This is a genomic window from Streptomyces prunicolor NBRC 13075, from assembly GCF_000367365.1.
GTDB lineage: Bacteria > Actinomycetota > Actinomycetes > Streptomycetales > Streptomycetaceae > Streptomyces > Streptomyces prunicolor.
Genome location: NZ_BARF01000042.1, coordinates 115,344 through 223,206 on the forward strand (window position 1 = coordinate 115,344; position 107,863 = coordinate 223,206).

General features: G+C 69.8%; 102 protein-coding genes (1 of these 102 running past the window's edge). 76 read left to right on the top strand and 26 right to left on the bottom strand.

Features of this window, described 5'->3' with window-relative positions; genetic code table 11:
* The 4 genes from leuC to SPR02S_RS19425 all read left to right on the top strand — a co-directional run.
* On the top strand, nt 1-866 hold the 3' portion of the coding sequence (gene leuC / locus SPR02S_RS19410; RefSeq protein WP_019058653.1) for a 3-isopropylmalate dehydratase large subunit. 559 nt of this gene lie to the left of the window's left edge; the window shows 866 of its 1,425 coding nt (coding positions 560-1,425); the start codon falls outside the window, past its left edge; its stop codon occupies nt 864-866.
* Nucleotides 867-871: 5 nt separating this feature from the next.
* Entirely contained in the window at nt 872-1,465 is a 594-nt protein-coding gene (gene leuD / locus SPR02S_RS19415; protein WP_019058654.1) for a 3-isopropylmalate dehydratase small subunit, read from the top strand.
* Between the two features lie 276 nt (nt 1,466-1,741).
* Nucleotides 1,742-1,972: an SCO5555 family protein gene (locus tag SPR02S_RS19420; RefSeq protein WP_019058655.1), complete on the top strand. Its 231-nt coding sequence runs from the start codon at nt 1,742-1,744 to the stop codon at nt 1,970-1,972.
* Nucleotides 1,973-2,110: 138 nt separating this feature from the next.
* Nucleotides 2,111-2,752, top strand: coding sequence for an HU family DNA-binding protein (locus SPR02S_RS19425; protein WP_019058656.1), 642 nt, complete (start codon nt 2,111-2,113; stop codon nt 2,750-2,752).
* Nucleotides 2,753-2,837: 85 nt separating this feature from the next.
* Here SPR02S_RS19425 and SPR02S_RS19430 read toward each other — a convergent pair whose 3' ends face one another.
* Together SPR02S_RS19430 and cofC are read right to left on the bottom strand one after the other, a co-directional pair.
* Nucleotides 2,838-3,041: a hypothetical protein gene (locus tag SPR02S_RS19430; RefSeq protein WP_019058657.1), complete on the bottom strand. Its 204-nt coding sequence runs from the start codon at nt 3,039-3,041 to the stop codon at nt 2,838-2,840.
* A gap of 29 nt (nt 3,042-3,070) precedes the next feature.
* Complete coding sequence (gene cofC / locus SPR02S_RS19435; RefSeq protein ID WP_019058658.1) at nt 3,071-3,709, bottom strand: 2-phospho-L-lactate guanylyltransferase; 639 nt, start codon at nt 3,707-3,709, stop codon at nt 3,071-3,073.
* Nucleotides 3,710-3,853: 144 nt separating this feature from the next.
* Between cofC and SPR02S_RS19440 the strand changes: the two genes are divergently transcribed.
* From SPR02S_RS19440 to SPR02S_RS19450, 3 genes are all read left to right on the top strand, one after another.
* Nucleotides 3,854-4,663, top strand: a complete 810-nt coding sequence (locus tag SPR02S_RS19440; RefSeq protein WP_019058659.1) for a lysophospholipid acyltransferase family protein — start codon at nt 3,854-3,856, stop codon at nt 4,661-4,663.
* Complete coding sequence (locus tag SPR02S_RS19445; protein WP_019058660.1) at nt 4,660-5,670, top strand: NAD(P)H-dependent glycerol-3-phosphate dehydrogenase; 1,011 nt, start codon at nt 4,660-4,662, stop codon at nt 5,668-5,670. Before SPR02S_RS19440 ends, SPR02S_RS19445 begins: the two co-directional genes overlap by 4 nt.
* Before the next feature lie 158 nt (nt 5,671-5,828).
* Complete coding sequence (locus SPR02S_RS19450; protein WP_019058661.1) at nt 5,829-6,986, top strand: D-alanine--D-alanine ligase family protein; 1,158 nt, start codon at nt 5,829-5,831, stop codon at nt 6,984-6,986.
* A 28-nt stretch (nt 6,987-7,014) separates the two neighbouring features.
* Here SPR02S_RS19450 and SPR02S_RS19455 read toward each other — a convergent pair whose 3' ends face one another.
* A complete protein-coding gene (locus SPR02S_RS19455; RefSeq protein ID WP_019058662.1) occupies nt 7,015-7,506 on the bottom strand; it encodes a DUF3515 domain-containing protein in 492 nt (163 codons plus the stop codon).
* A gap of 20 nt (nt 7,507-7,526) precedes the next feature.
* A complete protein-coding gene (locus SPR02S_RS19460; RefSeq protein WP_003997603.1) occupies nt 7,527-7,760 on the bottom strand; it encodes an Lrp/AsnC family transcriptional regulator in 234 nt (77 codons plus the stop codon).
* Nucleotides 7,761-8,164: 404 nt separating this feature from the next.
* On the opposite strand from SPR02S_RS19460, the gene SPR02S_RS19465 reads away from it, so the two are divergent.
* Together SPR02S_RS19465 and thiD are read left to right on the top strand one after the other, a co-directional pair.
* Nucleotides 8,165-9,130, top strand: a complete 966-nt coding sequence (locus SPR02S_RS19465; RefSeq protein ID WP_019058663.1) for a thiamine-phosphate kinase — start codon at nt 8,165-8,167, stop codon at nt 9,128-9,130.
* Complete coding sequence (gene thiD / locus SPR02S_RS19470; protein ID WP_019058664.1) at nt 9,127-9,921, top strand: bifunctional hydroxymethylpyrimidine kinase/phosphomethylpyrimidine kinase; 795 nt, start codon at nt 9,127-9,129, stop codon at nt 9,919-9,921. Before SPR02S_RS19465 ends, thiD begins: the two co-directional genes overlap by 4 nt.
* An 83-nt stretch (nt 9,922-10,004) precedes the next feature.
* Here thiD and rpmB read toward each other — a convergent pair whose 3' ends face one another.
* The gene (gene rpmB, locus SPR02S_RS19475) at nt 10,005-10,190 is read right to left on the bottom strand and encodes a 50S ribosomal protein L28 (protein ID WP_004924906.1); all 186 of its coding nucleotides are present in this window, start codon (nt 10,188-10,190) and stop codon (nt 10,005-10,007) included.
* 260 nt (nt 10,191-10,450) lie between these two features.
* Between rpmB and fakA the strand changes: the two genes are divergently transcribed.
* A complete protein-coding gene (gene fakA / locus SPR02S_RS19480) occupies nt 10,451-12,163 on the top strand; it encodes a DAK2 domain-containing protein (protein ID WP_019058665.1) in 1,713 nt (570 codons plus the stop codon).
* Between the two features lie 24 nt (nt 12,164-12,187).
* Here the strand turns inward: fakA and SPR02S_RS19485 are convergent, their stop codons facing one another.
* Together SPR02S_RS19485 and SPR02S_RS19490 are read right to left on the bottom strand one after the other, a co-directional pair.
* Entirely contained in the window at nt 12,188-15,139 is a 2,952-nt protein-coding gene (locus SPR02S_RS19485; protein WP_019058666.1) for a hypothetical protein, read from the bottom strand.
* On the bottom strand, nt 15,139-16,965 hold the full coding sequence (locus tag SPR02S_RS19490) for an HSP90 family protein (RefSeq protein WP_019058667.1): 1,827 nt from the start codon (nt 16,963-16,965) through the stop codon (nt 15,139-15,141). Before SPR02S_RS19490 ends, SPR02S_RS19485 begins: the two co-directional genes overlap by 1 nt.
* Before the next feature lie 168 nt (nt 16,966-17,133).
* Between SPR02S_RS19490 and recG the strand changes: the two genes are divergently transcribed.
* The 10 genes from recG (at nt 17,134) to mutM (ending at nt 27,510) form a co-directional block, all read left to right on the top strand.
* Nucleotides 17,134-19,347, top strand: coding sequence for an ATP-dependent DNA helicase RecG (gene recG, locus SPR02S_RS19495; protein ID WP_019058668.1), 2,214 nt, complete (start codon nt 17,134-17,136; stop codon nt 19,345-19,347).
* Between the two features lie 43 nt (nt 19,348-19,390).
* Entirely contained in the window at nt 19,391-20,014 is a 624-nt protein-coding gene (gene rsmD / locus SPR02S_RS19500; protein ID WP_281169892.1) for a 16S rRNA (guanine(966)-N(2))-methyltransferase RsmD, read from the top strand.
* Nucleotides 20,011-20,520, top strand: coding sequence for a pantetheine-phosphate adenylyltransferase (gene coaD, locus SPR02S_RS19505; RefSeq protein ID WP_019058670.1), 510 nt, complete (start codon nt 20,011-20,013; stop codon nt 20,518-20,520). The genes rsmD and coaD overlap by 4 nt, the downstream gene beginning before the upstream one ends.
* 99 nt (nt 20,521-20,619) lie before the next feature.
* Nucleotides 20,620-21,711, top strand: a complete 1,092-nt coding sequence (locus SPR02S_RS19510; RefSeq protein ID WP_019058671.1) for a F0F1 ATP synthase subunit B — start codon at nt 20,620-20,622, stop codon at nt 21,709-21,711.
* Nucleotides 21,712-21,866: 155 nt separating this feature from the next.
* Nucleotides 21,867-22,529, top strand: coding sequence for a YceD family protein (locus SPR02S_RS19515; RefSeq protein WP_019058672.1), 663 nt, complete (start codon nt 21,867-21,869; stop codon nt 22,527-22,529).
* A 2-nt stretch (nt 22,530-22,531) separates the two neighbouring features.
* The gene (gene rpmF, locus SPR02S_RS55960; RefSeq protein ID WP_015657589.1) at nt 22,532-22,705 is read left to right on the top strand and encodes a 50S ribosomal protein L32; all 174 of its coding nucleotides are present in this window, start codon (nt 22,532-22,534) and stop codon (nt 22,703-22,705) included.
* Between the two features lie 19 nt (nt 22,706-22,724).
* Nucleotides 22,725-23,570, top strand: coding sequence for a ribonuclease III (rnc, locus tag SPR02S_RS19520; RefSeq protein ID WP_019058673.1), 846 nt, complete (start codon nt 22,725-22,727; stop codon nt 23,568-23,570).
* Nucleotides 23,571-23,654: 84 nt separating this feature from the next.
* Nucleotides 23,655-24,092, top strand: coding sequence for a hypothetical protein (locus SPR02S_RS19525; protein WP_019058674.1), 438 nt, complete (start codon nt 23,655-23,657; stop codon nt 24,090-24,092).
* Between the two features lie 11 nt (nt 24,093-24,103).
* The gene (locus SPR02S_RS19530) at nt 24,104-26,566 is read left to right on the top strand and encodes a tetratricopeptide repeat protein (protein WP_019058675.1); all 2,463 of its coding nucleotides are present in this window, start codon (nt 24,104-24,106) and stop codon (nt 26,564-26,566) included.
* Between the two features lie 89 nt (nt 26,567-26,655).
* Complete coding sequence (gene mutM / locus SPR02S_RS19535; RefSeq protein WP_019058676.1) at nt 26,656-27,510, top strand: bifunctional DNA-formamidopyrimidine glycosylase/DNA-(apurinic or apyrimidinic site) lyase; 855 nt, start codon at nt 26,656-26,658, stop codon at nt 27,508-27,510.
* Here the strand turns inward: mutM and SPR02S_RS19540 are convergent.
* Nucleotides 27,507-27,905 carry a winged helix-turn-helix transcriptional regulator gene (locus SPR02S_RS19540; protein ID WP_019058677.1) on the bottom strand — a complete coding sequence of 133 codons (399 nt, stop codon included), beginning with the start codon at nt 27,903-27,905 and terminating at the stop codon, nt 27,507-27,509. The genes mutM and SPR02S_RS19540 overlap by 4 nt on opposite strands.
* A 107-nt stretch (nt 27,906-28,012) precedes the next feature.
* The gene (locus tag SPR02S_RS19545; RefSeq protein ID WP_026150698.1) at nt 28,013-29,299 is read right to left on the bottom strand and encodes a CAP domain-containing protein; all 1,287 of its coding nucleotides are present in this window, start codon (nt 29,297-29,299) and stop codon (nt 28,013-28,015) included.
* Between the two features lie 155 nt (nt 29,300-29,454).
* On the opposite strand from SPR02S_RS19545, the gene SPR02S_RS19550 reads away from it, so the two are divergent.
* From SPR02S_RS19550 to SPR02S_RS19565, 4 genes are all read left to right on the top strand, one after another.
* Entirely contained in the window at nt 29,455-29,736 is a 282-nt protein-coding gene (locus SPR02S_RS19550; RefSeq protein ID WP_026150699.1) for an acylphosphatase, read from the top strand.
* Between the two features lie 392 nt (nt 29,737-30,128).
* Entirely contained in the window at nt 30,129-30,332 is a 204-nt protein-coding gene (locus tag SPR02S_RS19555; RefSeq protein ID WP_019058680.1) for a hypothetical protein, read from the top strand.
* Nucleotides 30,333-30,548: 216 nt separating this feature from the next.
* On the top strand, nt 30,549-34,178 hold the full coding sequence (gene smc, locus SPR02S_RS19560) for a chromosome segregation protein SMC (protein WP_019058681.1): 3,630 nt from the start codon (nt 30,549-30,551) through the stop codon (nt 34,176-34,178).
* A gap of 208 nt (nt 34,179-34,386) precedes the next feature.
* The gene (locus tag SPR02S_RS19565) at nt 34,387-35,808 is read left to right on the top strand and encodes a sugar porter family MFS transporter (protein ID WP_019058682.1); all 1,422 of its coding nucleotides are present in this window, start codon (nt 34,387-34,389) and stop codon (nt 35,806-35,808) included.
* A gap of 100 nt (nt 35,809-35,908) precedes the next feature.
* Here the strand turns inward: SPR02S_RS19565 and SPR02S_RS19570 are convergent, their stop codons facing one another.
* Together SPR02S_RS19570 and SPR02S_RS19575 are read right to left on the bottom strand one after the other, a co-directional pair.
* Nucleotides 35,909-36,268 (bottom strand): hypothetical protein, encoded by a 360-nt coding sequence (locus tag SPR02S_RS19570; RefSeq protein ID WP_026150700.1) that lies wholly within the window; start codon nt 36,266-36,268, stop codon nt 35,909-35,911.
* A 70-nt stretch (nt 36,269-36,338) separates the two neighbouring features.
* The gene (locus tag SPR02S_RS19575) at nt 36,339-37,310 is read right to left on the bottom strand and encodes an LLM class flavin-dependent oxidoreductase (protein WP_019058684.1); all 972 of its coding nucleotides are present in this window, start codon (nt 37,308-37,310) and stop codon (nt 36,339-36,341) included.
* A 107-nt stretch (nt 37,311-37,417) separates the two neighbouring features.
* On the opposite strand from SPR02S_RS19575, the gene SPR02S_RS19580 reads away from it, so the two are divergent.
* Nucleotides 37,418-37,618, top strand: a complete 201-nt coding sequence (locus tag SPR02S_RS19580; protein ID WP_019058685.1) for a hypothetical protein — start codon at nt 37,418-37,420, stop codon at nt 37,616-37,618.
* A 103-nt stretch (nt 37,619-37,721) separates the two neighbouring features.
* Here SPR02S_RS19580 and SPR02S_RS19585 read toward each other — a convergent pair whose 3' ends face one another.
* On the bottom strand, nt 37,722-39,146 hold the full coding sequence (locus tag SPR02S_RS19585) for a cytosine permease (RefSeq protein ID WP_019058686.1): 1,425 nt from the start codon (nt 39,144-39,146) through the stop codon (nt 37,722-37,724).
* 109 nt (nt 39,147-39,255) lie between these two features.
* Here SPR02S_RS19585 and ftsY point away from each other — a divergent pair, with 109 nt between their 5' ends.
* Nucleotides 39,256-40,458, top strand: a complete 1,203-nt coding sequence (ftsY, locus tag SPR02S_RS19590; RefSeq protein WP_019058687.1) for a signal recognition particle-docking protein FtsY — start codon at nt 39,256-39,258, stop codon at nt 40,456-40,458.
* Between the two features lie 165 nt (nt 40,459-40,623).
* Here ftsY and SPR02S_RS19595 read toward each other — a convergent pair whose 3' ends face one another.
* The gene (locus SPR02S_RS19595; protein ID WP_019058688.1) at nt 40,624-41,289 is read right to left on the bottom strand and encodes a bifunctional DNA primase/polymerase; all 666 of its coding nucleotides are present in this window, start codon (nt 41,287-41,289) and stop codon (nt 40,624-40,626) included.
* Nucleotides 41,290-41,735: 446 nt separating this feature from the next.
* Between SPR02S_RS19595 and nsdA the strand changes: the two genes are divergently transcribed.
* The 7 genes from nsdA (at nt 41,736) to ftsH (ending at nt 52,372) form a co-directional block, all read left to right on the top strand.
* Nucleotides 41,736-43,220, top strand: coding sequence for a transcriptional repressor NsdA (nsdA, locus tag SPR02S_RS19600; RefSeq protein WP_019058689.1), 1,485 nt, complete (start codon nt 41,736-41,738; stop codon nt 43,218-43,220).
* Between the two features lie 337 nt (nt 43,221-43,557).
* Entirely contained in the window at nt 43,558-44,157 is a 600-nt protein-coding gene (locus SPR02S_RS19605) for a hypothetical protein (protein ID WP_019058690.1), read from the top strand.
* Between the two features lie 313 nt (nt 44,158-44,470).
* Nucleotides 44,471-45,799, top strand: a complete 1,329-nt coding sequence (locus SPR02S_RS19610) for an ammonium transporter (RefSeq protein ID WP_019058691.1) — start codon at nt 44,471-44,473, stop codon at nt 45,797-45,799.
* Entirely contained in the window at nt 45,796-46,134 is a 339-nt protein-coding gene (locus SPR02S_RS19615; RefSeq protein WP_003997576.1) for a P-II family nitrogen regulator, read from the top strand. Before SPR02S_RS19610 ends, SPR02S_RS19615 begins: the two co-directional genes overlap by 4 nt.
* A gap of 24 nt (nt 46,135-46,158) precedes the next feature.
* Nucleotides 46,159-48,609, top strand: a complete 2,451-nt coding sequence (locus tag SPR02S_RS19620) for a [protein-PII] uridylyltransferase (RefSeq protein ID WP_019058692.1) — start codon at nt 46,159-46,161, stop codon at nt 48,607-48,609.
* A gap of 81 nt (nt 48,610-48,690) precedes the next feature.
* Nucleotides 48,691-50,244 carry a signal recognition particle protein gene (ffh, locus tag SPR02S_RS19625; RefSeq protein WP_019058693.1) on the top strand — a complete coding sequence of 518 codons (1,554 nt, stop codon included), beginning with the start codon at nt 48,691-48,693 and terminating at the stop codon, nt 50,242-50,244.
* A gap of 190 nt (nt 50,245-50,434) precedes the next feature.
* A complete protein-coding gene (gene ftsH / locus SPR02S_RS19630) occupies nt 50,435-52,372 on the top strand; it encodes an ATP-dependent zinc metalloprotease FtsH (RefSeq protein WP_019058694.1) in 1,938 nt (645 codons plus the stop codon).
* Nucleotides 52,373-52,405: 33 nt separating this feature from the next.
* Here the strand turns inward: ftsH and SPR02S_RS19635 are convergent, their stop codons facing one another.
* Nucleotides 52,406-53,263 carry a class I SAM-dependent methyltransferase gene (locus tag SPR02S_RS19635; RefSeq protein ID WP_174447552.1) on the bottom strand — a complete coding sequence of 286 codons (858 nt, stop codon included), beginning with the start codon at nt 53,261-53,263 and terminating at the stop codon, nt 52,406-52,408.
* A gap of 198 nt (nt 53,264-53,461) precedes the next feature.
* Between SPR02S_RS19635 and proS the strand changes: the two genes are divergently transcribed.
* The 18 genes from proS to SPR02S_RS19725 all read left to right on the top strand — a co-directional run bounded on the left by proS (nt 53,462) and on the right by SPR02S_RS19725 (nt 68,828).
* Nucleotides 53,462-54,877 (top strand): proline--tRNA ligase, encoded by a 1,416-nt coding sequence (proS, locus tag SPR02S_RS19640; protein WP_026150701.1) that lies wholly within the window; start codon nt 53,462-53,464, stop codon nt 54,875-54,877.
* A 260-nt stretch (nt 54,878-55,137) separates the two neighbouring features.
* On the top strand, nt 55,138-55,734 hold the full coding sequence (locus SPR02S_RS19645) for a hypothetical protein (RefSeq protein WP_019058697.1): 597 nt from the start codon (nt 55,138-55,140) through the stop codon (nt 55,732-55,734).
* 276 nt (nt 55,735-56,010) lie between these two features.
* Nucleotides 56,011-56,430 (top strand): 30S ribosomal protein S16, encoded by a 420-nt coding sequence (rpsP, locus tag SPR02S_RS19650; RefSeq protein ID WP_019058698.1) that lies wholly within the window; start codon nt 56,011-56,013, stop codon nt 56,428-56,430.
* Between the two features lie 2 nt (nt 56,431-56,432).
* Nucleotides 56,433-56,672 (top strand): RNA-binding protein, encoded by a 240-nt coding sequence (locus SPR02S_RS19655; protein WP_005479813.1) that lies wholly within the window; start codon nt 56,433-56,435, stop codon nt 56,670-56,672.
* A gap of 82 nt (nt 56,673-56,754) precedes the next feature.
* Entirely contained in the window at nt 56,755-57,315 is a 561-nt protein-coding gene (rimM, locus tag SPR02S_RS19660) for a ribosome maturation factor RimM (protein ID WP_019058699.1), read from the top strand.
* Nucleotides 57,312-58,145, top strand: a complete 834-nt coding sequence (gene trmD, locus SPR02S_RS19665; RefSeq protein ID WP_019058700.1) for a tRNA (guanosine(37)-N1)-methyltransferase TrmD — start codon at nt 57,312-57,314, stop codon at nt 58,143-58,145. Before rimM ends, trmD begins: the two co-directional genes overlap by 4 nt.
* 133 nt (nt 58,146-58,278) lie before the next feature.
* A complete protein-coding gene (rplS, locus tag SPR02S_RS19670; protein ID WP_019058701.1) occupies nt 58,279-58,629 on the top strand; it encodes a 50S ribosomal protein L19 in 351 nt (116 codons plus the stop codon).
* Between the two features lie 45 nt (nt 58,630-58,674).
* Nucleotides 58,675-59,391 carry a signal peptidase I gene (gene lepB, locus SPR02S_RS19675; protein ID WP_019058702.1) on the top strand — a complete coding sequence of 239 codons (717 nt, stop codon included), beginning with the start codon at nt 58,675-58,677 and terminating at the stop codon, nt 59,389-59,391.
* Nucleotides 59,384-60,505, top strand: coding sequence for a signal peptidase I (gene lepB / locus SPR02S_RS19680; protein WP_019058703.1), 1,122 nt, complete (start codon nt 59,384-59,386; stop codon nt 60,503-60,505). The genes lepB (SPR02S_RS19675) and lepB (SPR02S_RS19680) overlap by 8 nt, the downstream gene beginning before the upstream one ends.
* Nucleotides 60,393-61,367, top strand: a complete 975-nt coding sequence (lepB, locus tag SPR02S_RS19685; protein WP_078622942.1) for a signal peptidase I — start codon at nt 60,393-60,395, stop codon at nt 61,365-61,367. The genes lepB (SPR02S_RS19680) and lepB (SPR02S_RS19685) overlap by 113 nt, the downstream gene beginning before the upstream one ends.
* 78 nt (nt 61,368-61,445) lie before the next feature.
* Nucleotides 61,446-62,225 (top strand): signal peptidase I, encoded by a 780-nt coding sequence (lepB, locus tag SPR02S_RS19690; RefSeq protein ID WP_019058705.1) that lies wholly within the window; start codon nt 61,446-61,448, stop codon nt 62,223-62,225.
* Nucleotides 62,215-62,754, top strand: a complete 540-nt coding sequence (locus tag SPR02S_RS19695; protein WP_019058706.1) for an NUDIX hydrolase — start codon at nt 62,215-62,217, stop codon at nt 62,752-62,754. Before lepB (SPR02S_RS19690) ends, SPR02S_RS19695 begins: the two co-directional genes overlap by 11 nt.
* A 56-nt stretch (nt 62,755-62,810) precedes the next feature.
* A complete protein-coding gene (locus tag SPR02S_RS19700; protein ID WP_003965949.1) occupies nt 62,811-63,119 on the top strand; it encodes a DUF2469 domain-containing protein in 309 nt (102 codons plus the stop codon).
* A 142-nt stretch (nt 63,120-63,261) separates the two neighbouring features.
* The gene (locus SPR02S_RS19705; RefSeq protein WP_019058707.1) at nt 63,262-63,624 is read left to right on the top strand and encodes a YraN family protein; all 363 of its coding nucleotides are present in this window, start codon (nt 63,262-63,264) and stop codon (nt 63,622-63,624) included.
* A gap of 1 nt (nt 63,625) precedes the next feature.
* The gene (locus SPR02S_RS19710; RefSeq protein WP_026150703.1) at nt 63,626-65,251 is read left to right on the top strand and encodes a YifB family Mg chelatase-like AAA ATPase; all 1,626 of its coding nucleotides are present in this window, start codon (nt 63,626-63,628) and stop codon (nt 65,249-65,251) included.
* Between the two features lie 554 nt (nt 65,252-65,805).
* Entirely contained in the window at nt 65,806-67,038 is a 1,233-nt protein-coding gene (gene dprA / locus SPR02S_RS55965) for a DNA-processing protein DprA (RefSeq protein ID WP_245607581.1), read from the top strand.
* Between the two features lie 271 nt (nt 67,039-67,309).
* Nucleotides 67,310-68,152: an RNA polymerase sigma factor WhiG gene (gene whiG, locus SPR02S_RS19720; RefSeq protein ID WP_019058710.1), complete on the top strand. Its 843-nt coding sequence runs from the start codon at nt 67,310-67,312 to the stop codon at nt 68,150-68,152.
* Between the two features lie 118 nt (nt 68,153-68,270).
* The gene (locus SPR02S_RS19725) at nt 68,271-68,828 is read left to right on the top strand and encodes a TetR/AcrR family transcriptional regulator (protein ID WP_019058711.1); all 558 of its coding nucleotides are present in this window, start codon (nt 68,271-68,273) and stop codon (nt 68,826-68,828) included.
* Nucleotides 68,829-68,877: 49 nt separating this feature from the next.
* On the opposite strand, the gene SPR02S_RS19730 is transcribed toward SPR02S_RS19725, so the two are convergent.
* Nucleotides 68,878-69,453, bottom strand: a complete 576-nt coding sequence (locus tag SPR02S_RS19730) for a murein hydrolase activator EnvC family protein (RefSeq protein WP_043258383.1) — start codon at nt 69,451-69,453, stop codon at nt 68,878-68,880.
* A gap of 278 nt (nt 69,454-69,731) precedes the next feature.
* Between SPR02S_RS19730 and rpsB the strand changes: the two genes are divergently transcribed.
* From rpsB to SPR02S_RS19775, 9 genes are all read left to right on the top strand, one after another.
* The gene (gene rpsB / locus SPR02S_RS19735) at nt 69,732-70,706 is read left to right on the top strand and encodes a 30S ribosomal protein S2 (RefSeq protein ID WP_019058713.1); all 975 of its coding nucleotides are present in this window, start codon (nt 69,732-69,734) and stop codon (nt 70,704-70,706) included.
* A 191-nt stretch (nt 70,707-70,897) separates the two neighbouring features.
* Nucleotides 70,898-71,734: a translation elongation factor Ts gene (gene tsf, locus SPR02S_RS19740; RefSeq protein ID WP_019058714.1), complete on the top strand. Its 837-nt coding sequence runs from the start codon at nt 70,898-70,900 to the stop codon at nt 71,732-71,734.
* Nucleotides 71,735-71,938: 204 nt separating this feature from the next.
* The gene (gene pyrH / locus SPR02S_RS19745; protein WP_019058715.1) at nt 71,939-72,697 is read left to right on the top strand and encodes a UMP kinase; all 759 of its coding nucleotides are present in this window, start codon (nt 71,939-71,941) and stop codon (nt 72,695-72,697) included.
* 130 nt (nt 72,698-72,827) lie between these two features.
* Nucleotides 72,828-73,385, top strand: a complete 558-nt coding sequence (gene frr, locus SPR02S_RS19750) for a ribosome recycling factor (RefSeq protein ID WP_019058716.1) — start codon at nt 72,828-72,830, stop codon at nt 73,383-73,385.
* Entirely contained in the window at nt 73,385-74,551 is a 1,167-nt protein-coding gene (locus SPR02S_RS19755; RefSeq protein ID WP_052347008.1) for a phosphatidate cytidylyltransferase, read from the top strand. Before frr ends, SPR02S_RS19755 begins: the two co-directional genes overlap by 1 nt.
* A gap of 108 nt (nt 74,552-74,659) precedes the next feature.
* Nucleotides 74,660-75,766 (top strand): dual-specificity RNA methyltransferase RlmN, encoded by a 1,107-nt coding sequence (gene rlmN / locus SPR02S_RS19760; RefSeq protein WP_019058718.1) that lies wholly within the window; start codon nt 74,660-74,662, stop codon nt 75,764-75,766.
* A gap of 134 nt (nt 75,767-75,900) precedes the next feature.
* Nucleotides 75,901-76,977 carry a thiamine ABC transporter substrate-binding protein gene (locus SPR02S_RS19765; protein ID WP_019058719.1) on the top strand — a complete coding sequence of 359 codons (1,077 nt, stop codon included), beginning with the start codon at nt 75,901-75,903 and terminating at the stop codon, nt 76,975-76,977.
* Between the two features lie 53 nt (nt 76,978-77,030).
* The gene (locus SPR02S_RS19770) at nt 77,031-78,632 is read left to right on the top strand and encodes an ABC transporter permease (protein WP_019058720.1); all 1,602 of its coding nucleotides are present in this window, start codon (nt 77,031-77,033) and stop codon (nt 78,630-78,632) included.
* Nucleotides 78,633-79,745: an ABC transporter ATP-binding protein gene (locus SPR02S_RS19775; RefSeq protein WP_019058721.1), complete on the top strand. Its 1,113-nt coding sequence runs from the start codon at nt 78,633-78,635 to the stop codon at nt 79,743-79,745.
* Nucleotides 79,746-79,806: 61 nt separating this feature from the next.
* Here the strand turns inward: SPR02S_RS19775 and SPR02S_RS19780 are convergent, their stop codons facing one another.
* The 7 genes from SPR02S_RS19780 to SPR02S_RS19810 form a co-directional block, all read right to left on the bottom strand.
* Nucleotides 79,807-80,490: an LAETG motif-containing sortase-dependent surface protein gene (locus SPR02S_RS19780; RefSeq protein ID WP_019058722.1), complete on the bottom strand. Its 684-nt coding sequence runs from the start codon at nt 80,488-80,490 to the stop codon at nt 79,807-79,809.
* A gap of 160 nt (nt 80,491-80,650) precedes the next feature.
* Nucleotides 80,651-81,772: an LOG family protein gene (locus tag SPR02S_RS19785; protein WP_019058723.1), complete on the bottom strand. Its 1,122-nt coding sequence runs from the start codon at nt 81,770-81,772 to the stop codon at nt 80,651-80,653.
* Nucleotides 81,773-81,797: 25 nt separating this feature from the next.
* Nucleotides 81,798-82,205 carry a VOC family protein gene (locus tag SPR02S_RS19790; RefSeq protein WP_019058724.1) on the bottom strand — a complete coding sequence of 136 codons (408 nt, stop codon included), beginning with the start codon at nt 82,203-82,205 and terminating at the stop codon, nt 81,798-81,800.
* Between the two features lie 64 nt (nt 82,206-82,269).
* Complete coding sequence (locus SPR02S_RS19795) at nt 82,270-83,598, bottom strand: hypothetical protein (RefSeq protein ID WP_019058725.1); 1,329 nt, start codon at nt 83,596-83,598, stop codon at nt 82,270-82,272.
* The gene (locus SPR02S_RS19800) at nt 83,580-84,320 is read right to left on the bottom strand and encodes an ABC transporter ATP-binding protein (RefSeq protein WP_019058726.1); all 741 of its coding nucleotides are present in this window, start codon (nt 84,318-84,320) and stop codon (nt 83,580-83,582) included. Before SPR02S_RS19800 ends, SPR02S_RS19795 begins: the two co-directional genes overlap by 19 nt.
* A 202-nt stretch (nt 84,321-84,522) precedes the next feature.
* Nucleotides 84,523-85,902 carry an aspartate aminotransferase family protein gene (locus SPR02S_RS19805; protein WP_026150705.1) on the bottom strand — a complete coding sequence of 460 codons (1,380 nt, stop codon included), beginning with the start codon at nt 85,900-85,902 and terminating at the stop codon, nt 84,523-84,525.
* Nucleotides 85,887-86,405, bottom strand: coding sequence for an Lrp/AsnC family transcriptional regulator (locus SPR02S_RS19810; protein WP_019058728.1), 519 nt, complete (start codon nt 86,403-86,405; stop codon nt 85,887-85,889). Before SPR02S_RS19810 ends, SPR02S_RS19805 begins: the two co-directional genes overlap by 16 nt.
* A gap of 177 nt (nt 86,406-86,582) precedes the next feature.
* On the opposite strand from SPR02S_RS19810, the gene SPR02S_RS19815 reads away from it, so the two are divergent.
* Complete coding sequence (locus tag SPR02S_RS19815) at nt 86,583-88,022, top strand: gamma-aminobutyraldehyde dehydrogenase (RefSeq protein ID WP_019058729.1); 1,440 nt, start codon at nt 86,583-86,585, stop codon at nt 88,020-88,022.
* Nucleotides 88,023-88,261: 239 nt separating this feature from the next.
* Nucleotides 88,262-89,410, top strand: a complete 1,149-nt coding sequence (locus SPR02S_RS19820; RefSeq protein ID WP_019058730.1) for a polyamine ABC transporter substrate-binding protein — start codon at nt 88,262-88,264, stop codon at nt 89,408-89,410.
* A 51-nt stretch (nt 89,411-89,461) separates the two neighbouring features.
* Here SPR02S_RS19820 and SPR02S_RS65720 read toward each other — a convergent pair whose 3' ends face one another.
* On the bottom strand, nt 89,462-90,439 hold the full coding sequence (locus SPR02S_RS65720; protein WP_019058731.1) for an Lrp/AsnC family transcriptional regulator: 978 nt from the start codon (nt 90,437-90,439) through the stop codon (nt 89,462-89,464).
* Between the two features lie 112 nt (nt 90,440-90,551).
* On the opposite strand from SPR02S_RS65720, the gene SPR02S_RS55970 reads away from it, so the two are divergent.
* Nucleotides 90,552-91,994: a carboxylesterase/lipase family protein gene (locus SPR02S_RS55970; RefSeq protein WP_043258369.1), complete on the top strand. Its 1,443-nt coding sequence runs from the start codon at nt 90,552-90,554 to the stop codon at nt 91,992-91,994.
* A gap of 119 nt (nt 91,995-92,113) precedes the next feature.
* Nucleotides 92,114-92,962, top strand: coding sequence for a PhzF family phenazine biosynthesis protein (locus SPR02S_RS19835; protein WP_019058733.1), 849 nt, complete (start codon nt 92,114-92,116; stop codon nt 92,960-92,962).
* Between the two features lie 3 nt (nt 92,963-92,965).
* On the opposite strand, the gene SPR02S_RS19840 is transcribed toward SPR02S_RS19835, so the two are convergent.
* Nucleotides 92,966-93,421, bottom strand: a complete 456-nt coding sequence (locus SPR02S_RS19840; protein ID WP_019058734.1) for an Lrp/AsnC family transcriptional regulator — start codon at nt 93,419-93,421, stop codon at nt 92,966-92,968.
* A 159-nt stretch (nt 93,422-93,580) separates the two neighbouring features.
* Here SPR02S_RS19840 and SPR02S_RS19845 point away from each other — a divergent pair, with 159 nt between their 5' ends.
* Nucleotides 93,581-94,765 carry a trans-sulfuration enzyme family protein gene (locus SPR02S_RS19845; RefSeq protein ID WP_019058735.1) on the top strand — a complete coding sequence of 395 codons (1,185 nt, stop codon included), beginning with the start codon at nt 93,581-93,583 and terminating at the stop codon, nt 94,763-94,765.
* 102 nt (nt 94,766-94,867) lie between these two features.
* A complete protein-coding gene (locus SPR02S_RS19850) occupies nt 94,868-96,163 on the top strand; it encodes an amidohydrolase family protein (protein ID WP_019058736.1) in 1,296 nt (431 codons plus the stop codon).
* A gap of 55 nt (nt 96,164-96,218) precedes the next feature.
* Here the strand turns inward: SPR02S_RS19850 and SPR02S_RS19855 are convergent, their stop codons facing one another.
* Nucleotides 96,219-96,671 carry a MarR family winged helix-turn-helix transcriptional regulator gene (locus SPR02S_RS19855; RefSeq protein ID WP_019058737.1) on the bottom strand — a complete coding sequence of 151 codons (453 nt, stop codon included), beginning with the start codon at nt 96,669-96,671 and terminating at the stop codon, nt 96,219-96,221.
* A gap of 105 nt (nt 96,672-96,776) precedes the next feature.
* On the opposite strand from SPR02S_RS19855, the gene SPR02S_RS19860 reads away from it, so the two are divergent.
* The 8 genes from SPR02S_RS19860 (at nt 96,777) to SPR02S_RS19900 (ending at nt 104,103) form a co-directional block, all read left to right on the top strand.
* The gene (locus tag SPR02S_RS19860) at nt 96,777-97,865 is read left to right on the top strand and encodes an ABC transporter permease (RefSeq protein ID WP_019058738.1); all 1,089 of its coding nucleotides are present in this window, start codon (nt 96,777-96,779) and stop codon (nt 97,863-97,865) included.
* 188 nt (nt 97,866-98,053) lie between these two features.
* A complete protein-coding gene (lpdA, locus tag SPR02S_RS19870; protein WP_019058740.1) occupies nt 98,054-99,484 on the top strand; it encodes a dihydrolipoyl dehydrogenase in 1,431 nt (476 codons plus the stop codon).
* 212 nt (nt 99,485-99,696) lie between these two features.
* Complete coding sequence (locus SPR02S_RS19875) at nt 99,697-100,086, top strand: hypothetical protein (protein WP_019058741.1); 390 nt, start codon at nt 99,697-99,699, stop codon at nt 100,084-100,086.
* Nucleotides 100,083-100,706: a class F sortase gene (locus SPR02S_RS19880; RefSeq protein WP_019058742.1), complete on the top strand. Its 624-nt coding sequence runs from the start codon at nt 100,083-100,085 to the stop codon at nt 100,704-100,706. The genes SPR02S_RS19875 and SPR02S_RS19880 overlap by 4 nt, the downstream gene beginning before the upstream one ends.
* Before the next feature lie 47 nt (nt 100,707-100,753).
* Nucleotides 100,754-101,245: an RNA polymerase sigma factor gene (locus SPR02S_RS19885; RefSeq protein WP_019058743.1), complete on the top strand. Its 492-nt coding sequence runs from the start codon at nt 100,754-100,756 to the stop codon at nt 101,243-101,245.
* Nucleotides 101,229-101,690: a hypothetical protein gene (locus SPR02S_RS60295; RefSeq protein WP_078622943.1), complete on the top strand. Its 462-nt coding sequence runs from the start codon at nt 101,229-101,231 to the stop codon at nt 101,688-101,690. The genes SPR02S_RS19885 and SPR02S_RS60295 overlap by 17 nt, the downstream gene beginning before the upstream one ends.
* A gap of 97 nt (nt 101,691-101,787) precedes the next feature.
* Nucleotides 101,788-103,482: a carboxylesterase/lipase family protein gene (locus SPR02S_RS19895; protein WP_026150707.1), complete on the top strand. Its 1,695-nt coding sequence runs from the start codon at nt 101,788-101,790 to the stop codon at nt 103,480-103,482.
* Between the two features lie 93 nt (nt 103,483-103,575).
* Entirely contained in the window at nt 103,576-104,103 is a 528-nt protein-coding gene (locus SPR02S_RS19900) for a hypothetical protein (protein WP_019058746.1), read from the top strand.
* On the opposite strand, the gene SPR02S_RS19905 is transcribed toward SPR02S_RS19900, so the two are convergent.
* Entirely contained in the window at nt 104,096-105,250 is a 1,155-nt protein-coding gene (locus SPR02S_RS19905) for a serine hydrolase domain-containing protein (protein ID WP_019058747.1), read from the bottom strand. The two genes, SPR02S_RS19900 and SPR02S_RS19905, sit on opposite strands and share 8 nt — an antisense overlap.
* 307 nt (nt 105,251-105,557) lie before the next feature.
* On the opposite strand from SPR02S_RS19905, the gene SPR02S_RS19910 reads away from it, so the two are divergent.
* Nucleotides 105,558-106,847, top strand: a complete 1,290-nt coding sequence (locus SPR02S_RS19910; RefSeq protein ID WP_019058748.1) for an alginate lyase family protein — start codon at nt 105,558-105,560, stop codon at nt 106,845-106,847.
* A gap of 43 nt (nt 106,848-106,890) precedes the next feature.
* The coding region (locus SPR02S_RS55975; protein WP_245607582.1) for an RNA polymerase sigma factor at nt 106,891-107,863 on the top strand (973 nt) is incomplete at its 3' end.

A 107,863-nucleotide genomic window follows, 5' to 3' on the forward strand; every position in this document is an offset into this window, starting at 1 on the left:
TCATCGCGAAGATCGGCACCGGCGGCGGCCAGGGCTACATCCTGGAATATCGCGGCTCCGCCATCGAGAAACTCTCGATGGAAGCCCGCATGACCATCTGCAACATGTCGATCGAGGCCGGCGCCCGCGCGGGCATGATCGCCCCCGACGAGACCACCTTCGCGTACATCAAGGGCCGCGCCCACGCCCCCGAGGGCGAGGACTGGGACGCCGCCGTCGCGTACTGGAAGACCCTGAAGACCGATGCGGACGCGGAGTTCGACGCCGAGGTCGTCATCGACGGTCCCTCCCTTGCGCCGTTCGTCACCTGGGGCACCAACCCCGGTCAGGGCGCGCCGCTTTCGGCAACCGTCCCCGACCCGGCTTCGTACGAAGACGCTTCGGAGCGCTTCGCCGCCGAAAAGGCCCTGGAATACATGGGGTTGGAGGCCGGCCAGCCGCTGCGCGACATCAAGGTGGACACCGTCTTCGTAGGTTCGTGCACCAACGGCCGTATCGAGGACCTGCGTGCCGCCGCCGCGATCGTCGAGGGACGCAAAGTCGCCGACGGCGTACGGATGCTGGTCGTCCCGGGCTCCGCGCGAGTCGGTCTCCAGGCCGTCTCCGAGGGCCTGGACCTCGTGTTCAAGGAGGCCGGCGCCGAGTGGCGGCACGCGGGCTGCTCGATGTGTCTGGGCATGAACCCGGACCAGTTGGCACCCGGTGAGCGCTCCGCGTCCACCTCCAACCGCAACTTCGAGGGCAGGCAGGGCAAGGGCGGCCGTACGCACCTGGTCTCGCCGCAGGTCGCCGCCGCGACCGCCGTGCTGGGCCACCTGGCCTCGCCCGCCGATCTGTCCGACGCCCCTGTGCCCGCTGGAGTCTGAGAGTCATGGAAGCATTCACCACGCACACCGGCCGGGCCGTCCCGCTGCGCCGCAGCAACGTGGACACCGACCAGATCATCCCCGCCCACTGGCTCAAGAAGGTGACCAGGGACGGCTTCGAGGACGGGCTCTTCGAGGCCTGGCGCAAGGACGAGAACTTCATCCTCAACCGCCCCGAGCGCAAGGGCGCCACGGTCCTGGTGGCCGGCCCCGACTTCGGTACCGGCTCCTCCCGCGAGCACGCCGTGTGGGCGCTGCAGAACTACGGCTTCAAGGCCGTCATCTCCTCGCGGTTCGCCGACATCTTCCGCGGCAACTCGCTGAAGAACGGCCTGCTCACGGTGGTTCTGGAGCAGAAGATCGTGGACGCGCTGCAGGAACTCACCGAGAAGGACCCGCAGGCCGAGATCACCGTCGACCTGGAGGCCCGCGAGGTGCGCGCCGAAGGCATCACCGCCGCCTTCGAACTCGACGAGAACGCCCGCTGGCGGCTGCTGAACGGCCTGGACGACATCTCCATCACCCTCCAGAACGAGGGCGACATCTCCGCGTACGAGGCCAAGCGCCCCTCGTACAAGCCCCGGACGGTCCAGGTCTGACCCCAAGGACCCTCACGAGGCCTTCCCCGGGTCGAGATTCGGCCACGCGACACCCCGTCTGTACCCCCGATCGCCACGATTGGGGGTACAGCCATGTCTGCACCCGAACGGCCCTGCGCGCCTGCAACGCTTTGCTCAACTCCCTGTGTTAGACAGGGTGTTGACGGGGTACGCGCAGCTTTGAGCCAAGGCTGCCGCCGGGCTCCGTCACGCTGTTTGAGGCACCAGTTGCTACCCCCGCAGGCGACAACTCGCCCCAGATGGCACAATCTGTGCATGGAACACGACGGCCAACTCAAGCTCTATGCGGCAGTCGCGGACCAACTCAAGGAAGCGCACACAAGGGTGCGCGCACTGCAAGTCCCGGAGGGCGTACGGATGGCGCTGACCCGGAAGCTGCTGGTCATTACGGCCGCGGCCAAGCACGATCTCGCCGACGCGACAAGGCGGCTGGACCGGTTCACAGAGGACCTCGACGCGGGTCGATTCCCGGAAGAGGAACGCTGAAACAAGTCCAGGACAGCCGAGTTCGTTGCGGCGCACGGGTGATTAGCCCGTTTCGTGTTTGATTTGCGGTATATATCTGCCTAACGTGCGAAAAAGCCGGAGCAGTTTCGTTCCGGCAATGTCTCCGAAGGGGAAGACGTGAACAAGGCGCAGCTCGTAGAAGCGATTGCGGACAAGGTCGGTGGCCGTCAGCAGGCCGCCGAGGCGGTCGACGCGGTTCTGGACGCAGTCGTCCGTGCCGTGGTCAATGGGGACCGGGTTTCGGTCACCGGCTTCGGTTCGTTCGAGAAGGTCGACCGTCCGGCCCGTTACGCCCGCAACCCCCAGACGGGCGAGCGGGTTCGGGTCAAGAAGACCTCCGTGCCGCGCTTCCGCGCGGGCCAGGGTTTCAAGGACCTGGTGAGCGGCTCGAAGAAGCTCCCGCGCGGCGGCGAGGTCGCCGTCAAGAAGGCGCCCAAGGGCAGCCTGAGCGGCACCGCTTCGGCGACGGTCAAGAAGGCCGCGGCCAAGAAGACCACCGCCAAGAGGGCGACGGCAGCCGCGAAGAAGACCGTGGCGAAGAAGACGGTCGCCAAGAAGACCACGGCCACGGCCAAGAAGGCCACGGCGAAGAAGGCGACCGCCAAGAAGACCACGGCGACGGCCAAGAAGACGGCGGCCAAGAAGGCCACCGGCACCGCCAAGAAGGCCCCGGCCAAGAAGGCGACGGCCACCAAGGCCCCCGCCAAGAAGTCGACGGCGCGCAAGACCACCGCCAAGAAGGCCACCGCCACCCGCTAGTCACGGGTGCAGGGCACTCACGCACCGGGCCGGACTCCCTCTGGGAGTCCGGCCCGCGGCGTATTCACGGCCCGTAGGCGGGCGTTCAGAAGGTCTGCAGTGTCACCAGTGTGACCCTGAGTCCGTCCTTGGGGCCCTCGGTCTCGATCCGCACCCGCTGTCCCGGCCGCAGCAGCCGCAGCCCGCCCGCGTCGAACGCGGGGGCGTCGAAGGACACCGGGGTGCCGTCGTCGAGCAGCACACTTCCGGTACGGGTTCCGGCGTCGTAGGTGTAAGCGGTCGCCTGCATGGCCGCAGCCTACTGCCGCCCACTGCCGTCTACTGCCCCGGAATCAACAGCCCCGCCGCCGCTACCGCCGTGCGCGGTCCGACCCCGAGGGCCAGTGCCGCGCGCAGGTCCTCGCCGGTGTCCACGTCCTGCCGTACGGAATCCACCGCGCCCAGGGTGAGTTCGCGCGCCCCGGAGATGCGATGGCGGGTGCGGGAATCCGGGCCGAAAGCCGGGCGCAATTCGCGGCCCTCTCGCGCGGTGAGCAAGGTGGTACCGATTGTGGCCGCGTCCGGGAGAAAAGCGCGGGGGAATTCGGCGGCCGCGTCGAGGACCCGGGCCAATTCCGCGGGGCGCAGCGCCGGCAGATCGGCGTTCAGGGCCGCGACCGCGCTTTCGGGGCGGGAAACCCGCACGACGGCCGCCGCGTGCCGCAGAGCGGCGTTCAGGCCGCCTCCCGGCTCGTCCGTGACGATACGGGCGCCCAGCGCGGCCAGTTCGCGGCCGGCCAGGGCGTCGTCCGTGACGACCGCCACATCGCGGACCGCCGGGCAGGCCAGCGCTGCCGCCACGGTGTCCTGGGCGAAGGCGAGGGCGAGGCCCGGGCGCAGTCCGTCGCCCGCGGTGTCCGCGAGCCTGCTCTTGGCGCGCGCCAGAGGCTTCAGGGGGATGACCAAGGTCCACTGCACGGGCGTTCCGCCCCTCTCTTGTCGCGGCCATTGTCACCCGGCGCCCCTGGCGGTGTCGGTGGCGGGGCGTACGGTGTTCTCGACAGACCGACGGCCTGGGGTGACACTTGTGCGGCCCCCCAGGTCCAAGAGGAAGGTGTTCGCGTGCCCCGCCGCAGAATCGGGTTCTGGTACCGCTTCGCAGCGGTCCTCTGCAAACCGCCGCTGGTGGTTCTGATCAAGCGGGACTGGGGCGGAATGGAACACATTCCGGCCGAGGGCGGGTTTATCACCGCGGTGAACCACAATTCACAAGTGGACCCCTTCGCATACGGACACTTTCAGTACAACACCGGACGTGTTCCGCGATTCCTGGCGAAGAGCAGCCTTTTCGGGAAGGGATTCGTCGGCGCCGCGATGCGCGGCACCGGACAGATCCCCGTCTACCGCGAGACCACCGACGCGTTGAGTGCCTTCCGCGCCGCGATCGCAGCCGTGGAACGCGGTGAGTGCGTCGCGTTCTATCCCGAGGGCACCATCACCCGGGACCCCGACCAATGGCCCATGACCGCAAAGACCGGTGCCGCGCGGGTGGCCCTGCAGACCCAGTGTCCGGTGATTCCCGTAGCGCAGTGGGGCGCCAACGAGTTGCTCCCGCCGTACGCCAAGAAACTGCGCGTCTTTCCGCGCAAGACCAGCCATGTGCTCGCGGGCCCGCCGGTGGACCTCACGCGCTTCTACGGCAAGGACATGAGCCCGGACCTCCTCAAAGAGGCGACCGAGGTCATCATGGCCGACATCACTCGCCTGTTGGAGCAGATCCGCAGCGCGAAGGCGCCCGAGGTGCCCTACGACCCGCGCCGTGAGCGGATCGAGCAGCGGCGCCGAACGGCCGCGGAAACCCACGAGTTGGAGTCTCAGGCCGAGTCGGCGAGCGAGCCGAAGGTCGAGCAGGAAGAGGGGCAGGGCACGTGAGCAAGCCGGTCAAGGCGGCTGTCTTCAGCGCCGGTTCGTGGGGCACGGCTTTCGGCATGGTGCTCGCCGACGCGGGGTGCGAGGTCACGCTGTGGGGGCGTCGCGCGGAAGTCGTGGAGGCCATCAACTCCACGCGTACGAACCCCGATTACTTCCCCGGCGTCGAACTCCCGGAGAACCTGCGGGCCACCACCGACGCCGCCGAGGCCGCCGCCGACGCCGACTTCACCGTCCTGTCGGTCCCTTCGCAGACGCTGCGCGCCAACTTGGCCGAATGGGCACCCCTGTTGGCGCCCGACACGGTCCTCGTCTCGCTCATGAAGGGCGTCGAACTCGGCTCCGTCATGCGGATGAGCGAGGTCATCGAAGACGTCGCCAAGGTCGGCCGGGACCGTATCGCCGTGGTCTCCGGGCCCAACCTCGCACGCGAGATCGCCTCCCGGATGCCGGCCGCCGCGGTGGTCGCGTGCACCGACGAGGCCGTGGCCCGCCGGCTCCAAACCGCTTGCCACACGCCGTACTTCAGGCCGTACACCATCACCGACGTCGTGGGCTGCGAGCTCGGTGGCGCGGTGAAGAACGTGATCGGGCTCGCCGTCGGCATCGCGGACGGCATGGGGCTCGGGGACAACGCGAAGGGTTCGCTCATCACCCGGGGTCTCGTCGAGACGACCCGGCTCGGCATCGCGATGGGCGCGGATCCGCTCACGTTCTCCGGGCTCGCGGGCCTGGGGGACCTGGTGGCGACCTGCTCCTCGCCGTTGTCGCGGAACCACACCTTCGGTACGAACCTCGGCAAGGGGATGACCCTCCAGGAGACGATCGCGGTCACCAAGCAGACCGCGGAGGGCGTCAAGTCCTGTGAGTCCGTGCTGGACTTGGCCCGGCGGCATGGTGTCGACATGCCCATCACGGAGACGGTGTTCGAGATCGTGCACGAGGGGAAGTCGCCTGTGGTCGCCGTCAAGGAGTTGATGTCGCGCAGCGCGAAGCCTGAACGTCGCTGAGCGCGCCGCTGGGGGTGCCGCGGTCTGTAGTTGGGCGGCTGCGGCTCCGTCGTGGCTTGTCGCGCAGTTCCTCGCGCCCCTTCGGGGGCGCTGATCGAACCGCCGCTCGTCAACGGACGCTGACTCAAAGCACTACCACCGGGTACTCTCATCGCGATATGAGCACCGAGAACCTCTCCCAGAACCCTGAGCAGCCGCCTCGCAAGCCGCGTGTGGCCGTTGTGTTCGGCGGTCGCAGCTCCGAACACGGGATCTCCGTGGTCACCGCCGGCGCCGTCCTCGCGGCCATCGACCGGGACAAGTACGACGTCCTGCCGATCGGCATCACCCGCGAAGGCCGCTGGGCCCTCACCGCCGACGCCCCGGAGCGGATGGCGATCACCGACCGCCGTACCCCGGACGTCGACGAACTCGCCGAGTCGAGCGAGGGCGGCGTGGTGCTCCCGCTCGACCCCGGAAACCGCGAAGTCGTCGTCAGCGAACCGGGATCCGTGCCCAAGGCCCTCGGCGAGGTCGACGTCGTCTTCCCCGTCCTGCACGGCCCCTACGGCGAGGACGGCACCCTCCAGGGACTCCTGGAGCTGTCCGGTGTGCCGTACGTGGGCGCGGGTGTGCTCGCCTCGGCCGTCGGCCAGGACAAGGAGTACATGAAGCGGGTGTTCACCTCGTTCGGCCTCAAGGTCGGCCCCTACGTGGTGATCCGGCCGCGCGAGTGGGAGCGGGACGAGTCCGCCGCCCGCAAGAAGATCATCGACTTCGCGGGTGAGCACGGCTGGCCGCTGTTCGTGAAGCCCGCGCGCGCGGGGTCGTCGATCGGCATCACCAAGGTCGACGACCTGGCCGGCCTCGACGAGGCGATCGCCGAGGCCCAGCGGCACGACCCGAAGATCCTCGTGGAGGCCGCGCTGCGCGGACGCGAGATCGAGTGCGGGGTGCTGGAGTTCGAGGACGGGCCCCGCGCGAGTGTGCCGGCCGAGATTCCGCCGCCCCAGGAGCACGCGTACTACGACTTCGAGGCGAAGTACATCGACTCGACTCCTGGCATCGTGCCCGCCCCGCTGACGCCGGAGGAGACCGCCGAGGTCCAGCGGCTCGCGGTGGACGCCTTCGACGCGGCCTCCTGCGAGGGGCTCGTGCGGGCGGACTTCTTCCTTACAGAAGACGGCGAGTTCGTCATCAACGAGATCAACACGATGCCCGGGTTCACGCCGATCTCGATGTACCCGCAGATGTGGCAGGCCAGCGGTGTCCCCTACGGGGAGTTGGTGGACCTGCTGGTGCAGGCGGCGCTGCGCCGGTCGACGGGACTTCGCTGAGCCGGTCGGTTCCGTAGTGTGAGTCGGGCTAGTCGGCGATCCCTTCGGGGATCGCCCTCTTGACGGACTTCGCCAGGTCGACCAGGGGCGCCATGCCGTCTCCGGTGCGGTCCTTCGGGATGGTCACCTCTACGTACGCCTTGCGCAGTGTCGTGGTGAAGCGGAAGGAGCCGTCGTCTTCCTTCTGCAGCAGCCAGCCGACGCCGTTCACCTCGACGCCGTCGGCCTCCGGGTCGTTCATCTTGGCGGGTCTGACGACACCGCAGCGCAGTATGATCGCCGGGTTCCCCCAGCCCGCGGTCAGCGCGGACGCGGGCTCGGGATCCCGGCGGCCCTGGTCGTCGACCTTCGACGGCAGCACCTTGTCCAGGTTCCGGCACAGCCCGGTGACCTTCGCGCCCGGCGAGGGAACCGCCGCCGACGCGCTGTCGTCTGCTGAGGAGCAGCCCGCAACGATGATCAGCGGGGCGAGCACGGACAGCCCGAGGACAGAACGGCGCCGGTGACGGAGAGAGTTCACCGGCCAAGGGTAGACGGGGGCTACAGATGCACCACCGGGCAGGTCAGGGTGCGGGTGATGCCGTCCACTTGCTGGACTTTGGCGACCACCATGCGGCCGAGGTCGTCGACCGTGTCGGCCTGGGCCCGCACGATCACGTCGTACGGTCCTGTCACGTCCTCGGCCTGGATCACTCCAGGGATCTTGCTGATCGTTTCGGCGACGGTCGACGCCTTGCCGACCTCCGTCTGGATCAGGATGTACGCCTGTACCACGGAACCTCCAGGGCGGCCACGAGGATCATGTGGGGAAAAGGAACGCCACGGTATCGCGTCGCCGCTCGCCGCGGGGAGACCCGCGGAGGTCCCAGGCCGTGTCCGCAGAGCCACGCCTGCCCCGCGACGCCCGGCACGCACTCTCGCCGCACCGGGCGAAAGCCCAAGTACGTCCAGTACGAGGGCTTCCCCCCGGCACCCCCCCAGCCTCCGGCCGGGGGACCCCCAGAGCACGCACCGGACGCCGCGGGGCCCGCCCTTCGGGCGGACGACGGGGCTCTGCGGACACGACCTGGCCCCCGTGCCTCGGCGCGGGCACGACTGAAGTCGACGGTCACCTCGACCGTACCGAGCACACCGACGGCTCGCGACCGGGCGCTGCCGTCACGAGAAGAGGACGAACGATGAAGGGCACCGTCGGTGAGTTGGGGGAGTTCGGGCTCATCAGGGAGCTCACTTCCCGGCTCACCACCACCCCCGCGGTCCGGGTCGGCCCCGGCGACGACGCCGCGGTCGTCGCCGCGCCCGACCGCAGGGTCGTGGCGAGCACCGACATACTGCTGGAGGGCCGGCACTTCCGCCGCGACTGGTCCACCGCCTACGACGTCGGACGCAAGGCCGCCGCGCAGAACCTCGCGGACATCGCCGCCATGGGCGCCGTACCGACCGCGCTGCTCCTCGGTCTGGTCGTACCGGCCGAACTCCCGGTCACCTGGCCCATGGAGCTGATGGACGGCCTGCGCGACGAGTGCCAGGTCGCGGGCGCCTCGGTGGTCGGCGGTGATGTCGTACGAGGCGACACGATCATGGTGTCGATCACCGCGCTCGGCGATCTGCGGGGCCGCGAGCCGGTCACCCGGGGTGGTGCCCAGCCCGGTGACGTGGTCGCCGTGACCGGGTGGCTCGGCTGGTCCGCGGCCGGGTTCGCGGTGCTGTCGCGGGGCTTTCGCTCGCCACGCGCGTTCGTCGAGGCGCACCGGCGCCCCGAGCCGCCGTATCACGCGGGTCCGGCGGCCGCCGGGCTCGGCGCGACCTCGATGTGCGACGTGAGCGACGGGCTGATCGCCGACCTCGGGCACATCGCGGAGGCCAGTAAGGTCCGCATCGACATCCGATCCGGCGCGATCGACGTCCCGACGCAGATGAACGACATCGGGCAGGCCGTCGGCGTCGACCCCATCCAGTGGGTGCTCACCGGGGGTGAGGACCACGCGATCGTGGCGACCTTCGCGCCGGACGTGAAATTGCCGGCCCGCTGGAAGGTGATCGGCGAGGTCCTCAACCCCTCCGCGCTGCCCCAGGTGACGGTCGATGGAGCGCCCTGGACCAGCAAGGGCGGCTGGGACCACTTCGGGGACATCGAGTCGTGAAGCCTCGTGTACTGACGGTGGCCGGCTCCGACTCCGGTGGCGGGGCGGGGATCCAGGCCGACTTGAAGACGATGCTGGCGCTCGGTGTGCATGGCATGAGCGTCGTCACGGCGGTCACCGCGCAGAACTCCCTCGGTGTGCAAGGCGCTTGGGAACTTCCGGCGGAGGCGGTGCGCGCCCAGTACCGCAGCGTGGTCGACGACATCGGCGTACAGGCCGTGAAGACCGGGATGCTTGCGTCGGCCGAACTCGTCGAGACGGTTGCGGGGTTGATCGGCGGCACGGACGTCCCTACGGTCGTCGACCCGGTCGGCATCTCGAAGCACGGGGACTCGCTGCTGGCGGACTCCGCGCTGGACGCCGTACGGACGAAGTTGTTGCCGGTGGCGACGGTCGCGACGCCGAATCTCGACGAGGTGGCGCAACTCACCGGCGTACGGGTCGATTCGGAGGGGCAGTTGCGGGAGGCCGCGGCGGCCGTGCTGTCGTACGGGCCGCGTTGGGTGTTGATCAAGGGTGGTCATCTGCCGGGCGACGCCGTGGATCTGCTCACCGACGGTTCTGAGGAGCACTGGCTGCGTGCGCCCCGGCACGACAACCGGCACACCCATGGGACCGGCTGCACGCTCGCTTCGGCGATCACGTCACAGCTCGCCATGGGGCGGTCGGTGCCGGAGGCGGTGACGGAGGCCAAGGCGTACGTCACCGGGGCGATCGCTGCGGGGTTCGCGCTCGGCAAGGGCATCGGACCCGTGGACCACGGGTGGGCGTTGCGGCGCGAGGCCTTCTGAGCGGGCACGGCAAAAAGCCGGCCCACACGAGGTGGACCGGCTCGATGCAGCGAACCAGCAGTGGCCGCGCGCTCAGCAGTGCGTCAGCGCGAGACCTTGCCGGCCTTGATGCACGAGGTGCAAGCGTTCACGCGCTTCGGCGTCCCGCCGACCACGGTACGAACGCGCTGGATGTTCGGGTTCCAGCGACGCGGTGTACGGCGGTGCGAGTGCGAGATGTTGTTGCCGAAGCCCGGCCCCTTGCCGCAGACGTCGCAGTTGGCAGCCACGGGTCACTCCAAAGACTTCAGATGCACAGATGCACTTACGGATGATCCCGGCATGCCGGGATCGAGATCGTAGGATCTGGAAGTGGCGCTGCCAGGGGGGATGGCCCGATCGGGATCGGGCAACCGGAGCAGCATACAACGACCGCGCCAGTACAACGAAACTACCATGCCTGGTCGGGGGCTCGCTCCGGCCCTCCTCGGGACCGGGCCGCCCCAAGGTCTACGCTGCGTTCCCAGTCCAGCAGCTCAAGGAGGCGCAGGTGCCGCAGGTGCCGCAGACATTCTTCGATGCTCTCGCGGTGCGTACCTGGTGCGGTCTCGCGCTGCGGGCGCTGGGGCATGCGCGCGAGGAGATCGACGCGATCAACGTCTATCCCGTGGCCGACGGGGACACCGGCACCAACCTGTACCTGACCATGGAGTCCGCCGCCGCCGCGGTCGAGGCGGTGTTCGACGGACACGGCACCCTGACCGAGCGGAAACCGCCGCTGGCCGACGCCGCCCAGGCGATGGCCCACGGGGCGCTCATAGGGGCCCGCGGCAACTCCGGGACGATCCTCGCGCAGCTGCTGCGCGGCATGGCCCAGGTCCTCGCCGCCGACGGTGAGACGGCTCACACGGACGGGGAAGGGCTACGGCTCGCCCTGCGCCGCGCGGCCGACTCCGCCCGGCACGCGGTGGCCCACCCGGTCGAGGGCACGGTCCTCTCGGTCGCCTCGGCGGCGGCGGACGCGGCCGACGACACCCAGGGCGACTGTGGGACCGTCGCACGGGCCGCCTACGAGGGAGCGTGCGCGGCGCTGGCCGCGACCCCCGGGCAACTGGCCGTCCTGGCGCGCGCGGGAGTCGTGGACGCGGGCGGGCGGGGGCTGGTGGCGGTGCTGGCCGCGCTGGTGGAGACGTTCACGGGGGAGGTGCCGGTCTTCGTGGTCCTGGAGACGCACGCACGCGTGGCCGCCGACGAGACGCACACAGCCGCTGACGGGACGCACGCACGCGTGGAGGACGTTTCGGCTTCCGGTGCCACCGCAGCCACCCCTTGCGAGGGTGGCCCCGCCTTCGAGGTGATCTATCTCCTGGAGGCCGACGACTCGGCTGTGACGCGGCTGCGGGAGCGGCTGGACGCCCTCGGCGACTCGCTCGTCGTGGTCGGCGGCGACGGCCTGTGGAACGTTCACGTACACGTCGACGACGCGGGAGCCGCCGTGGAGGCGGGCGTCGAGGCCGGGCGGCCGTACCGCATCCGGATCACCCACTTCGGGCTCGGTGACGTGCACACCACGGGTGCCGAACGGCCGCCCAAGGAGCGTGCTCAACGGGCCGTCGTGGCGGTGGTGCCGGGGGAGGGTCTTGCGGGGCTCTACGGCGAAGCCGGCGCGACCACTGTGCTCGCGCGCCCCGGGGAGCCGCCTGCCAGTGGGGAGTTGGTCGCGGCCGTACGGCGGGCACACGCGCGTGAGGTCGTGCTGCTGCCCAATGACGCGGAGCTGCGGCACACCGCCGCCGCTGCCGCCGAGCAGGCCCGGGCCGAGGGCATCCGGGTCGCGCTGATCCCGACGCGGTCGGCGGTGCAGGGGATCGCGGCGCTCGCCGTGCACGAGCCGGAGCGGCGCTTCGACGAGGACGTCGTCTCGATGACCTCGGCGGCGGGCGCGACCCGCTACGCCGAGGTCGCCGTCGCCGAGCGTCAGTCCTGGACCATGGCCGGCATCTGCCAGGCCGGGGACGTCCTGGGCCTCGTCGACGGCGATGTGGCGGTGATCGGCGCCGATGTCACGGCCACCGCCCGGGCCGTCCTGGATCGGATGCTCGCGGCCGGTGGCGAACTGGTCACGCTCGTCCTCGGCGACGAGGCACCCGCGAGCGTCGCCGATATCCTGGAGATGCACGTCCGGGAGTCGTACCTCGCCGTCGACACGGTGGTGTACCGGGGTGGCCGACAGGGTGCCCTGTTGCTCATCGGCGTGGAGTAGGCACCAGCCCCACCCCAACTTCCCCTACTTGTCCGTCTGTTCCTCCATCAGCTGGAGCAGCTGCTCCGCCTCGGCGCGACGGGCCCGTACCGTCTCGTCGCCGTCGTCGGCGCCCTCGTAGGCCTTCAGTACGCCACGCGCGCGTGCCGCCGCGTCGGCGGGGCGGCTGAGGTCGGCCTCCAGCCAGCCCGCGGCGAGTTCGGCGCCGGTGCGGGTGTGCACCGCGCCCTCCCCCAGGGCCGCGAACACGGTGACCGACTCCGCGGTCTGGGCCAGGGCGTCCTCGAACGCGGTCTGGATCGCGGTGTCCTCGGCCTCCTCGGCGACGGAACGGGCCAGCAGCTCGCCGAACTGCCGGTGCGTGTGGCCGAGTTCGCCAGCGAGCCGCTGCCGCGCCTCCTGGTCGTCGGTCACGAGCAGCGCGGCCTCGCACTCCTCGATCGCGCCCGCCATCAACTCCCGCGCGCGGTCGAGGCCCCGGTCCGCCAGGTCCGCGCGCAACGCCAGCCACGCGCGGGCACGCAGCGAGCGGACGAGCCCGTGCACGTTCCCCAGGGACCGCCACAGCTCGCCCGCGCGCTCGTACGCCTGGTCCGCCTCGGCGGGCAGTTCCGCGTGGCCCAGTGACTCGGCGGCGAGGTGGGCGAGGGTCGCGTGGTCGTTCTGCTCGGGCCAGGTCCGGGCGATCTCGGCCGCCTGCAACCGCCGTTCGGCAGCGGCACGGTGCTCGCCCAGCTCGCTCAGACAGTCACCGAGCCACCACTGCGTCTGGACGATCGCGCCGTCGCCGTGCGTCTCGACGCTCAGGTCGGGCAGCGCCGACTCCAACACCTCCGCGGCCTCGGCCCAGCGGCCCTGGCGCAGCAGGAAGCCGCCGAGCTGGTGCCGCGCCCAGGCGCCCAGCGTCGGGCCCTCGCCGGCCTCGTCGGACCAGTGCGCGGCCTCCAGGGCGTGCTCAGCAGCCTCCTCGGACCGCCCCCGGCCGCCGAGCACCTCGGCGAGCTGGAGATGCAGCTGAGCGCGTCCAGGGGCCTCCAGATACGGCCCGCCGTGCTCCAGGGCCGCCCGCAGCGCCCGCTCCGCCTCCGTGACGTCCCCGAGGTGATGGGCGAGCCCGGCCAGCCGGGCCTCGTACTCCACCGCGAACCACGGCAGCCCCGCGACCACGAACGCCGTCGACGCCTTCGAGAACAGCCGTACGGCCGTCTCCAAATCCCCGCCCCGCACCGCGAGTTCGGCCAGCATCGCCTGCCCTTCGGCACCCCGCGCGGCCAGCCGTACATCGGCCACGTCACCCGGAAGGGGCTGCCCCTCGACCAGCGCCAGCACTTCCCGTACGGCGGCTTCGGCGGCGGTCAGGTCCCCGTCGGCGGGGGTGTGGTCCGGGGAGTCCCCGTGGACCCTCCGCATCAGGATGCGCGCCCGGCTCATCAGCACGGCCGCCGTCTGCCGTACGCCGGTGCCCTCCTCGGAGTACAGGGCGAGCACCCCGTCGTACGGCTCGGCGATCGCCGCGAGGGCCTCGTCGATCTCGCCCGTGAGAGCGCGTACGTACGCCCCACGCGCGCGTGCCGCCCACGCCTCCCCGGGGTCGTCCGCCTCGGCGAACAGCTCGGCCGCGCGGTCGAAGAGGGCGATGCCCTCGGGGCCCCGGTCCATCGCCTGGTGGTCGGCGATCTCGGCGCGGTCGCGGGCGGACAGCTCGACGCCCTCGGAAGCCTGCGAGACGGCCAACCAGGCCTCTACGGCGTGCGGTTGGAGGGTGTCCGACAGCCGTCGCGCCTCCGTGAGGAGCGCGGTGAGGTCCTTCTCCGGGATGACCTCGGGTGCCGTGGTCATCACCGGTGCTGCTGCCGGCCGGCCCGCCGAACGCACTCCCAGGGGGAGCCGTTCCACCAGGGGCCGTTGGTCCATGCGCACGCGTGCCCGGTCGCCGACGTGGGTCGTGGCGTTGCGCTCGTCGAAGCGGGCGGCCAGGGAGAGGGCCTCCACGCGCGCGTGGGCGGCGAGTTCGCGTGCCGTCCAGGTACGGCCGGTGGGCCCGGGCACCTGCTGGTCGCCGAGTCCCAGTTCGGTCAGGCGGTCCATCAGCAGGGTCACCGCGGCCAGGAAGTCCAGCCCGCTCTGCGGGTTCCCGGAGTCCGTGAAGTACGCCGGACGCTCCGCGAGCAGCTCCAGACCGCGCGCCTCGTTGCCGCTCAGCGCGCAGAACTCCACATGGTCCGCGTAGGCGCCCCGCATGCTCTCCATGGGCCGTACGAGACGGAAACCGCGCAGGTGATGGGCGCGCGCCTCGTCGGCCCGGCCCAGGTGCAGCAGCGGGGTCAGGGAGGACGCGAGGACGGTGTGCGGCTCGTGGGCGCAGGTGAACTCGCCCCCCAGGACCGGCGCCCACAGGTCGAGCGCCTCGGCGTACCGTTCCTGCTGCACCTGCCACTCGCCCTGGGTGTGCAGCTCGCACGCGTGGCAGTCGGCCATGGTGTCCCGGTCGGCGGCCAGCCACGCGGCGTACGCCCGCTCGGCCCGCGCCAGGTCACCGACGTGCGAGGCGACGCTGAACTCGGCGCTGCGCACGGCCCGTTCGGAGTGACCGGCCAGCCGGTAGCGGTGCTCCATCTCGCCGAGCCACTTCTCGATCGACGCGAGCGGAATGTGCGGCTGGCCGAGCATCCCGGACGACATCCACTTGAAGACCCAGTGCAGCGAGTGGACCTCGTACTCGTCGAAGTCCTCGGGCCGCTCGTCCCACATGCGCAGCAGACGCGCGAAGGGGACGAACATCTTGTCCTTCTCGGAGCTGTAGTTGTAGACCTTCAGCTGGTGCCCGAGCGCCTCGATCACCGCGAGCGGAACGTCCAGCTTCTCGGCCTCGCCGAGCAGCTGCTCCGCGCGCGCGTTGCGGGCCGGTCCCTCCGGCTCCTCGGAGTTCTCCGCCATCGCCCGGCGCAGCGCGTCGAAGTCCGTGATCCCTGTCATCAGTGGTCGTTCTCCCCGTGTGTGGCCCATTCCAGGAGGCCGATGAACGCCCGGTTCAGCAGTGCCGAGTCGGCGGGGCGCAGTGGTCGCTGCGCCATCAGGAGTGCCTGCCCGTACAGGGACTCCGTGGCCGTCCCGATCAGGTCCCGGTCCCTGAGTGAACTGATGCGCCGGATCAGCGGGTTGAGATGGTTGAGCACGAGACGCGCGCGTGGCGCGCTGCCGCGCAGCGATCCCAGGATGCCCGCCCACAGGTCGTCGGCCTGCTCCTCGGCCTCCGCGCGGGCCTGCTCGTGCCGGGCCGAGCGGTCGTCCAGGTGCAGCGCGGGCACCGACAGCGGATGGAACGCCCGCAGGACGACATCGCAGCCCAGGGGGTCCAGTTTGGCCCGCGCGGCGGCCAGGAAGTCCGCCAGGGCCAGCTCCTCGGCCGGGTCGACCGAGTCCAGGTGCGCGGTCACGGTGTCCGAGTCCAGCTCGGCGACCACCGTCCCCGGGCGCACCGACGGCAGCGCCTCGACCAGCTCGCCGTCGTAGGTGTAACCGCCGTTGATCACGCCGATGCCCTGCGCGGACGCGATCGGGGCGACCTGGCGGTACTCCTCGACGGTCCGCGTGAAGTGCACCACCGGGTGGCGCTGCGCGAACTCCTCCAGGGACACCCGTCCGTCGGTCGTCTCGAACGGGAGCCACGGCAGCATCGTGCGCAGCATCTCCTTGTCGTGCCGCGCCAGGGACTTCACCCCCAGGTGGTGCACCGACAGGAACGCGGCAAGACGCTCCGGATCACCCGCCGCGAGCCCGGTCAGCCAGGCCCGGATCCGCTCCCCGAGCGCCTCCCGCACGGCGGCCAGCGTCTCGTCCTCGTACAGCGACTCGCGCGAGGCCGTGGGCCGCAGACTGTCCGTGTCCAGCACACAGCGCACGAAGAACGCCCAGTCGGGCAGCAGCTGTTCGGCCCGCTCGGTGAGCAACATGCCCTTGAGATGCACCCGGTGACTCGCCCGCTGCGCCGGACTCACCGCGCCGGGAAGGACGTAGGCCACACCCCGGATCCCCGCGAGCGGCACCGACAGGTCGATCGAGTCCAACGGCGTGAACCCGAACAGGTCGTGACAGTGCCGGGCCAGCGCCACCCTGCGGGTGCTGGGACTCGGGTACGACCGGTCCCAGGGCGCGGGCAGATCGGTGACCGCCTCGCCGTCCACACGGACGTCGTACGGCAGCAGCGCTCCGAAGTCCCGCGCCAGCGCGAGGACCTTCTCCTTGGTGAGCCACTCACCGGCGCCCGCGCGCGCCACCAGGTGCACGGTGGTGCCCGGTTCGGGGCGCTCGGCGTGGGGCAGGGTCCGCACGGTGTACGAGCCGTCGTCGGTCGCCGTCCACTCCACGGGCGGCGCGTCGGGCGTACGGGCGCTGCGGCTGACGACCCGGATCCGCTCGGCGACCACGAAACAGGCGAGCAGCCCGATGCCGAACTGCCCGAGGAAGTCGGAGCGGGCCTCCTGGAGCCCGTCGGCGCGCTTGGAGCTACGGCCGATGGTGGCAAGGAGGTTGTGCACGTCCGCCTCGGTGAGCCCGACGCCGGAGTCCTCGACGCGCAGGGTGCGCCCGTCGGCGAACAGCCGTACCAGGGCAGGGGAGTCGGGCTGCTCGGCCCGGCGGGCGGTGATCGCGTCCACGGCGTTCTGCAGCAGTTCGCGCAGATAGACCTTGGGGCTGGAGTAGAGGTGATGGGAGAGCAGGTCCACCAGACCGCGCAGGTCGACCTGGAACGTGTGAGGTGACTGGGATGCCTGGGATGACTGTGAGGTCTGGGAGTCCATCGTCGCAGCGCCGATGTGGGGGAAGTGCGATCGGCGCGAGGGTCGGGCGGTCCCTGTGAGGCGGTGACCGCGGGGGATGGCCGGAGCGCGCCATCCTAGGCCTCGAACGACCCACCTGACCAGGAGTTTCGCAAGACGTATACGGCATTGTCAGTGGCGTGGTGTGCAATGGATCTCGTGCCCGCACTGGAAGAACCCCTGAAAAAGGTGCTCGGCCCCGCCACCGCGAAGGTGATGGCCGAGCATCTCGGCCTGCACACGGTGGGCGACCTCCTGCACCACTACCCGCGCCGTTACGAGGAGCGGGGCCAGCTCACCCACCTCGCCGAACTGCCGATGGACGAGCACGTCACCGTGGTCGCCCAGGTCGCCGACGCCCGCCTGCACACCTTCGCGTCCAGCAAAGCCCCCCGGGGCAAGGGCCAGCGCCTAGAAGTCACGATCACGGACGGCAGCGGCCGACTCCAACTCGTCTTCTTCGGCTCGGGAGTTCACAAACCCCACAAGGAACTGCTGCCGGGCACGCGCGCGATGTTCGCAGGCAAAGTCTCCGTCTTCAACCGCCGACTCCAACTTGCTCATCCGGCATACGAGTTGCTGAAGGGCGACACCGAGGAGACGGTCGAGACCTGGGCGGGCACCCTGATCCCCATCTACCCCGCCACCGCCAAGCTGGAGTCCTGGAAGATCGGCAAGGCCCTCCAGACGGCACTCCCCAGTGCCGAGGAAGCCGTGGACCCCCTCCCGGACTCCCTCCGCGAGGGCCGTGGCCTGGTCTCCCTCCCCGAAGCCCTCCTCAAGATCCACCGCCCCCACACCAAGGCGGACATCGCCGCCGCCCGCGACCGCCTCAAGTGGGACGAGGCCTTCGTCCTCCAGGTGGCCCTGGCCCGCCGCCGCCACGCGGACGCCCAACTCCCCGCCGTAGCCCGCAAACCGTCCCCCGACGGCCTCCTCACCGCCTTCGACGACCGCCTTCCGTTCACGCTTACGGACGGGCAGGTGAAGGTGTCTAAGGAGATCTTCGACGACTTGGCTACGGAGCATCCGATGCACCGGCTGCTCCAGGGGGAGGTGGGTAGCGGAAAAACAATGGTGGCTCTACGCGCCATGCTCGCCGTGGTCGACGCCGGCGGCCAGGCCGCGATGCTCGCCCCCACCGAAGTGCTCGCGCAGCAACACCACCGTTCCATCACCGAGATGATGGGGGAGTTGGCCGAGGGCGGGATGCTGGGCGGGGCCGAGCGGGCGACCAAGGTCACGCTGCTCACCGGGTCCATGGGGACGGCCGGGCGGCGTCAGGCTCTCCTCGACCTCGTCACCGGTGAGGCCGGGATCGTGATCGGCACGCACGCGTTGATCGAGGACAAGGTCCAGTTCCACGACCTGGGCTTGGTCGTGGTCGACGAACAGCACCGCTTCGGCGTCGAACAGCGCGACGCCCTGCGCGGCAAGGGCAAGCAGCCCCCGCACCTCCTCGTCATGACCGCGACCCCCATCCCGCGCACGGTCGCCATGACGGTCTTCGGCGACCTGGAGACCTCGGTCCTGGACCAACTCCCGGCGGGCCGCTCACCCATCGCCAGCCATGTCGTCCCCGCCGCCGACAAACCCCACTTCCTGGCCCGCGCCTGGGAGCGCGTCCGCGAGGAGGTCTCCAACGGCCATCAGGCGTACGTCGTCTGCCCACGCATCGGCGACGAGGACGACGACCCCAAGAAGGCCGGCAAGGCCAAGAAGAAGTCCCCCGAGGACGAGGCGGAGAAGCGTCCACCGCTCGCCGTCCTCGACATCGCCGCCCAGCTCGCCAAGGGCCCGCTCCAGGGGCTGAAGATCGAGGTGCTGCACGGCCGTATGCACCCCGACGACAAAGACGCGGTGATGCGCCGTTTCGCGGCCGGGGACACGGACGTCCTGGTCGCGACGACGGTCATCGAGGTCGGCGTCAACGTGCCCAACGCCACGGCCATGGTGATCATGGATGCCGATCGCTTCGGGGTCTCCCAGCTCCATCAGCTGCGCGGCCGAGTGGGCCGAGGCTCGGCGGCCGGCCTCTGTCTCCTGGTCAGCGAGATGCCCGAGGCCAGCCCCGCCCGCCAACGCCTCAACGCCGTCGCCTCCACCCTCGACGGCTTCGAACTCTCCCGCATCGACCTCGAACAGCGCAGAGAGGGCGATGTATTGGGGCAGGCGCAGTCCGGTGCCCGCACTTCCCTGCGGGTGCTGTCGGTCATCGAGGATGAGGAGGTCATCGCGGAGGCGAGGGAGGAGGCGACGGCCGTGGTGGCGGCCGACCCAGACCTGGAGCGTCTGCCGGGCCTGCGCACAGCACTGGACGCGCTACTGGACGAGGAGAGGGAGCAGTACTTGGAAAAGGGCTAGCGGTGACACCCCAGGGGCGCGGGGAACTGCGCGACCAGCCACAATGAAACCTGAAGCCGCCCACCACCAAGGACCCCAGATGACCCGCGTGATCGCCGGCGAAGCCGGCGGACGTCGACTAGCCGTCCCGCCCGGCACCGGAACCCGCCCCACCTCCGACCGCGCACGCGAGGGCCTCTTCTCCACCTGGCAGTCCCTCCTCGGCGCCCCCCTGAACGGCGAACGAGTCCTCGACCTCTACGCGGGCTCGGGCGCCATCGGCCTCGAAGCCCTCTCCCGCGGCGCGAGCCACACCCTCCTCGTCGAGGCCGACCCGAAGGCCGCCCGCGTCATCAGGGAGAACGTCAAGAACATCGGCCTCCCCGGCGCCGAGGTCAGGGCGGGCAAAGCGGAACAGATCGTTCAGACACCGGCGCCGGCAGACCCGTACGACATCGTCTTTCTCGACCCGCCGTACGTTGTCGCAGATCACGATCTTCGGGAGATTCTCCTCACACTCCGGTCCGGGGGCTGGCTCGCGCCGGAGGCGCTCGTCACCGTGGAGCGCAGCACCAGAGGCGGCGAATTCGGGTGGCCGGACGGATTCGACGCGATCCGGGCCCGTCGCTACGGCGAGGGGACCTTTTGGTACGGTCGCGCCGCCTCTACGTGCGAAGACGCACGATGACCGGACCGGAGAGCGAGGGAACTCAGTTGCGCCGCGCCGTTTGTCCGGGGTCGTTCGACCCCATCACCAATGGACACCTCGACATCATCGCCCGTGCCTCCCGGCTGTACGACGTGGTGCACGTCGTCGTGATGATCAACCAGTCGAAGAAGGGCATGTTCACCGTCGACGAGCGGATCGAGCTGATCCGCGAGGTCACCGCGGAGTTCGGCAACATCCAGGTCGAGGCCTACCACGGCCTGCTCGTCGACTTCTGCAAGCAGCGCGACATCCCCGCCATCGTCAAGGGCCTGCGCGCGGTCAGCGACTTCGACTACGAACTCCAGATGGCCCAGATGAACAACGGACTGTCGGGCGTCGAAACCCTGTTCATCCCGACCAGCCCCACCTACAGCTTCCTGTCGTCCTCGCTGGTCAAAGAGGTCGCGCAGTGGGGCGGCGACATCTCCCACCTGGTACCCGGCGTGGTCCTGGAGGCGCTCACCGAGCGGCTCGGCAAGGCCTGAGGGACTGACAGTGCGTCACCCGGTGTCGGGCGGGGCGGGAGTGGTCGTACAGTCGACCCGTCCGTCTCCAACACGTCGGTAGAGAGTGGCGAGCACACGGTGGACGTGCAGAAGAAGCTCGACGAGATCGTCGCCTCGGTCTCCAGCGCCCGTTCCATGCCCATGTCGGCCTCGTGCGTGGTCAACCGCGCCGAGCTGCTCACGCTGCTCGAAGAGGTGCGCGCGGCCCTGCCCGACTCGCTGGCGGAGGCGCAGGAGCTGATCGGCGGCCGGCACGAGATGGTCGAGCAGGCCCGCCAGGAGGCCGAGCGGATCATCCAGACCGCGCACGCCGAGCGCGGCTCGCTGATCTCCGACACCGAGGTCGCCCGCCGCTCGCAGAACGAGGCGGACCGCATCCTCGCCGAGGCCCGCCAGGAGGCCGAGGAGGTCCGCGCGGAGGCCGACGACTACGTCGACTCCAAGCTCGCCAACTTCGAGGTCGTCCTCACCAAGACCCTCGGATCAGTGGGGCGAGGGCGCGAGAAGCTGCTCGGCACCGGCCCCGGCATCGACGACCAGGGCTACGAGGACGAGGACGCCCCCGAGCGCAGCCACGACCCGGAGACCCTGCGCCGCGACGCCGACGCGTACGTGGACGTCAAGCTAGGCGCCTTCGAGGCGGTCCTCGCCAAGACCCTGGAGGCCGTGGGCAAGGGCCGGCAGAAGCTGCACGGCCGGCTCGCCAGCGACGATCTCGGCGCTCTCTCCCTCGACGACGACGGCAACCAGGTCCAGCACACCAGCGACGCCGACTACCTCGCCGACCTCGCGACCGTCACGGACACCCCGGTCTCGGCCACCCCGCTCCAGCCCGAGCAGCAGGACTACGCCCCGCAGGCGGCCTACGACTACCAGCAGACCGCCCAGCAGCAGGACCCGTACGGCTACCAGCAGCAGGGTTACGCCCAGCCCCAGCAGCAGGACCCCTACGGGTACCAGCAGGCCGACCCCTACGCCTACCAGGGCTACGACACCGGCCAGCAGCCCGTGTACGACCCGAACCAGATGCAGCAGGCCCAGCTCGACCAGCAGCAGAACCAGCAGGCCCAGGCTCAGCAGGGCTACGCGCTCGACGAGACCAGCCTCTTCGACACCGGCATGATCAGCGCGGAGCAGCTGCGGGCGTACGAGCAGGGCCGCGGCCTGTAGCGATCCGGGCCGGTGGCCGAGAGCGCACACCGGATTGGGCCGTGAGCGAAAGGTCCAGTATCCTGGCTCTTCGGTCGCGTGTACGTCCGCGATCAACGCTGCCCGGAAGCACCGAAGGGCAGCGTCCTCTTGAGCTAGTAGACCGAAAGACAGGGATGGCTCTGAACGCCCGCCTCGACCACCGCAACCCTCTCGTGTTCGACACTCACGAGCTGGGTCGGCGTCCTGGTGCGCTGCAGCGCCTGAACCGTTCGATCGACGCTCCCAAGGATCTCGGGATCCAGGGGGTCATCGGAGTGCCGGAAGGCGCCCCGATGGAGCTCGACCTCCGCCTTGAGTCGGTCATGGAAGGGGTGCTTGTCACAGGCACCGCCCGTGCACTGGCCAAGGGGGAGTGCGTAAGGTGTCTGGAGCCGCTGGAGCTGTCGCTCGAAGCGGACTTCCAGGAGATGTTCTCGTACCCTGACGCCGACGACCGTGGCCGTGTGAAAGCGGAACCGGTCGGCGACGCCGAGGAATCCGCAGAAGACGAGGACAGGCTCTTCATCGAGGACGGCTTGTTCGACCTCGAACCCGTGCTGCGCGATGCGGTGGTGCTCGCACTGCCGATGCAGCCGGTGTGCCAGGACGACTGTCTGGGCCTGTGCTCCGAGTGCGGAGTACGGCTCACGGACGACCCGGACCACCACCATGACGCCGTCGACATCCGTTGGGCGGCACTGCAGGGACTCGCCGGTTCACTCGAAGACGGCGAGAAGGACGAGATCAGTGGCGAAGCGCCCCGACCGGCGCGCGCCAACGAGAAGCAGGAGAAGTAGCCGTGGCTGTTCCGAAGCGGAAGATGTCGCGCAGCAACACGCGCCACCGCCGGTCGCAGTGGAAGGCTGCGGTCACCCCTCTGGTTGCGTGCGAGCGCTGCCACGAGCCCAAGCAGCAGCACATCGCGTGCCCTTCTTGCGGCACGTACAACAAGCGCCAGGTCCTCGAGGTCTGAGCGGCTGGTGAGAGGCACCATGTCTGACGTCAAGGCCGACTCAGTCGCCAAGAAACACGCGGACACAGCCTCGTCCCACACGCTGTTGGAAGGGCGGCTCGGGTATCACCTCGAGTCCGCCCTTCTGGTGCGTGCGCTGACCCACCGTTCGTACGCGTACGAGAACGGCGGTCTGCCGACGAACGAGCGGCTGGAGTTCCTCGGGGACTCCGTGCTCGGCCTCGTCGTCACGGACACGCTGTACACCACCCACCCCGACCTGCCCGAAGGCCAACTGGCCAAGCTGCGGGCCGCGGTGGTCAATTCTCGTGCGCTGGCGGAGGTCAGTCGCGGTCTGGAACTCGGCTCCTTCATCCGGCTCGGCCGCGGTGAAGAGGGCACGGGGGGCCGGGACAAGGCGTCCATCCTCGCCGACACCCTGGAAGCGGTGATCGGCGCGGTCTATCTCGACCAGGGCCTCGACGCGGCCTCCGAACTGGTACATCGCCTGTTCGACCCGCTCATCGAGAAGTCCTCGAACCTCGGTGCCGGCCTGGACTGGAAGACCAGTCTCCAGGAGCTCACCGCGACCGAGGGGCTCGGTGTCCCCGAGTACCTGGTCACGGAGACCGGTCCCGATCACGAGAAGACCTTCACTGCTGCCGCCCGCGTCGGAGGCGTCTCGTACGGCACCGGCACCGGCCGCAGCAAGAAGGAGGCGGAGCAGCAGGCCGCCGAGTCCGCCTGGCGGTCCATCCGGGCCGACGCGGACGAGCGAGCCGAGAAGGCGAAGGAGACGGCCGAACAACAGGCCGCCGAAACCGCCACCGAGGCCGCTGAGCAGCCTGCCGAGGAGAACACCGACACGTCGTCGGCGTCCGCCTGACCAAGCAGTAACCGGAGCCCCGGCCTCGCTCGCACGAGGCCGGGGCTCCGAGGCATGAACGGTGCGTAGGGGAGGGGCCGGCACATGACCGGAGACATCGCACAGGTGGCAGGGGACGCGGTCCCCTTCGTGACGGCGGCCGTCGGCGCGTACGGTCTGGCCGTACTCGCCCGCACCCAGGAAGAGGCCGCGAACGCGACGGTCGAGCTGGGCCGGCGGATGGCACAGCGCATCTTCGGGCCCCGCGCCGAAGGCGAGCAACTCCCGGAAGCGGTCGCCGACATGGTGGCGGATCCGGACGATCCGGACGCCGAGGCGGTGCTGCGCAGGGCTGTTCGGAAGGCACTGCTCGCCGATGAGACGCTCGTCGCCGATCTGCGCGCTCTGCTCGCGCGGGCACCGGCCGATGTGCGGATCGGCGACGGCTCTCAGGCGGTCGTCGGCAGCGTGATCGGCGGCGACAGCATCCAGATCGGCTCGGTGGGCCGCGACGTCCGCCTCGGGCTCGCCGCCCGCGACTGAGCGGGGCACGGATGGCCGGGGAAGCCGACCGGAACCGGGTGGCGCGGTCCGCTGTCGGCGGGGACGTCTTCCAGTTCGGGGACGTCGGCGGCAGCGTCACCGTGATCAAGGGCGCTGACGGACCTGCCCGGACCGGGCCCGCCACCGACCCGGGTTTCGTACGGGTCCGGGACGCCGATCCGATACGGCTCGGGGTGCACCGCCCCATCCGTGTCACCGGCACCGGGTCTTCGGCTCTGCCCGCCTACGTACCTCGTGACCTGGACAGTCGGGACGGCGGCGGGCTCCGCGCACTGATCGAGACGGCCGCGCGGGACGGAGGATTCGTCCTTGTGGTCGGCGGTTCTTCGGTGGGCAAGACCCGGTCGCTCCACGAGGCGGTCCTCGCCCTGCTGCCTGACTGGTGGCTGCTGCACCCGGCCGACGGCGGCCGGATCGCGGACCTGGCCGACCGCGCTCCCGGGCCGCTGGTGGTCTGGCTGGACGAACTGCAGAACCATGTGTCCGGCGCCCACCAGCTCACCGCCGCCACGGTCCGTGCCCTGCTGACCCGCCCGCATCCCGTACTGCTGGTGGGCACGCTGTGGCCGCACTACTACGACACCTGGACGGCGACGCCCACATCCCCGCACGACGAGGACCGCCACCGTGCCGAACGCGAGCTGCTGAAGCTCGCCGAGGTGGTGACCCTCGGCATCGACCTCAGCCCGGCGGAACGCGAGCGCGCCGCGACCCTGGCCGCGTCGGACGACCGCCTGCGGGTCGCGCTGGAGTCCGAGGACTTCGGGCTGACCCAGGTCATCGCCGGAGCACCGCAGCTCGTCCACCGCTGGGAAACCGCGGGTCCCTACGCCCGCGCGCTGCTGACGGCGGCCGTCGACGCCACTCTCATGGGCGTCCAGTCGGCCGTCACCGAGAACTTGCTGCGTGCCGCGGCGCCGGGCTACTGCAACCCCTGGCAACGGGCCGGCGCCCCCGCCGACTGGTTCGAGGAGGCACTCGGCTATGCGACCCAACCGCTGCTGGGCGCCACCTCCGCCCTCGTCCCCGTCAGCCACGGCCCGGAGATGGGCCGCGCGGACGGGTACCGGGTGGCCGACTACCTGCTGCACCACACCAGCCGCGCCCAACGGGCCGTACCCCCGCCGGAGACCTTCTGGCAGGCGTGCGCCGACCACCTCACCGATCACACGGACGCCCTTCGCACCGGTGCGGCGGCCGCGGCCCGGCAACGCATCGCCGCCGCCGTACCTCTGCTGCGCAAAGCGGTCGAGGGGGGTTCCGTGTCGGCGATGCAGGAACTGGGCGAGCTCTACCGCAGGACGGGTGACGCGGCCGGTGCCGAGGAGATGGCCGATCGGCTGACCGCGTCCGACGATCCGGGTGCCGCCCTGCACCGGACACTCCTCGCAGGCTGGGACTTCGAGGAACTGCTCGAACTGGCGGAGGCCGGCAACGAGTACGCGGTCAGTGACGTTGTAGAGCACGGGCATCCGCAGCTGGCGCTCTCGGTGCTCCTGAAGCATTTTGATCCGAACGACATGTGGTCCTGGTATCGGCTGGCGGAGCTGTTCCACGACGAGGGCCAGAACGACCGGGCCCTGCCCATTCTGGAGATGCTCCACGAACGGGACGACGAGGACGTAATCGTGTTCCTCGCCGAACTCCTCCAGGAGGAGGGGAACATCGAGCGGCTGTACGAGCTGACGGAGGAGGGGTATTTCGCCGCGGCCTGGTGTCTCGCCGACCTGCTCCACGAGAAGGGCCGTACGGACGAGGGCATCGAGCTCCTGTGGGACTTCGTCGACCAGGGCAGCGGTGACACCGACTTCATGCTGGTCCACTTGCTCGGGAAACGGGGCGATCTCGACACCCTGATGGAGCGCGCGGCGGACGGCCATGCCGACGCGGCGCGGGAAGCGGTCAGGCTGCTGCGTGACCGGGGAGATGTCGAGCAGGCGATCGCGGTCTTGACCCCGCTCGCCGACGAGGGTGGGTACATCCGAGGTGAGTTGGCCGAACTCCTGTGCAGCACCGGCCGGTTGGACGCGCTGCGGGCGCGCGCGGAGGCCGGTGACACCTACGCCGTGCGTGAGTTGACCAGGCTGGCCATCGAAGCGGGCGATCTGGAGGAGGCGATACGGCTGCACGCGAAGGTCGGACAGACCTCCGGGATCTTCGACGTGACGACCGCCCTGGTGGACGCACTCGTGGCGCGAGGCGAGCCCGACCGTGCCGTCGCGCTGCTGACCGGGCCCGGCCGGGGCGACCCGCCCTTTCGCCACCGTGAGTTGCTCAAGAAGCTCGGCCGGACCGAGGAATTGCGCGCACTTCTCGACCGGGGCGATCAGCACGCGTTGTCGGACCTCGTCGAGGTGCTCCGAGCCCAAGGCCGCGGGGACGAGGCCGACGCCCTGCTGACCAGGGGGCTCACCGCCGACGGCCGCACCCTTCCCACCGGCCCGGCGGACTGACGGCGGGACCGGGCTAGGCTGCGCATACCTGTTCCAGGGCCCAGCGTCCGACGCGAGGAACCAGCGAGTCGAACAGAAAAGGGAGAGAAGTGCCCGAGTTGCCCGAGGTCGAGGTAGTCCGGCGAGGTCTGGAGCGGTGGGTCGCCCAGCGCACCGTCGCCGATGCCGAGGTGCTGCATCCGCGTGCGGTGCGGCGGCATGTCGCCGGTGCCGACGACTTCGCGCATCGGCTCAAGGGGCATCGGATCGGTACGCCGAGCAGGCGCGGCAAGTATCTGTGGCTGCCGTTGGAGGACACGCATCAGGCGGTGCTCGCGCATCTCGGGATGAGTGGTCAACTCCTGGTCCAGCCGCATGAGTTGGCCGACGAGAAGCATCTGCGTATCCGGGTGCGGTTCGCGGACGGCCTCGGTACCGAACTCCGCTTCGTCGACCAACGCACCTTCGGCGGGCTGTCGTTGCACGACACCACGCCGGACGGGCTGCCGGACGTCATCGCGCACATCGCGCGTGACCCCCTGGACCCCTTGTTCGACGACGAGTTGTTCCACCAGGCGCTGCGCCGCAAGCGGACGACCATCAAACGGGCCCTGCTCGACCAGTCGTTGATCAGCGGAGTCGGCAACATTTATGCGGACGAGGCCCTTTGGCGGGCCCGCGTCCACTACGAACGCCCGACCGCGACCTTCACCCGCCCGCGCACCGCCGAACTCCTGGGCCACGCACGGGATGTGATGAACGCGGCCCTCGACGTGGGCGGCACCAGCTTCGACAGCCTGTACGTCAACGTGAACGGGGAGTCGGGCTACTTCGACCGCTCGCTCGACGCCTACGGCCGCGAGGGTCTGCCGTGCCGGCGCTGCGGTACGCCGATGAGCCGGCGGGCGTGGATGAACCGGTCGAGCTACTTCTGCCCGAAGTGCCAGCGGGCGCCGAGGAGTTAGGCGCCGCGCGTCTCGTCGTAGCGCGTACGGGCCGTGAGGACGTCGTCCATGCGGGACTCCACGAAGTCGACCAGCCCCGTGAGGCGTTCGGCGACGCCGTGTCCCAGCGGGGTCAACTCGTAGTCCACGCGCGGTGGGTTGGTCGGCTGGGCCTCGCGGTGGACCAGGCCGTCGCGCTCCAGGGCGTGCAGGGTCTGCGAGAGCATCTTCTCGCTGACGCCGTCGACGCGGCGCCGCAGCTCGTTGAAGCGCAGCGAGCCCTCGTGCAGCGCGCACAGGGTGAGTCCGCCCCAGCGGCCCGTGACGTGTTCCAGGGTGCCTCGGGAGGGGCAGGCCTTCGCGAAGACGTCGTACGGGAAGCTCTGCTCCTCCGTGCGCTCCTGGGTCGTGTCCATTTCCTCAGAGTACGCGAACGCAGCGCTAACCAAAAGGGAGCACTAACCAGTGGTTAGCGCTCCCTGTAGGCGTCCATAGACGTCGATAGGCGTCCTACGGCATCGGACTAGTACCCGAAGTCCTGCGTCCACCAAGGACCGTCGGTGCCGAAGTGCACACCCACACCCAGGGTCTTGAAGTCGCAGTTCAGGATGTTCGCCTTGTGGCCGGGGCTGTTCATCCAGGCGTCCATGACCGCGGCCGCGTCGGCCTGGCCGCGGGCGATGTTCTCGCCGCCGAGGTTGGTGATGCCGAGCTTCTCCGCCCGGTCCCACGGGGTGGCCCCGCTGGGGTCGGTGTGGTCGAAGAAGTTCTCGGTGGCCATCTGCGTGCTGAAGTTCTCGGCCAGCTCGGTCAGCGCGCTGTTCGCGGCCACCGGGCTGCAGCCGACGATCGCCCGCTGCTCGTTGACGAGCTTGAGCACCGCGGCCTCGGCTGAGGCCTCCGCGGAGACCGTCACCGGTGCGTCGGCGGACTGCGTAGGCGTCGGAGTGGTGGGCTTCGCCGAGGGAGCCTTGGTCGTCGGCTCCTCGGTCGGGGTGGCCGCAGGCTTCTTTGCCGGGGCCTTCGTGGCGGGCGCGGTGGCGGACTTGGTCGGAGCCGCCGAGGGGGAGGCCGCGCGGTTCGCGCCACGGCTCGTGGACGAGCCGTCGTCGCGGGACTCCGCGCTGCCGGAGGTACCGCCCTGCTCGGTCGCGGAGTTGGACGGCGAACCGGCCGCCTGCACCTTGTCCGAGCCGCCACCGCCGCCGAGCTTGTAGTTCTCCAGCCCCGGCATCGCACCCGCGGCGACCGCCACCGTGCCGATGGCGACCGCGGCGGAGACGCCGAGCAGACCGGACTTGACCGCCGGCGTCACACTCTTGCGCTTGCGGCGGCGTCCGCGGCCCGGGCGTGCGCCGTCGCCCCGGGAGGAGGCACCCGCCGCCTCGGGGAAGACCACGGCGTAGTCCTCCTCGGTGGCGAAGAGATAGGCCTCGCTCTTGAGGCGGGTGTCGGCCTTCAGTCGGGTCTCGGCCCGCAGGCGGGCTTCGCTCTTCGGCGGGACCTCGTGGTTCGAGCGGACCTCACGGACCCCGTGGTCCGCGGGGACCTGGTGGTTCGCGTGGGTCTGGTGGTTCGGGTGGAACTCGGCGGGACCCTCCGGGTGCAGATAGGGCGCCATGCCTATCGTCGAGCCGTCGGCGGGGTTCCAGTCGAAGCGGTCGTTCCGGTTGGAGAGGTCGGCGCGGTCGTTCCAGTCGTACGAGTCATGCGGGTCGTAGCCGCTCGTGTATGAGCCGTGCGTCTCTGTGACCCCCGTGGCGCGGCTCGTGGCGGCGCGGCCGGCGGCGGAGCGTCGGTGGCGTCCCATGTCCTTGCCTTTCGTCCTTGCGGTCAACTCGTCCGTGCGGTGACCCAGCTCACTCGATCGAGTGAGTTTCATATGAGATTCATTGGGGCGGACGGTACCGCATGGCGGGAGGGGAGCAAGTGCCCAGAGAGACATTGGCCGGTTAGGTTGCAGCCATGAGCGCGGATGTACGGATGGTCGCCTGGGTGCGAGGGCGTGTGCAAGGTGTGGGTTTTCGGTGGTTTACCCGTGCCAAGGCTCTGGAGATCGGGGGCCTGAGTGGTTTTGCTCTCAATTTGGGCGACGGACGCGTGCAAGTGGTCGCGGAAGGATCGCGCGAGGGCTGCCAGGGACTCCTCGACTGGCTCCAGGGGCACGACACGCCCGGGCGCGTGGATGGCGTCACCGAGATCTGGGACACACCTCGCGGCGGCTACGACGGCTTCGCGATCCGCTGAGCACAAACTGCGAAACGGTGTAAAGCGGTCCTGGCGGAAGCGGCGGGACATGCCACCGGCAGCTGCCCCTAGCGGAAATTGCCTGGTGGTTGCCAAGAACAGCTAGCTCTGGCAGGCTCCGCACCTAAGGATGATCGCCACACCTGAAGAAGCCCGCAGGAGTCGCAGCGCCGCCCGGTCAGGGCCGCGCGCCCCCAGGATGCCCGCCAATACGGGGCGTGATCGTGTTGACCGTCAAACTTTTTGGTGAGACTCTGAAAGCCCCGCGCACCTTAGCTGTTTGGCATGGAAGAACAGCAGAGCAACACCCAAGACTGTCAAGCATCGCGGGTGCGATTCCCTCACGACCCACACCGCTTCGGTCGGTCACTCAGTGTGGAGGACCATCCATCATGGCAAAGGCGCTTCTCGGTTACGTCGGCGGTTCCGACCCGCGACTCCTCGCCGAGATGCGACGGCTCCAGCAGCGCGTCCAGGACCTGGAATCCGAGCTCGTTCGGATCCAGGACGAGAACGACGCGCTGACGGCTGCCGCAACTCACGATTCGCTTCTCGAGAGCATCGACGTACGCCAGGCTGAGCCCGCGCTCACCTGATCACTACGACGCACCATGACGAACAGTGGTTGAGCTGCCAGCATCAACCGCTGCGCTGTCAGAGTTTGCAAGGGACGCTTCGGCGTCCCTTCTTTCTTTCCCCCGCATGCCTCCACCCTCTTTAACGTTTGGTGTGCCCTGCACGTTCAAGGGCGAAACCGCGGGGAACCGGACGTTCATGGAGAGAGCGAGCAGCGGAAGGTAGAGTCCAGCGGCGTGCACCTCAAGGCCCTGACCCTGCGGGGGTTCAAGTCGTTCGCCTCGGCGACCACGCTCCGGTTCGAGCCGGGGATCACGTGCGTCGTCGGTCCGAACGGCTCGGGCAAGTCCAATGTCGTGGACGCGCTCAGCTGGGTCATGGGCGAACAGGGCGCCAAATCGCTGCGCGGCGGCAAGATGGAGGACGTCATCTTCGCCGGCACCACCGGCCGCCCCCCGCTGGGCCGCGCCGAGGTGTCCCTCACCATCGACAACTCCGACGGGGCGCTGCCCATCGAGTACGCCGAGGTCACCATCACGCGGATCATGTTCCGCAACGGCGGCAGCGAGTACCAGATCAACGGCGACACGTGTCGCCTCCTCGACATCCAGGAACTCCTCTCCGACTCCGGCATCGGCCGCGAGATGCACGTCATCGTCGGCCAGGGCCAGCTCGACTCCGTGCTCCACGCCGACCCCATGGGCCGCCGCGCCTTCATCGAGGAAGCGGCCGGAGTCCTCAAGCACCGCAAGCGCAAGGAGAAGGCGCTCCGCAAACTGGACGCGATGCAGGCCAACCTCGCGCGCGTGCAGGACCTGACGGACGAACTCCGCCGCCAGCTCAAGCCCTTGGGCCGCCAGGCCGCCGTCGCCCGCCGTGCCGCCGTCATCCAGGCGGACCTCCGAGACGCCCGCCTCCGCCTGCTCGCCGACGATCTTGTACGACTGCGCCAGGCGCTGAACACCGAGATCGCCGACGAGGCCGCGCTGAAGGGACGCAAGGAGGCTGCCGAACTGGAGCTGCGCAAGGCGCTTCAGCGCGAGGGCCTCCTGGAGGACGAGGTACGGCAACTCGCCCCACGCCTCCAGCGCGCCCAGCAGACCTGGTACGAGCTGTCCCAGCTGGCCGAGCGGGTGCGCGGCACGATCTCGCTGGCCGACGCCCGGGTGAAGAGCGCGACGTCGGCTCCACCGGAGGAACGGCGGGGCCGCGACCCGGAGGACATGGAACGTGAGGCCGCCCGCATCCGCGAGCAGGAGGTGGAACTCGAAGCAGCCCTTGAGGCGGCCGAGCACGCCCTGGAGGACACGGTCGCCCACCGCTCCGACCTGGAGCGCGAACTCACCGCCGAGGAACGGCGGTTGAAGGACGTGGCCCGTTCCATCGCCGACCGCCGCGAGGGCCTCGCCCGCCTCAACGGCCAGGTCAACGCGGCCCGTTCACGCGCGGCCTCCGCCCAGGCCGAGATCGACCGCCTGGCCTCCGCCCGCGACGAGGCCCAGGAGCGTGCGGTCACCGCGCAGGAGGAGTACGAGACACTCCAGGCCGAGGTGGACGGCCTCGACGCCGGCGACGCGGAACTCTCCGAACAGCACGAGGCGGCCAAGCGCCAACTGGCCGAGGCGGAGGCCGCGTTGACGGCAGCGCGGGAAGCGGCCACGGCGGCGGAACGCAAGCGCGCCGCGACCCAGGCCCGCCATGAAGCGCTGGCGCTGGGCCTACGGCGGAAGGACGGCACCGGGATACTGCTGGGCGCACGCGACCGCCTCACTGGAATCCTGGGCCCGGCAGCGGAACTGCTGACGGTGACCCCAGGCCGCGAGGTAGCCCTGGCGGCAGCGTTCGGCGCGGCGGCGGACGCGATCGCGGTGACGACCCCGGCGTCGGCGGCGGATGCGATCCGCTTGCTGCGCAAACAGGACGGGGGCAGGGCAGCGCTGCTGCTGGCAGGCGGCCCTGAGCATTCGACCCCGGTGACTGAGGCGGCCCAAAGGGGCGCGGGACAGCATCTATTTGCGGCTCCGCCGCGGAGCGCGCCCAGCCACGACGAGCCCGCAGACAACAGACAACCCTTCGCCGCTGATTTCGTCCGCGCCCCCGCCGACCTCATGCCCGCAGTCCGCCGCCTCCTGCACAACTACGTCGTGGTCGACACCCTCGAAGCCGCCGAGCAACTCGTATATACGCACCCGGAGTTGACCGCGGTAACCGCCGAAGGCGACCTCCTCGGCGCCCACTTCGCCCACGGCGGCTCCGCAGGCGCCCCCAGCCTCCTCGAAGTCCAGGCCTCCGTGGACGAAGCCGCAGTCGAACTCGAAGAACTGGCCATCCGCTGCGAGGAGTTGGCCGCCACCCAGCAGACCGCAGGCGAGCGCCGCAAGGAATCCGCCGCGCTCGTCGAGGAGTTGGGGGAGCGCCGCCGAGCCGCGGAGCGCGAAAAGTCGACCGTGGCACAGCAGTTGGGCCGACTCGCAGGGCAGGCGCGGGGCGCCGCCGGGGAGGCCGAGCGATCGACCGCGGCGGCGACACGGGCACAGGACGCGCTCGACAAGGCCGTAGAAGAAGCCGAAGTGCTTGCCGAACGGCTAGCTGTTGCCGAGGAGATGCCGGTCGAGGAGGAGCCTGATACGAGCGTGCGGGATCGGCTTGCCGCCGATGGGGCCAATGCTCGGCAGACCGAGATGGAGGCGCGGCTTCAGGTTCGTACGCATGAGGAGCGGGTCAAGGGGCTTGCCGGGCGCGCCGACTCCCTCGACCGTGGTGCCCGAGCGGAGCGTGAGGCGCGGGCGCGGGCCGAGCAGCGGTTGGCGCGGTTGAGGCATGAGGCGGCCGTAGCGGAGGCTGTCGCCTTCGGGGCGCGGCAGCTGCTCGCGCACGTCGAGGTGTCCCTCGCCCGTGCCGACGAGGAGCGCACCGCCGCCGATGCCGCCAAGGCGCGCCGCGAGCAGGAGTTGGCCGCCGCCCGGAACCAGGGGCGCGACCTCAAGGGCGAGCTCGACAAGCTCACCGACTCCGTGCACCGAGGGGAAGTGCTCGGGGCCGAGAAGCGGATGCGGATCGAGCAGCTGGAGAGCAAGGCGCTGGAGGAGTTGGGGGTGGAGCCCGCGGGGCTTGTCGAGGAGTACGGGCCGCATCAGCTCGTGCCGCCCTCGCTCGCCGCCGAGGGTGAGGTGCTGCCCGATGATCCCGAGGATCCGCGCAACCAGCCCCGGACATTCCACCGCGCCGAGCAGGAGAAGCGGCTCAAGTCGGCCGAACGGGCGTACCAGCAGCTCGGGAAGGTGAACCCGCTCGCGCTGGAGGAGTTCGCGGCGCTGGAGGAGCGGCACAAGTTCCTCAGTGAGCAGCTGGAGGACCTGAAGAAGACCCGCGCCGACCTGCTTCAAGTGGTGAAGGAGGTCGACGAGCGTGTCGAGCAGGTCTTCACCGAGGCCTACCGGGACACGGCCCTTCAGTTCGAGGGCGTCTTCAGCCGGCTGTTCCCGGGTGGCGAGGGGCGGCTGATCCTGACCGATCCCGACAACATGCTCACCACCGGTGTCGATGTCGAGGCACGGCCGCCCGGCAAGAAGGTCAAGCGGCTCTCGCTGCTCTCCGGCGGGGAGCGGTCCCTCACCGCCGTAGCGCTCCTCGTGTCGATCTTCAAGGCTCGGCCCAGCCCGTTCTATGTGATGGACGAGGTCGAGGCGGCGCTCGACGACACCAACCTCCAGCGGCTGATCCGGATCATGCAGGAGCTGCAGGAGGCCTCGCAGCTGATCGTGATCACCCACCAGAAGCGGACGATGGAGGTCGCCGACGCGTTGTACGGCGTCTCCATGCAGGGCGACGGGGTGTCGAAGGTCATTTCGCAGCGCCTCCGCTAGACCTTCATCGCACGTTCAAGTGTTGAACGCATTGCGGTGACCTGTGGGGTTGGATTTCACAGTAGACCCCCTATTGACTTCGAAACTTGAAGGCATAGTGTCTGCAACGTTGCTTTTACCTTCAGGTGGTGGGCAGCGGGAAGCTGTGCGCCACTGGAAGGGTCGCCCCCCACCCCGGCAGCGACGCCGGTGGCCTCAGGAGTTACACGTGACCAGCACTGCGCAGGCACCTCAGTCAGGAGCCGGGCCGGCTCATCCCGAACATCTCGCGCACGTCATCTTCATCGCGGCGGCGGCCGCGATGGGCGGCTTCCTCTTCGGCTACGACAGTTCCGTGATCAACGGTGCCGTCGAGGCGATCCGCGACCGCTACGACGTCGGCTCCACAGTCCTGGCGCAGGTCATCGCCATCGCCCTGATCGGCTGTGCCATCGGCGCGGCGACCGCCGGCCGGATAGCCGACCGGATCGGCCGTATCCGCTGTATGCAGATCTCCGCCGTGCTGTTCACGGTCAGTGCCGTCGGTTCGGCGCTGCCCTTCGCGCTCTGGGACCTCGCCTTCTGGCGGGTCATCGGCGGTTTCGCCATCGGTATGGCCTCCGTCATCGGCCCGGCCTACATCGCCGAGGTCTCCCCGCCCGCCTACCGCGGCCGGCTCGGCTCCTTCCAGCAGGCCGCGATCGTCATCGGCATCGCGATCTCCCAGCTGGTCAACTGGGGCCTGCTGAACGCCGCCGACGGCGACCAGCGCGGCAAGCTCATGGGCCTGGAGGCCTGGCAGGTCATGCTCGGCGTGATGGTGGTCCCGGCGGTCCTCTACGGCCTGCTCTCCTTCGCGATCCCCGAGTCCCCGCGCTTCCTGATCTCCGCGGGCAAGCTGAGCCGCGCCCACGACGTGCTGCGTGAGGTCGAGGGCGACGACATCGATCTGGACGCCCGGGTCGCCGAGATCGAGCACGCGATGAAGAGCGAGCACAAGTCGACCTTCAAGGACCTGCTCGGCGGTGGCGGCTTCTTCTTCAAGCCGATCGTCTGGGTCGGCATCGGCCTCTCGGCCTTCCAGCAGCTCGTCGGCATCAACGTCGCGTTCTACTACTCCTCGACGCTGTGGCAGTCCGTCGGCGTCGACCCCACGGAGTCGTTCTTCTACTCCTTCACGACGTCGATCGTGAACATCATCGGCACCGTGATCGCCATGATCTTCGTGGACCGCATCGGCCGTAAGCCGCTGGCTCTCATCGGTTCGGTCGGCATGGTCGTCGGTCTCGCGCTGGAGGCCTGGGCCTTCTCGTACCACCTGGTCGACGGCAAGCTGCCCTCCGCGCAGGGCTGGACCGCGCTGATCGCGGCCCACGTCTTCGTCCTCTTCTTCGCCCTGTCCTGGGGTGTCGTGGTCTGGGTCTTCCTCGGCGAGATGTTCCCGAACCGGATCCGCGCCGCCGCCCTCGGCGTCGCCGCCTCCGCGCAGTGGATCGCCAACTGGGCCATCACCGCGAGCTTCCCGTCGCTGGCCGACTGGAACCTCTCCGCGACCTACGTGATCTACACGATCTTCGCCGCGCTCTCCATCCCGTTCGTCCTGAAGTTCGTCAAGGAGACGAAGGGCAAGAGGCTGGAGGACATGGGCTGACCGGCCCCAAGAACCGGGCCCCGTGAGCTGGTGGGGCCCCATGAACTCGGGGAGACGGGCTCAATCCCCCGCCGCCCGTCTCCCCGAAACCACCCCTCAGTCACCAGATGAGGACGCCGCCGCCGATCTCCCGGGCCCGGAGAGCGGCGGCCTCGATGTTGTCCAGGCGGCTCTCCACGAGATCGGTACGCTCGCCGACCGCCGCGGCGACGGCTTCCAGATGCGCCCGCAGCAGCGCGAGCTCGCGCAGGAACTCCGGTACGTCCGAGGCCTCGACGTACAGGTCGCTGGAGGCCAGCACGGGAAGGTACACGCAGCCCAGCGCGCGCACGGGCGCCGAACCCCAGACGGTCTCGCGCCAGTTCTCGAAGCCGGCCGAGTCGTTGCACCCCTCCGGAACGTCGAGCACGTTCCACTGGCCGTCCGCGTCACGCAGGAACACATCCACAGCCAAGGTCATGACCGCAGTGGACCACCGGTCGACCGGCCGGTCCACCGGTTGCGGGTAAAGGTCACTCTCCGGATCGGGGTCACTCCCCGAGCCGCGGCAGCACCCGCTCCGCGAACAGCCGCAGGCTGCGCCATCCCTCGTCCACCGGCATCCCGCCCGACAGCGGATGCAGTACGAGGTTGTCGAGCCCCAGCGCCACGCACTCGTCCGGCGTGAGGATGCGGTAGACGCCCTCCGCGCGCAGCTCGGCCACGGTCGTCGCCCCCGACTTCACCGCCGAGCGGATGTCCCCGGACTGCCAGGAGGCGTAGGTCCGCGCCTCGTGCAGGAAGTGCGCCCCGTACTCGGCCCAGGCCCGGTCCGGATCCTCGGCGATGTGCAGCAGCGGGGTCTCGGCACCCGGCATCATGGTCCAGCCCTCGGTGCCGTACTCGACGAGCCGGTCCTTGTAGTACGCCTCCAGGTCGGGCAGGTGCGCGCTGGGGAAGAAGGGCAGACCGAGCCGGGCGGCCCGGCGGGCGGCGGCCTTCGAGGAACCGCCGACCAGGAGCAGGGGGTGCGGGTCGGAGAAGGGGCGCGGGGTGACCCGTACGGTACGGCCGCGGTACTCGAACTCTTCGCCGGACCACGCCTTCAGCACCGTCTTCAGCAACTCGTCCTGGAGCCTGCCCCGTTGCTTCCACTCCACGTCGAACTGGGCGTATTCCTCCGGGCGGTAGCCGATCCCGGCGACGGTCACCAGCCGGCCGCCGCTCAACAGGTCGAGTACGGCGATGTCTTCGGCCAGCCGGAGCGGGTCGTGCAGCGGGCCGATCACCGCCGAGACGGTCACCGCGATGTGCCGGGTCGCGCCGAACACAGCGCCCGCGAAGGCGAAGGGCGAGGGCAGCCAGTTGTTGGCGACGCCGTGGTGCTCCTCCGTCTGCACGGTGGTGATCCCGTGCTCGTCGGCGTACGCGGCCATCTCCAGGGCGGCCCGGTAGCGGGCGCTCAGCGAGGCGGGGGTGGCGCCGGGTTCGACGAGGTTGAAGCGTACGACCGAGACGGGCATGGGAGGTCCCCCTTCGTGTGCGGTGGGGTCGTGTGTGGTGGGGGACGGTAGCTGACGGTACGTCAGATGGCCATGGGGGCGGCCGGAGTTGCTCGTAGGCTCGGGGGATGAGCGATCCCGCACCCACGAACCCGCAGGCGGAAGCCGGGCACGGGCGTATCGCCCTCTGGCTCGACCCGGAGGACCTCCGGTGGCTGGCCGAACACTGCTGCTGCGCCGAGGACGCGCCGCACGAAGCGACCGACCGCTGCCTGCGGCTGCGCTTCCGGGCGGGTGCCGCCCTGCACAAGAGCGGTCGGAACGGGTAGGGCCTGTCCGGCGGATCGCCTTGCGGCTGCGCGCACCAGGCCCCGCTCACCGGCACTGATCAGGGCCCGCCGATTTCCTGCGACCCGCTCCGCCGGACCGGCCCTAGACCGCCACCCTCGCGGGCTCCCCGGCGCGCGCCGTCTCGCGGACCGCCGGCTTCGGCAGGACCGCGTACAGCAGGCCCGAGACCGTGATCGTCGCCACCCAGCCCATGCCGTACTCGCCGATCGGGTTGCCGGTGGCCAGTGGGCCGGTGAACCAGTCCGAGCTCGTGAACAGCAGGCCCGCGCCCAGGCCGAGCGCCCACGCGATGACCGCCGCCGGAGCGAAGCCCGCCCGGTACCAGTAGGCGCTGGTGCGGGTTGTGTCGAGCAGGGCGACGGGGTCGTACTCCGTGCGGCGGAGCATGTCCACGCCGAAGACGCCGATCCAGGCTGAGAACGCCACCGCGAGCAGCGAGAGGAAGGCGACGAAGGAGCCGATGACACCGGTCGTGGCCAGCATCAGGACCGCGCCCAGGATCAGTGAGATCACCGCGTTCACCGAGACCGCCCAGGGGCGCGACACCCGGAAACCGAGGGTCTGCGCGGTGAAGCCCGCGGAGTACATCGACATCGCGTTGATCAGCAGCATGCCGACCAGCGCGATGAGCAGGTACGGCACCGCGAGCCACAGCGGGAGGATCTCGCCGAGGAAGGACACCGGGTCGGCGGTGACCGCGAGACCCGGGGTCTCCGAGGCCATCACCGCGCCCATCAGGACCATCGGGAGTACGACGATCCCGGCGCCGGTGACCGTGTTGCGCACGATCGCCGCCGAGGACGCCGTACCGGGCAGATAGCGCGTGAAGTCCGGTGCGGCCGGCGCCCAGCTCATCCCGCCCGCGGCGACCAGCCCGATGCCGGTGACCACGGCGGACACGGGGCCCGGACCTCGCCCGAAGACCCTGTCCCAGTCCGTGTCGACGAGCAGCCGCCCCAGCACCATTACCGAGAAGACGCCGAAGAGCCAGGTGGCCCATCTGGTGCAGTGCTGCACCGCGTCGATGCCCAGGCCGGAGATCGCGAACGTGGCGGTCACGAACAGCAGCAGCGTCACGACGATCAGCGCAGTACCGCGCCGGATGCCGAAGAGCACGTCCAGCACGGTCAGCAGCGCGTAGGCGCCGGTCACCGCGTTGATCGTCTCCCAGCCCCAGCGCGCGACCCAGATCAGCGCACCGGGGAGCAGATTGCCGCGCTGCCCGAAGACGGCCCGGGACAGCGCCATGCCGGGAGCGCCGCCCCGCTTGCCCGCGATGCCGATCAGCCCGACCAGGCCGAACGCCACGATCGGGGCCGCGACGCCGACGACCAGGGTCTGCCAGAAGTTCAGGCCGAAGGCGACGGCCAGGGTCGCGCCCATGGTCAGCAGCAGGACGGTGATGTTGGCGGCGACCCAGGTGGGGAAGAGGGTGCGGGTGCTCGCGGTGCGCTCGGCGAGTGGCACCGGTTCGATACCTCGGGTTTCGAGGCCGTGGCTTGCCATGGGGAGAGATCGTACATTGATCCCGTTGTGTGCATGAATGCGCGCATTTGACCCGGTGGAAAACATGCGCTGGGTCCTGACCAGACCCATGGCTGATACTGAGTGGGTTATGGAAACCGTCATCCTTGCTGTAGTCATCGCCGTGGTCGTGCTCGGTGCGCTGGGCGGGCTCGTCGTCGGCAGCCGGCGCAAGAAGCCGCTGCCCCCGCCGCCCACCTCCGTGCCCGACATCACCGCCCCGCCGGCCGAGCCGCACGTCGGCGACGAGGCCGAGACGCCGCGCGACGAAGCGCGCCGGACGATAGAGGAGGTGGATCTCCCCGACGGCTCGGCCCCGGTCGCCGTCGAGGAACCCCCCGTACTGGATGTCCCCGTACTGGATGTCCCTGAGCCGACCGCTGGACGCCTCGTCCGGCTCCGCTCCCGGCTCTCCCGCTCGCAGAACGCGCTCGGCAAGGGGCTGCTCACGCTGCTGTCCCGCGAGCACCTCGACGAGGACACCTGGGAGGAGATCGAGGAGATCCTCCTCACCGCCGACGTCGGCGTGGCCCCCACCCAGGAACTGGTCGACGGCCTGCGCGCCCGCGTGAAGGTGCTCGGCACCCGCACCCCGCAGGAGCTGCGCACGCTACTGCGCGAGGAACTGCTCAAGCTGGTCGGCACCGACGTCGACCGCACGGTCAGGACCGAGCCCGAGGACCGTAAGCCCGGCATCGTGATGGTCGTCGGGGTCAACGGCACCGGCAAGACCACCACGACCGGCAAGCTCGCGCGCGTCCTCGTGGCCGACGGGCGGACGGTCGTGCTCGGGGCCGCCGACACGTTCCGGGCTGCCGCCGCCGACCAGTTGCAGACCTGGGGGGAGCGGGTCGGTGCGCACACCGTGCGCGGGCCCGAGGCCGGGGATCCTGCCTCCGTCGCGTTCGACGCGGTGAAGGAGGGCAAGGAGATGGGGGTCGATGTCGTCCTCATCGATACGGCGGGGCGGTTGCACACGAAGACCGGGCTCATGGATGAGCTCGGGAAGGTCAAGCGGGTTGTCGAGAAGCATGCGCCGCTCGACGAGATCCTGCTCGTCCTTGATGCGACGACCGGGCAGAACGGGCTGGTGCAGGCGCGGGTCTTTGCCGAGGTCGTCGACATCACCGGGATCGTGCTGACGAAGCTGGACGGCACGGCCAAGGGCGGGATCGTGATCGCCGTTCAGCGTGAACTGGGTGTGCCGGTGAAGTTGATCGGGCTTGGTGAGGGGGCGGATGACTTGGCGCCCTTTGAGCCGGAGGCGTTTGTCGATGCCCTTATCGGGGACTGATGGGCTGATTGTTCGCTGCGGGCCGGTGGGGGCTTGTCGCGCCCACGCGGCGGAGCCGCAAATGTCACAGCCCCGCGCCCCTGAAGGGCGCGCTGTAACCAGCCCCGTTCACAGAAGTGCCCTTCCTCAACTCGTCGTTGGGGGCGGGCACTTCGTCGTCTACGGCTATGCCCGCGACCTGTGTGCCACGTACGCCAGCGTGCCCAACAGCAGCCGCGCGGCCGGTGGTTTGGTCGCCGAGTCGAGCGCGGGGGAGCGGAGCCAGCGGACCGGGCCCAGGCCTCCTCGGTCGGAGGGTGGGGCGGTGATGTGGGTGCCGGGGCCCAGGCCGCGGAGGTCCAGGGAGGTGGGGTCGTCCCAGCCCATGCGGTAGAGCAGGGAGGGGAGTTCGGCGGCGGCGCCGGGGGCGACGAGGAACTGGGCGCGGTGGTCGGGGGTCGCCGTGACCGGGCCGAGCGGGAGGCCCATCCGCTCCAGGCGGGCCAGCGCGCGGCGCCCGGCGGGCTCGGCCACCTCGATCGCGTCGAACGCGCGGCCCACCGGCAGCATCACCGCCGCGCCCGGCAACTCGGCCCAGGCGTCGGTCACTTCGTCGAGGGTCGCGCCGGCCCGTACTTCCGGAGCGAAGGTCAGTGGATGCGCGCCCGGCGTGGGGCACTTGGTGTCGCCACAGGAACACGCGCTGCCCGCTGCCCGTGCGCCGGCGACCACGTCCCAGCCCCACAGGCCGGTGAACTCGGCCACCGCTGTGCACTCCGAAGTGCGGCCGCGGCGGCGTGTGCCGGACCGGATGTCGCGGATACCCCGGCTGCTGCCGATCGTGAAGCCCATGCCCCCTCCAACGGGTCCAACGCACCGGTGGTTACGAGACGGATGCGTAACGTCACTCTGCGTTCACGCCTGCCCCGTGCCGCGTGGTCCAGGCGGCGCTCAGGGGTACCCCGGGTGGTGTGCTCGACGGTGCGCGCCCCTGCGTGCACCGCTACGCCCACTCCCGGCCGTCCTATGTCAAGTGAATCGTGCGCGGGCAACCGTAGGTTCATTCGAAGGGGTGGCGAATGGTGGCGTTTCCGGGATCGCCGTGGCTGGACGGGTGATCGTAGGATTACTTTGAGTGCACAAGTCCTCGGGGCACATGCGCTCGTGGGTATGCCGGAGGCAACTCGTCATCTCGTTCGAAGGGTGACAAGTGCGGGACGGGAAGCCGTATTTACCGGCATTCTGATAGGGCTTGGCGCACAGCGGCGACAAGTGGTTCCAGGGATGGGGGCGTTCCAGTGGGCGGCAACGACGGAAGCGGGACAACCGCGGCCAGTACGGACAAGCGCCCCAATGAGCTGCTCGGCTCGTGGTTCGTGCGCAGCGGCTGGTCCAAGGGTGAGCTGGCGCGGCAAGTGAACCGCAGGGCGCGGCAGTTGGGGGCCAACCACATCTCGACGGACACCTCACGGGTGCGCCGCTGGCTGGACGGCGAGAACCCGCGCGAGCCGATCCCGAGGATCCTCTCGGAGCTGTTCTCCGAGCGCTTCGGCTGTGTCGTCTCGGTCGAGGACCTGGGCCTGCGCGCGGCCCGCCAGGCGCCCTCCGTGTCCGGCGTCGACCTGCCCTGGACGGCCCCGCAGACGGTGGCCCTGCTCAGCGAGTTCTCCCGCAGCGACCTCATGCTGGCCCGCCGCGGCTTCCTCGGGGCCTCGCTGGCCCTGTCGGCGGGACCGTCCCTCATCGAGCCCATGCAGCGCTGGCTCGTCCCCGGCCCCTCGGCCCACCAGCCGGAGCCCGAGCCCGCGAGCGCCTCCCGGCACCAAGGGCGGCTCTCCCGGCCCGAGTTGGAGCTGCTGGAGTCCACCACCGCGATGTTCCGCAAGTGGGACGCCCAGTGCGGCGGCGGCCTGCGCCGCAAGGCGGTCGTAGGGCAGCTGCACGAGGTGACCGACCTCCTTCAGGAGCCCCAACCCGAGGCCACCAACCGCAAGTTGTTCAAGGTCGCCGCCGAACTCGCCGAGCTGGCGGGCTGGATGTCGTACGACGTGGGGCTCCAGCCCACCGCGCAGAAGTACTTCGTCCTCGCCCTGCACGCCGCCAAGGAGGCGGGCGACAAGCCGCTCGGGTCGTATGTGCTGTCCAGCATGAGTCGGCAGATGATCCATCTCGGGCGGCCCGACGACGCGTTGGAGCTGATCCATCTCGCGCAGTACGGCAGCCGGGACTGCGCGAGTCCGCGCACCCAGTCGATGCTGTATGCGATGGAGGCCCGCGCCTACGCCAACATGGGGCAGCCCGGCAAGTGCAAGCGGGCGGTCCGGATGGCCGAGGACACCTTCGGGGACGTGGACGACTGGGACGATCCGGACCCCGACTGGATCCGTTTCTTCTCCGAGGCCGAGCTGTACGGCGAGAACTCGCACTCCTATCGCGACCTCGCCTACGTCGCCGGCCGCAGTCCCGCCTACGCCTCGCTCGCCGAGCCCGTCATGCAGCGGGCGGTGGACCTCTTCGCCAAGGACGACGACCACAAGCGGTCGTACGCGCTCAATCTCATCGGCATGGCCACCGTGCACCTGCTGCGGCGCGAGCCCGAGCAGAGCGCGGTGCTGGCGACGGCGGCGATGACCGTCGCCAAGAAGGTGCGCTCCGAGCGCGTCAACACACGTATCCGCAAGACCGTCGACACCGCGGTCCGCGACTTCGGTGAGCTGGCCGCAGTCGTCGACCTCACCGAGCGGCTCGCGATCGAGCTGCCGGAGACCGCCGAAGCGGTCTGAACACCCCAGAGCCCCGGCCGCGGCCGGCCCTCCCGAACCGCCCGACTCGGCTCCCCCATGCCAGGTCATTCGGAGGGCCGACCGCGGCCGGTCTGCGTCGCTCTTTCTTCGGGGCCGTACTCAGGGGCTTGTACTCAGTTGGGGAGCCCGATCTTGGCGAAACCTTTTCACATGATCGCTTGCGCCGACCAAGGCGGCTTCGGCATCCTACTGATTCGCCGCCGCTAATCATGGGCGGCGGCGTTTCGAACGGCGGCAGGGGGCTGCCGTTCCTGACATAACGGGGATTCCAAAAATGGCCAAGAGGCTATTCGCCGTTGCCCTTGCAACGGGTGTCATGTCCACCGGGCTGCTCGCCGCCGGCGCCACCGACGCGTCGGCGATCGCCACCAAGACGTACACAAAGCCGTACAGCAAGAGCGCGAACTTCTACTCCAAGCCGCTCGGGCGCTGTGTCAAGACGACGCTCTCCGGCAAGGTCACCTTCAAGCACTACTACTACAAGCAGAAGGGCGCGATCTCGGACGCGTTCCTCGGCGTCAAGCTCATCAACCCGACGATGCGCACCACCGTGCTGACCAAGTGCACCGGGGGCAAGAAGGCCACCGTCACCAAGATGGCGATGACCCAGCGCTGGTACGAGAGCACGAAGTGCAAGCTGAACGTCGCGATCGCCGCCGGCTACCAGTGGACCGTCGCCGTCACCCCCACCGTGGAGTGCGGCAAGCGCAAGGCGGGCACCCGGGCCACGACGTACGCGGTCAAGGCGAACAACTACACGCAGAGCAACAGCGGCCGTCCGGTCGGCTTCAACGGTGAGGTGCACATCAAGTACAACACCGCGCTCTGCCTGTCGGCGCGGACCACGGTGACCGCATACATCAACAACAAGTCCGACTCCGGGACCAACACCATCAAGGCCTGCGTCAAGGTCTGAGGTAGATCCGGGAGACACGGGGGCGGGCGCCGGAGTGCGTCCGCCCCCGCGTTCGTGTGCGCGGGGCTCGAACTGTCCAGGTCAACCGGGCCGTATACAGCTCCGGGGGGCTTCCCGGGCGATCACGGAGTGGTCACGGCCGCCGCGAGCGGGGCGTCGATTCATCCCTCCGTAACGTGGCGGACCCCTTCGTCACATGCCTGAAACGTCGTGCGGCATTCATAGAAACCAGGCTGGGACAACCTCATGGCGGAAAACCGGCCCAAACCTTGACCTTGCCCGCACGGGCCGTTCGGATGACGAGGAGACGCCGATGCCAGAAGGCATCCTGACGCTAGCAGCAGCCGCTCCCAAGATCGACACCGGCAACACCGCCTTCATGCTGCTCAGTGCCGCGCTGGTTCTGCTGATGACCCCCGGCCTCGCCTTCTTCTACGGCGGTATGGTCAGGGTCAAGAGCGTGTTGAACATGCTGATGATGAGCTTCATCAGCATCGCCATAATCACCATTCTCTGGACGCTCTACGGCTTCAGCATCGCCTTCGACACCGGCAACGGTTTCCTGGGCGGGTTCGACTGGGTGGGCATGCGCCACATCGGTCTGACCGAGCCGTTCGCGACGTACAACATCCCGATCTACGCGTTCGCCGTCTTCCAGCTGATGTTCGCCATCATCACCCCGGCGCTGATCAGCGGTGCCCTGGCGGACCGCGTGAAGATCGTGGCGTGGTCGGTCTACATCGCGCTGTGGGCCACCCTCGTGTACTTCCCCGTAGCCCACTGGGTCTGGGAGCCGACCACGGGCTGGCTGTTCAAGTACGGCGTGATCGACTTCGCCGGTGGTACCGCGGTGCACATCAACGCCGGTGCGGCGGCGCTCGGCGCCATCCTCGTCATCCGTAAGCGTGTGGGCTTCAAGAAGGACCCGTTCCGGCCGCACAACCTGCCGCTCGTCATGCTCGGCGCCGGTCTGCTGTGGTTCGGCTGGTTCGGCTTCAACGCGGGCTCCTGGCTCGGTGCCGACGGCGTCTCCGCCGTCGCGTTCACCAACACCCAGGTCGCCACCGCCGCCGCCATGCTCGGCTGGCTCATCTACGAGCGCATCAAGCACGGCGCCTTCACCACCCTCGGTGCCGCCTCCGGCGCGGTCTCCGGTCTGGTCGCCATCACCCCGGCCTGTGGCTCGGTGAGCCCGCTCGGCGCCATCGCGGTTGGCGTCATCGCCGGTGTCCTGTGCGCCGCGGCCGTCGGCCTGAAGTACAAGTTCAACTTCGACGACTCGCTCGACGTGGTCGGTGTCCACCTCGTCGGCGGTATCGTCGGCTCGCTGCTCATCGGCCTCTTCGCCACCGGCGGCGTCGGCCAGACCGCCAAGGGCCTCTTCTACGGCGGTGGCCTGGACCAGCTCGGCAAGCAGTTCGTCGGTGTCGGCGCGGTGCTCGGCTACTCGCTGGTCGTCTCCGCGATCATCGCCTTCCTGATCGACAAGACCATCGGCTTCACCGTGGACGAGGACGTCGAGGTCGCCGGCATCGACCAGGCCGAGCACGCCGAGACCGCATACGACTTCAGCGGTGCAGGCGGCGGCCTCAGCGGCGGCACGCTCAACTCCGCCACGGCGACGAAGAAGGTGGACGCATGAAGCTCATCACCGCCGTTGTGAAGCCCCACCGGCTCGACGAGATCAAGGAAGCCCTGCAGGCCTTCGGGGTCCACGGTCTGACGGTCACCGAAGCGAGCGGCTACGGTCGTCAGCGGGGACACACCGAGGTATACCGGGGCGCCGAGTACACGGTCGACCTGGTCCCCAAGATCCGCATCGAGGTGCTGGCCGAGGACGACGACGCCGAGCAGCTGATCGACGTCATCGTCAAGGCCGCCCGCACCGGCAAGATCGGTGACGGCAAGGTCTGGTCCCTCCCGGTCGAGACGGCCGTCCGGGTCCGGACCGGCGAGCGCGGACCGGACGCGCTCTAAAAAGAATCGAACAGGAGTCGCTGGGTGACGAGTACGGACGTGCGCAAGGATGCAGAGGACTCCGGACCCAGCGGCTACGCGGCGGCCCGGCTGCGCCTCCTCACTGAGGGGGTGCGGTCCGGGCCGCCGCGCCGTGCTGCCCTCGCCGAACTGACCGACGACTGGCTGACCGGCCTCTTCACCGCCGGCTCCGAGGCCCTCAAGGGCGTCTCCCTCGTCGCCGTCGGCGGCTACGGCCGCGGCGAGCTCTCCCCGCGCAGCGACCTCGATCTGCTCCTCCTGCACGACGGCAGCGACTCCGGCGCGGTCGCGGCCCTGGCCGACCGCATCTGGTACCCGGTCTGGGACCTCGGCCTCGCCCTCGACCACTCCGTCCGCACCCCGTCCGAGGCCCGCAAGACCGCCGGCGAGGACCTCAAGGTCCAACTCGGCCTCCTCGACGCCCGCCACATCGCCGGCGACCTCGGCCTCACCGCCGGATTGCGTACGGCCGTCCTCGCCGACTGGCGCAACCAGGCGCCCAAGCGCCTCCCCGAACTCCAGGAACTCTGCGCCGAACGCGCCGAGCGCCAGGGCGAGTTGCAGTACCTCCTCGAACCCGACCTCAAGGAGGCCCGCGGCGGCCTGCGCGACGCCACCGCGCTGCGCGCCGTAGCCGCCTCCTGGCTCGCCGACGCCCCGCGCGAAGGCCTCGCCGACGCCCGCCGCCGCCTCCTCGACGTGCGCGACGCGCTGCACCTCACCACCGGCCGCGCGACCGACCGGCTCGCACTCCAGGAGCAGGACCAGGTCGCCGCCGAGCTGGGCCTCCTCGACGCGGACACCCTGCTGCGGCAGGTCTACGAAGCGGCGCGTGTCGTGTCGTACGCCAGTGATGTCACCTGGCGTGAAGTCGGACGCGTGCTGCGGTCCCGTGCCGTGCGGCCGAGGCTGCGCGCGATGCTCGGCGGGGGCGCCAAACCCGCCACCGAGCGCTCCCCGCTCGCCGAAGGCGTGGTCGAGCAGGACGGCGAGGTGGTGCTCGCCCGCGCCGCGCGCCCCGAGCGCGACCCCGTTCTTCCGCTGCGCGCCGCCGCTGCCGCCGCGCAGGCCGGACTTCCGCTCTCCCTGCACGCCGTACGGCGCCTCGCGGCCACCGTGCGCCCGTTGCCCACGCCCTGGCCCGCCGAGGCGCGCGAACAGCTCGTGACGCTGCTCGGTTCCGGACAGCCCACGGTGGACGTGTGGGAGGCGCTGGAGGCGGAGGGCCTGATCACGCGGCTCCTCCCCGACTGGGAGCGGGTGCGCTGCCGCCCGCAGCGCAACGCCGTGCACATCTGGACCGTCGACCGGCACCTCATCGAAACCGCCGTCCGCGCCTCGGAGTTCGCCCGCCGCGTCAGCCGCCCCGACCTGTTGCTGGTCGCCGCGCTGCTGCACGACATCGGCAAGGGCTGGCCCGGCGACCACTCGGTGGCCGGCGAGATCATCGCCAAGGACGTGGCCGCCCGCATCGGCTTCGACCGCGCGGAAGTCGCCGTACTCGCCACCCTCGTACGTCATCACCTGCTGCTCATCGAGACGGCCACCCGGCGCGACCTGGAGGACCCGGCGACGGTCCGTTCGGTCGCCGAGGCGGTCGGTACGACGAGCACGCTTGAGCTGCTGCACGCGCTGACCGAGGCGGACGCGCTGGCCACCGGACCGGCCGCCTGGTCGTCCTGGCGGGCCGGCCTCGTCACCGACCTGGTGAAGCGGGTCGCCGCCGTCCTCTCCGGGGACGCCCCCGAGGAGCCCGAGGCGGGCGCGGCCACCGCCGAACAGGAGCGCCTCGCGATCGAGGCCGTGGCGACCGGCGGCCCGGTGCTCGCGCTCCGCGCCCAGACCGAACCTCCGTCCGAGGACGAGCCCGCCGGCGATCCCGAACCCCTCGGCGTGGAACTCCTGATCGCCGTCCCCGACCAGCCGGGCGTGCTCCCCGCGGTCGCCGGCGTCCTGGCGATGCACCGCCTGACGGTCCGTACGGCGGAGCTGCGCGCGCTGGACCTGCCAGACGGCGTGGAGGGTTCTGTCCTGCTGCTGAACTGGCGGGTCGCCGCCGAGTACGGCTCACTGCCCCAGGCCGCCCGGCTGCGCGCCGATCTCGTACGCGCCCTGGACGGTTCGTTCGACATCGCGGGCCGCCTCGCCGAGCGCGACGCCGCGTATCCGCGCCGCCGTGGTGTCGTGGCCCCGCCGGCCCGCGTGACGGTCGCCGCGGCGGCCTCCCGGCACGCGACGGTCATCGAGGTGCGCGCGCATGACGCCCCGGGGCTGCTGCACCGCATCGGGCGGGCGCTGGACGAGGCGAAGGTCCGGGTACGCAGCATGCACGTCAGCACGCTGGGCTCGAACGCGGTGGACGCCTTCTACGTCACCGGCGCGGAGGGCGCGCCGCTGCCGGGGGACGAGGCCACGGCGGTGGCGCGCAAACTGGAGGAAACCCTGCGGGCCTGACCCGTGACCCGCTCTTGTGCGACCGGGATACCCTGGAGGGCGATTCCCCAATAGCCACCGACCCCGAGGACCGCGAGCGCCGTGTTCGATACTCTCTCTGATCGCCTCTCAGCCACTTTCAAGAACCTGCGCGGCAAGGGACGGCTCTCCGAGGCGGACATCGACGCCACCGCGCGTGAGATCCGGATCGCGTTGCTGGAAGCGGACGTGGCGCTGCCCGTCGTCCGTACGTTCATCAAGAACGTCAAGGACCGCGCCCTCGACTCCGACGTCAACAAGGCGCTGAACCCGGCCCAGCAGGTTCTGAAGATCGTCAACGACGAGCTCGTCACGATCCTCGGCGGCGAGACCCGGCGTCTCCGCTTCGCCAAGAACCCGCCCACCGTGATCATGCTCGCGGGTCTCCAGGGTGCCGGTAAGACGACCCTCGCGGGCAAGCTCGGCAAGTGGCTCAAGGACCAGGGGCACTCGCCGCTGCTCGTCGCCGCCGACCTCCAGCGCCCGAACGCCGTGAACCAGCTGAGCGTCGTCGCCGAGCGCGCCGGGGTCGCGGTCTACGCGCCCGAGCCGGGCAACGGCGTCGGTGACCCGGTCAAGGTCGCCAAGGACTCCATCGAGTTCGCGAAGTCCAAGGTCCACGACATCGTGATCGTGGACACCGCGGGCCGCCTCGGCATCGACCAGGAACTGATGCAGCAGGCCGCGGACATCCGCGACGCGGTCTCGCCCGACGAGATCCTCTTCGTCGTCGACGCGATGATCGGTCAGGACGCGGTCAACACCGCCGAGTCCTTCCGCGACGGCGTCGGCTTCGACGGCGTGGTCCTGTCGAAGCTCGACGGTGACGCCCGCGGTGGTGCGGCCCTGTCGATCGCCTCGGTCACCGGCAAGCCGATCATGTTCGCGTCGAACGGTGAGAAGCTCGACGACTTCGACGCCTTCCACCCGGACCGGATGGCCTCCCGCATCCTCGACATGGGTGACCTGCTCACCCTGATCGAGCAGGCGGAGAAGACGTTCAGCCAAGAAGAGGCCGAGAAGATGGCCTCCAAGCTGGCGTCCAAGAAGGGCCAGGACTTCACCCTCGACGACTTCCTGTCCCAGATGGAACAGGTCAGGAAGATGGGCAGCATCAGCAAGCTGCTCGGCATGCTCCCCGGCATGGGCCAGATCAAGGACCAGATCAACAACCTGGACGAGCGGGACGTCGACCGCACGGCCGCGATCATCAAGTCGATGACCCCGGGCGAGCGCGCCGAGCCGACCATCATCAACGGCTCGCGTCGCGCCCGTATCGCCAAGGGTTCCGGCGTCGAGGTCAGCGCCGTGAAGGGCCTGGTCGAGCGGTTCTTCGAGGCCCGCAAGATGATGTCCCGCATGGCGCAGGGCGGCGGGATGCCCGGCATGCCGGGGATGCCGGGCATGGGCGGCGGCCCCGGCCGCACCAAGAAGCAGCCCAAGCAGGCCAAGGGCAAGCAGCGCTCCGGCAACCCGATGAAGCGCAAGCAGCAGGAACTGGAAGAGGCCAAGCGCCGCGAGGCCGGCGCCGCTCCGGGCGGCAACGCGTTCGGCCTGCCCGAGCAGGGCGGCCAGGACTTCGAGCTGCCGGACGAGTTCAAGAAGTTCATGGGCTGACGGTTCGTGGGCTGAGCCTCAGAAGCTTCATGGGCTGAGCTTGAGAAGCTTTATGGGCTGAGCTTGAGAGCCTTCATAGGCTGACAGCCCGTCTTCTACGTCGCCGAGGGCGCCCTCCTTTAGGAGGGCGCCCTCGGCGCATGCTCATGCTGGGCGTGCCGACGCCTGGCCCGTGTCGTAACGTCCCGATATGACCAACCCCGCGCCGCCGCGCAAGTCTCCCGACCAGCCCTGGCGTACCGAGGGCACCCCGGACGAGCCCCCGAAGCCGTCGCCGGGCGGGAAGAAGATGCGCGGCGGCTGGTGGAGCCTGATCCTCACCGCACTGGTCGTGTACCTGGTCGCGAACCTGATCCTGTCGTTCTTCAACGAGGGCGACGAACCGACCATCTCGTACACGGAGTTCAGCAAGCAGGTCGACGCGGGCAACGTCACCAAGATCTACGCCAAGGGCAACGCGATCCAGGGCCAGCTCAAGAAGGGCCAGGACAACCCGGACGGCGACGGCAAGTACACCAAGTTCGACACCGAGCGGCCGACCTTCGCGGACGACCAGCTCTGGGAGGACCTGACCAAGCACAACGTCACCGTCACGGCCGAACCCGTCGTGCAGCACCGAAGCTTTCTGGCCAATCTGCTGATCTCGCTGGCCCCGATGCTGCTCCTGGTCGTCCTGTGGCTCTTCATCGCGCGGCGGATGAGCTCGGGGCTCGGCGGCGCGGGCGGCATGCTCGGCCGCAAGGCCCCGCCCAAGCCGGTCGAGCTGGAGCCGGGCAAGCAGCGCACGACCTTCGAGGACGTGGCCGGCATCGACGAGGTCGAGGGCGAGCTGAACGACGTCGTCGACTTCCTCAAGAACCCGGACGCGTACCGCAAGATGGGCGCCAAGATGCCCCGGGGCGTGCTGCTCTCGGGTCCGCCCGGCACCGGAAAGACGCTGCTCGCGCGGGCGGTCGCGGGGGAGGCCGGGGTGCCGTTCTTCTCGGCCTCGGCCTCCGAGTTCATCGAGATGATCGTCGGTGTCGGTGCCTCACGCGTGCGTGAACTGTTCGCGGAGGCCCGCAAGGTGGCCCCCTCGATCATCTTCATCGACGAGATCGACACCATCGGCCGGGCCCGCGGCGGCGGCAGCGGCATGGGCGGTCACGACGAGCGCGAGCAGACCCTGAACCAGATCCTCACCGAGATGGACGGTTTCTCCGGCTCCGAGGGCGTCATCGTCATCGCCGCGACCAACCGCGCAGACGTCCTGGACCCGGCCCTCACCCGCCCCGGCCGCTTCGACCGCGTGGTCGTCGTCTCGCCGCCCGACCGGGGTGGCCGCGAGGCGATCCTGGAGATCCACACCCGCGAGATCCCGCTCGCGAAAGACGTGAACCTCGCCCAGGTCGCCCGCACGACCCCGGGCATGACCGGCGCCGAACTCGCCAACCTCGCCAACGAGGCCGCCCTCCTCGCGGTCAAGCGCAAGCAGGACCAGGTCACCCAGTCCGACCTCTCCGAAGCCCTGGAGAAGGTCCAACTGGGCGCCGAACGCCCGCTGGTGATGCCCGAGGAGGAACGCCGCCGCACCGCCTACCACGAGAGCGGCCACGCCCTCCTGGGCATGCTCCAGCCCGGCGCCGACCCGGTCCGCAAGATCACCATCGTCCCGCGCGGAAGGGCACTCGGCGTCACGCTCTCGACGCCGGACGCGGACAAATACGCGTACACCGAGGAGTACCTGCGTGGCCGCATCATCGGTGCCCTCGGCGGCATGGCCGCGGAACAGGTCGTCTACGGGGTGATCACCACCGGTGCCGAGAACGACCTCGAACAGGTCACCAACATCGCGCGCGGGATGGTCGCCCGCTGGGGCATGAGCGAACGCGTCGGCCGCCTCTCCGCCCTCCCCAGCGACGCCCAGCAGGCCTACGGCCTCTCCGCCGCGCCGCAGACCCTGGACGTGATCGACGACGAGATGCGCCGCATCGTCGACGAGTGCTACGACGAGGCGATCCGTAAACTCGGCGACCACCGCGGCCAGTTGGACTCCCTCGCGGCGGCCCTCCTGGAGAACGAGACCCTGGAGGAGACGGACGCGTACCGCATCGCGGGCGTCACGCGCCTCTTCAAGGAAGAGCCGTAGTCATCCTCGGGTCGTACGCGCGCTGAGTCATCCTCAGGTCGTACGCGCGATCAGATACCGGAAGACGTTCGGCATCCACACCGTCCCGTCCGGCCGTCGATACGGATGCAATGCCTCCGCCAACTCCTTGTCCACCTGTGCCTGGTCCGTCGCGACGATCGCCGCGTCGAAGAGCCCCGTCGACAGCAGCCCCCGTAGGGCACTCTCGACATCGGCGTACCCGAAGGGGCACGCCACCCGGCCCGAGCCGTCCGGCCTGAGGCCCGCGCGGTGGGCGACCTCCTCCAGGTCGTCGCGCAGCACCGGGCGCGGGCTGCCCGTGCCGCGCAGCGGGTCCGCCAGCCTGGTGGCCACCCGCAGCACGGACGCGGTCGCACAGCGCTCCGGCGGACCCCAGCCCGTCAGCACCACGGGCGTCCCGCGCGCGGCGAGCGGGGTCGCGGCGCCGAGCACGTCGCCGAGTCCCTCCGAGTCGCCCGCGAGACACCCGATGGGCTCGAAGGCGGTCACCAGGGTGTACGCGGGCGTCTCCGCGCCGGCCGCGTCCCTGGGGGAGCCGTGGACGAGCCGGGTGTGCGCACGCGCGCGTGGGGACCAGGCGGTCGGCAACAGCCGCTCACGGGCGAGGGCCAGGCGCTCGGGGGAGAAGCGCTCGACACCGGTGACCGTCGCTCCTCTGGAGGCCGCCATCAGCAGGGCGAGCCCGGAACCGCAGCCGAGGCCGAGCAGCCGGGTGCCGGGTCCCACTTCCAGTCGCTCGTAGACCGCTTCGTAGAGCGGTACCAGCATCCGCTCCTGGATCTCGGACCAGTCACGCGCGCGTGCATCCAGGTCCACGCGGGGCACTGGCCCCGCGTGAGGCAGGTAGTGCCGCACGAGCGTAGGTGTCATGGAAAGCGCCCCAATCCGCCGAGAGATGTGGCCGTGCCCGTTTCCGAGGCCCCCGTGATGTGCGCCCGCACTTCCCCCGTATGCCAGCAAACTCCGCACGCGCTACGGCGTCCAGGGGTTGTGGGGCCCGGCTTGTGGCTTCCCTGTGCGAGTGGCGAGAATTCACATGACGGCAACGTGGACCCGTACCATCGCGCCATGGCCAAGGCACCCGTACTCACACCCCGGGCGGACGACTTCCCCCGCTGGTACCAGGATCTGATCAGCAAGGCCGAGCTGGCCGACAACGGCCCGGTGCGCGGCTCCATGGTGATCCGACCGTACGGGTACGGCATTTGGGAGCGGATGCAGGCCGAGATGGACGCCCGCATCAAGGAGACGGGTACCGAGAACGCGTACTTTCCGCTGCTGATCCCGCAGTCGTATCTCGCCCGCGAGGCCGACCACGTCGAGGGCTTCGCGCCCGAGCTGGCCGTGGTCACGCACGGCGGCGGCAAGGAGTTGGAGGAGCCCGCGGTCGTCCGGCCCACCTCCGAGATGATCATCAACGAGTACTTCTCGAAGTGGGTGCAGAGCTACCGTGACCTGCCCCTGCTGATCAACCAGTGGGCGAACGTGGTCCGTTGGGAACTTCGCCCCCGGCTCTTCCTCCGTACGAGCGAGTTCCTCTGGCAAGAGGGTCACACGGCGCACGCGACCTACGAGGAGGCGCGCGACTTCGCCGCGCACATCCACCGCCAGGTGTACGAGGACTTCATGGTCAACGTCCTCGCGATGGACGTCGTACCGGGCCGCAAGACGGTCAAGGAGCGGTTCGCGGGCGCGATCAACACCCTCACCCTCGAAGGGATGATGGGCGACGGCAAGGCGTTGCAGATGGCGACCAGTCACGAGCTGGGCCAGAACTTCGCCAAGGCCTTCAACACCCAGTACCTGTCCAAGGAGGGCAAGCAGGAACTGGTCTGGCAGACCTCCTGGGGCTCCACCACCCGCATGATCGGCGCCCTGGTGATGATGCACGGCGACGACGACGGACTCCGGGTGCCGCCGCGGCTGGCGCAGATCCAGGTCGTCGTCCTCGCGATCAAGGGCGACGAGGCGGTTCTGGCCAAGGTCCGCGAGCTCGGGGACCGGCTGAAGGCGGCGGGTGTCCGTGTGCGTGTCGACGACCGCACGGACGTGCCCTTCGGGCGCCGGGCCGTCGACTGGGAGCTCAAGGGCGTACCCGTACGGATCGAGATCGGGCCCCGTGACCTGGAGAACGGCACCGCGATGCTGGCCCGCCGGATCCCGGGAGGCAAGGAGCCGGTGGCGATCGACTCCCTCGTAGAGCTGCTTCCCGTCCTCCTTGAGGAGGACCAGGCGCTGCTGCTGAAGCAGTCCCGCGAGCGGCGCGAGTCCCGCACCTCCGAGGTGTCGACGATCGGGGAGGCCGTCGAGGCCGCCACCGCCGGCGGCTGGGCGCGTATCCCGTGGGCGACGCTCGGCGAAGAAGGCGAGGCCGAGCTGGCCGAGCACGCGGTGACCGTACGGTGTCTGGTCGCCGAGGACGGGTCGGTGCCGGACGACGACAAGGCGCCCGGTAACGTCGCGGTCGTCGCCCGCGCTTACTGAAGCGGTGGGCTCCGGCGGGAGAGCGACCGAAACGACCCTTGCGCAACGGCGGACATCAGCTCACCCGGCGCGCGGACAGCGTCTACGCGCCGGGTCGTACGTGGGCCTACGCACCACCTTGTGCTGAGCTGTGAAGCTTCTCCGCAGATCAGCGCACCCGCCCTCCTCCGGACGCATCAGCGGCAACTGACGGGTACGTGCAAATTATTTGGGATGCCCCGGAATCGGAACACAGGGGCACTCCGGCTCGTTGTCATTACGTGAGCACGACACAGACACCACCTGTTCTCGCCGCAGAGCTGGCAGAGGCGTGGGCCGATATTCAGCGGTACCACCCCGAACTGCCCGATCTGGCCGCGCCCGAGTCCCTGATCGGAGAGTCGTCGTCCGCCTGCGGACACGAGCTCTCCTTCGAGCGACTGCTCCATGAGGCAGTCCATGGCATCGCCGCTTCGCGCGGCGTGCGTGACACGTCCCGTGCCGGCCGCTACCACAACCGCAGATTCCTTGCGATCGCCGAGGAGCTGGGCCTGGACCACCCCGACGAACCGCATCCCAGCAGCGGCTTCTCGCTGGTCCAGCTCAACCCCGAGGCAAAGCGGCGCTACCGGCCCACCATCGAGCGCCTCCAGCGCGCGCTCAAGGCCCACACCGTCGCCACCTCGGCCGACACCTCCCGTACGTTCCGCGGCCCGGCCGCCCGGCACGGCTCGTCCGGTGGCGGCGTCCGCGTCAAGGCGGTCTGCGACTGCGGTCGTAACGTACGGGTCGTCCCGTCGGTGCTGGCCCAGGCGCCGATCGTGTGCGGGGGCTGCGGCAAGCCCTTCCGCATCCCGGAGGTCGTGGGCGCGGCCTGAGGACGCGGCTGCTCGTGGCAGCCGCATCCCGCAGGTCGGGTTGCGCACACCCGCGCCGGTCACCTCCCGGCGCCGGGTGTCGCTTCCGTATGGGCGGGGGCATCCTCCCCGGTCGGGCGGGCCGCCAGGGTGTGGCACAATGGCTAGCTGTACTCGACAGCCGCACAGGAACCCTCTCGCCTCCGGCTGACGCGTCCATCGGGCACTCGGGTACCGCAACCCCACGCGGCCATCTCGCCGTGCCCAACCACGTCAAAACCAGGAGAACCCACTCCCGTGGCAGTCAAGATCAAGTTGAAGCGTCTGGGCAAGATCCGTTCGCCTCACTACCGCATCGTCGTCGCCGACTCCCGTACCCGCCGTGATGGCCGGGCCATCGAGGAGATCGGTCTGTACCACCCGGTGCAGAACCCCTCGCGCATCGAGGTCGACACGGACCGCGCGCAGTACTGGCTGAGTGTCGGCGCGCAGCCGACCGAGCCCGTGCTCGCCATCCTGAAGCTCACCGGCGACTGGCAGAAGTTCAAGGGCCTGCCGGCCCCGGCTCCGCTGCTCGTGGCCGAGCCGAAGGCCGCGCGCCCGGTGTTCGACGCCCTCGGTGGCGATGACTCGGGCAAGGGTGAGGCGATCACCCAGAAGAAGAAGGCCGACAAGAAGGACGAGGCTGCGGCCGAGTCCGAGTCGACCGAGGCCTGAGCATGCTCGAGGAGGCTCTCGAGCACCTCGTGAAGGGCATCGTGGACAACCCCGACGATGTGCAGGTCGCCTCGCGCGACCTGCGTCGTGGGCGCGTGCTGGAGGTCCGGGTGCACCCCGACGACCTCGGCAAGGTGATCGGTCGCAACGGCCGTACCGCTCGCGCTCTGCGCACCGTCGTGGGCGCCATCGGCGGCCGAGGTGTCCGCGTCGACCTTGTCGACGTGGACCACGTCCGCTGACGTTTATCGCACACCGGCTCGGGCCGGGGAGGGCCTGCGGGCCGTCCCCGGCCCGTCGTCGTACTACAGGAGATCAAGCACAGTGCAGCTGGTAGTCGCTCGTATCGGCCGTGCCCACGGCATCAAGGGCGAGGTCACCGTCGAGGTACGCACCGACGAGCCGGAGCTCAGGCTCGCGCCCGGCGCCGTCCTGGCCACCGAACCCGCCTCCACCGGCCCCCTGACCATCGAGACGGGCCGCGTCCACAGCGGCCGCCTCATCCTCCGCTTCGAGGGCGTCAGCGACCGCACCGGCGCCGAGGCCCTGCGCAACACCCTCCTGATCGCCGAGATCGACCCGGAGGAGCTGCCGGAGGAGGAGGACGAGTACTACGACCACCAGCTGATGGACCTCGACGTCGTCACCAAGGACGGCGAGGAGGTCGGCCGGATCACCGAGATCTCGCACCTGCCCTCCCAGGACCTCTTCATCGTCGAGCGGCCCGACGGCAGCGAGGTGATGATCCCGTTCGTCGAGTCGATCGTCATCGAGATCGACCTGGAGGAGCAGCGCGCGGTCATCGACCCGCCGCACGGCCTGATCGACGACCAGGCGGAGATCGTGTCCTCCAAGGACGACTCTTCCGAGGACGCCGACGCATGAGGCTCGACGTCGTCACGATCTTCCCCGAGTACCTCGAACCGCTGAACGTCTCCCTCGTCGGCAAGGCACGCGCGCGTGGACAGCTGAATGTGCACGTGCATGATCTGCGCTCCTGGACCTACGACCGCCACAACACGGTCGACGACACCCCCTACGGCGGCGGCCCCGGCATGGTCATGAAGACCGAGCCCTGGGGCGACGCCCTGGACTCCGTCCTGGCCGACGGCTACGAGACGGGCTCCGGTGCGCCCGCGCTCATCGTGCCCACGCCCAGCGGCCGACCCTTCACCCAGGAACTCGCCGTGGAACTCTCCGAGCGCCCCTGGCTGGTCTTCACGCCCGCCCGGTACGAAGGCATCGACCGGCGGGTCATCGACGAGTACGCGACCCGGATGCCCGTCTACGAGGTGTCCATCGGCGACTATGTGCTCGCCGGCGGCGAGGCGGCCGTCCTGGTCGTCACGGAGGCTGTGGCACGGCTGCTGCCGGGTGTCCTGGGCAACGCCGAGTCGCACCGCGACGACTCCTTCGCGCCCGGGGCCATGGCCAACCTCCTGGAGGGGCCGATCTACACCAAGCCGCCCCAGTGGCGCGGCCAGGGGATCCCGGACGTGCTGCTCAGCGGACACCACGGCAAGATCGCCCGCTGGCGGCGCGACGAGGCGCTCAAGCGCACGGCCGCTCACCGGCCCGACCTGATCGAGCGCTGCGAGCCCAAGACCTTCGACAAGAAGGACCGCGAGATGCTCTCGATCCTGGGCTGGTCACCGGACCCGGCGGGGGAGCCGTACGGCCGATTTTGGCGCAGGCCGGACGGCGTGGAAGAATAGGTCGCTGTTGTGCGTCGTCCGGCGTGCGCCCCTGCCACAGGGGGACATGACGCCCGCCCCGACACGGACAGCATCCTTCCCTTCACCTATCTCCCGTCGGTGACCTGTGGCATCGATGAAGAAAGCAGACGAAATGTCCCACCTGCTCGACATCGTCGACGGCGCCTCGCTGCGCACCGACATCCCGGCCTTCCGCCCGGGTGACACCGTCAACGTCCACGTCCGCGTCATCGAGGGCAACCGCTCCCGTGTGCAGCAGTTCAAGGGCGTAGTCATCCGTCGCCAGGGCGCCGGTGTCCGCGAGACCTTCACGGTCCGCAAGGTCTCGTTCTCCGTCGGCGTCGAGCGCACCTTCCCGGTGCACACCCCGATCGTCGAGAAGATCGAGCTCGTGACCCGTGGTGACGTCCGTCGCGCGAAGCTGTACTACCTCCGTGACCTGCGCGGCAAGGCCGCGAAGATCAAGGAGAAGCGCGACAACTGAGCTTGATACGGGGTTCATATCGGGGCCGGATAGCATCTGGCTCCGATGGACACCGAAGCACAGCACACGGAGCGCGACCGCTCCTCCCGCCCTTCCGACTCCGAGGCCACCTCGGACACCGAAGGGCCGGAGGACCGGTCGCGTTTCGCGTTGGTGTCGCGGGTCGCCGAGTGGCTGCCCGGCGGCCGGATCACCCTGACTGCCCTGGTCTGTCTGGTGTTTCTGCTGCTGCTCAACACCTTCTTGCTGCAGCCATTCCACATTCCTAGCGGATCCATGGAATCCGGATTGAGGATCGGCGACCGCGTTCTCGTAAATAAGTTGGCGTACCGTTTTGGTGCTCATCCGCGGCGCGGCGACATCGTGGTGTTCGACGGAACCGGCTATTTCGGGGACGCCGACTACATCAAGCGCGTTGTGGGTGTGGGGGGAGACCACGTGGTCTGCTGCGACGAGAAGGGGAGGCTCCAGGTGAACGGGCGGTCGGTCGACGAGACGGCGTTCCTGTACCCCGGTGACGCTCCGTCCACCGTGGCTTTCGACGTGGTCGTGCCCGACGGCACGCTGTTCGTCCTCGGTGACCACCGCGGCGACTCAAGTGACTCCCGGGACCACCTGGGCGACCCGGGCGGAGGCATGATTCCTGTTGGTGACGTCATCGGGCGAGCCGACTGGGTCGTCTGGCCCGCCGGGCACTGGACCCACCTCGTCCGACCCGGCGCCTACGCGCGCGTACCCGCCGCGGACGGCGCCCATGGGTAACCGCGGCAAGCCCCGAGGCGCCACGCCGCCGGGCGGCTCCTTCGGGAACGAGAACCTGCTGCCGACCGGTTTCCGGCGCGCGGGCGCGGGCGCGCTCGCCCCGGCCGGGGGAGCCGGCCGCAGCCGGGCCGAGCGGCGCAAGCTCCAGCGCAAGGTCAAGCGGCGCAGACGGCGCTCCGCGGTCCGGGAGATACCGCTCCTGGTCGGCGTCGCGGTCCTCATAGCCCTCGTCCTGAAGACCTTCCTCCTCCAGGCGTTCGTGATCCCGTCGGGCTCCATGGAGCAGACGATCCGGATCGGCGACCGTGTCCTGGTCGACAAGTTCACCCCGTGGTTCGGCTCCGAGCCCAAGCGCGGCGACGTCGTCGTCTTCCACGACCCGGGCGGCTGGCTCGCGGACGAACAGACCACCAAGAAGAACGACCCCATCGTGGTCAAGCAGGTCAAGGAAGGCCTCCAGTTCATCGGCCTGCTGCCGTCCGACAACGAGAAGGACCTCATCAAGCGGGTCATCGGCGTCGGCGGTGACCACGTCAAGTGCTGTGACGCGCAGGGCCGGGTGACCGTCAACGGCGTTCCGCTGACCGAGGCCGACTACCTGTATCCGGGGAACGCCCCGTCCGAAACGAAGTTCGACATCACCGTCCCCAAGGGCCGGTTGTGGGTGATGGGCGACCACCGCGGCAACTCGGCGGACTCCCGAGCCCACCAGAACACCAGCTACGGAGGCACGGTCGCGCTCAGTTCGGTGGTCGGGCGGGCCAAGGTGATCGCCTGGCCCATGGGCCACTGGACCAGCCTGAACGAACCTAAAACCTTCGCATCGGTTTCCAACTCCGTGTCGGGGACGACCGCCGGTCCCGAACTGTCGCATAGGGTTGCCCCGGTCGATCCGAACGGATCGGTCCAACTCCCGAGCCCTGCGGAACTCCCGCTCGTTATGGGAGTGGTGGGCCTGCGCCGAGGATGGGGCAGGCGGTGGCACAGAGTAAGGAGTTGGCGTGGGGGATGTGGCGGTTGGCGCACGGTCCGGACACGACGGCGAGGAGCACCGCGGACGTCCCGTGGAAGCACCCGACCCGGTCGCGGACAGCGCCGTGACCTCCGGGAGTGACTCCGGAGCTGACGAGGACGGTACGGCGCCGGGCGACGCGACCCGCACCGAGGAACAGGGGCCGGGCGACTCCACCCCCCAGCCGAGGAAGCCGCGCTCCTTCTGGAAGGAGCTGCCGATCCTGGTGGTCATCGCGCTCGTCCTCGCGCTGTTGATCAAGACGTTCCTGGTGCAGGCGTTCTCGATCCCCTCCGACTCGATGCAGAACACCCTCCAGCAGGGTGACCGCGTCCTGGTCGACAAGCTCACCCCGTGGTTCGGTTCCGAGCCCGAGCGCGGTGAGGTCGTCGTCTTCCACGACCCGGACAACTGGCTGGCGGGCGAGCCGGCGGCGAACCCCAACGCCCTGCAGACGGTGCTCAGTTGGATCGGCCTGATGCCGTCCGCGCAGGAGAAGGACCTCATCAAGCGGGTCATCGGCGTCGGCGGCGACACCATCTCCTGCAGCGGCACGGGCCCGCTGACGGTCAACGGCAAGGCGCTGAACGAGCCGTACGTCTACCCCGGCAACACCCCTTGCACCAACGACGACCAGGGCGGCCAGTTCACCGTCAAGGTCCCCAAGGGCGACATCTGGGTGATGGGCGACCACCGGCAGAACTCGCGGGACTCGCGCTACAACCAGTCCGACAAGCACCACGGCATGGTCCCGGTGAAGGAGGTCGTCGGCCGCGCGATCGTCAAGGCCTGGCCCATCAACCGCTGGGGCACGCTGCCGATCCCGGACACCTTCGACCAGGCGGGCATCAACACCCGGGCCTCCGCCTCCCGGCTCCTGACGGCCGCGCCGGAGGGCCTCGCCCTCGTCGGTGTCCTGCCGTTGGTCCTGTGGCGCCGCAAGCGGTCGGGCAAGGACGAGTAAAGGCCTTGTAGAGCTTGTGACCTTGGTCCCGGAGGAAGGGCTGACCACCCTCGGTACCGCCGGGTAGGGTGCGGACCCATGGGTGGCGAGAGCGCAACACGTACGGCCCCGCGTACCGGCGGTGGCACAGGCAAGGGCCCGGTGGGCAGCCGGACCGGACAGCGGTTGTCCGGACTGGCCGTCGCGCTGGGCCTTGTGCTGTTCCTCGGAGGCTTCGGCTGGGGAGCGGTGGTCTACCGGCCGTACACGGTGCCGACCGGTTCGATGACGCCGACGATCGACGCGGGCGACCGGGTGCTGGCCCAGCGGGTCGACGGCGACGAGGTGCACCGCGGCGACGTCGTCGTCTTCACGGACAAGACCTGGGTGACGAACGCGCCCGTGGTCAAGCGCGTGGTCGCCGTCGGCGGGGACACCGTCTCCTGCTGCACGAACGGCAAGCTGGTCGTCAACGGCAAGCAGATCGCCGAGGACTACCTCAAGGGCGGGCCGGCCGAGATCAAGACGATCCCCGCGGTGAAGGTCCCCAAGGGCCGCCTCTTCCTCCTCGGCGACGAACGCCAGGGCTCCCTGGACTCCAGCGCCCACCTCACGGACGTCGCCGCCGGCACCGTCGCGAGCAGCGCCGTGAGCGCCCGCGTGGACGCCGTCGTCTGGCCCATGAAGGGCATGCTGGAGCGCCCCACCGGCTTCGAGCCGCTCGGCAGCCTCTCCCACCCCGGCCCGCTGAGCACGATCATCGCCGTGATCGTCGCGGGCGGGGTCCTCGTCCTCGGCGGCGGCGCCTACGGCCCGATCGCCAAGCTGGCGGCCGGCCGCCGCGCTCGCACCAGGACGGAGCCCGCCGGTGCCCGCTGAGGCCACCGAGGAGGGCGCCTACGGCGACTCGTACGAGGGCGGTCTGCGCAAGGTCGCCCGGGTGATCCTCCTCGACCCGCAGGACCGCATCCTGCTGCTCCACGGCCATGAGCCGGACGATCCGTCCGACGACTGGTGGTTCACGCCGGGCGGCGGCCTGGAGGGCGACGAGACCCACGAGGAGGCGGCGCTACGGGAACTCGCGGAGGAGACCGGCATCACCCAGGTCGAACTCGGCCCGGTGCTGTGGACGCGGACGTGTTCCTTCCCGTTCGCGGGCCGCCGCTGGGACCAGGACGAGTGGTACTACCTGGCCAGGACGTCCGCCACGGCCGAGGGCGTACCCGGCGCCACGGCCCTCACCGAGCTGGAGCGCCGCAGCGTCTCCGGAGCGCGTTGGTGGACGTACCGGGAACTGGACCGGGCGCATGAGACGGTGTATCCGACCAGACTCGCCGAGCTGCTCCGCAGGCTGCTCGACGAAGGTCCCCCGGCCGGGCCCGTGACCCTCGACACCGAAATCGTCTAGGGGCTTACGGGACTGGCGCACAATGGTGGGATCGCACGGGTGAAGGGGAACATGCCATGAGCGCCGAGGACCTCGAAAAGTACGAGACCGAGATGGAGCTGAAGCTCTACCGGGAGTACCGCGATGTCGTCGGTCTGTTCAAATATGTGATCGAGACCGAACGGCGCTTCTACCTCACCAATGACTACGAGATGCAGGTGCACTCGGTTCAGGGCGAGGTGTTCTTCGAGGTGTCCATGGCGGATGCCTGGGTGTGGGACATGTATCGACCGGCTCGCTTCGTGAAACAGGTCCGCGTGCTCACGTTCAAGGACGTGAACATCGAGGAGCTGAACAAGAGCGATCTGGAGCTGCCGGGCGGGTGACGGCGGTGCGGTGACGGCGGCTGCCCGCGGGGTGGCTTTCACCCGTGTGGGTGACGGAGTTCTCCACAATCACTGAACGGTCCACCAAGATCCACTTGGTGGACCGTTCTGCGTGACGGTTGGTGCCGGAGGTGGTGCCGACATGAACGCACGCAGTGCACTCGGCGAGTACGGCGAGACGGTGGCCGCAGGACGGCTGATCGCGGCCGGTATGACGGTCCTGGAGCGCAACTGGCGCTGTGGCAGGACCGGAGAGATCGACATCGTGGCGCGGGACGGCGACGTCCTGGTGGTCTGCGAGGTCAAGACCCGGCGGAGGGGCGCCTTCCAGCACCCGATGGCCGCCGTCACACCCCAGAAGGCGGAGCGCCTACGCGGCCTCGCCGAGCGGTGGATCCACGCGCACGGCGGAGCCCCGCCGGGAGGGGTCCGGATCGACCTGGTGGGCGTCGTCGTGCCCCGGCGCGGCAGGGCCGTGGTCGAGCACGCCCGGGGGGTGTTCTGAGATGGGGTTCGCTCGTACGTGTTCGGTGGCTCTGGTGGGCGTCGAGGGCGTGGTCGTCGAGGTGCAGGCCGACCTCGAACCGGGCGTCGCGGCGTTCACGCTGGTGGGGCTGCCCGACAAGAGCCTGACGGAGAGCAAGGACCGGGTGCGGGCCGCGGTCGTCAACTCGGGAGCGCCCTGGCCGCAGAAGAAACTGACCGTCGGGCTCAGCCCGGCGTCGGTGCCGAAGAGCGGCAGCGGGTTCGACCTCGCTGTGGCGGCGGCCGTCCTCGGTGCGGCCGAGCGGATCGATCCGCGCGTGCTCGCCGACATCGTGATGATCGGCGAACTGGGCCTGGACGGGCGGGTCCGGCCGGTCCGGGGCATCCTGCCCGCCGTGCTGGCCGCCGCGGACTCCGGATACGAGCAGGTCGTCGTCCCGGAGTGCGCCGCCGCCGAGGCGTCGCTCGTGCCCGGGGTGTCCGTCCTGGGCGTCCGCACCCTGCGGCAGCTGATCGCCGTACTAGCCGACGAACCCGTACCCGACGAGGACCCGGACGAACTGGGACGCCCGGACCCGCTGCTCGCCGGGCTGCGTATGCCCGGCACGGGAGCTGCCACCGGGATGCACAGTGTGGGCGCGTCCCAGCACGACCCGGGGCACGATCTCGCCGATGTCGTCGGCCAGTTCTCGGCGCGGACGGCGGTGGAGGTATCGGCGGCCGGCGGCCATCACCTGTTCCTCGAAGGCCCACCGGGGGCCGGTAAGACGATGCTCGCGGAGCGGCTGCCCGCGGTCCTGCCCCGGCTCGACCGGCAGGAGTCCCTGGAAGTCACGGCGGTCCACTCGGTGGCGGGCCTGCTGCCGCCGGGCAAACCCCTGATCGACGTCGCTCCCTACTGCGCCCCGCACCACTCGGCCACGATGCAGGCCCTCGTCGGCGGCGGACAGGGGATCGCACGGCCCGGGGCGGTGTCGCTGTCTCATCGAGGCGTCCTGTTCCTTGATGAGACACCGGAGTTCAGCGGTCAGGCGCTGGATGCGCTACGGCAGCCACTTGAGGCCGGGCATGTGGTGATCGCGCGCAGCGCGGGCGTGGTCCGGTTCCCGGCGAGGTTCCTGATGGTGCTCGCGGCCAACCCCTGTCCGTGCGGCCGTTTCTCGCAGACCGACGACCTGTGCGAGTGCGCGCCGATGTCGATCCGGAGGTACCAGGCCAGGCTCTCCGGGCCGTTGCTCGACCGGGTGGACCTGCGGGTGGAGGTGGACCGTGTCACGCGTGACCAGCTCACCGGGCGCGGTTCGCGGGGCGAGTCCACGGCGACGGTCGCGGATCGGGTACGGGCGGCCAGGGAGCGGGCGGCGGCGCGGCTCGCGGACACGCCCTGGCGCACCAACAGCGAGGTGCCCGGCCGCGAACTGCGCAGCCGCTGGCACGCCGAGCGCGGCGCGATGGACGAGGCCGAGCGCAGCCTGGAGCGCGGCGCGCTCACCGCGCGCGGGCTCGACCGGGTACTGCGCGTCGCCTGGACGGTCGCGGACCTCGTCGGCCACGACCGACCCGGCGCGACGGATGTAGCCCTCGCGCTCCAACTGCGCACGGGCGTACCGCGAGGCGTGCCGATGGCTATCGGGGCGATGACGTGACCCGGGCCGATGGCTCGGGCGGGGTCAATGACGGGATGGGGGTCGATGGGTGGGCCGGGAGTTCTGATCGGGCTGGGGCTGATGGTGCTGGCGGGGCCAATGGCCGGACCGGGATCGGGGGCGCGACTGGGGGCGACGGCCGGATGGGGGTCGATGGCTGGGCCGGGAGTTCTGAGCGGGCCGGGATTGATGGCGCTGGCGGTGCCGAAGGCCGGACCGGGACCGATGGCGCGACCGGGGCCGATGACCGGATGGGGGTCGATGGCTGGGCTGGGAGTCCTGATCGCGCTGGGGCCGATGGCGTGGGCGGGGCCAATGACCGGGCCCGGATCGAGGGCGCGACCGGGACCGGTCAACTGAGCGGGGCCGATGGCTGGGTCGGAACCACTGGCGCGACCGGGGCCGATGGCCGCGTCCGCGCCGATGGCCGGGACGGGACCGGTGATGCGATCGGGGCCGACCACGTGACCTGGGCCGATGACATGACCCGGGCCGGTGACACGGGCGGGGTCAATGACGGGACGGGGGGCGATGGCCGGGTCGGAGCCGACCACGTGACCTGGGCTGATGACCGGGTCGGGACCGGTGGCCTGGCCGGGGCCGACGACGCGATCGGGGTTCATGACCGGACCGGGGCCCAAGACGCGGGCGACGATCTGCTCGCCCGCGTCTTTCTGGCCCGGGTCGTCGAACCCGGGGACGAGGTCGCCGGTCGGTGGGTCCGGGAGCTGGGGGCCGTTGAGGTCGCCCGGCGGTTCGGGAACGGAGGGCCGCAGCTCACCGGGGTGACCGACAAGCGGTGGGCCGGGCTGTGCGCGCGGGCCGGACTGGTCGAGCCCGGGCGGGACTTGGCCGTCGCACACGATGCCGGCGTCCGGTTCGTGTGTCCCGGTGATGTCGAGTGGCCCGCCCAGCTCGACGATCTCGGGGACGCGCGGCCGATCGGACTGTGGGTGCGCGGGCATCCCAACCTGCGGGTGTTGGCACTCAAGTCGGTCGCCGTCGTCGGCGCCCGCGCCTGCACCGAGTACGGCGCGCACATGGCGGCCACCCTCGCCGCCGGACTGGCCGAACGCGGCTGGGTGGTCGTGTCCGGCGGAGCCTACGGAGTCGACGGTGCCGCCCATCGCGGCGCCCTCGGCGCGACCGACGTCACCGTCGCCGTGCTTGCCTGCGGCGTCGATCGGCCTTACCCGCGCGGGCATGCCGAGTTGATCCGGAGGATCGCCGAACAGGGGCTCGTGGTCGGCGAGTTGCCGCCCGGCGAGCATCCGACGCCGAGCAGGTTCATCCTCCGGAACCGGGTGATCGCCGCGCTCACCAGGGGCACCGTGGTGGTCGAGGCCGCGTACCGGAGCGGGTCGCTCGTCACGGCGCGGGCCGCGCAGCGGTTGGGGCGCCACACGATGGGGGTGCCCGGGCCTGCCACAAGTGCACTGTCCGCCGGGGTGCACGAACTGCTGCGCGGGGACGCGGTACTGGTCACCGACGTGGCGGAAATCGTCGAACTGGTCGGCGGCATGGGCGAACTGGCCCCCGACCGACGCGGACCGGTGCTCCCGCGCGACCTGTTGGAACCGGCCGCCCGGCGCATCCTCGCCGCACTGCCCGGCAACAGGGCCGCGTTGCCACGGGAGATCGCGCGCGGCGCGCAGACCACGGAGGACGACGCGATCGCGAGACTGTACGAACTCCGAGCACTTGGTTACGTCGAACGACACGGCGACGGCTGGAAGTTGACACGCCAGGCGATGATCTCGGTCCGGCCCGATCGGGGGCGCCGTTGACCGAGCGTGTTCGGCCGTCCGGGGGAACCCCGACACCCTTGGGAATTCCCGCAGTTGGCGCATTTCGATGATCACGCAGAGCAATCGGAGTGCCCCGTTCCGGCACCCTCTCGAACGCGTCCGTGCCCGGTCCGAGCCCCGCCCTTCGCACACCGCGACACTCCAGTCACGCTACGCTCACGGGGATTCCGGCACAGACCGGCATCTCCCCATCACTCCGACAGCTCACCCAGGCACCCCCACTTCACGGCAGAACGGCACAAGGCGACGAATGCCCCAGCACACCTCCGGGTCCGACCGGGCGGCGATCCCCCCAGCCGCCCGTGACGGTGGCAGCGTCCGGCCGCCCGCTCCCTCGACGCTTGACGAGCTGTGGCGGTCGTACAAGACGACGGGCGATGAGCGGCTGCGTGAGCAGCTGATCCTGCACTACTCGCCGCTCGTGAAGTACGTCGCGGGACGGGTGAGCGTCGGGCTGCCGCCCAATGTGGAACAGGCGGACTTCGTGTCGTCGGGGGTGTTCGGACTGATCGACGCGATCGAGAAGTTCGACATCGAGCGGGAGATCAAGTTCGAGACGTACGCGATCACCCGCATCCGGGGCGCGATGATCGACGAACTGCGCGCGCTGGACTGGATTCCGCGCTCGGTGCGGCAGAAGGCGCGGAACGTGGAGCGGGCGTACGCCACGCTGGAGGCGCGGCTCAGGCGCACGCCCAGTGAGGGCGAGGTGGCCGCCGAGATGGGCATCGCGGTGGAGGAACTCCACGCCGTCTTCAGCCAGTTGTCGCTGGCGAACGTGGTCGCCCTGGAGGAGCTGCTGCACGCCGGCGGCGAGGGCGGCGACCGGCTCAGCCTGATGGACACCCTGGAGGACACCGCCGCCGACAACCCGGTGGAGGTGGCCGAAGGGCGGGAGCTGCGACGGTTCCTGGCGCGGGCGATCAACACATTGCCGGAGCGCGAGAAGACGGTCGTCACGCTGTACTACTACGAGGGCCTCACGCTCGCCGAGATCGGCAACGTGCTCGGGGTGACCGAGAGCCGGGTCAGCCAGATCCACACCAAGTCCGTGTTGCAGCTGCGCGCCAAGCTGGCGAGTTTCGGCCGTTGAGCAGAAGACGTACCGCCTTCTCGACCTCGCAGAATCGTGCCTGCATGGCCCTTGTCACTCCCGTCGGGCGTGGACCGTCCGTAGAGTGGTTGACGTGCCAAGGATTCGAGCGGCCTCCGTGGCCGAGCACCGGTCGATGCAGCGAGCCGCCCTGCTGGACGCGGCTCGTTCCCTGCTGTCCGAGGGTGGGACGGAGGCGCTGACGTTCCCGGCCCTGGCCGAGCGGACGGGGCTCGCGCGGTCGTCCGTGTACGAGTACTTCCGCTCCCGGGCCGCTGTCGTCGAGGAGCTGTGCGAGGTCGACTTTCCCGTGTGGGCGGCGGATGTGTCGGCGGCGATGCAACGTGCTGACTCGGCGGAGGGCAAGGTCGAGGCGTATGTGCGGCAGCAGCTTGCGTTGGTCGGGGATCGGCGGCATCGGGCTGTGGTTGCCATCTCGGCGAGTGAACTGGACGCCGGGGCGCGGGAGAAGATCCGGGCCGCGCATGGCGGGTTGGTGGCGATGATCGTCTCCGCGCTCGGGGAGATGGGGCATGGGGAGCCTCGGCTGGCGGCCATGTTGCTGCAAGGGGTTGTTGATGCGGCTGTGCGGCGGATTGAGTTGGGGGCCGCGGAGGATCCCTCGGTGATTACTGAGGCTGCGGTGAGTATGGCTTTGCGGGGCGTTCAGGGTTGAGTTTTGGCTGCGGGTTCGGTGGGGGCTGGTCGCGCAGTTCCCCGCGCCCCTAAAAGCCCAGCACCGGCAGCAAGCGTGACGGGCCTCTGGACAGCAGCCATGGGGGCAGTAGCTCCAGAGGGTCCAAGTACACCTCCCCTCTCAGCAAGCCCCAGTGCACGCACGACGTCGCGCAGTGCGAGCCGGTGACTTCCACCGTCCCCACCACTTCGCCCGCCGCCACCTCCTCCCCCTTCTTCACTGTCGCGCTCACCGGTTCGTAGGTCGTGCGGAGGTCCGTCCCGGTCAGTTCGACCGCGACCACCCCTCTCCCCGCCACCCGGCCAGCGAAGGACACCCGGCCCGGCGCCACCGCTCGTACCTCGGCGCCGGCCGGGGTCGCCAGGTCCACGCCTCGGTGGCCCCGGGCGTAGACCGTCGCCGGGGGCTCCCAGCCTCGTAGGACCAGAGGGTGTGAGCCGACCGGCCAGGTGCTCGCGATCGCCGGTACGGAGGGGATGGGGATCCCGGGTGTCGGGGGAGGGGTGTCGCTGGCTCGGGCCGTGCAGGCCAGCAGGGTCAGGAGGAGGGCCAGTAGTAAGGCGAGGCCAATACGCACAGGTCGGTCATCTCGTCGCATCCGCATGGCACAAACCGTGCCGTACCCGTGCCGATATGGCCGGGACCTGTGGACCGGCGAGGGGCTGTGGACAACGGCGTCACCCGGTGCCTCGCGGGTCCCGTACACTTCCTTTGGCGATCCGGGTCACCGGGTCGACTTCGCACGCCCCGGCATCCGGTCCTCCGTCGCAAGACGAAACCGGTGTCAGCGCTCCTCGGTCCTCTGGGCACGCGCACGTGGGCGTCAGGCGCGAGTGCCGTCCGGTGCTCGCGGCACAACCGAGTAAATCAAGGAGAACGGCCATGGCCGTCGTCACGATGCGGGAGCTGCTGGAAAGCGGCGTCCACTTCGGTCACCAGACCCGTCGTTGGAACCCGAAAATGAAGCGCTTCATCTTCACGGAGCGCAACGGCATCTACATCATCGACCTGCTCCAGTCGCTGTCGTACATCGACCGCGCCTACGAGTTCGTCAAGGAGACCGTCGCCCACGGCGGCACGGTCATGTTCGTCGGCACGAAGAAGCAGGCGCAGGAGGCCATCGCCGAGCAGGCCACCCGCGTCGGCATGCCCTACGTCAACCAGCGCTGGCTGGGCGGCATGCTCACCAACTTCTCCACCGTCTACAAGCGTCTGCAGCGCCTCAAGGAGCTCGAGCAGATCGACTTCGAGGACGTCGCCGCGTCCGGTCTCACCAAGAAGGAGCTTCTCGTGCTCTCGCGCGAGAAGGCCAAGCTGGAGAAGACCCTCGGTGGTATCCGCGAGATGTCCAAGGTTCCCAGCGCCGTCTGGATCGTGGACACCAAGAAGGAGCACATCGCGGTCGGTGAGGCCCGGAAGCTCAACATTCCGGTCGTCGCCATCCTCGACACGAACTGCGACCCCGACGAGGTCGACTACAAGATCCCGGGCAACGACGACGCGATCCGCTCCGTCACCCTGCTCACCCGCGTGATCGCCGACGCCGTCGCCGAGGGCCTCATCAGCCGCTCCGGTGTCGCCGCCGAGGCCAAGGGTGACAAGGCCGCCGGCGAGCCGCTCGCCGCGTGGGAGCGCGACCTGCTCGAGGGCGAGAAGAAGCCTGACGAGGCTCCGGCCGCCGAGGCCGAGGTGCAGACCTCTGCCGAGACGGAGAAGGTCGCCGACGCCGAGCAGGCCGACGAGGCTCCGGTTGCCGCCGAGGCCGCCGCCGAGGTCGTCGAGACCCCCGCCGCCGAGGTCGAGGCCCCCGCCGCCGAGGTCGAGGCCGCTCCGGCCGCCGAGGCCGAGCAGGCCTGACCCGGCCAACGGCCTGACCTTCCGGGCCAAAGGGCTGACTGAAGTGACGGCGGGTGGTGCGGACCGCGCCACCCGCCGTTCACTCACAGCCCCTAGATCTTCGTAGCCCGTAGATCTTTGGCGGAAGCCCGCTCACCACGCGGCCGCCGCCGACTTCGAGACTTCGAACTCCGAGAAGAGATTTTCAGATCATGGCGAACTACACCGCCGCCGACGTCAAGAAGCTCCGCGAGCTCACCGGCGCCGGCATGATGGACTGCAAGAAGGCCCTGGACGAGGCCGACGGCAACGTCGAGAAGGCCGTCGAGGCGCTCCGTATCAAGGGCCAGAAGGGCGTCGCCAAGCGCGAGGGCCGCTCCGCCGAGAACGGCGCCGTGGTCTCCGTCATCGCCGACGACAACACCTCCGGTGTCCTGGTCGAGCTGAAGTGCGAGACGGACTTCGTCGCCAAGGGCGAGAAGTTCCAGGCCGTCGCCAACCAGATCGCCCAGCACGTCGCCGCCACCTCCCCGGCCGACATCGAGGCGCTCCTCGCCTCCGAGATCGAGTCCGGCAAGACGGTTCAGGCGTTCGTCGACGAGGCCAACGCGAACCTGGGCGAGAAGATCGTCCTGGACCGCTTCGCCCAGTACACCGACGGCTACGTCTCCGCGTACATGCACCGCACGATGCCCGACCTGCCCCCGCAGATCGGTGTCCTCGTCGAGCTGGACAAGCCGAACGCCGAGGTCGCCCGCGGTGTCGCCCAGCACATCGCCGCCTTCGCGCCGAAGTACCTGGCCAAGGAAGACGTGCCGGCCGAGGTCGTCGAGTCCGAGCGCCGCATCGCCGAGGAGGTCACCCGCGCCGAGGGCAAGCCCGAGGCCGCGATCGCCAAGATCGTCGAGGGTCGCGTCAACGGCTTCTTCAAGGACGCGACGGTGCTCGGTCAACCGTACGCGCTCGACCCCAAGAAGTCCGTCCAGAAGGTTCTGGACGAGGCGGGTGTCACCCTGAAGCGCTTCACGCGCATCAAGGTCGGCATCTGAGTCCGTACCGCGATCGACGCGCGGCGCCCCGCGGAATCCCGCTAGGGTCGTCAGCAGTCGAGCCGGTACGCCGTCGCGCACGCGCGCGTGGCGGACGACAGCAGATCTGACGAGGAGGCCATTGCCGAGCATGGGATGCGAACCACACCCCACCGGCAGTGGCCTTCTTCGTATGTGCGACCACGTAAAAGAGGCGAGAACGTCATGACCACCAAGCCCCAGAAGACCGACGACGGCAAGGTACGCGGCCGGTTCATGTTGAAGCTGTCCGGAGAGGCCTTCTCCGGCGGCGGTGGCCTGGGCGTCGACCCCGATGTGGTGCACAAGATCGCCCGTGAGATCGCGGCCGTCGTACGGGACGGCGCGGAGGTCGCCGTCGTCATCGGCGGCGGCAACTTCTTCCGCGGCGCCGAGCTCCAGCAGCGCGGCATGGACCGGGCCCGCTCCGACTACATGGGCATGCTCGGCACGGTGATGAACTGCCTCGCCCTCCAGGACTTCCTGGAGAAGGAGGGCATCGACAGCCGCGTCCAGACCGCCATCACCATGGGTCAGGTCGCGGAGCCGTACATCCCGCTGCGCGCCGTGCGCCACCTGGAGAAGGGCCGCGTGGTCATCTTCGGCGCCGGTATGGGCATGCCGTACTTCTCCACCGACACCACCGCCGCCCAGCGCGCCCTGGAGATCAACGCCGAGGCGCTGCTGATGGGCAAGAACGGCGTGGACGGGGTCTACGACTCCGACCCGAAGACCAACTCCGAGGCCGTCAAGTTCGACTCGCTCAGCTACGGCGAGGTCATCACCCAGGACCTGAAGGTCGCGGACATGACCGCCATCACGCTGTGCCGCGACAACAAGCTTCCGATCCTGGTCTTCGAGCTTCTGGCGGAGGGCAATATCGCCCGCGCCGTCAAGGGTGAGAAGATCGGCACGCTTGTGGGTGACCAAGGCAGCCAGGGCTGATGACCCTGACCGGGGGATGGACAATGTCCTGCCGGTCGGGAACCGTGCAGGAAGAAGACGCGACGCAGCCGGCCGCCGACGCCGACACAGCACAGCAGCCGGGCCTACTCAAGACACGCAGGAGCAAGTGGTGATCGAAGAGACCCTCCTCGAGGCCGAGGAGAAGATGGAGAAGGCCGTCGTGGTCGCCAAGGAGGACTTCGCCGCGATCCGCACCGGCCGTGCGCACCCGGCGATGTTCAACAAGATCGTGGCGGACTACTACGGAGCGCTGACGCCGATCAACCAGCTGGCTTCGTTCTCCGTGCCGGAGCCGCGCATGGCCGTGGTGACCCCGTTCGACAAGACCGCGCTGCGGAACATCGAACAGGCGATCCGCGACTCGGACCTGGGCGTGAATCCCAGCAACGACGGCAACATCATCCGAGTGACGTTCCCCGAGCTGACCGAGGAGCGCCGCAAGGACTACATCAAGGTCGCCCGGACCAAGGCCGAGGACTCCAAGGTGTCCATCCGCGCGGTCCGCCGCAAGGCCAAGGACGCCCTGGACAAGCTCGTCAAGGACAAGGAGTCCGGCGAGGACGAGGTCCGTCGTGCGGAGAAGGAGCTCGACGACACCACGGCGAAGTACGTCGCCCAGGTGGACGAACTCCTCAAGCACAAGGAAGCGGAGCTGCTCGAGGTCTGATGAACGACTCTTCCTGGGGAGCACCGCCACAAGCCGGGTACTGGGGGCCGTCCGACCAGGGGCCTGTCCAGGGGGCTGCCCCGGCGGGTCCCACGTACGATGCGCCTGAGGCGCAGCAGACTCGCCCCATGCCCATCGTGCCCGACGAGCCCGCATACGGCGGACACCAGGATGACGACCGGGGGGCCGCTCGGCTGAGCGGTCCCTTGTTCCGCGACGAGACGCAGCAACCGCCGTACGACCCGCGGACGCAGCCCTCTGACACGCCGCAGGCGCAGCCCTACGGGGCGGTGCCGCAGAATCCGGAGCCCATGCCCGACGTCCCGCCACCGGCGCCCGCCCCGCAGAAGAAGAGCGCGGGCCGGGACCTCGGTGCGGCCATAGGGGTCGGCGTCGGGCTCGCCGTGGTGATCATCGCGTCCCTCTTCGTGGTGAAGGCCGCGTTCGTCGGAGTGATAGCGGTCGCCGTCGTGGTCGGCCTGTGGGAGCTCACCTCGCGGCTCCAGGAGCGCAAAGGCATCAAGGCGCCCCTCGTGCCCCTGGCGGTCGGCGGCGCGGCGATGGTCGTCGCCGGATACGTCCGGGGTCCCGAGGGAGCCTGGGTCGCCATGGCGCTCACGGCGCTCGCTGTCCTCGTCTGGCGGATGACGGAGCCGCCGGAGGGCTACCTCAAGGACGTCACGGCGGGCGTCTTCGCGGCGTTCTACGTGCCGTTCCTGGCCACGTTCGTCGCCCTGATGCTCACCGCCGACGACGGCGCCTGGCGGGTCCTGACCTTCCTGTTGCTGACCGTGGTCAGCGACACCGGGGCGTACGCCATCGGCTGGCGCTTCGGCACGCACAAGCTCGCCCCGCGCATCAGCCCCGGAAAGACCCGCGAGGGCCTGTTCGGGGCGGTGTCCTTCGCGATGGTGGCGGGCGCGCTGTGCATGCAGTTCCTGATCGACGACGGCAGCTGGTGGCAGGGCCTGATCCTGGGCCTCGCGGTCGCGGCCAGCGCCACGCTGGGCGACCTCGGCGAGTCCATGATCAAGCGCGACCTGGGCATCAAGGACATGGGCACGCTGCTGCCGGGTCATGGCGGCATCATGGACCGGCTGGACTCCTTGCTGCCGACCGCTCCGGTGGTGTGGCTGCTGTTGGTGCTGTTCGTGGGCTCCGGCTGAAAAATCAGCTGGCCTACTGAACGGCTGACCTGCGGGTTTGTACGTGAGGGGCTCGTTGTCCACAGGGCGGCGAGTCTCTCTTCGTATGTCTGCGACACTGGTACAGCCATGCCTAAGCCCGGAGAACTCACATTCGTCGCCCCCCGCGGAGCCCAGAAGCCGCCGCGGCACCTTGCCGATCTCACGCCCGCCGAGCGCAAGGAAGCCGTCGCCGCGATCGGGGAGAAGCCGTTTCGCGCCAAGCAGCTCTCGCAGCACTACTTCGCGCGGTTCGCGCACGACCCGGCGGAGTGGACCGACATCCCCGCCGGTTCGCGCGCCAAGCTGCAAGAAGCGCTGCTTCCTGAACTGATGACCGTCGTACGGCATCTGTCGACCGACCAGGACACCACCCGCAAGACGCTGTGGCGGCTGTTCGACGGGACGCTCGTCGAGTCCGTGCTGATGCGGTACCCGGACCGGGTCACCATGTGCATCAGCTCGCAGGCGGGGTGCGGGATGAACTGTCCGTTCTGCGCGACCGGTCAGGCCGGGCTCGACCGCAATCTGTCGACCGGTGAGATCGTGCAGCAGATCGTCGACGGGATGCGGGCGTTGCGGGACGGGGAGATCCCCGGTGGTCCCGCGCGGCTGTCCAACATCGTCTTCATGGGCATGGGCGAGCCCCTCGCCAACTACAAGCGGGTCGTCCGGTCCATCCGCGCCCTCACCGACCCCGAGCCGGACGGTCTCGGCCTCTCGCAGCGCGGGATCACCGTCTCGACCGTCGGACTGGTCCCGGCGATCCACCGGTTCTCCGACGAGGGCTTCAAGTGCCGGCTCGCGATCTCGCTGCACGCCCCGGACGACGACCTGCGCGACACCCTGGTCCCCGTGAACACGCGGTGGAAGGTGCGCGAGGTCCTCGACGCCGGCTGGGAGTACGCGGCGAAGTCGGGGCGCCGGCTGTCCATCGAGTACGCGCTGATCCGCGACATCAACGACCAGGCGTGGCGCGGTGACCGGCTCGGCCGCCTCCTCAAGGGCAAGCCGGTGCACGTCAACCTGATCCCGCTGAACCCGACGCCGGGCTCGAAGTGGACGGCCTCCCGCCCCGAGGACGAGAAGGCGTTCGTCGAGGCCATCGCGGCCCATGGGGTGCCGGTCACCGTCCGGGACACCCGTGGCCAGGAGATCGACGGAGCGTGCGGCCAGCTCGCGGCCACCGAGCGGTAATCTTCACCCGTATCACCTGTACGTACACCTTCATATCCGACAGGGGAGCGCGCAGCGCTGAGAGTGCGGCAATCGGGCCGCAGACCCTCTGAACCTCGCCCAGGTCATTCTGGGTAGGAAGTTCGGTCATCACCGTGAACACCAAGAAGTACTGTGCTGTGCTCGTCGGCCTCGGCCTGGTCACGCTCTCCGCGTGTGGGTCGGGGTCGGACACGAGCGGCGGCTCCGACTCCAAGACCGTCACCCTCGTCAGCCACGACTCGTGGGCCGTCTCGAAGAGTGTCCTCAAGGACTTCGAGATGCAGTCCGGCTACACGGTCAAGGTCCTCAAGGACGGCGACGCCGGCCAGGCCGTCAACAAGGCGATCCTCACCAAGGACAACCCCCAGGGCGACGTCTTCTTCGGCGTCGACAACACCCTGCTCTCCCGCGCCTTCGACAACGGCCTCTTCCAGTCCTACGACGCGAAGGGCTCCGACCTCGTCAAGCCCGAGTACCGCGTCGACCAGACCAAGCACCGGGTCACGCCCATCGACACCGGCGACATCTGCGTCAACTACGACAAGGCGTACTTCAGCAAGCACAAGCTGACCCCGCCGACCTCCTTCGCGGACCTGGTCAAACCCGCGTACAAGAACCTCCTCGTCACCGAGAACGCGGCAACCTCCTCGCCCGGCCTCGGCTTCCTGCTCGGCAGTGCGGCTCAGTACGGCGACGACGGCTGGCAGGGCTACTGGAAGAAGCTCAAGGCCAACGGCGTCAAGGTCGTCGACGGCTGGGAGCAGGCCTACGACCAGGAGTTCTCCGGTTCCGCCGGTGGCAAGAAGGCGGGCGGCGACCGGCCCCTCGTCGTCTCGTACGCCTCCTCGCCGCCCGCCGAGGTCATCTACGCCGACCCGAAGCCGACCACCGCGCCCACCGGGGTGTCGTACGGCACCTGCTTCCGGCAGACCGAGTACGCGGGGCTGCTCAGCAACGCCAAGAACACCAAGGGCGGCAAGGCGTTCCTCGACTTCCTGCTCACCAAGCAGTTCCAGCAGGACATGCCGCTCAACATGTTCGTCTACCCGGTGATCGAAGGCGCCACGGTGCCGCAGGAGTTCGTGAAGTACGGTCGCCAGGCCCCGGACCCCGAGACCATGGCGCCCGCGAAGATCGCCGCCGACCGGGACCAGTGGGTCAAGTCGTGGACCTCGCTCGTACTGAAGTAGCCCCGCCGAAGACGGCGAAAACCCGTAAGGGGAGCGTGACGCGGCTCGGTCTCATGGCCCTGCCCGTCGCGTTCTTCGCGGTGTTCTTCGCCTACCCCGTCGCCGCGATCGTCGCGCGCGGTCTCAAGGTCGACGGCGCCTGGCAGTTGGGGCGCATCGGTGACGTACTCGCGCAGTCCGACATTCGACACGTCCTCTGGTTCACCACCTGGCAGGCGCTCGCGTCCACCGCGCTCACGCTGCTGATCGCGCTCCCCGGCGCGTATGTCTTCGCGCGCTTCGACTTCCCGGGCCGACACGTCCTGCGGGCCGTCGTGACGGTCCCGTTCGTGCTGCCGACGGTCGTCGTCGGAACGGCGTTCCTCGCGCTCGTCGGCCGGGGCGGACTCCTCGACGACCTGTGGGGCGTACGGCTGGACACCACCGTGTGGGCCATCCTGCTCGCGCACGTCTTCTTCAACTACGCGGTCGTCGTACGGACGGTGGGCGGCCTCTGGGCACAGCTCGACCCGCGTCAGGAGGAGGCCGCGCGGATGCTCGGCGCCTCCCGGTTCCGGGCCTGGCGGAAGGTGACGCTGCCCGCGCTCGGGCCCGCCGTGGCCGCCGCCGCGCTGATGGTCTTCCTCTTCACCTTCACGTCCTTCGGCGTGGTCCAGATCCTCGGTGGCCCGACCTTCTCGACCCTCGAAGTGGAGATCTACCGCCAGACGTCAGAGGTCTTCGACCTCTCCACGGCGGCCGTGCTCACGATCGTCCAGTTCGTCGCGGTCGGCGCGATCCTCGCCGTCCACGCCTGGACGGTACGGCGACGGGAGAGCGCCCTACGGCTCGTGGACCCGTCGGTGACCGCACGGCGCCCGCGCGGGGCCGGCCAGTGGGCATTGCTGGCCGGTGTCCTCGGCTCCGTCCTCGTGCTGCTTGTGCTGCCGCTCGCCGTGCTGGTCCAACGGTCGCTCGACACAGCGGACTTCGGCTACTACCGGGCGCTGACCCACGACGACGGCGGCACCTTCCTGGTTCCGCCGATCGCCGCGATCGGCAACTCGCTGGAGTACGCCGTCGCCGCCACCGCCATCGCCGTGGTGATCGGCGGTCTCGCCGCCGCGGCCCTCACCCGGCGCGACGCCGGGCGGCTGGTACGGGGGTTCGACGCGCTGCTGATGCTGCCGCTCGGGGTGTCGGCGGTGACGGTCGGCTTCGGGTTCCTGATCTCGCTCGACAAACCCCCGGTGGATCTGCGGAGTTCATGGATCCTGGTGCCGCTCGCACAGGCGCTGGTCGGCGTCCCCTTCGTCGTACGGACGATGCTGCCCGTGCTGCGGGCGGTGGACGGGCGGCTGCGGGAAGCGGCGGCCGTGCTCGGGGCGTCGCCGTGGCGGGTGTGGCGCGAGGTCGATCTGCCGCTCGTACGGCGGGCGTTGCTGATCGCCGCCGGGTTCGCGTTCGCGGTGTCGCTGGGGGAGTTCGGGGCGACCGTGTTCATCGCGCGGCCCGACAACCCGACGCTGCCGGTCGCGGTGGCCCGGCTGCTGTCCCGGCCCGGTGATCTCAACTACGGCCAGGCGATGGCCCTTTCGACGATTCTGATGGTGGTGTGCGCGGTGGCCCTGCTGGTCCTTGAGCGGCTGCGCACCGACCGGACGGGGGAGTTCTAGATGCCGCAGAACATGCCGCAGAACATGCCGCAGAACACGCCGCAGAACACGCCGCCGAGCGAGCCGCCGAGCGAGCCGCAGAACAGGCCGCTGCTGAGCCTTGAGGGCGCGACCGTACGGTTCGGCGGGCGCCCGGTGTTGGACGCCGTCGACCTCGCCGTCGTAGAGCACGAGATCGTGTGTGTGCTCGGCCCCAGCGGCAGCGGCAAGTCCACGCTGCTGCGGGCGGTCGCCGGGCTCCAACCCCTCGAGTCCGGGCGGGTGTTGCTCGACAGCCGGGACCAGTCGGGGGTGCCCGCGCACAAGCGTGGGGTGGGTCTGATGTTCCAGGACCATCAGCTGTTCCCGCAGCGGGACGTGGCCGGCAACGTCGCCTTCGGGCTGCGGATGCACGGGGCGTCCAGGCAGCAACAGGACGCCCGGGTGGGCGAGTTGCTCGACCTCGTCGGAATGCCGGGTGCCGCCCGCCGTGCGGTGGCCGGGCTGTCCGGCGGTGAGCAGCAGCGCGTGGCACTCGCCCGTGCCCTCGCACCCCGCCCCCGTCTCCTCATGCTCGACGAACCGCTGGGCCAGCTCGACCGGTCACTGCGGGAGCGGCTGGTCGTCGAACTCCGGGAATTGTTCGGTGTGTTGGGCACGACCGTGCTCGCGGTCACGCACGACCAGGGCGAGGCGTTCGCGCTGGCCGACCGGGTCGTGGTGATGCGGGACGGGCGGATCGCCCAGTCCGGTACGCCACTTGAGGTCTGGCAGCACCCCGCCGACGAGTTCGTGGCCCGCTTCCTGGGCTTCGACAACGTGGTCGGGGCGACGATCGCCGGAGAGGCCGCCGACACCCCCTGGGGCAAGCTGCCGGTCCCGGAGGACGCCCCTCAGGGCACCCGCACACTCCTCGTACGCCCCGCAGGCGTACGCCTGTTGCCCGCCGACGAGGGCCTGCGCTGCACGGTCGCCGCCCGCACCTTCAAGGGCACCCATGTCGCCGTACAGCTCCAACCGGAGGACGCGCCACGGCTGGACGCGGCCTGCGCGCTGCGGGAGGCGCCGGAGGTCGGGAGCGTGGTCGGGGTGGACTTCGACGCGGCCGAGATCGTCGTACTCGGCGACGCCTGACGGACATGCGTGTGGCCCGTCCCCACGAACCGGACGGGCCACAACAGCAACAGCGGGTGGATCAGCGGCCGTTGGCCGCGCCGCGGCGACGCATGCCGAAGTAGACGGCTCCGCCGCCCACGACGACGAGGGCGCCCGCGATACCGGCGATCATGCCGGTGTTGGAGTTGGCACCGGTCTCGGCGAGGTTCGAGGAACCGGCCGCCGGGGACGGCGCGTTGTCGGTCGTCGTCGCGGGAGCGGTGCTGCTGCTCTCCGTGGCCGACGGGGTCGGGGTGTCGGACTCGGCCGGAGGTGTGGCGGAGTCCGAGGGGGCCGGCGAGGTCTCGCTCGGGGTCGGGCTGGGCGACTCCGTCTCGCAGGCCTTGGACGGGGTGGTCAGGCTCGGCGTGATGTCCTCGTCGACCTTGTTGCTGGCCTTCACGTGGACGCGGTACGTGGCGTTCGGCTGCCAGTTCTCGGCGAAGGTGACGATTTCGCCCTTGGCCGAGCCCTTGACGGTCTGCGCCTCGCCGATCTGCTTGGCGTCGGAACCGTTGTTCTCCAGGAACACCGTGATGGTGGCCTCGGTGGCCGAGGCGTCCTTGTCGGTCACGGTGATGACACCGTTGCTGCCGTCACAGGTGGCTTCGGCGGAGAACTCGCTGATGTTGCAGGCGAGCGCGTTGCCCGCGAATCCCAGTGCGAGTGCGGCCGAGGCGGACGCGACACCGAGGATGCGTACGGAACGTCGAGATATGGACACGTTTGCCCTTCACGGGATGTGCAACTGCGGGGGGTTTAGGGGGAGATGGAGCGGCAATGAGGTGAGGCACCACTACCCCCAGGAGTCTCACTGGTCTATAAGTGCTGCGTAAGCAGTGTCAATGCATATGCGGTGTACAGCAGTTGCCTTTACCTGCACTTTAATCTGCGAGACGTTTCAGTGCCTCCGGAGCCTCCTCGATCCGGTCAACGAGGGCGATACGGGCCTCCATTGGCCGTTCCCGGGCAAGTGCACGCAGCAGGGGCCACGTCGGCAGCCGCTCCGTCCAGTGCTCCCGGTCCACGAGCACCATCGGCGTGGGCTCGCCGCGCGACTCGTAGTAGTTCGGGGTCGCGTTGTCGAAGATCTCCTGTACGGTCCCGGCCGCGCCCGGCAGGAACACCACACCCGCGTTCGAGCGGGCCAACAGGCCGTCCTCGCGGGTGGCGTTGGCGAAGTACTTGGCGATGTGCGACGCGAAGGCGTTCGGCGGCTCATGGCCGTAGAACCAGGTCGGGATGCCGATCGAGTGGTTGCCCTTCGGCCAGCGGGTGCGGACCTCGAAGGCGCGCACCGCCCAGTCGGTGATGGAGGGGCTGAACGACGGTGATCCGGCGAGGAGTTCGCACGCCTCCTCCAGCATGGCGTCCTCGTACGGCGCCGCGTACGCGCCCAGGTTGGCCGCCTCCATCGCACCGGGGCCGCCGCCGGTCGCCACCGTGAACCCGGCGCGGCTCAGCTCCCGGCCCAGACGCGCGGCACCGCCGTAGGCCGCCGTCCCGCGTGCCATCGCGTGGCCGCCCATGACGCCCACCACCCGTGCGCCGCGCAGGAGTTCGTCGAGGGCGTCGGAGATGGAGTCGTCGTGGACGGCGCGCAGCATCGACGCGTATATGTCGCCGTCGGCCTTGGTCCGCTGGAACCAGGCGTACGCGAGCGCGTCCGGTGTCTGCTCGTACCCCTTGTCGAGCGCGGCGAACAGCTCGTCCGGCGTGTAGAGACGGCCGCGGTAGGGGTTGAAGGGGAGGTGCGGGACGGGCGGGAAGACCAGGGCGCCGTCGCCCCGGATCTTCGCCGCCGCCTCGTCTCGCATCGGGCAGCCGAGGAAGACGGCGCCCGAGGTGTCCGTGGTGAGCAACTCCCGCGTACGGTCCGTCAGATCGACGCCCTGGACGCGGTGTCCGGCGAGGGTGCCGCGGGACGAGACGGTCGCGTCGAAGTCCTCGACCGTCTCGATCTCGCGTTCGTCGTGGTGGGCCGCATGGGCCGGGCTCGTCTGCACGCGCCCATGCTAGGCATCCAACTGCTCAGCCCTGGACGGCCGCCGGGTCCATCCAGACGATCTCCCAGGAGTGGCCGTCGAGGTCGTCGAAGGAACGGCCGTACATGAAGCCCTGGTCCTGGACGTCGTCGTTGGCGGTGCCGCCGGCCGCGACCGCCTTGTTGATCATTTCGTCGACCTTCTCACGGCTCTCGGCGCTCAGACACAGCAGCACCTCGCTGCTCTTCGTCGAGTCCACGATCTCCTTCTTCGTGAAGTCGCTGTAGCGCTGCTTGTTGAGGAGCATCGCGATGATCGTGTCGCTGATCACGACGCAGGTGTTGTCGGGGGAGCTGAACTGGGAATTGATCGAGTAGCCGAGCTCGGTGAAGAACTTCTCCGACGCTGCGACGTCGTTCACGGCCAGGTTCACGAAGATCATCTGCTGGTACATGCTGGGGCCTCTCCCATCGGGCGTAAGTGCTATTCGGTGGGTAGACCGGCGGCCGACAGAAAACTCATCGGCCGGCCAGCGGCAGAGCCGCCAGCTCGGCCACGACCAGGGTCAGCGGGAGGAACAGGGCGAGCAGCGCGCCCGCGCGCAGGGCCGCCGCGCTGCGCAGCATGGCGGCGGGGGCGCCCAGGCGGAGCAGCGCGGCCGTGGTGTCGGCGCGGGCGTGCTTGGCCTCCAGCGCGGCGGTGAGCAGGGTCGCCACCGTGCAGCCGGTCACCACCAGCCCGCCCAGCGTGGTCAGCGGGCCGAAGGCCGGGGCGTCCGCGTCGTAGAGCGCCGTCATCGCGAAGCCGCCGGACGCCACCGCGCACACCACGCCCAGCGGGCGTCCGATGCGCGTCGCCTCCTCCATCAGCACCCGTCCGGCCAGCAGCCGCAGCGCGCCCGGGCCGACCGACTGGAGCAACCGCCCGCACAAGTGCGTGAGTCCGGGCCCGGCCAGCGCCAGCCCGATCGCGGTGAGCACCCAGCCGACCAGGACGCTCGCGGGCCCGTCCGCGAGCCCGCCGGGCAGCGACAGCCCGTCGCCGTCCTTCACCCGGCTCGCGTACGCCTCCACGGCGAGCCCGGCCGCCAGCACCGCGACGCCCCAGGGGAGCCCGCGCGGGGCCTCACGGGGCGCGGCGGGGCGTGAGGGGTCCGGGTCGGGGGCCGGTGCGGGCTCACTCGTGGGCTCGTCCTCCGTCGCGCTACGACGGTCACAGCCGCGCAGGCGCGCGCCGAAGCGGCCGTACGTCCCGAAGGTCTCGCGGGACCCCGGGCGGCCCTGCGCACCGAAGCGGCCGTACGACCGTGCCGGGCCCTTCTCGGAGGCGGGGCGGAGGTCGCGGGGGCGTAGGACGAGGGCCACCGCGACGGAGGCGATGACCGGGACGAAGGAGAGGAGGGTCAACGCGGCCGGGAGGGGGAGGGGTTGGTCCGAGGCCAGGAACTCCGCCGCCGCTCCGTCGAAGGGCATGCCCGTGAGGTCGCCGCGGAGGTGGAGGAAGAAGAGCAGGGCCAGCATGGAGCCGAGGGTGCAGGCGAGGGCTGTCGTCGTCGCCGAGATCGCCATCAGGCGGCCCGGGCCGAGGCCGATCGCGGAGAGGCCGGGGCGGGGTTTCGTCGCCGGGTCGGTGCGGGCGACCGCCACCGCGAAGTAGACCGTGGCGGCCAGCGGGGTCGCGCACCAGGCGAGGCGGAGGGCCGCGGCGGCGGGGGAGTCGGGGTGGCCGATCGCGTAGCCGAGGGTGCAGAGGAGGAGGAAGCCCGTGCCCGCCGAGGCCACCGCGACCAGCAGGCGGCGCAGTTGGACGGCGGGGTGCGAGCCGCGGGTCAGACGGAGAGCGAGCACGCGGCCCGGCCCTCCGACTCGGCGACCGGGGGGAGGTGAACCGTGTTCACACGGCGTCCGTCCAGGAGCGACACCGTCCGGTCCGCGAGGGCCGCGGTCTCCGTCTCGTGGGTCGCGAGGACGACCGTGATGCCGTGCGAGCGGGCGGCCGTCGTGAGGGTGCGCAGGACCTGGGCGCGGTCCGCGCGGTGCAGCGGGGCGGTCGGCTCGTCGGCGAACAGGACCGTGGGCGCCGGGGCCAGCGCGCGGGCGATGGAGACGCGCTGGCGTTCCGCCTGGCGCAGTTCGTGCGGGCGTTTGCGGGCGTGCTCGCCGATGTCGAGGCGGTCCAGCCACTCCAGGGCGGCGGTCTTGGCACGGCGGCGGCTGGTGCCGCGCAGCATCAGGGGGAGGGCCGCGTTCTCCCAGACGTTCAGCTCCGGGACGAGTACGGGCGCCGGGTCGATCCAGCCGAAGCGGTCGCGGCGCAGCCGTTCCCGGGTGAGCGGGCCCATGGTGTGCACGGGCACGCTGTTGAACCAGACCTCGCCGCGGCTCGGGCGCTCCAGGCCGGAGAGGCAGCGCAGCAGGGTCGTCTTGCCGCTGCCGCGCGGGCCGGTGACGGCGAGGATCTCGCCCTCCCGGACGCCGAGCGAGACACTGCCGAGCCCGGGCGTGCCGTCGTTGTGCTGGAAGTGCAGGGCGCGTGCCCAGAGCACGTCGTTGTCCGGCGGGGCCACCATGGGCGTACACCTCGTTCTGATCCGTTTTCCCGTATCGCATCCCCCGTCCGGGGGAACGAAGGCAGGGCCGATCGGTCACTGGCACGCTAAGGAGGGGGCGATGTGAGCCCGGACAGCACACGGCCCCGGGCCGCCGTTTCTCACTCGAACGGCGGCGCCGGGGCCGGTGTTGATCATCCAGAAGGAAGATCCCTCTGAACGATCAGAGCTTTGTCCAGGCCTCCGTGAGGACCTGGCGGACGATGCCCTCGATCTCGTCGAAGGTCGACTGGTCGGAGATCAGCGGCGGCGACAGCTGGATGACCGGGTCACCGCGGTCGTCGGCGCGGCAGTAGAGGCCGTACTCGAAGAGCTTCTTGGAGACGAAGCCGTAGAGCACGCGCTCCGACTCCTCGTCCGTGAAGGTCTCCTTGGTGGCCTTGTCCTTGACGAGCTCGATGCCGTAGAAGAAGCCGTTGCCGCGGACGTCGCCGACGATCGGGAGGTCGTGCAGCTTCTGGAGGGTCTGGAGGAAGTTGGCCTCGTTGTCGAGGACGTGCTGGTTGAGGCCCTCGCGCTCGAAGATGTCGAGGTTGGCGAGGCCGACCGCCGCGGAGACCGGGTGGCCGCCGAAGGTGTAGCCGTGCAGGAAGGTGTTGTCGCCCTTGTAGAACGGCTCGGCCAGGCGGTCGGAGATGATGCAGGCGCCGATCGGGGAGTAGCCCGAGGTCATGCCCTTGGCGCAGGTGATCATGTCCGGGACGTAGCCGAACTTGTCGCAGCCGAACATCGTGCCCAGGCGGCCGAAGGCGCAGATGACCTCGTCGGAGACCAGGAGCACGTCGTACTGGTCGCAGATCTCGCGCACGCGCTGGAAGTAGCCGGGCGGCGGCGGGAAGCAGCCGCCGGCGTTCTGCACCGGCTCCAGGAAGACCGCGGCGACGGTCTCCGGGCCCTCGAAGAGGATCTCCTGCTCGATCTGGTCGGCGGCCCAGCGGCCGTAGGCCTCCGGGTCGTCGCCGAAGAGCGGGGCGCGGTAGATGTTCGTGTTCGGGACCTTGTGCGCGCCGGGGACGAGCGGCTCGAACGGGGCCTTCAGGGCCGGGAGTCCGGTGATGGACAGGGCGCCCTGCGGGGTGCCGTGGTAGGCGACCGCGCGGGAGATGACCTTGTACTTGGTGTGCTTGCCCTGGAGCTTGAAGTACTGCTTGGCGAGCTTCCAGGCGGTCTCGACGGCCTCGCCGCCGCCGGTGGTGAAGAAGACCTTGTTCAGGTCGCCCGGCGCGTAGTGCGCGAGACGCTCCGCCAGCTCGATGGCCTTCGGGTGGGCGTACGACCAGATGGGGAAGAACGCCAGCTCCTGCGCCTGCTTGGCGGCGGTCTCGGCCAGCTCGGCGCGGCCGTGACCGGCCTGGACCACGAACAGACCCGCGAGACCGTCGAGGTAGCGCTTGCCCTTGTCGTCGTAGATGTAGGTGCCCTCGCCACGGACGATCGTGGGAACGGGCGCGTTCTCGTACGAGGACATGCGGGTGAAGTGCATCCACAGGTGGTCGTACGCGGTGCGGCTGAGGTCCTTGCTCACGGTTATCGGGTTCCCCACATGTAGGTCTGCTTCTTGAGCTTCAGATAAACGAAGCTCTCGGTGGAGCGCACGCCGGGGAGAGCCCGGATGCGTTTGTTGATGACGTCCAGCAGGTGGTCGTCGTCCTCGCAGACGATCTCGGCGAGGAGGTCGTACGAGCCCGCGGTCATCACCACGTACTCCACTTCCTGCATGGCCGTCAGCGCGTCGGCGACGTTCTCGACATCACCTTCGACGTTGACACCGACCATCGCCTGTCTGCGGAAGCCCACGGTGAGCGGGTCCGTGACGGCGACGATCTGCATGACGCCCTGGTCGAGCAGCTTCTGGACGCGCTGACGCACGGCCGCTTCGGAGAGGCCGACGGCCTTGCCGATCGCGGCGTACGGCCGGCGGCCGTCCTCCTGGAGCTGCTCGATGATGGCGAGGGAGACGGCGTCCAGATGAGGAGTGCTGCCGTTCCTGGACTCGCGGGAGTCCCTCTGTTCTGCGCTGCGACTGGCCACGGCTTCACTGTGCACGACGTCTCGACCGTTCCGCAAGGCCGCTTCGATGAAATTCGTTGTTTACGTGGCCGAGACTTGCGGATTTCGTAGCCTTGGCGCGATCAGGGGTGTTGAAAACGTGGGCCGGGCGATTAGGGTGGGTGTCTCAGTGATTGGACACACTCAGAACACCCAGACCTTGGAGGGCCGGCAGTGAGCACCGAGCTGCGTCGTCTGCGCAATTACATCGACGGTGAGTTCCGGGACGCCGCCGACGGACGGACCACCGAGGTGGTCAACCCGGCGATCGGTGAGGCGTACGCGACCGCGCCGCTGTCCGGAGCGGCGGACGTGGACGCCGCGATGGCGGCCGCCGCCGCGGCCTTCCCGGCCTGGCGGGACGAGACCCCGGCCAAGCGGCAGAAGTTCCTGCTGGACATCGCCACCGCGTTCGAGGAGCGCGCGGAGGAGCTGATCGCGGCCGAGGTGGAGAACACCGGCAAGCCGATCGGGCTCACCCGCTCCGAGGAAATCCCGCCGATGGTCGACCAGATCCGCTTCTTCGCGGGCGCGGCCCGGATGCTCGAGGGCCGCTCGGCCGGCGAGTACATGGAGGGCATGACCTCCATCATCCGGCGCGAGCCGATCGGCGTCTGCGCGCAGGTCGCGCCCTGGAACTACCCGATGATGATGGCCGTTTGGAAGTTCGCCCCCGCGCTCGCGGCCGGCAACACGGTCGTCCTGAAGCCCTCGGACACCACCCCCGCCTCCACCGTCCTGATCGCCGAGATCATCGGCTCGATCGTGCCCAAGGGCGTCTTCAACGTCGTGTGCGGCGACCGCGACACCGGCCGCGCGATGGTCGAGCACCACACGCCGGCGATGGCCTCCATCACCGGTTCGGTGCGGGCCGGCATGTCCGTCGCCGAGTCCGCGTCCAAGGACCTCAAGCGGGTCCACCTGGAGCTGGGCGGCAAGGCCCCGGTCGTGGTCTTCGAGGACACCGACATCGCCAAGGCCGTCGAGGACATCTCGGTCGCGGGCTTCTTCAACGCGGGCCAGGACTGTACGGCGGCGACACGCGTCCTGGTCCAGGAGTCGATCCACGACGAGTTCGTGGCGGCGCTCGCAAAGGCGGCGGCCGAGACGAAGACGGGTCAGCCGGACGACGAGGACGTGCTGTACGGCCCCCTCAACAACGCCAACCAGCTCAAGCAGGTGACCGGCTTCATCGAGCGGCTGCCGGCGCACGCGAAGGTGGAGTCCGGCGGCCACCGCGTCGGTGAGGTCGGCTACTTCTACGCGCCGACCGTCGTCTCGGGTCTCAAGCAGGACGACGAGATCATCCAGAACGAGGTCTTCGGGCCGGTCATCACCGTCCAGTCCTTCACGGACGAGGCGCAGGCCATCGAGTGGGCCAACGGCGTCGACTACGCGCTCGCGTCCTCGGTGTGGACGAAGGACCACGGCCGGGCGATGCGGCTGTCGAAGTCGCTGGACTTCGGCTGCGTGTGGATCAACACGCACATCCCGCTGGTCGCGGAGATGCCGCACGGCGGGTTCAAGAAGTCGGGGTACGGCAAGGATCTGTCGGGCTACGGCTTCGAGGACTACACGCGGATCAAGCATGTGATGACGTCGCTGGACGCGTAGGCATTCGCTGATCTCGCAGGAGCAACTGCGCGGCCCCGGACGGGAGTTGACCGTCCGGGGCCGCGCTGTTTGCGTACGCCGCATGTGAACGTGTGGTTGCTTCACAGGCAGCCGATCGACAAGGTGTCGGGTCCGTACGAAGCTGCTCGACGCAGCGTCCATTGATCGGGCAGGGGGCGGCGGGTCATGCTGCGCGGGTGCCCCAGACTTCGAAGTCGTACTCGCCCTCCCGTCGCTCCATGCTGCGTGCGCTCGGCGGTACCGCCGCGCTCGGCGCGCTCGCCGGGTGCGGTGTGCCCGCCGCGTATGTGAAGGCGGGGGACCGTGCCGGTGCCGATCTGTCCGCCAAGGACAAGCGGCTGACCTGGGCGAACTGGCCGTTGTACATCGACACCGATGACGACGACCAGACGAAGCGGCCCACGCTGGACGCGTTCGAGAAGAAGACCGGGATCTCCGTCGACTACATCGAGGAGATCAACGACAACGACGAGTTCTTCGGCAAGATCAGCCCGGCGCTCATGAATCACCAGCAGACCGGCCGCGACCTGATCGTCATGAGCGACTGGATGTGCGCGCGGTTCGTCCGGCTCGGCTGGGTGCAGCGGATGGACCGGTCCGCGCAGCCCAACGTGGCGAAGTACCTCGACCCGCAGCTCAGCTCGCCCGCGTTCGACCCGGGGCGCCGGTACACCGTGCCGTGGCAGTCGGGGATCACGGGTATCGCGTACAACCATCGCAAGCTCGGCCGCGAGATCCGCCATGTCTCCGATCTGTGGGCGAGCGACCTGAAGGGCCGGGTCACCCTGCTCTCCGGGTTGGACGAGGCGTTCGCGCTGCTGATGCAGGGCAACGGCGTCGACATCACCAAGTGGACCGCCGCCGACTTCTACAAGGTGTGCGACCAGGTACAGACCCAGATCAGCCGGAACCAGATCCGCCGCTTCACCGGCAACGACTACACCAAGGACCTGGTCAGCGGCGACGTCCTGGCCTGTCAGGCCTACTCCGGCGACGTGATCCAACTCCAGGCCGACAACCCGGACATCCGCTTCGTCGTCCCCGAGGAGGGCGCCGAACTCTGGGCGGACTCCCTGATGATCCCCGACCTGGCCCGCCACAAGACGAACGCCGAAAAGCTGATCGACTACTACTACGACCCCGAGGTCGCCGCGGAACTCGCCGCCTGGGTCAACTACGTCTGCCCCGTCCCGGCAGCGCAGGCCGTCCTCGCGGCCTCCAAGGACAAGGACACCGCGGAGCTGGCCGAGAACCCGCTGATCTTCCCGGACTCGACGATGCGGAAGCACCTTGCGATCGCGCGAGACATCACGTCTACGGAGCGGGTGGAGTTCGCGAAGGAGTGGAACAAGATCGTGGGGTTGTAGGGGCGCGGGACCCTGGGGTCGTAGGGGGCGGGTCCCGGTCGTGGCCTCGGATCAGAGGCTCCCGGCCCGCACCAGCCCCGTCCTCTTCACCCCGCTCAGGATCGGGGTGACCTCGATCGTGGAGACGTGCGGCAGCGCGCCGATCGTGTCGTTCAGGAAGTGGTAGAGCGCGTTGAGGTCCGCGGCGGCGACGGCCACCAGGAGGTTGGCCGAGCCGGTGGTGGCCGAGGCGAAGCGGACCTGGGGGTGGCGGCTGAGTTCGCGGCCCGTCTCCTCCAGGCCGCCGGGGGCGACGGTGATCCACAGCAGGGCCTCGGTGCGGATGCCCAGGCGGGCCAGGTCGACCTCGGTCGCGAGTCTGACGACCTGGCCGGCGACCAGCGCCTCCAGGCGGCGGCGGGCAGTGAGGGCGGTGGTGTCGGCGCGGCGGGCGAGGTCGGCGTAGGAGGCCCGGCCGTCCTCGACCAGGGTCGTGATCAGGGCGTGGTCGAGGGGCTGGAGGGACGGGCGGGCCGCCGGGGCGGGCAACTCCGGTCTGAGGCTGGTCAGTTCGGCCTCCGTCAGCAGGCCGCCGCTCCAGTCGAAGGCCGCCGGGAACACCCGTAGGAGGATGTGCGAGGTCCACGACTGGACCGCGGGGGTGGCCGGGAGGTCGCGCAGGAGCAGGGAGTTGCGGGCGTCCGGGCCGTCCAGGAACAGGATCGTGCAGATCTCGTCGCCGCCGCCGAGAATGTCCACCCAGACGGTGTCGGGGCGGCGGGCCAGGGTGGCGGCGATGGCGCTGATCTGGTTCGGCCGGCAGCGGATGCGCAGGGCCAGCGGGATCAGGTCCGGGAACCACACCGGGTTGCGTACGGCGGTGGCGCGCAGCGTCTTGTCGTGGAACAGCGGTGCCGCGCGCCGCACCACCGTGCGCTCCGAGATGCCCAGGACCCGGCCGACCGTACGCCACGAGGCCCGCGGGGAGGCCAGCATCGCGGCGCCGATCCGGCGGTCCGTCTCGCTCAAGGGGTGGCTTGCTTTCGCCATATCTGTCCGGTCCTCTGTCCTGCTTTCGCGCTTCCGTCTCCTCATTCTGGCTCGGATCGATACGCACCGCTAGAAACGGTTCGGAGCGAACGACGGAGAGAGGGTGAGCCCGATGGTGGTGGGTGTCGTGGAGACGGATCGTGGTCGGGTCCGGGGGGTCGCGCGGGGTGAGGTGGTCTCCTTCCGGGGGATTCCCTATGCCGCTTCGCCCGTGGGTGAGTTGCGGTTCGCGTCGCCTCAACCGCACCCGGGGTGGACCGGGTTGCGCGACGCGGCGCAGGCCGGGCCGGCTGTTCCGCAGGGGGCCTCCCGGCTGGAACGGGTGATGGGGGCCCGTGTGCCGGACTGGGACGAGGACGGCTGTCTGAACCTCAACGTCCATGTGCCGGCAGGGGCGTTGGACGGCGGTGCGGCCCGGCCGGTCCTGGTGTGGTGGCACGGAGGCGGCTTCACCAGTGGGTCCGGCGGCTGGGACTGGTACGACGGCGGGCGGCTGGCCGCGCTCGGCGACATCGTGGTCGTCACCGCCAACTACCGTGTGGGCCCGCTGGGTTACCTGTATCTGCCGGAGATCGGCGCCGCCAACCTCGGCGCCCAGGACCAGGCCGCCGTGCTGGCCTGGGTGCGGGACAACATCGCCTCCTTCGGCGGCGATCCGCGCGAGGTGACGGTCGGCGGACAGTCGGCCGGAGCGTATGCGTCGCTGGCACTGGCCCTCGATCCGCGGACCTCGGGACTCGTGAACCGGGTGCTCCTGGAGAGCGGACCGTTCGGCCTGGCCCCGCAGGATCCGCAGCACGCGGCCGAGAACGCCGAGGCGTATCTACGGCTGCTCGGGGTGCCGGGTGGAGCGGATGCCGCAACTGCCTTGCGTGCGTTGCCCGTTGAGCAGTTGCTGTCCGCATACGGCAGGCTCGCGGGGCAGCTCGCGCGTCCTGGCGACGCCGCTCCGCCCATGCATCCAGTGCTGGGCGGGCCCGGTGTGCCCGGCGATCTGTATCGGGGGGTCGTGGGTGGTGGGCTGGAGGGCAAGTCCTTGCTGATCGGTACCACTCGGGACGAGGCGAGCGCCTTCACCGCCTTCGACCCGAACATCCAGAACCTCACCACCGAGGGTGCGTTGGACCTTCTGAGCCATCAACTCGGCGAATCCGCCCATGAGTTGTACCAGCGATACGCCACCCGGTTCGAAGAGCCCACCGCGGCACGGGTGTTCACCGCGATGGTGACCGACCAGCTGTTCCGCGCCGACTCGCTGCGGATCGCCGACCACCACGCGGCGGGCGGCAACGCGACCTACGTCTACGAGTTCGACCACCGGCCGGCCGAGGACCCGTATGGCCTGGGTGCCACCCACTGCGGTGAACTTCCCTTCCTTTTCGGAACGTTCGACGCCTTTGCGGACAGCCCGATGCTGGGGCGGACCACCGATGCCGTACGGGAGCTGGGGCACACCTTCGCCGGTGCGGTCGCCGAGTTCGTCGTGCGTGGCTCGGTGCATGACTGGTTGCCGTACACGCCTGCGACGGCCGCTCGCATCCGGCACTTCGGCTGACATCCGGTGCTTCGGCCCGAGGGACATCAATCCACTTTGTTGGGACTGGCCCTGTTCTCGCCGGGCGGTCACCCGTTGGGATGGACCCGCCTTCCCCTCAGCCGTGTGAAAGGGCCTTGATGACCATGCCGCGCAACCGCTCGTTCGTGCAGGTCGACGTGTTCTCCACCAGCCCCTACTCCGGCAACCCGGTCGCGGTCGTCCTGGACGGGACGGGGCTGAGCGACGAGGAGATGCAGGGGCTGGCGCGCTGGACGGACCTGTCCGAGACCACGTTCGTGCTGCCGCCCACCGTCCCCGAGGCGGACTACCGGCTGCGGATCTTCGCCCCCGGGGGCGAGCTGCCGTTCGCCGGGCACCCCACCCTCGGGTCCGCGCGCGCCTGGCTGGAGGGCGGCGGCACACCGCGGCACGACGATCGCATCGTGCAGGAGTGCGGCGCAGGACTGGTCACCGTGCGACAGGGTGCGGGCACCCTGGCGTTCGCCGCTCCGCCTCGGGTGCGTGAGGGGGCGCTCGAAGAGGATCAACTGCTGCGGATCGTGGGCGCGTTCGGGATCTCGCGGGACCGGGTCGTGGCCCACGAGTGGGTCGACAACGGTCCCGGCTGGGCCGTGGTCCGGTTGGCCACGGCGAAGGAGGTGCTCGCTCTCGAACCTGACTTCTCCCTCCTGCCGGACGCGATGGTCGGCGCGATCGGGGCCCACCCCGACGGGTCCCGGCACGCCTTCGAGATGCGTACCTTCGCCCCCGGCGTCGGTGTCCCGGAAGACCCCGCGTGCGGGAGCATGAACGCCGGCGTCGGTCAGTGGCTCACCGCCACCGGCGCCGTGCCCTCCTCCTACCGGGTCTCCCAGGGCACGCGGCTGGGGCGGGCCGCGAGCATCGAGATCAGCGCCGACGCGGACGGCACCGTGTGGGTCAGCGGCGCCGCCGTCGTGCGTATCCGCGGGACCATCACGCTCTGACCGTCATGGGGTGCCTGTGTCGGTGTCCGCGGTGAGCGTCTTCATCGTGACGTAGCTGGTCACCGTGGCCACGCCGGGCAGGGTGGCCAGCTGGTTCGCGTGGAACTCCTCGTAGGCGGGCAGGTCGGCCACCTCGACCTGGAGGAGATAGTCGAAGTTGCCGGTGATGTGGTGGCAGGCGACCACCTCGGGCAGCCGGGTGACCCCGCGCTCGAACGCGACCACGTCCGCGCGGATGTGCCGCATCAGCCGTACGCCCGCGAAGACCCGCAGGCTGCGGCCGATCGCGGCGGGATCGATCACCGCGCGATAGCCGCGGATGACCCCGGCCTCCTCCAGCTGGCGCACGCGGCGCAGACAGGGGGACGGGGAGAGCCCGACGCGGGCCGCGAGCTCGTTGTTGCTGATGCGGCCGTGCGTTTCGAGCACGGCCAGAATCGATCGGTCCACCTCATCCATGACGGCAGATTATTGCGCCAGGAGCGTGACTACCACAATCGTGCGCCCATCCAGCGCGCAATTTGCTGCCAAAATTGCCGAGATCCGGGCATCTTGGACTGCTGGTCGGTCACGATTCATGGAGTCGCACCAACGGTCCAGGTCCACGGAAGGGCAGCCATGCCGGGCAAGAGCACCATCACCGTTCACGCCGACCGCGAGGTCCACCCCAGCCGTGCCGTGGCCCCGCCCATCTACCAGACGGCGGCGTTCTCGGCCGAGGACGCGGAGACGTTCGCGCACGGTGCCGTGGAGCCGCGCGGCAAGGACTTCTACACCCGGTTCGGCAACCCGAACCACGCCCAAGTCGCCGCTGTCGTGGCCGAGTTGGAGAACACCGAGGCGGCCATGGTCACCGCGTCCGGGATGGCCGCGCTCACCACGTCCGTGCTGGCCCTGGTGTCCGCCGGTGACCATGTCATCGGCCAGCGGTCCACCTACGGCGGTACGGCGTCGGTGCTGCTGAACCTGCTGCCGCGACTCGGCGTGACGACCACGCTGGTGGACCAGACCGACCCGGAGGCGTTCGCGAAGGCGCTGACCCCGCGGACCCGGCTGATCCTGGTGGAGACCCCCAGCAACCCGCTGCTGCAGATCACCGACCTGCGCGCCGTAGCCGAACTGGCCCGCGCGCACGACGTGTTGACCATGGCGGACAACACCTTCGCCACCCCGCTGAACCAGCGGCCGGTGGACTTCGGCATCGACCTGGTGTGGCACAGCGCGACCAAGTATCTGAACGGTCACTCCGATGTGTCCGCGGGAGTGCTGGCCGGGCCGGCGGAGCTCCTCGACCGGATATGGGACGTGGGTCTCCTGACCGGTGCCACGCTCGGCCCGATCGACGCGTGGCTGTTGCTGCGCGGGATGCGCACCCTGCCGCTGCGGGTACCCCGGCACAACGCCAACGGGCTTGCCCTGGCTGAGCAGTTGAACTCGCATCCGGCGGTGGCGAAGGTGCACTATCCCGGGCTGGCGACGCATCCGCAGCACAAGCTGGCCGTGGACCAGATGACTGGTTTCGGCGGGGTGCTCGGCATCGAGTTCGCCGGTGGGTTCGAGATGGCCGACGCGTTTCTCGGCAAGCTGCGCTACCCCCGCCGGTCGGCCAGCCTGGGCGGGGTGGAGTCGCTGGCCGTGCATCCGGCGTCGATGTGGCGCGGGATGCTCAGCGAGGAACAGCTCGCGGAATCGGTCCCGTTGGGGCTTGTCCGGCTGGCGGCGGGCACGGAGGACACGGCGGATCTGGTCGCGGACGCGGTCGCCGCGGCGGACGCGGTGCTCACTGAAGCGGCGTCCACCTGAGCGGCCCACGCCCCTCGCTGGTGACGCCACCCCTCACTGGTGACGCCACCCCCTACTGGCGATGACACCCCCACCCCCCCCCACTGGTTAGGAGATCCTCCGATGACGAAGAAAACCCTGCTCACCGGCGGCACCGTGGTCAGCATGGACCCGGCCGTCGGCGATCTCGCACGCGGTGACGTGCTGATCGAGGACGGTGTGATCGTCGAGGTGGCCGCGCACATCGACGCGCCGGACGCCGAGGTGATCGACGCGAGCGACCGGATCGTCATGCCCGGCTTCGTCGACAACCACCGCCACTCCTGGCAGACCGCGTTCCGAGGCGCCGGCGCGGACTGGACGTTCCCCGAGTGGGCGCTGGCCATGCACCGCACGGTCAAACCCCACTACCGGCCCGAGGACGTCTACGTCGGCACCCTGCTCGGCCGCCTGGAGGCCCTGCACTCCGGTGTGACCACGATGCTGGACTGGTACCACGTCGCGCAGACCCACGACCACGAGGACGCCGCCGTCGCCGCGCTGCGGGACGCGCCGGGGCGGTCGATCTTCTGCCTCGGCGCCGGTTGGGGCACCGCCGACTCCGTCGCCGCCGACATCCGCCGCGTCCGCTCCGAGCTGCCCGGCGACGGCCTGGTCACCATGGCGCTGGGCCTGCGCGGCCCCGACGACACCGGTATGGACACCGTCGCCCGGGAGCTGAAGCTGGCGGCCGAACTCGGCCTGCGCACCAGCCTGCACATCGAGGCCGCCGGTACGGTCACCGACCTCCACGAACACGGCCTGCTGCGGGACACCACCACCTTCGTGCACGCCAACGGGATCAGCGACGAGGAGCTGCGCATGCTCGCCGGCGCGGGCGCTTCGCTGTCGATCAGTCCCGACGTCGAACTGAAGATGGGGTTCGGATCGCCGGTCACCGGGCGGGCGTTGGCGGCGGGCGTGCGCCCGACGCTGTCCGTCGACGACGTCCCGTCGGTCGGCGGTGACCTGTTCTCCACGATGCGTACGGCCTTCGCCGTGCAGCGCGGTCTGGACGGCGGCCTGCGCTCCCGTGACCTGCTGGAGTTCACCACCGTCGACGCCGCCCGGTCCTGCGGGCTCGACTCCCGCACGGGCAGCGTCACGCCAGGCAAGGACGCCGACCTGATCCTCCTGCGCACCGACGACCTGACCGTGTTCCCGGTCACCGACCCGGTCGGCACGATCGTCAGCGCGGGTCACCCCGGACTCGTCGACACCGTCCTCGTCGCCGGTCAAGTGGTCAAGCGTGACGGGGTGTTGGTTGGCGTGGACCTGCCCGCGCTGCGCACCCGACTGCTCGCGTCCCGGGACCGGATCGCGGCGGCGGCAGGGATTCCGGTCGACGGAACGTGGCGTCCGCGGCCGGAACAGAAGTAGGCGCACGTGGCCGGACCCGGGGCAAGCCCCTGTTCAACGTGCCCGCTCGGGCTCGTCACACCGCGTCCCCGCCCTCCAGCGCCGAAGGGTTCAGCGACGCCAGCAACTTGAGCAGCAGTGCGTGTGTCTGCTCCTGCTCCGCCGGTGTCAGTGCCTGAAGCGCCTCGGCGTGGGCGGCGTCCACCGTCTCCGCGGCCTCCGCCGCGAGTCGTACGCCGGCCTCCGTGACGTGCAGACGCTGGGTGCGCCGGTCGCCGGGCGTGGTGCGGCGCTCCAGCATCCCGCGCTCGACCAGCCCGTTGACCGCCGTACCCATCGACTGCGGGGTGATCGCCGCCCGGCGTGCCGCGGTCGCGCTGGAGACCCCTGGGTCGAGGACCGCCTGCATCAGGGCCCGGTGCTGGGCGAGGGTCAGCTGGAGCGGGCGCAGGGCGCGCTCCATCCGAGCCGCCATGATCTGGCCGATCTGCCAGGCGACGTAGCCGGTGCGGCGGTCGGGATGGTTCACGGGGTGGACCTCTTCTGCGGGGCACTTCGTAGCGGCACTTTTGTAAGGCAGCTGATTGTGATGTACAAATAATATCAGTTGCCTTCTAATCGAGGACCGCTTCCGATGTCCCAGCACGTCGCCCCCCGAACCACCGACGCAACCGGCACGACCGGCCCGACCGGCACCCCCCGGCCGTCGCACAAGCACGCCCTGGACGTGGCCCACCCGCCCCCCGGCCCCGGAAACCTGCGTGCCGTCCTGCTCCCCGTGGCGGTCGTGCTGCTGATCGGTGCCGTGTTCGTCAGCGTCTACCTCGCCGCCTTCCACGCCCCGAGCCCGCATCAACTCCGCGTCGGCACAACGGAGATAGGCACCGCGCAGGCCCACCTGAACCAGGACCTCGACCGCATCGCCCCGGGTGGCTTCACCGTCGAGACCTACCCCGACGAGACCGCCGCCCGGAACGCCGTACAGGACAGAAAGGTCTACGCGGCCTACCTCGGCGACGGAAAGCTGCTCTACGGCAGCGCGAACGGAGCCGCCGTCACCGCGACCGTGACCACCGCCTTCGGCTCCGTGGCCCACGCCGAGCAGCACGAACTCGCCGTCGAGGACGTCGCCCCGGCGGCGGCGGGGGACACCCGGGGCCTCTCCGTCTTCTACGCCGCCTTCGGTCTGGTCCTCGCGGGCTACCTCTTCGGTATGACGACGTACCAACTCGCCCCCCGCCTCCAGTACCGCTGGCGGATGGCCAGCCTGGCCCTGTTCGGCGTCGTCGGCGGTCTCCTGATCGCCACCATCGCCGGCAGCACGGGCTTCGGCGCGCTGCCCGGCTCCTTCCTGCCCCTCGTCGCCGTCATCGCACTGATGGGCGCCGCGGTCGGCGGTACGACGATGGTGCTGCTCCGGCTGTTCGGCTCGGCCGGTGTCAGCCTCGCCTCGATTCTCATGCTGATCCTCGGCAACAGCAGCAGCGGCGGGATCATGCCGGCCGCCTATCTGCCGGGCTGGCTGCGCCCGCTCTCCGAGATCCTGCCGGTCGGCGTCGGCGTCCGCGCGATGCAGGGCCTGTCCCGCTTCCAGAACGACGGCCTGTCCCGCGCCCTGGTGATCCTCCCGGTGTGGGTGCTCGGCGCCGCCCTCGTGCTCTACCTCAAGGACGTGTACCGGCGCGGACCCCGAGCCCAGACGCCCGCGCCCGTGACCGGCTGACGTTGTCCCCGAGCGACACCGTCACCGTCCCCGCCGTCACCATGTTCCACGTCGACGAAACCGGCCTCATCGACGACTTCCGCGTCTACTTCGATCTCGCCCCGCTTTTCGCCTGATCGTCCCCGGACGCGGCATCCTGGACACCGCAGAGGATCTACCTGGACTTCCTCTCGGGAAAGGACCTTTCGATGGACCAGCAGGACGCGCGGGACTCGCAGGACGAGCGGTTCGATGTCGTCGTACTCGGCGCGGGCCCGGGCGGCTATGTCGCCGCCATCCGTGCCGCCCAACTCGGCAAGCGGGTGGCCGTGGTCGAGGAGAAGTACTGGGGCGGGGTCTGTCTGAACGTGGGCTGCATCCCGACCAAGGCCCTGTTGCGGAACGCCGAGTTGGCGCACATCTTCACCCGCGAGGCGAAGACCTTCGGCATCAAGGTCGAGGGGGAGGTCTCCTTCGACTACGGCGAGGCGTTCCGCCGTAGCCGCCGGGTCGCGGACGGCCGGGTCAAGGGCGTCCACTATCTGATGAAGAAGAACAAGATCACGGAGATCGACGGCCGCGGCACCTTCCTCGACCCGCACACCCTCCAAGTGGCGGGCTACGACGGCGAGTCGCGCACCATCGGCTTCGAGCACTGCATCATCGCGACCGGCGCCACCCCCAGGCTGCTGCCCGGCACCAAGCGCACCGCGCGCGTCGTGACGTACGAGGAGCAGATCCTCGCCGACGATCTGCCGCAGTCGATCGTCATCGCGGGCGCCGGCGCGATCGGTATCGAGTTCGCGTACGTGCTGCACAACTACGGCGTGAAGGTCACGATCGTGGAGTTCCTGGACCGGGTCGCACCTCTCGAAGACGTCGAGGTCTCCACCGAACTCGCCAAGCAGTACCGCAAGTTGGGCATCGACGTCCTCACCTCCACCCGCGTCGAGTCGATCGACGAGTCCGGCCCGCAGGTCCGCGTCACCGTCACCGGCAAGGACGGCGCGCAGCAAGTCCTGGAGGCCGACAAGGTGTTGCAGGCGATCGGCTTCGCCCCGAACGTCACCGGCTACGGCCTGGAGAACGCGGGCGTACGGCTGACCGAGCGCGGCGCGATCGACGTCGACGGCCGGTGCCGCACCTCCGTCCCGCACGTGTACGCCATCGGCGACGTCACCGCGAAGCTGATGCTCGCGCACGCGGCCGAGGCGATGGGCGTGATCGCCGCCGAGACCCTCGCGGACGCGGAGACGATGGAGCTGGACTACGCGATGATCCCGCGCGCCACCTACTGCCAGCCGCAGATCGCCAGCTTCGGCTACACCGAGGCGCAGGCACGGGAGTTGGGGCACGACGTCAAGGTCGCGAAGTTCCCGTTCACCGCGAACGGCAAGTCGCACGGCCTCGGCGACACCACCGGTTTCGTGAAGCTGATCAGCGACGCGAAGTACGGCGAACTCCTCGGCGGCCACCTCATCGGCCCCGACGTCACCGAACTCCTCCCCGAACTCACCCTGGCCCAGCAGTGGGACCTCACCGTCCACGAGGTCGCCCGCAATGTGCACGCCCACCCGACGTTGGGCGAGGCGGTGAAGGAAGCGGTGCACGGCCTCGCGGGGCACATGATCAACATGTGACGCACGGGTCAACCGGCCCTCCCCGCTTGCCGAGTCGCCCTTGGGGGCGCCTGCCGATGGGGCGCCTGCCGATGGGTCCCCCGAACGACTTTGCCAGTCCTTTACAACCCATCCGCCCGCTGCCTCGTCTCTCCGCTCGATCACTGACCCGCCCCACCGCCGAACCGTCGCTCGACGGACCCGGTGGGGCGGCCGACGAGAGAGAGCGATTCATGCGCCGAACTGTCCTCAGCGCCCTGGCACTCACGTGCGGCGCGGTCCTGGCGTCCACCGCGCCCGCGTTCGCGGCCGGGGCCTCCGCGGCCCCGACCCGCACCCCGTCCGCGGTGCCGAGCGCCACCAGGGCGCCGACCCCGGCCCCCACCGCCGAACCCACCCGCAGCGCGTCCACCGCGCCCTCCGCCGAACCGTCCGCCGCCTCCACCCGGGCCCCGAGCCAGGTCGCCGAGGTCCCCAGCGGCGCCCCGGACACCGGTGTCACGACGGGGTCGAAGTCGTCCGACGACATGACGACCGGGCTGGCCGGTGCGGGAGCCGCCGCGCTGCTCGTCGGCGGCGGCGCCTTCGTCGTCGTACGGCGCCGGAGGACGACCGGCGTATGACCTCGCTCTCCAGGCGCGCCTTCGTCACCGCGGCGACGGCAACGCTGCTCGCGGGCTGCGGCGGCGGGAACGGGACGACCTCGTCCGCGAACGCCCCTCAGCGGCAAGGGAGTTCGACGCCTTCCGGACAGCCCTCCGCGCCTTCCTCCGCCAAGACGGCACACGCCCTCGCGCGTTCCGTCCCGGTCACCCTGCGCGTCCCGGCGATCGGGGTCGACACCCCGGTCATACAGCTGGGGCTGGCCTCGGACGGCACCGTGCAGGTGCCGCCGATCACCGCGCACGACCGGGCGGGCTGGTACCGGCACTCACCGACACCCGGCCAGACCGGGCCGTCGGTGATCCTCGGGCATGTGACCGTCGGCGCGTACGGGGACGGCGTCTTCCGCCATCTCGCGAAGCTGCGCAAGGGCGACCGGATCGAGGCGGGCCTGGAGAACGGCACGACGGCCACGTTCACCGTCACCACCGTACGGACGGTCGCCAAGGCCGACTTCCCGTCGGACGAGGTGTACGGGAACGTGGCCCGTCCCGAACTGCGTCTTATCACCTGCGGCGGGACCCGCACCGGTACGGGATACCTCGACAACGTGATCGTCTTCGCCACGCTGACCGGCTGAACTCCCGTACCCCGTAAGTACTTTGCACGTCACGACCATGGAGAGCGTTGAAACGGTCCCGCGAGAGGGCAGCGTCCGAACTGTTCGCCGCCGTCTACCCGCGCCTCGCCGGCTGGTGCCGCCGTCTCGTCGACGACGACGAGACGGCCCACGAGATCGCCTCCGAGGCGTTCACCCGGCTCTGGGCCCGCTGGACGAAGGTGACGGAACCGCGCGGCTTCCTCTACGTCACCGCGGCCAACCTCGTCCGGGACCACTGGCGCAAACTGGAGCGCGAACGCCGGGCCGTGCGCCGCGCCACCACGGAGGAGGCGATCCGGCCGCCGACCGAACAGAGCGACCCGTCCGTACGACTGCTCGTCCAGTCGCTGCCCGAACGACTGCGCGTCCCGATCCTCCTGCACTACTACGCCGACATGCCGATCCGGGAGGTGTCCGTGCTGACCGGACGCAAGGAAGGAACCATCAAGGCCGACCTCCACGCGGCCCGCGAACTGCTCCGCGCCCACCTGAGGAGAAGCCTTGACCACACACTTTGACGAGGGAGACGGGGAACCGGGCCGCGACCTCGACGACCCCCTCACGGTCATCCTGCGCCCCTCCTCCACCGAGTACCTCGGCCCGCCCACCGGCCGCTACGAGTCGATCCGCCGCGGCGCGAACCGCCGCCGCCTGCTCCGCGCGACACTCGGCGCCGGCGCGACCTGCGCGGTGATCGCCCTCGCGGCCCTCCCCTTCCGCCTCTCCCACCACGACTCTCCTACGACCCCCACGGTCCCCCTCGCCCCACCCCCCGCGAGCAGCAGCGCTCCTACGGCCTCGCCGTCCCAGGCCCCGTCCGCGACGAAGGCGCCCAGCTCCACCCCCACCGCGAGCCCGAGTTCCCCCGCGGACGTCCGCACCCCGAGCCGCACCGTGGTCCCCACCACGGAACCGTCCAGGGTCGCGTCGGAGCCGTCGGCCGTGGCGACCCAGGCGCGATGACCCGGCCCCGATAACTCCCGCGTCCACAGGGGCAATTGCAGCCATTCCTGTCGCGCATCTTGCCGACAATATTGCCGGGGCGTTACACAAGTGGGTCATGGGAAGGACGACCACACTCCGCAGTAGAGTCCGCACCATCCTGGCAACCGCAAGCGTGCTCGGCCTCGGGCTGCTGTCCCCGATCGCCGTCCACGCACTGAAGTCCACTCCCGCACAAGGGAGTTCGGAACACTCGTCCCTGGTGGTGTCCACCGCCACCGGCAAGGTCAGGGGACAGGCCCAGACCGGATACGACGCCTGGCTCGGCATCCCCTACGCCGCCAACCCCACCGCCGCCGACCGCTGGACGGCCCCTCGACCCGCCTCCGCCTGGAGCGGCATCCGCGACGCCTCCCGCTTCGGCGACCGCTGTGCCCAGTCCTCCGGCTGGGACCCCGGCTACGAGAAGACGATCACGACCGAGGACTGCCTCGACCTCAACGTCTATGCACCACAGGGGAGTACACAGGGCGGTACACGGGGGAGTGGGACCGACACCCCGGTCGTCGTCTGGATCCACGGCGGCGGTTTCACCGGCGGCGCCGGACAGGACACCAACCCGCGCAAGTTCGTCCAGCAGACGGGCGCGATCGTCGTCACCGTCAACTACCGCCTGGGCCCGCTGGGTTACCTCAACCTGCCCCAGCTCCGCGCCGAGAACGCCAACGGCGCCGGAAACTACGGCCTGTTGGACCAGCAGACGGCGCTGCGCTGGGTCCGGTCCAACATCGGGCACTTCGGCGGCGACGCGAAGAACGTCACCATCGTCGGCCAGTCCGCGGGCGGCAGTTCGGTCTGCGACCAGCTCGCCTCGCCCACCGCCAAGGGCCTGTTCGCCCGGGCGGTCATCATGAGCGGCGGCTGCGCCCTCCAGACGGCGGCGGCCGGTGAGACGCAGAGCCAGGCCTTCGTCAAGGAGATCGGCTGCGCCACCGCCTCCGACGTCCTCGCCTGCCTGCGCGCCAAACCGGCCTCGGCGATCGTCGCCGCCCAACTGAAGGCCCCGATCCGCCCGTCCCTCGGCGGCACCGCGTTCCCGGTGGACCCGGGGACGGCCGTACAGACGGGGAACTTCACCAAGGTCCCGGTCATGCTGGGCCAGACCAACAGCGAACGCGGCCTGTTCACCTTCCAGAACTACGACTACCTCGGCACACCGATGACCGCCGACCAGTACACCCAGGCGGTGAGGTCGACGTACGGCACGAACGCGGACAAGGTCCTCGCCGAGTACCCGCTCACCGCCTACCCCACCCCGGGCCAGGCCTGGACCGCCGTCCAGAACGGCTCGACCTCCTACGACCGCCAACAGCTGATGGCGCGACTGTCGAAGTGGGTACCGACGTACGCCTACGAGTTCGCCGAGAGCGACACCCCGCACTTCACCTCGATCTACCGCCTCCAGCAACAGAGCGCCACGGCAAGGGACTTCCCCTTCGGCGGAGCGATCCACGTCGATGACCTCGGTTACCTCTGGGACTACCTGGGCCAGACGTTGCCCTACGACGACGACCAACTGGAGCTGTCCCGCCAGATGATCACCTTCTGGGACCACTTCACCGCGACCGGCACCCCGAACGGCTCCGGCACCCCGAACTGGCCGAAGTACCGCACCAAGACAGGGGAGTTGATGTCCCTGAAGGCCTGCGACACGGCACCGTCGAGCAACGAACCCCCGGCGGCCTGCTCCAAGGTCACCCGTGACTTCGCCCAGGAACACGACCTGGACTTCTGGCAGAGCCTCGGGTCGTAGCGACGACACCTGTCGGCCGACACACCACACCTGTCGGCCGACAGGTGCCGGCATTATTTTGAACGTGTTCAATTCTCGGCGTAGGCTGCCGCCATGAACGACAGAGCCGCCCTCCTGAAGGGCATCCGCGCCTGGCTGGTCCTGTTCGTCGTCTGTCTGGTGCTCAGTGGCGCCACCGCTTTTCCGCTGGTCCACGAACTCCGTTGGACCGAGGACGTGTTGAGGTCCCTGTCCGTACCGCACTACCTGCCCACCCTGATGGACTGGATCGTGCAGGTGCGACAGGGACTCGACACCGCCGACACCGACTACCCCTTCCTCCTCTACGGCACGGACTGGCTGGCCTTCGCGCACCTCGTCATCGCGGTCGCCTTCTACGGCCCCTACCGCGACCCGGTCCGCAACATCTGGGTCGTCGAGTTCGGGATGATCGCCTGCGCCGGGATCGTTCCGCTCGCCCTGATCTGCGGGCCGATCCGCGGAATTCCCTTCTGGTGGACGGTGATCGACCTGTCCTTCGGGATCATCGGGATCGTCCCGCTGTACGTCGTGCGGAGGAAGATCAAGCGTTTGGAGGCCGTGACGTTCGAGTCAACTCCCGCCCTCATCCCGGCTACTTGAGCGCCGCCAACGCGATCCGCTCCGCGACCGCGTTCATCGACTCGCCCTTCGCATCCGTCGAGTTGACCGAGTAGACGAGGGTGCGGGACAGGTCGCGGGTGGCGAGGACGACGGCGCTGTAGCCGTACCGGGAACCGGACTTGAGCCAGTAGACCTTGCCGCCGTACTCGAAGCGCTGGAGCCCCGCGCTGTAGCCGGCGCCCTCGATGCCGGCCGGGACCGTGAACATCTCCTTCAGTTGCGGGCGCGGCACGATCCGGCCCCGGAACAGTGCCGTGATCAGCCGTTCCAGGTCGGCGGTCGTCGAGATCATGTCGCCGGCCGCCCAGCGGTCGGCCTGGTTCCAGTTCGTGACGTCCACGAACTCCTTTGTGCCGTCGGCCTGTTGGACCAGCTGGTAGCCGTGGTTGTGCGGGCCGAGGATGCGCGGGTCGGTGCCGGGGAAGTAGGTGTCCCGCATGCCCGCCGGGCGCAGGACGAGCCGGGTGGCCTCCGTGGCGTACGAGTGACCCGTCACCTTCTCGATCAGCAGGCCGAGGATCGTGTAGTTGACGTTGAGGTAGTCCTGCCGCTCGCCCGGCCGGAACTCCGGGCCCTTCGCCACCGCCGACGCCACCACCTGCCTCGGCGTGAGCGTGTCGAAGCGGTGCGCGTACTGGTCCTCGAAGGCGTCCCCGAAACCGTCGCCTGCCTGGATGCCGCTGGTGTGGTTCAGCAACTGCCGTACGGAGATGGGCTCGAAGGCCTTCGTGAGGAGCCCCGGCAGGTAGTGCTGGATCGGGGAGTCCAGGTCGACCTTCCCCTGCGCCGTCAGCCGCAGCACGGTCGCCGCCGTCACCACCTTCGTCGTCGAACCGGCCCGGAAGCGCGCGTCGGGGTCGGCGGCGGCACCGCTCTCCAGATCGTGCACGCCTGAACTACCGCGCCAGGTCCCGTCCGTGCCTCCCACTCGCACGAGAGCCGCCGTCGCGTCGGAGTTCGGGAGCCCGGTGAGCGCGGCGCGCAGGGCTTCGGCGTCCGGTCCGGCCGTCGCCCGCGCGGTGGTCGACGGGGACGCGGCGAACGCGGGTGCGGCCAACGGGCCTGCCGCGAGGGCCAGTACGAGGGAGGCGGTGAGGGCGGTGGTGGTCCGGCGGCGGGGGCGCATCGGCTGCTCCTGGGATCTCCGGCGAGGTGGGTGTCGGTGATCAGCCTTGTCCGGTACGGCCGTTCGCGGATCGTCGGCGAGGAGGGCGCCCGTCCCTGATGCCGCCCGGGTCAACTGTCGTACTGCGTAAGGGTGTTGTAGGGGTTGCCCCCTACGGGATCGAGCCAACTCGGCACGCCGCAAACGGTGTTGAAGCCGGGTCCCGCACCCGGCATCGCACTCGGCGCCGTAAAAACTGTTATCCCGGAAGCCTTCACTCCGTCTCCCTCTGCGTCCCCCAGTCTCCTCACGCACCGGAGCCACCCACATGGCCACCAGCGCCCGCAAGCCCACCAACAAGCACCGCCTCACCCGCCGGGGCCTCTTCACCCTCGGCGGCGGAGTCGCGGCGGCGGGAGTCGTCGGCGGCGGTATCGCCGCGTTCTCCGGGGGAGGGGCGGACGCCGCGCAGACCGGCACAGCCACCGCCATCGGTACCGCCACCGCCCGGCCGCAGGCCCTCGTCCACCCGGGCATGCTGCACAACGCCGGCGACCTGAACCGCGCCAAGGTCCGCGTCGCCGCCCGCAAGGACCCGTGGCTGTCGGGCTGGACACGGCTCACCGCCAACCGGCACTCCGACAGCACCTGGCAGGCCCGCCCGCAGGCCACCGTCGTACGCGGCGGCACCGGCCAGAACTACGTCACCCTCTACAACGACATCCACGCCGCCTACCAGAACGCCCTGCGCTGGCGGATCGGCGGCACAAAGGCCAACGGCGACACGGCAGTCGCCATCCTCAACGCCTGGTCGGCCACCCTCGCCACGGTCAGCGGCAACTCCGACCGCTTCCTGGCCTCCGGCATCTACGGCTACCAGTTCGCGAACGCCGCCGAACTCGTCCGCGACCACCCGGACTTCGAGTTCGCCCGCTTCAAGAAGATGATGACCACGGTCTTCAAGCCGATGAACATCGACTTCCTGACCAACCACAACACCGCCAACATCACCAACTACTGGGCGAATTGGGACCTGTGCAACGTCGCCTCCCTCATGGCGACCGGCATCCTCTGCGACGACCGCGCCACCTTCGAACGCGGGGTCACCTACATGAAGTCCGGCGCGGGCAACGGTTCGTTCCAGCACGCCATCCCCCTCGTCTACGACGGCCAGGGCCTCGCCCAGTGGCAGGAGAGCGGCCGCGACCAGGGCCACACCATGATGGGCATGGGCCTGCTGGGCGCGATCTGCGAGATGGCCTGGAACCAGGACGTCGACCTCTACGGCTACCTCGACAACCGGTTCATGAAGGCCGCCGAGTACGTCGCCAAGTACAACCTCGGCGGGGCCGTGCCCTTCACGACGTACGCCTGGCGCAGCGGCCAGGGCAACGGCAAGTACATGGAACAGCCTGTGATCTCCGACATAGCCCGGGGCGCCGTACGCCCGGTTTGGGAGATTCTGCACAACCACTACGCCCGCCGCCGACGCCTCTCCGCCCCGTTCATCACCCTCATGGCTGAGAAGGTGCGTGCGGAGGGCGGTGGCGGCGACTACGGCCCGAACAGCGGCGGTTTCGACCAACTCGGCTTCGGGACGCTGCTGTACAGCAAGTGACACCGGGCGGTATCGGATGATGCCGGGGAGGGCGGGGAGCGACATGGACGGGCGGCAGTGGCGCTCCACCATCGCGGCGGCGCAGGCCGGTGACCGGCGGGCGCTGGACGAACTGGTCGCGGGCTGGCTGCCGTTGGTCTACAACGTGGTCGGCCGCGCCCTCAACGGCCACGCGGACGTGGACGATGTGGTCCAGGAGACGATGCTCCGCGCCGTCGACCACCTGGGCTCGCTCCGCGACCCCGACAGCTTCCGGTCCTGGCTGGTGGCGATCGCCATGCGCCAGATCCGGGACCGGGCCCGCCGCCGCAAATCCCCGGACCAACTCCCGGACGGGCTACCGGGGGACGCCGCCGACTTCGCCGAACTCACGGTCCTGCGGCTCCAGTTGGAGGGGCAGCGGCGCGAGGTCGCGGAGGCGGTGCGCTGGCTCGACGACGAGGACCGCCAACTCCTCTCCCTGTGGTGGCTGGAGGTCGCGGGCGAACTCACCCGCCGCGAACTGGCATCGGCGGTCGGCATCAGCCGCCAGCACGCGGCGGTCCGCGTCCAGCGGATGAAGGAACGCCTGGAGACCGCCCGGGGCATCGTCCGCGCCCTCGACACCGCCTGCCCCGACCTGCGCGACGTCACCGCCCGCTGGGACGGCCGCCACGACTCGGTCTGGCGCAAACGCATCGCCCGCCACCTACGAGGCTGCGCCTACTGCGGCGACCCCCGCGAGTCCGTCGTACCGGCGGAACGCCTCCTCGTCGGCATCGCCCTCGTCCCGCTGCCGATCGGGTTCACGCTGTCGTTGGCGTTCGGCGCGAAGACGGCGGCGGCTGCGACGGGGGTGGCGGGAGCCGCCTTCGGATTCGGGGCGGCAGGGGGCGCTGGTGCTACGGGTGTCGGTGGTGCCAGTGGTGCCGCAGGGGCGGCGGGCTCGGCGGGTGTTGCGGGCGCGGCAGGTACCGCCGGGAGCGCGGGCGCCGCGGGCGCCGCGGGCGCCGCGGGCGCCGCAGGCTCGGCCGGGG

Bases quoted from the DNA above. Each gene is read 5' to 3' on its own strand.
- leuD (WP_019058654.1), top strand. From the start codon at position 872: ATGGAAGCATTCACCACGCACACCGGCCGGGCCGTCCCGCTGCGCCGC.
- SPR02S_RS19420 (WP_019058655.1), top strand. From the start codon at position 1,742: ATGGAACACGACGGCCAACTCAAGCTCTATGCGGCAGTCGCGGACCAA.
- SPR02S_RS19430 (WP_019058657.1), bottom strand. From the start codon at position 3,041: ATGCAGGCGACCGCTTACACCTACGACGCCGGAACCCGTACCGGAAGT.
- SPR02S_RS19450 (WP_019058661.1), top strand. From the start codon at position 5,829: ATGAGCACCGAGAACCTCTCCCAGAACCCTGAGCAGCCGCCTCGCAAG.
- SPR02S_RS19465 (WP_019058663.1), top strand. From the start codon at position 8,165: ATGAAGGGCACCGTCGGTGAGTTGGGGGAGTTCGGGCTCATCAGGGAG.
- SPR02S_RS19485 (WP_019058666.1), bottom strand. From the start codon at position 15,139: ATGACAGGGATCACGGACTTCGACGCGCTGCGCCGGGCGATGGCGGAG.
- SPR02S_RS19490 (WP_019058667.1), bottom strand. From the start codon at position 16,965: ATGGACTCCCAGACCTCACAGTCATCCCAGGCATCCCAGTCACCTCAC.
- recG (WP_019058668.1), top strand. From the start codon at position 17,134: ATGGATCTCGTGCCCGCACTGGAAGAACCCCTGAAAAAGGTGCTCGGC.
- rsmD (WP_281169892.1), top strand. From the start codon at position 19,391: ATGAAACCTGAAGCCGCCCACCACCAAGGACCCCAGATGACCCGCGTG.
- coaD (WP_019058670.1), top strand. From the start codon at position 20,011: ATGACCGGACCGGAGAGCGAGGGAACTCAGTTGCGCCGCGCCGTTTGT.
- SPR02S_RS19515 (WP_019058672.1), top strand. From the start codon at position 21,867: ATGGCTCTGAACGCCCGCCTCGACCACCGCAACCCTCTCGTGTTCGAC.
- rnc (WP_019058673.1), top strand. From the start codon at position 22,725: ATGTCTGACGTCAAGGCCGACTCAGTCGCCAAGAAACACGCGGACACA.
- SPR02S_RS19525 (WP_019058674.1), top strand. From the start codon at position 23,655: ATGACCGGAGACATCGCACAGGTGGCAGGGGACGCGGTCCCCTTCGTG.
- SPR02S_RS19530 (WP_019058675.1), top strand. From the start codon at position 24,104: ATGGCCGGGGAAGCCGACCGGAACCGGGTGGCGCGGTCCGCTGTCGGC.
- SPR02S_RS19540 (WP_019058677.1), bottom strand. From the start codon at position 27,905: ATGGACACGACCCAGGAGCGCACGGAGGAGCAGAGCTTCCCGTACGAC.
- SPR02S_RS19545 (WP_026150698.1), bottom strand. From the start codon at position 29,299: ATGGGACGCCACCGACGCTCCGCCGCCGGCCGCGCCGCCACGAGCCGC.
- SPR02S_RS19550 (WP_026150699.1), top strand. From the start codon at position 29,455: ATGAGCGCGGATGTACGGATGGTCGCCTGGGTGCGAGGGCGTGTGCAA.
- SPR02S_RS19555 (WP_019058680.1), top strand. From the start codon at position 30,129: ATGGCAAAGGCGCTTCTCGGTTACGTCGGCGGTTCCGACCCGCGACTC.
- SPR02S_RS19570 (WP_026150700.1), bottom strand. From the start codon at position 36,268: ATGACCTTGGCTGTGGATGTGTTCCTGCGTGACGCGGACGGCCAGTGG.
- SPR02S_RS19575 (WP_019058684.1), bottom strand. From the start codon at position 37,310: ATGCCCGTCTCGGTCGTACGCTTCAACCTCGTCGAACCCGGCGCCACC.
- SPR02S_RS19580 (WP_019058685.1), top strand. From the start codon at position 37,418: ATGAGCGATCCCGCACCCACGAACCCGCAGGCGGAAGCCGGGCACGGG.
- SPR02S_RS19585 (WP_019058686.1), bottom strand. From the start codon at position 39,146: ATGGCAAGCCACGGCCTCGAAACCCGAGGTATCGAACCGGTGCCACTC.
- ftsY (WP_019058687.1), top strand. From the start codon at position 39,256: ATGGAAACCGTCATCCTTGCTGTAGTCATCGCCGTGGTCGTGCTCGGT.
- SPR02S_RS19595 (WP_019058688.1), bottom strand. From the start codon at position 41,289: ATGGGCTTCACGATCGGCAGCAGCCGGGGTATCCGCGACATCCGGTCC.
- SPR02S_RS19605 (WP_019058690.1), top strand. From the start codon at position 43,558: ATGTCCACCGGGCTGCTCGCCGCCGGCGCCACCGACGCGTCGGCGATC.
- SPR02S_RS19610 (WP_019058691.1), top strand. From the start codon at position 44,471: ATGCCAGAAGGCATCCTGACGCTAGCAGCAGCCGCTCCCAAGATCGAC.
- SPR02S_RS19615 (WP_003997576.1), top strand. From the start codon at position 45,796: ATGAAGCTCATCACCGCCGTTGTGAAGCCCCACCGGCTCGACGAGATC.
- ftsH (WP_019058694.1), top strand. From the start codon at position 50,435: ATGACCAACCCCGCGCCGCCGCGCAAGTCTCCCGACCAGCCCTGGCGT.
- SPR02S_RS19635 (WP_174447552.1), bottom strand. From the start codon at position 53,263: ATGACACCTACGCTCGTGCGGCACTACCTGCCTCACGCGGGGCCAGTG.
- proS (WP_026150701.1), top strand. From the start codon at position 53,462: ATGGCCAAGGCACCCGTACTCACACCCCGGGCGGACGACTTCCCCCGC.
- SPR02S_RS19655 (WP_005479813.1), top strand. From the start codon at position 56,433: ATGCTCGAGGAGGCTCTCGAGCACCTCGTGAAGGGCATCGTGGACAAC.
- trmD (WP_019058700.1), top strand. From the start codon at position 57,312: ATGAGGCTCGACGTCGTCACGATCTTCCCCGAGTACCTCGAACCGCTG.
- rplS (WP_019058701.1), top strand. From the start codon at position 58,279: ATGTCCCACCTGCTCGACATCGTCGACGGCGCCTCGCTGCGCACCGAC.
- lepB (WP_019058702.1), top strand. From the start codon at position 58,675: ATGGACACCGAAGCACAGCACACGGAGCGCGACCGCTCCTCCCGCCCT.
- lepB (WP_019058703.1), top strand. From the start codon at position 59,384: ATGGGTAACCGCGGCAAGCCCCGAGGCGCCACGCCGCCGGGCGGCTCC.
- lepB (WP_019058705.1), top strand. From the start codon at position 61,446: ATGGGTGGCGAGAGCGCAACACGTACGGCCCCGCGTACCGGCGGTGGC.
- SPR02S_RS19700 (WP_003965949.1), top strand. From the start codon at position 62,811: ATGAGCGCCGAGGACCTCGAAAAGTACGAGACCGAGATGGAGCTGAAG.
- SPR02S_RS19705 (WP_019058707.1), top strand. From the start codon at position 63,262: ATGAACGCACGCAGTGCACTCGGCGAGTACGGCGAGACGGTGGCCGCA.
- SPR02S_RS19710 (WP_026150703.1), top strand. From the start codon at position 63,626: ATGGGGTTCGCTCGTACGTGTTCGGTGGCTCTGGTGGGCGTCGAGGGC.
- whiG (WP_019058710.1), top strand. From the start codon at position 67,310: ATGCCCCAGCACACCTCCGGGTCCGACCGGGCGGCGATCCCCCCAGCC.
- SPR02S_RS19730 (WP_043258383.1), bottom strand. From the start codon at position 69,453: ATGCGGATGCGACGAGATGACCGACCTGTGCGTATTGGCCTCGCCTTA.
- rpsB (WP_019058713.1), top strand. From the start codon at position 69,732: ATGGCCGTCGTCACGATGCGGGAGCTGCTGGAAAGCGGCGTCCACTTC.
- tsf (WP_019058714.1), top strand. From the start codon at position 70,898: ATGGCGAACTACACCGCCGCCGACGTCAAGAAGCTCCGCGAGCTCACC.
- pyrH (WP_019058715.1), top strand. From the start codon at position 71,939: ATGACCACCAAGCCCCAGAAGACCGACGACGGCAAGGTACGCGGCCGG.
- SPR02S_RS19755 (WP_052347008.1), top strand. From the start codon at position 73,385: ATGAACGACTCTTCCTGGGGAGCACCGCCACAAGCCGGGTACTGGGGG.
- rlmN (WP_019058718.1), top strand. From the start codon at position 74,660: ATGCCTAAGCCCGGAGAACTCACATTCGTCGCCCCCCGCGGAGCCCAG.
- SPR02S_RS19770 (WP_019058720.1), top strand. From the start codon at position 77,031: ATGGCCCTGCCCGTCGCGTTCTTCGCGGTGTTCTTCGCCTACCCCGTC.
- SPR02S_RS19775 (WP_019058721.1), top strand. From the start codon at position 78,633: ATGCCGCAGAACATGCCGCAGAACATGCCGCAGAACACGCCGCAGAAC.
- SPR02S_RS19790 (WP_019058724.1), bottom strand. From the start codon at position 82,205: ATGTACCAGCAGATGATCTTCGTGAACCTGGCCGTGAACGACGTCGCA.
- SPR02S_RS19800 (WP_019058726.1), bottom strand. From the start codon at position 84,320: ATGGTGGCCCCGCCGGACAACGACGTGCTCTGGGCACGCGCCCTGCAC.
- SPR02S_RS19820 (WP_019058730.1), top strand. From the start codon at position 88,262: ATGCTGCGTGCGCTCGGCGGTACCGCCGCGCTCGGCGCGCTCGCCGGG.
- SPR02S_RS65720 (WP_019058731.1), bottom strand. From the start codon at position 90,439: ATGGCGAAAGCAAGCCACCCCTTGAGCGAGACGGACCGCCGGATCGGC.
- SPR02S_RS55970 (WP_043258369.1), top strand. From the start codon at position 90,552: ATGGTGGTGGGTGTCGTGGAGACGGATCGTGGTCGGGTCCGGGGGGTC.
- SPR02S_RS19835 (WP_019058733.1), top strand. From the start codon at position 92,114: ATGACCATGCCGCGCAACCGCTCGTTCGTGCAGGTCGACGTGTTCTCC.
- SPR02S_RS19840 (WP_019058734.1), bottom strand. From the start codon at position 93,421: ATGGATGAGGTGGACCGATCGATTCTGGCCGTGCTCGAAACGCACGGC.
- SPR02S_RS19845 (WP_019058735.1), top strand. From the start codon at position 93,581: ATGCCGGGCAAGAGCACCATCACCGTTCACGCCGACCGCGAGGTCCAC.
- SPR02S_RS19850 (WP_019058736.1), top strand. From the start codon at position 94,868: ATGACGAAGAAAACCCTGCTCACCGGCGGCACCGTGGTCAGCATGGAC.
- SPR02S_RS19860 (WP_019058738.1), top strand. From the start codon at position 96,777: ATGTCCCAGCACGTCGCCCCCCGAACCACCGACGCAACCGGCACGACC.
- lpdA (WP_019058740.1), top strand. From the start codon at position 98,054: ATGGACCAGCAGGACGCGCGGGACTCGCAGGACGAGCGGTTCGATGTC.
- SPR02S_RS19875 (WP_019058741.1), top strand. From the start codon at position 99,697: ATGCGCCGAACTGTCCTCAGCGCCCTGGCACTCACGTGCGGCGCGGTC.
- SPR02S_RS19880 (WP_019058742.1), top strand. From the start codon at position 100,083: ATGACCTCGCTCTCCAGGCGCGCCTTCGTCACCGCGGCGACGGCAACG.
- SPR02S_RS19895 (WP_026150707.1), top strand. From the start codon at position 101,788: ATGGGAAGGACGACCACACTCCGCAGTAGAGTCCGCACCATCCTGGCA.
- SPR02S_RS19900 (WP_019058746.1), top strand. From the start codon at position 103,576: ATGAACGACAGAGCCGCCCTCCTGAAGGGCATCCGCGCCTGGCTGGTC.
- SPR02S_RS19905 (WP_019058747.1), bottom strand. From the start codon at position 105,250: ATGCGCCCCCGCCGCCGGACCACCACCGCCCTCACCGCCTCCCTCGTA.
- SPR02S_RS19910 (WP_019058748.1), top strand. From the start codon at position 105,558: ATGGCCACCAGCGCCCGCAAGCCCACCAACAAGCACCGCCTCACCCGC.